General features: G+C 52.9%; 101 protein-coding genes, 4 tRNA genes and 1 pseudogene. 62 read left to right on the top strand and 44 right to left on the bottom strand.

The window, feature by feature from the left end:
• Positions 1-943 precede the first annotated feature (943 nt).
• Entirely contained in the window at positions 944-4,708 is a 3,765-nt protein-coding gene (locus QNN86_RS22280; protein ID WP_414212343.1) for a peroxidase family protein, read from the top strand.
• A 430-nt stretch (positions 4,709-5,138) separates the two neighbouring features.
• On the opposite strand, the gene QNN86_RS22275 is transcribed toward QNN86_RS22280, so the two are convergent.
• Positions 5,139-5,214 (bottom strand) — tRNA-Phe (locus QNN86_RS22275).
• Positions 5,215-5,383: 169 nt separating this feature from the next.
• Between QNN86_RS22275 and QNN86_RS22270 the strand changes: the two genes are divergently transcribed.
• Together QNN86_RS22270 and QNN86_RS22265 are read left to right on the top strand one after the other, a co-directional pair.
• The gene (locus QNN86_RS22270) at positions 5,384-6,229 is read left to right on the top strand and encodes an AraC family transcriptional regulator (protein WP_182270566.1); all 846 of its coding nucleotides are present in this window, start codon (positions 5,384-5,386) and stop codon (positions 6,227-6,229) included.
• Between the two features lie 36 nt (positions 6,230-6,265).
• Positions 6,266-6,856 (top strand): LysE family translocator, encoded by a 591-nt coding sequence (locus QNN86_RS22265; RefSeq protein WP_115259639.1) that lies wholly within the window; start codon positions 6,266-6,268, stop codon positions 6,854-6,856.
• On the opposite strand, the gene QNN86_RS22260 is transcribed toward QNN86_RS22265, so the two are convergent.
• From QNN86_RS22260 to aspA, 5 genes are all read right to left on the bottom strand, one after another.
• Entirely contained in the window at positions 6,853-7,428 is a 576-nt protein-coding gene (locus QNN86_RS22260; protein ID WP_096758615.1) for a transcriptional regulator, read from the bottom strand. The two genes, QNN86_RS22265 and QNN86_RS22260, sit on opposite strands and share 4 nt — an antisense overlap.
• Before the next feature lie 35 nt (positions 7,429-7,463).
• The gene (locus QNN86_RS22255) at positions 7,464-9,173 is read right to left on the bottom strand and encodes a protein-disulfide reductase DsbD (protein WP_414212342.1); all 1,710 of its coding nucleotides are present in this window, start codon (positions 9,171-9,173) and stop codon (positions 7,464-7,466) included.
• Entirely contained in the window at positions 9,149-9,496 is a 348-nt protein-coding gene (gene cutA, locus QNN86_RS22250) for a divalent cation tolerance protein CutA (protein ID WP_096758613.1), read from the bottom strand. The genes QNN86_RS22255 and cutA overlap by 25 nt, the downstream gene beginning before the upstream one ends.
• A 128-nt stretch (positions 9,497-9,624) precedes the next feature.
• A complete protein-coding gene (gene dcuA / locus QNN86_RS22245) occupies positions 9,625-10,926 on the bottom strand; it encodes an anaerobic C4-dicarboxylate transporter DcuA (protein WP_135323446.1) in 1,302 nt (433 codons plus the stop codon).
• A gap of 114 nt (positions 10,927-11,040) precedes the next feature.
• Complete coding sequence (aspA, locus tag QNN86_RS22240) at positions 11,041-12,477, bottom strand: aspartate ammonia-lyase (protein WP_096758611.1); 1,437 nt, start codon at positions 12,475-12,477, stop codon at positions 11,041-11,043.
• Between the two features lie 339 nt (positions 12,478-12,816).
• Here aspA and QNN86_RS22235 point away from each other — a divergent pair, with 339 nt between their 5' ends.
• Complete coding sequence (locus QNN86_RS22235) at positions 12,817-13,296, top strand: FxsA family protein (protein WP_115259635.1); 480 nt, start codon at positions 12,817-12,819, stop codon at positions 13,294-13,296.
• Between the two features lie 75 nt (positions 13,297-13,371).
• On the opposite strand, the gene yjeH is transcribed toward QNN86_RS22235, so the two are convergent.
• Entirely contained in the window at positions 13,372-14,622 is a 1,251-nt protein-coding gene (gene yjeH / locus QNN86_RS22230) for an L-methionine/branched-chain amino acid transporter (RefSeq protein ID WP_181618461.1), read from the bottom strand.
• Between the two features lie 275 nt (positions 14,623-14,897).
• On the opposite strand from yjeH, the gene QNN86_RS22225 reads away from it, so the two are divergent.
• The 3 genes from QNN86_RS22225 to QNN86_RS22215 all read left to right on the top strand — a co-directional run bounded on the left by QNN86_RS22225 (position 14,898) and on the right by QNN86_RS22215 (position 17,421).
• Positions 14,898-15,191, top strand: a complete 294-nt coding sequence (locus QNN86_RS22225; protein WP_152401628.1) for a co-chaperone GroES — start codon at positions 14,898-14,900, stop codon at positions 15,189-15,191.
• A gap of 43 nt (positions 15,192-15,234) precedes the next feature.
• A complete protein-coding gene (groL, locus tag QNN86_RS22220) occupies positions 15,235-16,881 on the top strand; it encodes a chaperonin GroEL (protein ID WP_096758608.1) in 1,647 nt (548 codons plus the stop codon).
• Positions 16,882-17,067: 186 nt separating this feature from the next.
• Positions 17,068-17,421 (top strand): DUF4156 domain-containing protein, encoded by a 354-nt coding sequence (locus QNN86_RS22215; protein ID WP_042999161.1) that lies wholly within the window; start codon positions 17,068-17,070, stop codon positions 17,419-17,421.
• A gap of 88 nt (positions 17,422-17,509) precedes the next feature.
• On the opposite strand, the gene yjeJ is transcribed toward QNN86_RS22215, so the two are convergent.
• The gene (gene yjeJ, locus QNN86_RS22210) at positions 17,510-18,373 is read right to left on the bottom strand and encodes a YjeJ family protein (RefSeq protein WP_414212341.1); all 864 of its coding nucleotides are present in this window, start codon (positions 18,371-18,373) and stop codon (positions 17,510-17,512) included.
• Between the two features lie 181 nt (positions 18,374-18,554).
• The gene (epmB, locus tag QNN86_RS22205) at positions 18,555-19,583 is read right to left on the bottom strand and encodes an EF-P beta-lysylation protein EpmB (RefSeq protein ID WP_096758606.1); all 1,029 of its coding nucleotides are present in this window, start codon (positions 19,581-19,583) and stop codon (positions 18,555-18,557) included.
• Positions 19,584-19,623: 40 nt separating this feature from the next.
• On the opposite strand from epmB, the gene efp reads away from it, so the two are divergent.
• From efp to ecnB, 3 genes are all read left to right on the top strand, one after another.
• Positions 19,624-20,190: an elongation factor P gene (efp, locus tag QNN86_RS22200; RefSeq protein WP_096758605.1), complete on the top strand. Its 567-nt coding sequence runs from the start codon at positions 19,624-19,626 to the stop codon at positions 20,188-20,190.
• Positions 20,191-20,246: 56 nt separating this feature from the next.
• Positions 20,247-20,381, top strand: coding sequence for a lipoprotein antitoxin entericidin A (gene ecnA / locus QNN86_RS22195; RefSeq protein ID WP_043018154.1), 135 nt, complete (start codon positions 20,247-20,249; stop codon positions 20,379-20,381).
• 107 nt (positions 20,382-20,488) lie between these two features.
• Positions 20,489-20,635 (top strand): lipoprotein toxin entericidin B, encoded by a 147-nt coding sequence (gene ecnB, locus QNN86_RS22190; RefSeq protein WP_096758604.1) that lies wholly within the window; start codon positions 20,489-20,491, stop codon positions 20,633-20,635.
• A gap of 30 nt (positions 20,636-20,665) precedes the next feature.
• Here the strand turns inward: ecnB and QNN86_RS22185 are convergent, their stop codons facing one another.
• Positions 20,666-21,265, bottom strand: coding sequence for a LuxR C-terminal-related transcriptional regulator (locus QNN86_RS22185; protein ID WP_279277354.1), 600 nt, complete (start codon positions 21,263-21,265; stop codon positions 20,666-20,668).
• Between the two features lie 259 nt (positions 21,266-21,524).
• On the opposite strand from QNN86_RS22185, the gene sugE reads away from it, so the two are divergent.
• The gene (gene sugE / locus QNN86_RS22180; RefSeq protein WP_016151397.1) at positions 21,525-21,842 is read left to right on the top strand and encodes a quaternary ammonium compound efflux SMR transporter SugE; all 318 of its coding nucleotides are present in this window, start codon (positions 21,525-21,527) and stop codon (positions 21,840-21,842) included.
• On the opposite strand, the gene QNN86_RS22175 is transcribed toward sugE, so the two are convergent.
• The 5 genes from QNN86_RS22175 to frdA form a co-directional block, all read right to left on the bottom strand.
• Positions 21,839-22,372 (bottom strand): lipocalin family protein, encoded by a 534-nt coding sequence (locus QNN86_RS22175; protein ID WP_181618465.1) that lies wholly within the window; start codon positions 22,370-22,372, stop codon positions 21,839-21,841. The two genes, sugE and QNN86_RS22175, sit on opposite strands and share 4 nt — an antisense overlap.
• Before the next feature lie 106 nt (positions 22,373-22,478).
• Positions 22,479-22,835 carry a fumarate reductase subunit FrdD gene (gene frdD / locus QNN86_RS22170; protein ID WP_003025535.1) on the bottom strand — a complete coding sequence of 119 codons (357 nt, stop codon included), beginning with the start codon at positions 22,833-22,835 and terminating at the stop codon, positions 22,479-22,481.
• 10 nt (positions 22,836-22,845) lie between these two features.
• A complete protein-coding gene (gene frdC / locus QNN86_RS22165) occupies positions 22,846-23,241 on the bottom strand; it encodes a fumarate reductase subunit FrdC (RefSeq protein ID WP_181618466.1) in 396 nt (131 codons plus the stop codon).
• Positions 23,242-23,251: 10 nt separating this feature from the next.
• A complete protein-coding gene (gene frdB / locus QNN86_RS22160) occupies positions 23,252-23,986 on the bottom strand; it encodes a fumarate reductase iron-sulfur protein (RefSeq protein ID WP_096758601.1) in 735 nt (244 codons plus the stop codon).
• Positions 23,979-25,769, bottom strand: a complete 1,791-nt coding sequence (frdA, locus tag QNN86_RS22155; protein WP_135323431.1) for a fumarate reductase (quinol) flavoprotein subunit — start codon at positions 25,767-25,769, stop codon at positions 23,979-23,981. Before frdA ends, frdB begins: the two co-directional genes overlap by 8 nt.
• A gap of 324 nt (positions 25,770-26,093) precedes the next feature.
• On the opposite strand from frdA, the gene epmA reads away from it, so the two are divergent.
• Entirely contained in the window at positions 26,094-27,071 is a 978-nt protein-coding gene (gene epmA, locus QNN86_RS22150; RefSeq protein ID WP_096758600.1) for an elongation factor P--(R)-beta-lysine ligase, read from the top strand.
• 212 nt (positions 27,072-27,283) lie between these two features.
• Entirely contained in the window at positions 27,284-28,786 is a 1,503-nt protein-coding gene (gene yjeM / locus QNN86_RS22145) for a glutamate/gamma-aminobutyrate family transporter YjeM (RefSeq protein ID WP_279277353.1), read from the top strand.
• An 81-nt stretch (positions 28,787-28,867) separates the two neighbouring features.
• Here the strand turns inward: yjeM and mscM are convergent, their stop codons facing one another.
• From mscM to rsgA, 3 genes are all read right to left on the bottom strand, one after another.
• On the bottom strand, positions 28,868-32,182 hold the full coding sequence (mscM, locus tag QNN86_RS22140; protein WP_414212340.1) for a miniconductance mechanosensitive channel MscM: 3,315 nt from the start codon (positions 32,180-32,182) through the stop codon (positions 28,868-28,870).
• A 17-nt stretch (positions 32,183-32,199) separates the two neighbouring features.
• A complete protein-coding gene (gene asd / locus QNN86_RS22135; RefSeq protein ID WP_096758597.1) occupies positions 32,200-33,168 on the bottom strand; it encodes an archaetidylserine decarboxylase in 969 nt (322 codons plus the stop codon).
• A gap of 92 nt (positions 33,169-33,260) precedes the next feature.
• A complete protein-coding gene (gene rsgA, locus QNN86_RS22130; RefSeq protein ID WP_170972982.1) occupies positions 33,261-34,313 on the bottom strand; it encodes a small ribosomal subunit biogenesis GTPase RsgA in 1,053 nt (350 codons plus the stop codon).
• A gap of 106 nt (positions 34,314-34,419) precedes the next feature.
• Between rsgA and orn the strand changes: the two genes are divergently transcribed.
• The 4 genes from orn (at position 34,420) to QNN86_RS22110 (ending at position 35,582) form a co-directional block, all read left to right on the top strand.
• Positions 34,420-34,965, top strand: a complete 546-nt coding sequence (gene orn / locus QNN86_RS22125) for an oligoribonuclease (protein WP_096758595.1) — start codon at positions 34,420-34,422, stop codon at positions 34,963-34,965.
• Positions 34,966-35,161: 196 nt separating this feature from the next.
• A tRNA-Gly gene (locus QNN86_RS22120) sits at positions 35,162-35,237 on the top strand.
• Positions 35,238-35,394: 157 nt separating this feature from the next.
• Positions 35,395-35,470 (top strand) — tRNA-Gly (locus tag QNN86_RS22115).
• Between the two features lie 36 nt (positions 35,471-35,506).
• Positions 35,507-35,582 (top strand) — tRNA-Gly (locus QNN86_RS22110).
• 269 nt (positions 35,583-35,851) lie between these two features.
• Here QNN86_RS22110 and queG read toward each other — a convergent pair.
• Entirely contained in the window at positions 35,852-36,991 is a 1,140-nt protein-coding gene (gene queG / locus QNN86_RS22105) for a tRNA epoxyqueuosine(34) reductase QueG (protein ID WP_115259624.1), read from the bottom strand.
• Between queG and nnr the strand changes: the two genes are divergently transcribed.
• The 15 genes from nnr (at position 36,990) to QNN86_RS22030 (ending at position 54,827) form a co-directional block, all read left to right on the top strand.
• Positions 36,990-38,519: a bifunctional ADP-dependent NAD(P)H-hydrate dehydratase/NAD(P)H-hydrate epimerase gene (gene nnr, locus QNN86_RS22100; protein WP_414212339.1), complete on the top strand. Its 1,530-nt coding sequence runs from the start codon at positions 36,990-36,992 to the stop codon at positions 38,517-38,519. The genes queG and nnr overlap by 2 nt on opposite strands.
• On the top strand, positions 38,509-38,970 hold the full coding sequence (gene tsaE / locus QNN86_RS22095) for a tRNA (adenosine(37)-N6)-threonylcarbamoyltransferase complex ATPase subunit type 1 TsaE (protein ID WP_096758592.1): 462 nt from the start codon (positions 38,509-38,511) through the stop codon (positions 38,968-38,970). Before nnr ends, tsaE begins: the two co-directional genes overlap by 11 nt.
• Positions 38,971-38,987: 17 nt before the next feature.
• Positions 38,988-40,322 carry an N-acetylmuramoyl-L-alanine amidase AmiB gene (amiB, locus tag QNN86_RS22090; protein ID WP_182270558.1) on the top strand — a complete coding sequence of 445 codons (1,335 nt, stop codon included), beginning with the start codon at positions 38,988-38,990 and terminating at the stop codon, positions 40,320-40,322.
• A 9-nt stretch (positions 40,323-40,331) separates the two neighbouring features.
• Entirely contained in the window at positions 40,332-42,188 is a 1,857-nt protein-coding gene (gene mutL / locus QNN86_RS22085) for a DNA mismatch repair endonuclease MutL (protein ID WP_181618471.1), read from the top strand.
• A complete protein-coding gene (miaA, locus tag QNN86_RS22080; protein WP_181618472.1) occupies positions 42,181-43,131 on the top strand; it encodes a tRNA (adenosine(37)-N6)-dimethylallyltransferase MiaA in 951 nt (316 codons plus the stop codon). Before mutL ends, miaA begins: the two co-directional genes overlap by 8 nt.
• 209 nt (positions 43,132-43,340) lie before the next feature.
• Complete coding sequence (gene hfq / locus QNN86_RS22075; RefSeq protein ID WP_181618473.1) at positions 43,341-43,649, top strand: RNA chaperone Hfq; 309 nt, start codon at positions 43,341-43,343, stop codon at positions 43,647-43,649.
• A gap of 74 nt (positions 43,650-43,723) precedes the next feature.
• A complete protein-coding gene (hflX, locus tag QNN86_RS22070) occupies positions 43,724-45,004 on the top strand; it encodes a ribosome rescue GTPase HflX (RefSeq protein ID WP_096758587.1) in 1,281 nt (426 codons plus the stop codon).
• Positions 45,005-45,193: 189 nt separating this feature from the next.
• Positions 45,194-46,447 carry an FtsH protease activity modulator HflK gene (hflK, locus tag QNN86_RS22065; RefSeq protein ID WP_181618474.1) on the top strand — a complete coding sequence of 418 codons (1,254 nt, stop codon included), beginning with the start codon at positions 45,194-45,196 and terminating at the stop codon, positions 46,445-46,447.
• 2 nt (positions 46,448-46,449) lie between these two features.
• Complete coding sequence (gene hflC, locus QNN86_RS22060; RefSeq protein WP_115259618.1) at positions 46,450-47,454, top strand: protease modulator HflC; 1,005 nt, start codon at positions 46,450-46,452, stop codon at positions 47,452-47,454.
• Positions 47,455-47,536: 82 nt separating this feature from the next.
• On the top strand, positions 47,537-47,734 hold the full coding sequence (locus QNN86_RS22055; protein WP_414212338.1) for a DUF2065 domain-containing protein: 198 nt from the start codon (positions 47,537-47,539) through the stop codon (positions 47,732-47,734).
• A 102-nt stretch (positions 47,735-47,836) separates the two neighbouring features.
• The gene (gene purA, locus QNN86_RS22050) at positions 47,837-49,135 is read left to right on the top strand and encodes an adenylosuccinate synthase (RefSeq protein ID WP_096758583.1); all 1,299 of its coding nucleotides are present in this window, start codon (positions 47,837-47,839) and stop codon (positions 49,133-49,135) included.
• 215 nt (positions 49,136-49,350) lie between these two features.
• Positions 49,351-49,776, top strand: coding sequence for a nitric oxide-sensing transcriptional repressor NsrR (nsrR, locus tag QNN86_RS22045; protein ID WP_096758582.1), 426 nt, complete (start codon positions 49,351-49,353; stop codon positions 49,774-49,776).
• Between the two features lie 38 nt (positions 49,777-49,814).
• Positions 49,815-52,277 (top strand): ribonuclease R, encoded by a 2,463-nt coding sequence (gene rnr, locus QNN86_RS22040; protein ID WP_181618475.1) that lies wholly within the window; start codon positions 49,815-49,817, stop codon positions 52,275-52,277.
• 74 nt (positions 52,278-52,351) lie between these two features.
• Positions 52,352-53,083, top strand: coding sequence for a 23S rRNA (guanosine(2251)-2'-O)-methyltransferase RlmB (gene rlmB, locus QNN86_RS22035; protein ID WP_096758580.1), 732 nt, complete (start codon positions 52,352-52,354; stop codon positions 53,081-53,083).
• 121 nt (positions 53,084-53,204) lie between these two features.
• Positions 53,205-54,827, top strand: a complete 1,623-nt coding sequence (locus QNN86_RS22030) for an isovaleryl-CoA dehydrogenase (protein ID WP_181618476.1) — start codon at positions 53,205-53,207, stop codon at positions 54,825-54,827.
• Positions 54,828-54,912: 85 nt separating this feature from the next.
• Here the strand turns inward: QNN86_RS22030 and yjfN are convergent, their stop codons facing one another.
• The gene (gene yjfN, locus QNN86_RS22025; RefSeq protein WP_135912687.1) at positions 54,913-55,188 is read right to left on the bottom strand and encodes a DUF1471 family protease activator YjfN; all 276 of its coding nucleotides are present in this window, start codon (positions 55,186-55,188) and stop codon (positions 54,913-54,915) included.
• A 147-nt stretch (positions 55,189-55,335) separates the two neighbouring features.
• Complete coding sequence (bsmA, locus tag QNN86_RS22020; RefSeq protein ID WP_096758571.1) at positions 55,336-55,665, bottom strand: biofilm peroxide resistance protein BsmA; 330 nt, start codon at positions 55,663-55,665, stop codon at positions 55,336-55,338.
• Positions 55,666-55,847: 182 nt separating this feature from the next.
• Here bsmA and yjfP point away from each other — a divergent pair, with 182 nt between their 5' ends.
• Positions 55,848-56,597, top strand: coding sequence for an esterase (gene yjfP, locus QNN86_RS22015; RefSeq protein ID WP_414212337.1), 750 nt, complete (start codon positions 55,848-55,850; stop codon positions 56,595-56,597).
• Here the strand turns inward: yjfP and ulaR are convergent.
• Both ulaR and ulaG read right to left on the bottom strand, forming a co-directional pair.
• Positions 56,594-57,349 carry an HTH-type transcriptional regulator UlaR gene (gene ulaR / locus QNN86_RS22010; protein WP_096758569.1) on the bottom strand — a complete coding sequence of 252 codons (756 nt, stop codon included), beginning with the start codon at positions 57,347-57,349 and terminating at the stop codon, positions 56,594-56,596. The two genes, yjfP and ulaR, sit on opposite strands and share 4 nt — an antisense overlap.
• Before the next feature lie 107 nt (positions 57,350-57,456).
• Entirely contained in the window at positions 57,457-58,521 is a 1,065-nt protein-coding gene (gene ulaG / locus QNN86_RS22005) for an L-ascorbate 6-phosphate lactonase (protein WP_181618479.1), read from the bottom strand.
• 366 nt (positions 58,522-58,887) lie between these two features.
• Between ulaG and ulaA the strand changes: the two genes are divergently transcribed.
• Genes ulaA through QNN86_RS21975 form a run of 6 tightly spaced genes read left to right on the top strand, consistent with a single transcriptional unit; the run spans position 58,888 to position 63,297 of the window.
• The gene (gene ulaA / locus QNN86_RS22000; protein WP_181619443.1) at positions 58,888-60,285 is read left to right on the top strand and encodes a PTS ascorbate transporter subunit IIC; all 1,398 of its coding nucleotides are present in this window, start codon (positions 58,888-58,890) and stop codon (positions 60,283-60,285) included.
• Positions 60,286-60,300: 15 nt separating this feature from the next.
• Positions 60,301-60,606, top strand: a complete 306-nt coding sequence (gene ulaB, locus QNN86_RS21995) for a PTS ascorbate transporter subunit IIB (protein ID WP_135323398.1) — start codon at positions 60,301-60,303, stop codon at positions 60,604-60,606.
• A 9-nt stretch (positions 60,607-60,615) separates the two neighbouring features.
• Positions 60,616-61,083: a PTS ascorbate transporter subunit IIA gene (gene ulaC / locus QNN86_RS21990; protein WP_181618480.1), complete on the top strand. Its 468-nt coding sequence runs from the start codon at positions 60,616-60,618 to the stop codon at positions 61,081-61,083.
• A 13-nt stretch (positions 61,084-61,096) separates the two neighbouring features.
• The gene (gene ulaD / locus QNN86_RS21985) at positions 61,097-61,747 is read left to right on the top strand and encodes a 3-keto-L-gulonate-6-phosphate decarboxylase UlaD (RefSeq protein ID WP_414212336.1); all 651 of its coding nucleotides are present in this window, start codon (positions 61,097-61,099) and stop codon (positions 61,745-61,747) included.
• Between the two features lie 9 nt (positions 61,748-61,756).
• A complete protein-coding gene (gene ulaE, locus QNN86_RS21980) occupies positions 61,757-62,611 on the top strand; it encodes an L-ribulose-5-phosphate 3-epimerase UlaE (protein WP_414212335.1) in 855 nt (284 codons plus the stop codon).
• Positions 62,611-63,297, top strand: a complete 687-nt coding sequence (locus QNN86_RS21975; protein ID WP_414212334.1) for an L-ribulose-5-phosphate 4-epimerase — start codon at positions 62,611-62,613, stop codon at positions 63,295-63,297. Before ulaE ends, QNN86_RS21975 begins: the two co-directional genes overlap by 1 nt.
• A gap of 134 nt (positions 63,298-63,431) precedes the next feature.
• Here QNN86_RS21975 and yjfY read toward each other — a convergent pair whose 3' ends face one another.
• Positions 63,432-63,707: a DUF1471 family protein YjfY gene (yjfY, locus tag QNN86_RS21970; protein ID WP_181618483.1), complete on the bottom strand. Its 276-nt coding sequence runs from the start codon at positions 63,705-63,707 to the stop codon at positions 63,432-63,434.
• Positions 63,708-64,005: 298 nt separating this feature from the next.
• Here yjfY and QNN86_RS21965 point away from each other — a divergent pair, with 298 nt between their 5' ends.
• From QNN86_RS21965 to QNN86_RS21940, 6 genes are all read left to right on the top strand, one after another.
• Positions 64,006-64,770, top strand: coding sequence for a TSUP family transporter (locus tag QNN86_RS21965; protein WP_153880279.1), 765 nt, complete (start codon positions 64,006-64,008; stop codon positions 64,768-64,770).
• A 158-nt stretch (positions 64,771-64,928) separates the two neighbouring features.
• Entirely contained in the window at positions 64,929-65,324 is a 396-nt protein-coding gene (gene rpsF / locus QNN86_RS21960; RefSeq protein ID WP_096758559.1) for a 30S ribosomal protein S6, read from the top strand.
• 6 nt (positions 65,325-65,330) lie between these two features.
• Positions 65,331-65,645 carry a primosomal replication protein N gene (gene priB, locus QNN86_RS21955; protein WP_096758558.1) on the top strand — a complete coding sequence of 105 codons (315 nt, stop codon included), beginning with the start codon at positions 65,331-65,333 and terminating at the stop codon, positions 65,643-65,645.
• Between the two features lie 4 nt (positions 65,646-65,649).
• Positions 65,650-65,877 carry a 30S ribosomal protein S18 gene (gene rpsR / locus QNN86_RS21950; RefSeq protein WP_002210155.1) on the top strand — a complete coding sequence of 76 codons (228 nt, stop codon included), beginning with the start codon at positions 65,650-65,652 and terminating at the stop codon, positions 65,875-65,877.
• A 39-nt stretch (positions 65,878-65,916) separates the two neighbouring features.
• A complete protein-coding gene (rplI, locus tag QNN86_RS21945) occupies positions 65,917-66,366 on the top strand; it encodes a 50S ribosomal protein L9 (RefSeq protein WP_003025676.1) in 450 nt (149 codons plus the stop codon).
• 142 nt (positions 66,367-66,508) lie between these two features.
• Complete coding sequence (locus QNN86_RS21940; protein WP_096759481.1) at positions 66,509-67,435, top strand: DMT family transporter; 927 nt, start codon at positions 66,509-66,511, stop codon at positions 67,433-67,435.
• 88 nt (positions 67,436-67,523) lie between these two features.
• On the opposite strand, the gene QNN86_RS21935 is transcribed toward QNN86_RS21940, so the two are convergent.
• Positions 67,524-68,165: a LysM-like peptidoglycan-binding domain-containing protein gene (locus QNN86_RS21935; RefSeq protein WP_414212333.1), complete on the bottom strand. Its 642-nt coding sequence runs from the start codon at positions 68,163-68,165 to the stop codon at positions 67,524-67,526.
• Between the two features lie 219 nt (positions 68,166-68,384).
• Here QNN86_RS21935 and fklB point away from each other — a divergent pair, with 219 nt between their 5' ends.
• On the top strand, positions 68,385-69,005 hold the full coding sequence (gene fklB, locus QNN86_RS21930; RefSeq protein WP_168246986.1) for an FKBP-type peptidyl-prolyl cis-trans isomerase: 621 nt from the start codon (positions 68,385-68,387) through the stop codon (positions 69,003-69,005).
• Positions 69,006-69,314: 309 nt separating this feature from the next.
• A complete protein-coding gene (gene cycA, locus QNN86_RS21925) occupies positions 69,315-70,724 on the top strand; it encodes a D-serine/D-alanine/glycine transporter (RefSeq protein ID WP_096758556.1) in 1,410 nt (469 codons plus the stop codon).
• 63 nt (positions 70,725-70,787) lie between these two features.
• Here the strand turns inward: cycA and ytfE are convergent, their stop codons facing one another.
• On the bottom strand, positions 70,788-71,450 hold the full coding sequence (gene ytfE / locus QNN86_RS21920; protein WP_115259604.1) for an iron-sulfur cluster repair protein YtfE: 663 nt from the start codon (positions 71,448-71,450) through the stop codon (positions 70,788-70,790).
• A 245-nt stretch (positions 71,451-71,695) separates the two neighbouring features.
• On the opposite strand from ytfE, the gene QNN86_RS21915 reads away from it, so the two are divergent.
• Positions 71,696-73,249, top strand: coding sequence for a methyl-accepting chemotaxis protein (locus QNN86_RS21915; protein ID WP_279277346.1), 1,554 nt, complete (start codon positions 71,696-71,698; stop codon positions 73,247-73,249).
• A gap of 63 nt (positions 73,250-73,312) precedes the next feature.
• Here QNN86_RS21915 and QNN86_RS21910 read toward each other — a convergent pair whose 3' ends face one another.
• The 3 genes from QNN86_RS21910 to QNN86_RS21900 form a co-directional block, all read right to left on the bottom strand.
• Positions 73,313-74,278, bottom strand: coding sequence for a DMT family transporter (locus tag QNN86_RS21910; protein ID WP_135912681.1), 966 nt, complete (start codon positions 74,276-74,278; stop codon positions 73,313-73,315).
• 75 nt (positions 74,279-74,353) lie between these two features.
• Positions 74,354-75,178: an AraC family ligand binding domain-containing protein gene (locus QNN86_RS21905; RefSeq protein WP_414212332.1), complete on the bottom strand. Its 825-nt coding sequence runs from the start codon at positions 75,176-75,178 to the stop codon at positions 74,354-74,356.
• 81 nt (positions 75,179-75,259) lie between these two features.
• Positions 75,260-76,108, bottom strand: coding sequence for an SDR family oxidoreductase (locus tag QNN86_RS21900; RefSeq protein ID WP_414212331.1), 849 nt, complete (start codon positions 76,106-76,108; stop codon positions 75,260-75,262).
• 88 nt (positions 76,109-76,196) lie between these two features.
• Between QNN86_RS21900 and QNN86_RS21895 the strand changes: the two genes are divergently transcribed.
• Complete coding sequence (locus tag QNN86_RS21895; RefSeq protein ID WP_279278127.1) at positions 76,197-76,571, top strand: winged helix-turn-helix transcriptional regulator; 375 nt, start codon at positions 76,197-76,199, stop codon at positions 76,569-76,571.
• A 95-nt stretch (positions 76,572-76,666) separates the two neighbouring features.
• Here the strand turns inward: QNN86_RS21895 and cpdB are convergent, their stop codons facing one another.
• The gene (gene cpdB, locus QNN86_RS21890; RefSeq protein ID WP_146717619.1) at positions 76,667-78,610 is read right to left on the bottom strand and encodes a 2',3'-cyclic-nucleotide 2'-phosphodiesterase; all 1,944 of its coding nucleotides are present in this window, start codon (positions 78,608-78,610) and stop codon (positions 76,667-76,669) included.
• Between the two features lie 189 nt (positions 78,611-78,799).
• Between cpdB and cysQ the strand changes: the two genes are divergently transcribed.
• Positions 78,800-79,540, top strand: a complete 741-nt coding sequence (cysQ, locus tag QNN86_RS21885) for a 3'(2'),5'-bisphosphate nucleotidase CysQ (protein WP_181618491.1) — start codon at positions 78,800-78,802, stop codon at positions 79,538-79,540.
• Here cysQ and QNN86_RS21880 read toward each other — a convergent pair.
• Positions 79,530-80,087, bottom strand: a complete 558-nt coding sequence (locus tag QNN86_RS21880) for a YtfJ family protein (protein WP_135912677.1) — start codon at positions 80,085-80,087, stop codon at positions 79,530-79,532. The two genes, cysQ and QNN86_RS21880, sit on opposite strands and share 11 nt — an antisense overlap.
• Positions 80,088-80,413: 326 nt before the next feature.
• Here QNN86_RS21880 and QNN86_RS21875 point away from each other — a divergent pair, with 326 nt between their 5' ends.
• Positions 80,414-80,620, top strand: coding sequence for a DUF1107 domain-containing protein (locus QNN86_RS21875; RefSeq protein ID WP_003025710.1), 207 nt, complete (start codon positions 80,414-80,416; stop codon positions 80,618-80,620).
• 84 nt (positions 80,621-80,704) lie between these two features.
• Here the strand turns inward: QNN86_RS21875 and QNN86_RS21870 are convergent, their stop codons facing one another.
• The 7 genes from QNN86_RS21870 to QNN86_RS21840 form a co-directional block, all read right to left on the bottom strand.
• Positions 80,705-82,042 (bottom strand): hemolysin family protein, encoded by a 1,338-nt coding sequence (locus QNN86_RS21870; RefSeq protein ID WP_181618492.1) that lies wholly within the window; start codon positions 82,040-82,042, stop codon positions 80,705-80,707.
• 155 nt (positions 82,043-82,197) lie between these two features.
• Positions 82,198-83,268, bottom strand: a complete 1,071-nt coding sequence (locus tag QNN86_RS21865) for a 1,4-beta-xylanase (RefSeq protein ID WP_414212330.1) — start codon at positions 83,266-83,268, stop codon at positions 82,198-82,200.
• Between the two features lie 11 nt (positions 83,269-83,279).
• Positions 83,280-84,824 carry an MFS transporter gene (locus tag QNN86_RS21860; RefSeq protein ID WP_279277342.1) on the bottom strand — a complete coding sequence of 515 codons (1,545 nt, stop codon included), beginning with the start codon at positions 84,822-84,824 and terminating at the stop codon, positions 83,280-83,282.
• A 206-nt stretch (positions 84,825-85,030) separates the two neighbouring features.
• The gene (locus QNN86_RS21855; protein ID WP_414212329.1) at positions 85,031-86,053 is read right to left on the bottom strand and encodes a Gfo/Idh/MocA family protein; all 1,023 of its coding nucleotides are present in this window, start codon (positions 86,051-86,053) and stop codon (positions 85,031-85,033) included.
• Positions 86,054-86,063: 10 nt separating this feature from the next.
• Positions 86,064-87,131: a Gfo/Idh/MocA family protein gene (locus QNN86_RS21850; RefSeq protein WP_414212328.1), complete on the bottom strand. Its 1,068-nt coding sequence runs from the start codon at positions 87,129-87,131 to the stop codon at positions 86,064-86,066.
• Positions 87,128-88,312 (bottom strand): Gfo/Idh/MocA family protein, encoded by a 1,185-nt coding sequence (locus QNN86_RS21845; RefSeq protein WP_414212327.1) that lies wholly within the window; start codon positions 88,310-88,312, stop codon positions 87,128-87,130. Before QNN86_RS21845 ends, QNN86_RS21850 begins: the two co-directional genes overlap by 4 nt.
• Before the next feature lie 10 nt (positions 88,313-88,322).
• Entirely contained in the window at positions 88,323-89,483 is a 1,161-nt protein-coding gene (locus tag QNN86_RS21840) for a Gfo/Idh/MocA family protein (RefSeq protein ID WP_414212326.1), read from the bottom strand.
• A gap of 189 nt (positions 89,484-89,672) precedes the next feature.
• Here QNN86_RS21840 and QNN86_RS21835 point away from each other — a divergent pair, with 189 nt between their 5' ends.
• On the top strand, positions 89,673-90,737 hold the full coding sequence (locus QNN86_RS21835) for a substrate-binding domain-containing protein (RefSeq protein ID WP_182270546.1): 1,065 nt from the start codon (positions 89,673-89,675) through the stop codon (positions 90,735-90,737).
• Between the two features lie 26 nt (positions 90,738-90,763).
• Here QNN86_RS21835 and msrA read toward each other — a convergent pair whose 3' ends face one another.
• Positions 90,764-91,402, bottom strand: coding sequence for a peptide-methionine (S)-S-oxide reductase MsrA (gene msrA / locus QNN86_RS21830; RefSeq protein ID WP_279277336.1), 639 nt, complete (start codon positions 91,400-91,402; stop codon positions 90,764-90,766).
• A gap of 212 nt (positions 91,403-91,614) precedes the next feature.
• On the opposite strand from msrA, the gene tamA reads away from it, so the two are divergent.
• The 3 genes from tamA to QNN86_RS21815 are packed head-to-tail and all read left to right on the top strand — an operon-like array spanning position 91,615 to position 97,468.
• Positions 91,615-93,348, top strand: coding sequence for an autotransporter assembly complex protein TamA (gene tamA, locus QNN86_RS21825; protein WP_182270544.1), 1,734 nt, complete (start codon positions 91,615-91,617; stop codon positions 93,346-93,348).
• Entirely contained in the window at positions 93,345-97,121 is a 3,777-nt protein-coding gene (gene tamB, locus QNN86_RS21820) for an autotransporter assembly complex protein TamB (protein WP_414212325.1), read from the top strand. The genes tamA and tamB overlap by 4 nt, the downstream gene beginning before the upstream one ends.
• 2 nt (positions 97,122-97,123) lie before the next feature.
• Positions 97,124-97,468: a gamma-glutamylcyclotransferase gene (locus QNN86_RS21815; RefSeq protein WP_414212324.1), complete on the top strand. Its 345-nt coding sequence runs from the start codon at positions 97,124-97,126 to the stop codon at positions 97,466-97,468.
• Between the two features lie 42 nt (positions 97,469-97,510).
• Here QNN86_RS21815 and QNN86_RS21810 read toward each other — a convergent pair whose 3' ends face one another.
• From QNN86_RS21810 to ppa, 3 genes are all read right to left on the bottom strand, one after another.
• Entirely contained in the window at positions 97,511-99,520 is a 2,010-nt protein-coding gene (locus QNN86_RS21810) for a TonB-dependent receptor domain-containing protein (RefSeq protein ID WP_181618502.1), read from the bottom strand.
• Between the two features lie 85 nt (positions 99,521-99,605).
• On the bottom strand, positions 99,606-100,676 hold the full coding sequence (locus QNN86_RS21805; protein ID WP_414212323.1) for a YncE family protein: 1,071 nt from the start codon (positions 100,674-100,676) through the stop codon (positions 99,606-99,608).
• A 206-nt stretch (positions 100,677-100,882) separates the two neighbouring features.
• Positions 100,883-101,410: an inorganic diphosphatase gene (gene ppa, locus QNN86_RS21800; protein WP_005134479.1), complete on the bottom strand. Its 528-nt coding sequence runs from the start codon at positions 101,408-101,410 to the stop codon at positions 100,883-100,885.
• A 309-nt stretch (positions 101,411-101,719) separates the two neighbouring features.
• Between ppa and ytfQ the strand changes: the two genes are divergently transcribed.
• The 5 genes from ytfQ (at position 101,720) to QNN86_RS21775 (ending at position 106,897) form a co-directional block, all read left to right on the top strand.
• A complete protein-coding gene (gene ytfQ / locus QNN86_RS21795) occupies positions 101,720-102,676 on the top strand; it encodes a galactofuranose ABC transporter substrate-binding protein YtfQ (protein ID WP_096758535.1) in 957 nt (318 codons plus the stop codon).
• A 103-nt stretch (positions 102,677-102,779) separates the two neighbouring features.
• Positions 102,780-104,282, top strand: a complete 1,503-nt coding sequence (gene ytfR / locus QNN86_RS21790) for a galactofuranose ABC transporter, ATP-binding protein YtfR (protein ID WP_117342409.1) — start codon at positions 102,780-102,782, stop codon at positions 104,280-104,282.
• A 13-nt stretch (positions 104,283-104,295) separates the two neighbouring features.
• A complete protein-coding gene (gene ytfT / locus QNN86_RS21785; RefSeq protein ID WP_414212344.1) occupies positions 104,296-105,318 on the top strand; it encodes a galactofuranose ABC transporter, ATP-binding protein YtfT in 1,023 nt (340 codons plus the stop codon).
• Positions 105,305-106,306, top strand: a complete 1,002-nt coding sequence (yjfF, locus tag QNN86_RS21780) for a galactofuranose ABC transporter, permease protein YjfF (RefSeq protein WP_096758532.1) — start codon at positions 105,305-105,307, stop codon at positions 106,304-106,306. The genes ytfT and yjfF overlap by 14 nt, the downstream gene beginning before the upstream one ends.
• A gap of 78 nt (positions 106,307-106,384) precedes the next feature.
• A complete protein-coding gene (locus QNN86_RS21775) occupies positions 106,385-106,897 on the top strand; it encodes a DUF2569 domain-containing protein (protein ID WP_115259584.1) in 513 nt (170 codons plus the stop codon).
• A gap of 38 nt (positions 106,898-106,935) precedes the next feature.
• On the opposite strand, the gene fbp is transcribed toward QNN86_RS21775, so the two are convergent.
• Positions 106,936-107,934 (bottom strand): class 1 fructose-bisphosphatase, encoded by a 999-nt coding sequence (fbp, locus tag QNN86_RS21770; RefSeq protein ID WP_096758530.1) that lies wholly within the window; start codon positions 107,932-107,934, stop codon positions 106,936-106,938.
• A 175-nt stretch (positions 107,935-108,109) separates the two neighbouring features.
• Between fbp and mpl the strand changes: the two genes are divergently transcribed.
• Both mpl and QNN86_RS21760 read left to right on the top strand, forming a co-directional pair.
• Entirely contained in the window at positions 108,110-109,480 is a 1,371-nt protein-coding gene (gene mpl / locus QNN86_RS21765) for a UDP-N-acetylmuramate:L-alanyl-gamma-D-glutamyl-meso-diaminopimelate ligase (protein ID WP_181618505.1), read from the top strand.
• A 404-nt stretch (positions 109,481-109,884) separates the two neighbouring features.
• A pseudogene (locus tag QNN86_RS21760) lies at positions 109,885-109,989 on the top strand (hypothetical protein); the annotation flags it as partial.
• Positions 109,990-110,194: 205 nt separating this feature from the next.
• On the opposite strand, the gene QNN86_RS21755 reads toward QNN86_RS21760, so the two are convergent.
• A partial coding sequence (locus QNN86_RS21755) for a YadA-like family protein (protein ID WP_414212322.1) occupies positions 110,195-110,624 on the bottom strand: 430 nt, incomplete at its 5' end.

Raw genomic sequence — 110,624 nt, 5'->3', positions numbered from 1 at the left:
AACAAAGCATTCTTCTTTGATTAAAAATCTAACTACCTATTAATTTATGGGGGGTAGCAGCGACGGTTTCGGGTGATTGATAAGGAGATGGATTGGGATTGGCTGAGAAGTCTTGGGAAATAAAATAGCAAAAGACCAGCCCGTCGGTTGGTTTCTTTAGCTTCGATCCTATCGCGAAATAACTTCTTTCAAGGAAGTCATCTGAATTTTCCGCGCGTCCTTACATTCCTATGTTATCCAGTAAAACCTCCAGAAAATCCGAGGCTATTCCGTATATCCAGTCAGGAAAATCATAATTTATACCGCATAAAAAAATTTAACATTACATATAATGACTTCATTTATGTTGGTAATGATATATTAATATAGTTTAGCTCCGGAATTTCAGTGGTGCGGTAATGAGGATGTATTATTTTTATTGTCGCCATTTAAACTTTTATATCATTTTTATTAGTGCGGGTTGATGGGGGTTCAATTTTTTCTTTATGATTTATTCAATACTTGTCTGGATTTGTTTCTGTAGTTTATTGAATTTAAAGTAAATTAAAGTGAGACTGTTAACGCATTGATGATCGATTAAATACTGGGTGATGTATTAGCTGTGCAATATTGATGATTTTTTTGCCATTCGAAATTTAAAAATAGTTGCTACTAATTGACGAATGTTATTTTTTTGGCTTTATTCAATATTAAGGGGTCGCTTGTCTGAAGCCTGCTATCAGTTTGGCAAAGTAAGTCGTCGCGATTTTCCAGTGGGGGCTGAGCATATCTATCATAGGGTCTTTTGTGACGTTAAAGGGTGATATATAGGTTGTGCGTCCACCCGGAGCTCGAAGTCGCTCTACCTATTCGCTCAGTTAGCAATTCCAGGCGCGTAATTCGAGTGCCGCTTACCGGCTTCGCCTTTTCGTGCCTTTCATAATCATTACTGAGAGAAATGAAAATGAAGAATGTCATAAAACCTGACCTGAAATATACCCTCAAACAAATATCTATAGCACAAATGGATGTCGACGATCTCAACTTCAATATATTATCTAACCATCTTGTGCCATTCAGTATGCGAACCTTCGATGCTAGCTTTAACAACCTGGTTACAGGGCAAGGCAAGTTTGGTGCCACAGACTTTTCCTTCCTGCGCTTTTTTGATTCCTCATTTCAGGCGGGATACGCTGGGATATGGTCGGTTATAGATCCGCCGTCATGGATTATCAGCAACCGGACCGCCAATTTCTTATCCGCAGTTGAAGTGAACAAAGAGACCGATCCGGTGCTCAGCATAGGCCTAGATGATGTGTTTGGCTCGCCGACGCCGCAGGAGGTTATTGAGCTGGCACCGAGAACCAAGGCTTCTACGCTAACTCAGGACAAGATCACGGTGCATGATGGCATAAACACTAAGTTGAAACCTACCGATCCCATTCTCTTAGCGCGCAAGGAAACGTCGACGGAAGCCGATGACGATGACGATGACGATGACAATGACGATGTCGGCGGCGACGGTGCTTTCCCTCTCACCGCCAGTGATGTCGCCAACCTGAAGAATCTCGTCAACGGGCTTGAAGGAGGGGAAGACAACGATGCGCTCGGTATCCGAGATCTCGAAGGTACCGGTAATAACCGGGTTCACCTTGACTATGGTTCAGCCGATCAGCCGTTCATACGGCTCACCGACGCGCACTATGGCGCCTGGAATGAGACGACCCAAAACCGCGACATTAACCCCCTGTTCTCCGGGCTGGATCCGCGAGCCATCAGCGATGCCCTTGGTGCACAGGAAGCAAACCTGTCCGGCAATGCCGCTGGCGTGAACAGCTTATTCACGGCCTTCGGTCAGTACTTCGATCACGGTCTCGATTTCCTCGGTAAGGGAGGTAACGGAACGATCCAGATTGGCGCTCCGGGCTCGGTTCCAAACCCCGCGGACCTGACTCGCGGCACCGTTGACAGTATTGATGCCAATGGAATCCCGCAGCATCTCAATAAGACATCGCCATTCGCTGACCAGAACCAAACTTATGGCTCTAACGAACTCGTCGGCCAGTTCCTGCGAGAAGGTGATGGACTGGGCGGGTTTACGGGCAAGCTGTTAGAGGGCGGAGTGGATCCATCAAATCCAAATTTCAAGCTACTGCCCACGTTGAGTGAACTGATCCTGCATCACTGGAACAACAACACGCTGTTCACCGACAGCTCGCTGCCGGGCGACCACCGCGTATCCTTCCGGGAGTACTTCGCCGGACTGGTCGACAGCAATGGCGTTATCAACCAAGCGATGCTTCCTGCCATGACCTCTAATTTCATGGGAAGTGGCTTTGCGCTGCTGCTCGACACCAACCCCTTTATCAACCTGCTCGACCACTACGTGGCGGGTGATGGACGTGCGAACGAGAATATCGCACTAACCGCGATCCACAACATCTGGGAGCGGAATCACAACTTCCATGTTAACGCATTGCTCGAAGCCGGATTTGATGGAACAGCTGAAGAGCTGTTCCAGGCTGCCAAGATCATTAACGAAGCTGAATATCAGCGCGTTATTTACACCGACTTTGCCGACAAGTTGCTTGGTGGCATGAGAGGTGAGGGCGATCACGGCTTCGCCGAGTACAACCCGGAAGTGGATGCACGAGTCTCGCACGAGTTCGCGGTTGCCGCTTACCGGTTCGGACATTCGCTGATAGGGCAGACGCTGACGGTGCTCGACGCTGAGGGCAATGCAACGCAGGTGCCGCTGTTCGACGCGTTCCTCAACCCGACCAACGATACGAGTGCGTTCAACTTCCCCAAATCGCAATTGCCTTACTCTCCACAGCCGGGCTATGAGCAACTGGGTGCCGCCGGGATCATTGCCGGGGGGGTTGTCCAGCCTGCGGAAGAAGTCGACGTCAATATCGTCGATGCTGTGCGCAACGACCTCGTTCGTATGAGTGCTGACGTGTTCGCCTTCGACGTCGCCCGTGAGTGGGACGTCGGTCTGGGTTCGATGAACCAGATCCGGGCCGACCTGATGGCCTCTCTCGATCCGTACGTCAAAGAGGCGGTGAGTTTTGCGGGCGATCTCACACCCTACAGTTCATGGGAAGACTTCCAGGCACGGAACAATCTCAGCGACACCGTCATTGCGCAATTCAAGAAGGCCTATCCCGACCTCGTACTAGAGGATACTCAAATTGCAGACTTCCTGGCGGCGAATCCTGGCTATAAATTGGTCAACGGAAACACCGTCAAAGGCATCGACAGAGTGGATCTGTTCGTTGGCGGACTCGCCGAGAAGCACATCAATGGTGGTGTGGTTGGCCAGACCTTCTGGGTCATCATCCATGAACAACTTGACCGCATCCAGGAAGGTGACCGGCTGTATTATCTCGACCGCGTGGAGCATCTGGACCTCTACGAGGTTATCGAGGAACAGGGCTTTGCCGGGATCGTGGCACGCAACACGGGCCTGACCAATCTTCCCGAGAACATCTTCGGGACGAGTCAGCTCGATAAACCGCCGGTCATTGCCCACAATAACGTCGTCCTGAATGGTGGGAACGACATTGACATCCTGAATGGTGGGCTCGGCAACGACGTCCTGAATGGCGGGGGCGGCAACGACACGCTCAACGGTGGGGCTGGCAACGATATCCTCAACGGCGGCCTCGGGGCCGATGTGATGGTGGGTGGTCTCGGCAATGACACCTATATTGTTGATAATAATGGCGACGTCGTTACAGAAGGTCTTAATGGCGGGACAGATGCTGTCCAGACCACCCTCCACAATTACACGTTGACCAATAACGTTGAAAGCCTGGTGTTCACCGGGACAGGCGCGTTTACCGGCAGAGGGAATGCCATTGCCAACACCATCACCGGTGGCAGTGGTAATGACTTTTTATATGGGATGGGAGGAAGCGACACGCTCAACGGAGGGGCAGGAAATGACGTACTCGACGGGGGGGAGGGTGCTGATAACCTTCAGGGCGGGACCGGTAATGATAAAATGACAGGCGGAGCGGGTAACGACAGACTTGAGGGCGGCGAGGGGGCTGATGTGATGGTGGGCGGCCTCGGCAATGACACCTATATTGTTGATAATAATGGCGACGTCGTTACAGAAGGTCTTAATGACGGGACAGATGCTGTCCAGACCACCCTCCATAATTACACTCTGACCAATAACGTTGAAACTCTGGTATTTACCGGGACTGGCGCGTTCACCGGCAAAGGGAATGCCATTGCCAACACCATCACCGGTGGCAGTGGTAATGACTTTTTGTATGGGATGGGAGGAAACGACACGCTCAACGGTGGGGCAGGAAATGACGTCCTTGATGGGGGGGACGGTGCCGATATCCTTCAGGGCGGGGCTGGTAACGATAAACTGACAGGCGGAGCGGGTAACGACAGACTCGAGGGTGGCCAGGGTGACGATATCATGACCGGTGGTGCCGGAAATGACACCTTCGTCTTTAGCACAGGCTTTGGGCGAGACCGTATTACCAGCGGCTTCGACAGTAATCCCAGCGGGGGACAGGATTACCTCGATGTGAGTTTATTCGGCATTGATGTGACGAATTTTGCCAGCAGCGTCAAGATTGCCGGGGGAACCGGTAACAGTACCGTAATTACCATCGGCGATCCTGCTAATGCCAATGTCATTACTTTAGAAAACGTAAACTCTAAAAGCGTCAATATTGATGATTTTATTCTAATCGGATAAGGAGACGATGATGTCGCGCCAGCATACGCCAACAACACTAAATAAGTTATTAAGGGGAACGAAAACTACCTTTATAACGCTGTTTTTTAGTCGCGTTATCCATTTGCTTATGCTGGCGCCTCTACCGATGTGAATAGATTTAATGCCCAAAACCGAGGCTATCAAGATAAGGCGTTCAGGATTATTTTATTCCGAAAGCAATATAGTTTAATGCTCTCCATTAAATCTGAACGAGTCACAAGGAAGCGCAAAGAATTTACAGAAATCCTGAGTGGACAACTTAAAAAAGGTCACAAATTTTTCAGTGCCATCAACATCCTCAGACTGGATGGCGGAAGCTCGGTAATGACATCCGCGGTTAAAGTGACCAGAAATCTACCGTAACCCCAGAAAGCAAAAAACCAGCCCGTAGGCTGGTTTTTCTAAATAGTGGTGCCCGGACTCGGAATCGAACCAAGGACACGGGGATTTTCAATCCCCTGCTCTACCGACTGAGCTATCCGGGCAACGGGGCGCATTAAACCGCATTCACGCCTGGCAGTCAATCAAATATCGTGAAAAGCTGTTCAACCGCTTAATATTACGGCAGTCTGTACGTTTATGCCTGAAGTTTGCACAAATCTTCCAGACAGGTGTGATTTAACCAGGCAATGCTGGCAGTGAGAGGAGGGCAGTATGGAAAACGACTGGCTTGAACTACGACAGCATGCCGATACCGGTATTGAGACTATTAAGGCGCACTTTGAAGGCCATGCCTTTGACCCGCACTGGCATGACAGCTATCTGGTGGGGATCACCCTTTCCGGTACCCAGCAGTTTCACTGTCGCCGGGAACGTCATCACAGCCAGCCGGGTGATGCGTTTCTGCTAGAACCGGGTGAAATCCATGATGGTGATGCCCCGGTTGCAGGCGGTTTTACCTATCTGACCTTTTACCTTGATGAACAGTGGCTGACCCACACGTTACATGGGCTGTACGAGGCTACTCCGGGTAGCTATTCACTGCACTTTAACCAAACGCTGACCCGTGAGCCGCATCTGGTTCGGGCGATTGGTGAGACATTTGGTTCACTGCATACCGATGAAATGCGTATCGTGCAGCAAAGCAATATGGATAATTTGCTGACTCAGCTCACGGCACATTGTCGGTGGCGTAAGCGTCTGCCATCACAAATACAGGGTTGTGCAATGGCGCATCGAGCGCGGGACTATATGTATGCGCATATGGGCGACAATATCGGCCTTTCCGATCTGGCACGGGAGACAGGAACAGACCGCTTTACCCTGACCCGCAGTTTCAAGCGAGAATTCCATATGGCACCGCATGCCTGGCTTATCCAGTTGCGGCTGGCAAAAGCACGTCAGCTACTGGCGCGAGGGGAACGGCCCGTCGCTGTGGCGACAACGCTGGGCTTTGCCGATCAAAGTCATCTTGGACGCTGGTTCCAGCGGGCGTACAGGATTACGCCTGCACATTACCGTAAGTTGTGCACAAACCTTCCAGACGTTTCCAATAAATAACGTCACAGTCAGGACTCCAATAATAAGGAGTCACCTGTGAATATTATGCCGTACTTGTTGTTTGCTTTTGTTGCTTCGATAACGCCAGGCCCCACCAATATTCTTGTGCTGACCAGCAGTCAGCATTATGGCGTGAGAGCCACACTGCCTGCGCTTGTCAGCGGCTGTGTGGCCGCCAGCGCCATTGTGCTGATATCTGGAGCCGGTGCAGGTGAACTGCTGCGCCAGTATCCGCTGGTACGCCAGGTGATGAGCTGGGCGGGTGTACTGTGGCTGACATGGATGAGCTGGCAGCTGTTTTGTGCTCCGGCAACGAATATTGCTGGGCAAACGCGCCATCGCTTTACTGCCAAAGCAGCGGCACTGTTGCAGATTATCAATCCCAAAACGTGGATGATGGCGCTGGCGGTGGTGAGTCTGTTTGCCCCGACGGGTGAGCATATGCTGCGGGATGTTGCGCTAATGGCGCTGTGGTTCTTACTGATATCTGTGGCGTGCTTGTTGTGCTGGGCGTGGCTGGGTAAGGCGGTAAACAGAGTGTTTCGCACCACCACGGCGATGGTGCGTTTTCAACGGGTGATGGCGCTGTGTCTGCTTATCTCAGCATGGGCGGGTATGTTTGCTTAGGTCAGCGCACCACCCTGTCGGCATTGGGCGAAGCGCAGGATGTCTTCCGCCAGCCGGTGTGCCGTTTCCACGTCAGCCTGGCTACGATTGACCAGCATGCGGCTCAGGCAACCTTCAAGCACCAGTTCCATCTGTTTGGCGACCATCGCCGGGTCGTCAACTTCCAGCGTCGTCAGCAGTTCATGGGTAAAATCATGGGCTGCCTTTTTTTGTTGATCCGCAAGTTGATGGATAGGGTGGCCGGGGTCAGGGTAGAAGGTACAGGCGGCGATGAACAGGCAGCCGGGGTAACGATTGTTGCTCACACATTCGGCCAGGGCGTTATAGCGAGCCAGTAACTTTTGCTCAGCGCTCAGGGTGTCATCAAGCAGAAGCTGACGCCGCCAGATATCTACCCGCTGGCTAAGGTACCGCAGGGCATCGTACAGGATGGCCTCTTTATCGGGCCAGAAGCGCTGCAGCTCATCAAGCGGATAATCAATATGGTCGGCCACCATTTCCAGCGTGGTATTGGCTATCCCTTGCACCTCAAGTAATTTCAGGGCTTCTCCCAGGACATCTTCACGTTGCACGGTATTCTCCTCCGTTTTCCTTTTGCAAGTGTCGCTCACGGTTGGCGATCGTGCAAATGTGCGTTAAATGTTGCGGCATCCATAAAACCCGTTACCCGCGCGTTTGGCTGCTCTTTACCCTGGGCATCAAAGAACAAAATGGTGGGCAGCCCTAAGACCTGTAGGTGCTTCAGCAGTGCGACATCCTGGGCATTATTTGCCGTGACGTCCGCCTGCAGTAATACCGTGTTGCCTAATGCCTGTTGAACCAGCGGATCGCTGAAGGTGTATTTCTCAAATTCTTTGCAGGCTACGCACCAGTCGGCGTACAGATCCAGCATCACCGGCTTACCTTTTGCCTCTGCCAGCGCCTGACTTAACGCATCGACCGTCGCGATGGGTTTGAAGTTCAGATGTGCCTGCGTTTGTGCATGCGGTGTACCATATGCCCAGTCCTGCAAGGGACGTACGCTCACCAGAGCGGCGGCGAGCAGGGCTATTTGCACAAGGCGCATCCATGGGCGCTTGGCTTGCAGACTGGTAATGAAGGCCCAGCTAAAGAACGCGACGCCGAGTAACGACCACAAGCGGATCCCCCACTCGTCACCGATAATACGTTCCAGTAAAAATACGGGAAGCGCCAGGATGACAAAACCAAAGGCGGTTTTGACATGCTCCATCCACGGGCCGCTTTTCGGCAGTAGACGGTTACCAAAGACGGTAATGAGCATCAGGGGCAGTCCCATTCCCAGCGCGTACAGATACAGCGTGCCGCCGCCTAGCCACATGTTTCCGCTCTGAGCGATATACAGCAGAATTGCGCTCAGTGGGGCGGTGGTGCAAGGCGAACAGATCAGACCGGCAATTGCCCCCATTACAAACACGCTGCCGGGAGAGCCGCCTTGCTGACGATTACTCATTAACGTGAGACGTGTCTGTAGTGAAGAGGGTAACTGTAGCGTGAACAGGCCAAACATCGACAGCGCCAGCAGCGTAAAGACGATGGCAAGGCCAACCAGTACATAAGGATGCTGTAGCGCCGCCTGGAATTGTAATCCTGCAGCGGCAACCACCAGACCCAGTGCGGTGTAGGTAAGCGCCATCCCCTGGACGTAGATAAAGGTCAGCAGCAGTGCGCGTCCGGTTGATAAGCGTTGTTTGCCACCCAGTACGATACCGGAAATCAGCGGATACATCGGCAGTACACAAGGCGTAAAGGCGATGCCAATCCCGATCAACAAGGCCCACAGTGCGGAAAAGGGAAGTTGGGCTGTGGGCTGCGGTTTCTCTTCCTGCGCGACAGGCGCCGGAGCTGGCGCTGGTGTTGTCCTGGTATCAGCAGAAATCTCACTTAACGGTACGGTTTTGGTTTCTGGTGGATAGCAGAACCCGGCGTCGGCGCAGCCCTGGTAAGTGACCGTTAGCGTCGCACCCGCGGCAGCCTGCTTGACGGTGACCGGAACGTTCAGCTGTTTACGATAGATTTCACTCTTGCCGTAAAACTCATCTTCATGCCAGACCCCTGGCGGCAATTTTACCTCGGTAGTATCGGCCTGAGACGGGATTATGCTTATCTGTTTACGATACAGGTAATAGCCATCTTTGACCTGCCAGGAGAGGTTCAGATCGTGTTGGTTTTGCTGAAAATCAAACACAAATGCTTGGTCGGCAGGGACAAACTGCGAGCGGCCAGGCGCGTCAAATAAGCCAGCAAAAGTCGATGTGCTGCAGAGCAGCAGGATCAGCGTAAGGATGCGTTGAGCCATGAGCGGTAATCAAAATCTCCGTGAGTGACGGGTAAAACCAGAAGTTCAGGTGTTTGATACGGGTGGTGTGACTTCAGGCAATCGAGAAGTGCTTGCTGGTGTGAAACTGCGGTTTTTAAGATCATCTGGACTTCATATTCCTGCTCCAGCTTGCCTTCCCAATAATAGAGGGAGGTAGCCCCAGGTAGCAGTGTGACGCAGGCGGCCAGTTTTTCCGCCAGCACTTTAGCGGCCAGATCCTGAGCGGTTGCTTCATCCGGGGCGGTACAGAGCACGACAACGGTATCGGGGATGGAGATATCCTGATTCTTTACATCAAGCATAAACACCTCGAAAGCACAGAGTAACCAGCAAGAGAGGAGTCACTATACAACGGACGCAAGAAGGATGTTAGTCAAAGCGAGACGGGAGAGAGGAACTGCAGGGCGCACAGGCGCCCTGCAGGTAGAACTTACAGCATAAAGCTGCCCAGCAGGAAGCCGAAGCAGACAGCCAGTACCACACCCAGCGTACCCGGGATGAAGAACGGATGGTTAAAGACGAATTTACCGATGCGGGTTGTCCCGGTGTCATCCATCTGAACCGCCGCAACCAGCGTTGGGTAAGTTGGCAGAATGAACAGGCCAGAAACGGCCGCGAAAGACGCGACAGCGGTCAGCGGAGAAACGTTCAGCGCCAGAGCCATCGGCATCAGAGCTTTTGCGGTTGCTGCCTGAGAGTACAGCAGCGCAGAAGCAAAGAAGAAGATGACAGCCAGCAGCCACGGATGGCCCTGAATAACGCTACCTGCAGTGTCTTTGATCCAGTCAATGTTGTGAGAAACGAAAGTATCACCCAGCCATGCAACGCCCAGGATACAAATACAGGCGCTCATACCGGCTTTGAAGGTGCTGGAGTTCAGGATAGAGTCCGTTTCAACGCGGCAGATGATCGTGGTCAGCGTCGCGATGCTCAGCATGATGATCAGGATGGCGTTGGTGGTGTTCATCAGCGGTTTAGCGACCAGGCCGAGGCTTGGGCTGTTGATAATGGCGTAAGCCACCACGCAAACCACGCCCAGCAGGAATAACCATACGGAGGTTTTTGCGCCCGCTTTGATTTCAACTTGTCTTTCACCACGCAGTTCGACCAGGCCTTCTTCCAGACGTTTACGGTAAACCGGATCGTCAGACAGCTTGGAGTTGAACAGCATAGTGACCAGGAAGGACATCACCAGTACCGCCAGCAGCGTGGACGGAATGACCACGGACAGCAGATGGATGTAGCTGATGCCATGACCTTCCATGACGGAAGACATGTACACCACGGCTGCGGAGATTGGCGATGCAGTAATCGCAATCTGTGCAGAAACCACCGCAGTAGACAGCGGACGGCAAGGTTTGATGCCTTGTTCCTTCGCCACTTCAGCGATAACCGGCAGCGTTGCCAGAGAGATGTTGCCTGTACCTGCAAAGATAGTCAGGAAATAGGTCACGATCGGTGCAAGGATCGTGATGTATTTTGGGTTCTTACGCAGCAGTTTTTCAGTTTGGTGAACCAAATAGTCCAGACCACCTGCAATCTGCATAGCAGAAATGGCAGCGATAACCGCCATGATAATGGAAATAACATCGAACGGAATATTACCCGGTTTTACGCCAATAGCGGCGAGAACCAGAACACCCAGCCCACCTGCAAATCCAATACCGATACCCCCAAGTCTGGCACCTAAAAAGATTGCCAGCAAAACGATGATAAGTTCTAAAACTATCATATTAGCCTTCCTTGTTGTTTAACAAGTTGATATTAAATTGTTGTTTTTAAGTAACTTCGTGCAAGAAAAAAGGCACGTCATCTGACGTGCCTTCTCTGGTACTACCCTACACGATTACTGCTCGCTTTCATCAGTATAACGTTTTGCTTTATAAGCAGGGTGCATCAGGTTCTGAGCAGAGAAAATATCGTCCAGCTCAGCTTCGGTCAACAGGCCGCGTTCAAGGACAACTTCGCGCACGCTCTTACCGGTTTCGGCACAGATTTTACCGACGATATCGCCGTTGTGGTGACCGATGAACGGGTTCAGATAGGTCACGATACCGATGGAGTTATACACGAATGCTTCACACACTTCTTTGTTAGCCGTAATGCCGCTAACGCATTTTTCCAGCAGGTTGTAGCAAGCATTGCTCAGGATGTGGATAGATTCAAACATTGCCTGGCCAATAACCGGTTCCATAACGTTCAACTGCAACTGACCAGCTTCAGACGCCATGGTAACGGTGATGTCGTTACCGATGACTTTAAAGCACACCTGGTTGACGACTTCCGGGATAACCGGGTTTACTTTTGCAGGCATGATGGAAGAACCCGCCTGCAGTTCCGGCAGGTTGATCTCGTTCAGGCCAGCACGTGGGCCAGAGGAGAGCAAACGCAGGTCGTTACAGATTTTGGACATCTTAACAGCCAGACGTTTCAGTGCGCTATGCACCATAACATATGCGCCACAGTCGGACGTTGCTTCAATCAGGTCTTCAGCCGGAACACAGGCAAAGCCAGTGACTTCAGCCAGTTTCTGTACAGCCAGCGGAGAGTACTCTTTCGGGGTGTTCAGACCTGTACCGATTGCGGTTGCGCCGAGGTTAACTTCCAGCAGCAGCTCAGCAGTACGGCCAATGTTCTTCACTTCTTCTTTCAGCAGAACGCTGAAAGCACGGAATTCCTGACCGAGAGTCATCGGTACAGCATCCTGCAGCTGGGTACGACCCATTTTCAGGATGTCCTGGAATTCAACGGCTTTTTGTTCGAAGCCTTCACGCAGCTGGTTCAGGGCATCAATCAGTTTGATGATGGATGCGTAAACAGCGATACGGAAGCCGGTCGGGTAAGCGTCGTTGGTGGACTGACATTTGTTCACGTGGTCGTTCGGATTCAGGTACTGATATTCACCTTTCTGGTGACCCATCAGTTCCAGACCGATATTGGCCAGCACTTCGTTGGTGTTCATGTTGACGGAGGTACCCGCACCACCCTGGTAAACATCTACCGGGAACTGATCCATGCATTTTCCGTTATTCAGAACTTCATCACATGCTGCGATGATGGCATTTGCCACACTCTTAGGAATGGTTTGCAGCTCTTTGTTGGCCAGGGCCGCTGCCTTTTTCACCATTACCATACCGCGAACAAACTCAGGGATATCGCTGATTTTGTTGTTGCTAATGTAGAAGTTTTCAATCGCTCTCAGAGTATGAACACCGTAGTAGGCGTCCGCTGGAACTTCCCTGGTACCCAACAAGTCTTCTTCGATACGAATGTTGTTTAACATGTGAACCTTCTTTTTCAAGCTGCCAATGATTTTTTACTAAACACACAGGATATATGTGATTTCGATTGTTTCTCGACCGACGATTATCCCCTGCATCGGTCTGATACCCGAGATCATATGCTGGTTCAGGATTTCTACCGTAATCTGGATCACTTAAAACGCGGAAATTACCCCTTAATTATTATTCTGTGAAATAGATCACCCCTTTAGGATTAATACCAAAAATAAGTGTAGAACCCGCTTGAAATTTTGCTAATTCCCCCCACATCTTTCCGATGCGAGTCACATAACCATTTGGACAGACGTGGCGAAAACGGCTGTTATTTACAGGAGAGTCCTTTGCGCTGGATACCATTACTTGCCATTTTTCTCTATGTTTACATAGAGATATCTATTTTCATTCAGGTTGCCCATGTTATGGGTGTTCTGATGACGCTGATTTTGGTCATTTTTACCTCGGTTATCGGTATGTCTCTGGTTCGTAACCAAGGATTTAAGAACTTTTTGTTGATGCAACAAAAAATGGCGGCGGGTGAAAGTCCTGCTGAAGAAATGATCAAGAGCGTGTCGCTGATTATTGCTGGTTTGCTGCTGGTGCTGCCGGGCTTCTTCACCGATTTCCTCGGTCTTCTTCTTTTGTTACCTCCGGTGCAGAAGCATCTGACCATGAAGCTGCTGCCGCACCTGCGCTTTTCTCGTATGCCGGGGGGCGGCTTTAGTGCAGGAACTGGTGGGGGCGAGACCTTTGACGGTGAGTTCCAGCGTAAAGATGATGAGCGCAACCGCCTTGATCACAAAGACGACGACCGTCGGGATTGATTCCGTAGGCCCGGTAAGCATAGCGCCACCGGGCATTTTTGCCGGATGGCGCTAATGCTTATTCGACCTATCGGCCTACAGTCTATTTTCTGCCATTTTCCTTTTTGGCAGTAACAACCACAGTCCTGCCAGCATAATCAGTGCATACAGACTCTTCCAGCCAACCATTGCCAGCAGCAACAGGCACAGCAGGCAGCCAATCACCGCCAGCACCCGATAATGCCCTTTCAGAAGTCGGCACCCTGCTAACATGCACAGCAGATAAATCATAATAAAGATGCCGTTGGCATAGATGATTAATGCATCGAGGTTGATTTGCAGTATATAGATGCACAATGTGCTGACCACGCAGCAAGCTAACACCGCGTTCAAAGCATTGCGCGGAAGATGGCGAGGGGACAAGCGAGCCAGGTAACTCTCCGGCTTATATTGCGCTTGCGACCACACCAGGCGGGAGAAACTCTGAATATAAATGTTCAGGCTGGCAAAGCAGGCCAGATAACCAATGATGCAGGCGACCCACAGAGCTTGTACGCCAAACAGTTGCACGACAATATTAGGTAGCGATGCCGCCGCAGCCATTTGCTCACCATAGGCGCCAAAATGTAGTACCACGACCGTACATGCCCAGTAGACTGAACCGGCCAGTAGCAGGCCGATCATCAGTGCACGGGGAAAGTCTCGCTCCGGTTTTTTGAACTCCGAGGCCAGGTGTGCGAATGCTTCAAGACCGACAAAACACCAGAACATCACCGACAGCGCCGCGAATAACCCAGGCAGTTCAATATCGGTAATGGCAGGAAAGGGGATTTCGCCGGGTTTAAGTTCACCCGCCCACCAGATGGCAGCGATAAGGGCAACAATCAGCCCGGCGATGACCGTTTGCAGGTTTGCACTGGAGCTGGCGCCGCGGGAACCCACATACCAAACCAACGCCAGCGTACCGAGCTCTGCCAACAAAAGCTGCCAGCCATGCCAGCCAAACATGGCCTGACCGAATCCGGCGGCAATGTGCAATGCCGCTGGCAGCCCGACCGGAATCACCGATAAAAACAGCCAGCCGGTAACGCGCTCCAGGCGAGGGCCAAAGGCCATGCCGACAAAATGTGCCACACCGCCGGCGCTGGGGTAATGGCGACCGAGCACGGCAAAGACAATCGCTACGGGGAAGACTAGAAGAATGAGGACCGGCCAGGCCCACAGGCTATTGCTACCCGCCACCAGGGCAGCCAGTGCGGGAACAGCAAAAACGCCTGTCCCTAACAATGATGTCGACAACAGGCCAATGCCCTGAGCCAGCCCCAGCTCTTGCTTCAGTCCACTCATAAATTGTTATCCGATTATGCCCGTTAAATAGGCTACAACGCAGATTTTCGATGGTATCACAATCGGATTTGCTTATGACGACGCGACTGAAATCGGTATTAAATGTGAGGTGTGTCGGTGTTTTGGCGGGATTTTCTCCTGATAAAAAAAATTTTTCGCTTGCCCCCTTGAAGGGAGAAAACCCCATCCCCATCTCTCTGGTCACTAGCCGGTAAACCGTTCACGGGCCGGCGCCACCCATAACTGATAAAGACTTTCTCAAAGGAGAGCTATCAATGAGTATTCGTCCGTTACATGATCGTGTGATCGTCAAACGTAAAGAAGTTGAATCCAAATCTGCTGGCGGCATCGTACTGACCGGTTCCGCAGCGGGTAAATCAACTCGTGGCGAAATCATCGCTGTCGGTAAGGGTCGCATCCTGGACAACGGTACCGTACAGCCGCTGGACGTGAAAATCGGCGATATCGTCATTTTCAACGATGGCTACGGTGTTAAATCTGAGAAGATCGACAATGAAGAAGTGTTGATCATGTCTGAAAGTGACATCCTGGCGATTGTTGAAGCTTAATCCGCGAACGACACTGAACATACGAATTTAAGGGAAAGAGAAAATGGCAGCTAAAGACGTAAAATTCGGTAACGACGCTCGTGTGAAAATGCTGCGCGGCGTGAACGTACTGGCAGACGCAGTAAAAGTTACCCTCGGTCCGAAAGGCCGTAACGTGGTTCTGGATAAATCTTTCGGTGCCCCAGCTATCACTAAAGATGGTGTTTCCGTAGCACGTGAAATCGAGCTGGAAGACAAGTTCGAAAACATGGGCGCGCAGATGGTGAAAGAAGTTGCCTCTAAAGCGAACGACGCTGCAGGTGACGGCACGACTACTGCGACCGTACTGGCTCAGTCCATCATCACTGAAGGCCTGAAGGCTGTTGCTGCGGGTATGAACCCGATGGATCTGAAACGTGGTATCGACAAAGCTGTCGCTGCTGCGGTTGAAGAACTGAAAGCCCTGTCCGTACCGTGCTCCGACTCTAAAGCGATTGCTCAGGTTGGTACCATCTCCGCTAACTCCGACGAAACCGTAGGTAAACTGATCGCTGAAGCGATGGACAAAGTCGGTAAAGAAGGCGTGATCACCGTTGAAGACGGTACCGGTCTGCAGGACGAACTGGACGTAGTTGAAGGTATGCAGTTCGACCGTGGCTACCTGTCTCCTTACTTCATCAACAAGCCGGAAACGGGCGCAGTAGAGCTGGAAACGCCGTTCATCCTGCTGGCTGATAAGAAAATCTCCAACATCCGCGAAATGCTGCCGGTTCTGGAAGCCGTTGCGAAAGCAGGCAAACCGCTGCTGATCATTGCTGAGGATGTTGAAGGCGAAGCGCTGGCTACCCTGGTCGTTAACACCATGCGTGGCATCGTGAAAGTGGCTGCGGTTAAAGCACCTGGCTTCGGCGACCGCCGTAAAGCTATGCTGCAGGATATCGCGACTCTGACCGGCGGTACCGTTATCTCTGAAGAGATCGGTATGGAGCTGGAAAAAGCGACCCTGGAAGATCTGGGCCAGGCAAAACGCGTTGTGATCAACAAAGACACCACCACCATCATCGATGGTGTGGGTGAAGAAGCGGCAATCCAGGGTCGTGTAACCCAGATTCGCCAGCAGATCGAAGAAGCAACTTCTGACTACGACCGTGAAAAACTGCAGGAGCGCGTAGCGAAACTGGCAGGCGGCGTTGCAGTCATCAAAGTGGGTGCTGCTACCGAAGTTGAAATGAAAGAGAAGAAAGCACGCGTTGAAGATGCCCTGCACGCGACCCGTGCTGCGGTAGAAGAAGGCGTGGTTGCTGGTGGTGGTGTTGCGCTGATCCGCGTAGCATCCAAACTGAGCGAACTGCGTGGTCAGAACGAAGACCAGAACGTGGGTATCAAAGTTGCGCTGCGCGCAATGGAATCCCCGCTGCGTCAGATCGTTCTGAACTGCGGCGAAGAACCGTCTGTTGTCGCTAACACCGTGAAAGCGGGTGACGGTAACTACGGTTACAACGCTGCAACTGAAGAATACGGTAACATGATCGACATGGGTATCCTGGATCCGACTAAAGTAACCCGTTCTGCTCTGCAGTACGCGGCTTCTGTTGCGGGTCTGATGATCACCACCGAGTGCATGGTAACCGACCTGCCGAAAGGCGATTCCGCTGACTTAGGTGCTGCTGGTGGTATGGGCGGCATGGGCGGAATGGGCGGCATGATGTAATTTAATCTTCATACTTCAAGCCGCAGGTTCGTTGGCTGCAACTTGAATTATTTGATTAAATACGCATCTCGCGAAAAATGAGAAACCCCCGGGCAGAAATGTCCGGGGGTTTTTCTTTTGGTCATCTTTTTAGTATATGATTCATCTACGGACAAAACGTCCAGCGCATTGATTATGGGGAATAACATGCACGTGAAATATTTAGCAGGGATCGTTGGTGCCGCGCTACTGATGGCGGGTTGTAGCTCCAGCAACGAACTGAGTTCAGCCGGACAAAGCGTACGCTTCGTTGAAGAGAAGCCAGGTGCCGAGTGCCAGCTGATTGGTACCGCAACCGGTAAGCAGAGCAACTGGCTTTCTGGTCAGCACGGCGAAGAGGGCGGCTCTATGCGCGGCGCGGCGAACGATCTGCGTAACCAGGCTGCGGCAATGGGCGGTAATGTGATTTATGGTGTAAGCAGCCCATCACAAGGTATGTTGTCGAGTTTTGTCCCAACCGCCAGCGAGATGATTGGTCAGGTTTATAAGTGCCCTAATTGATAAACGCTGTTGATGCCGGATGGCGACGCTGAAGCGTCTTATCCGGCCTACGGTACACATGAGCGTAGGCCTGATAAGCGCAGCGCCATCAGGCGTTCTGAGCTTTATGCGCAGACTGAACGCGTAAATGATGTAGCGCGCGCAAACACTGATCCTGATTGAGCTTTTGGGTGTTATCACCCGTCAATGTTCTGACAAACACCTGGCACGGTACACCGGAAAGTTTTTTCAGTCGTGGGCTGAAGTCCAGAAGGCGTCGAGTAATGGCCTCAGCTTCTTTGCTGCCGGAAAGGGCGCGAGTTTTCACTATTGCGCCACAGTATTGAGCTTTACCCTTTTCATCCTTATAGCGGTAGATAATCGCCAGGTAATGGTTAAACAGGTTATGTTTCCATTCTGGTTGTGTATATGAATCATATTCAAGATTGTCGTTTTGCTGGCAATCAACATCGTACAGCGGTAAGAAATCCAGCAGCGATGTAATTCTTAGCGCTAATTCGCGCATCCCTGCATTATTTATTGCGTGAATAATTGCATGTGCCAGTACCGTAATTTGTAGTTCATTAATTAACAACTCGCAGATTTGGCTATCATGCAGCGTAAGAGATAACGTTAAGTTCTCGCCTTCGTCGTTTACTAATGCCAGTGAATTTACCCGACGATTAATATCCGCATTTTTAAGCTCATCTTCCAGGATTAATGGCATGTTTTCATGCATTTTATGACTGGCTTTGTCACGTGCTTTTTCATACTGCAGACGCGCATCCTCGCCCAACAGGTGCTTGGTATGCAATCTGCTCTCCAGCGCGATAAGCAGGTCTCGTAGCCCGAATGGTGACAGAAAAAACAGCGAATCTTTATTTCTGGGTTCCTTTATCTTTAATGCCAGCGCAATGAACTCATTTTTTTGACGAATAATGCCCGTATTAATACCTTTAATCGTTATAGCCACGGCGGTTCTCTCTCACCTAATATTCAACGGAAAACTAAATATTGATTTATTTATATGATTTATAAATACATTAAAAGATAGCTATCGCTAAAATAACATAAATTAAAAGCCAGAGAAGGACTGAATAAATTGAAATTATATTATTCGGCAGTGAGTGTCCGAAAGCGGACACTCATTTGGATTATTGTTGACGTAATTGCAGATCCAGCGGCGTTTTACTGGGCTCTCCGCCAATTTCACGCGCCAGTTTGGGGACCATATAGCCTGATACCAGCGTCAACAGTTCTCGCATGATTTGACGCGCTTCATCGTCGCTGACCATAAAGTGCGCAGCCCCTTGCACCTTATCCAGCACGTGCAGGTAATAGGGCATCACGCCGGCATCAAATAGCGCGTTGCTAAGATTCGCCAGCGTCTGGGCGTTATCGTTCACGCCGCGCAATAACACGCTTTGGTTGAGCAGTGTGACGCCAATCCGACGCAGTTTTGCCATCGCCTGACGAAATGTCTCATCAATTTCGTTGGCGTGGTTAATGTGATTCACCAGCAGAACTTGCAGAGAAGAGTGAGCAAAACGCTCGACCAATCCGTCGGTAATTCGCGCCGGAATGACAATCGGCAAACGGCTGTGAATGCGCAGGCGCTTAATATGTGGGATGGCTTCCAGTTGCGTGAGCAACCAGTCCAGTTCGTGGTCTTTGGCCATTAACGGATCGCCGCCGGAGAAGATAATCTCATCCAGCTCCGGGTGCGCCGCGATGTAATCTAACGCAATCTGCCAGTTACGCTTATTCCCCTGATTATCGGCATAAGGGAAATGGCGACGGAAGCAGTAGCGACAGTTGACCGCGCATCCGCCTTTTACCAGCAGCAACGCCCGATTGCGATACTTATGTAGTAATCCCGGCACGACGCTGTGCTGTTCTTCCAGCGGGTCGGTTGAGAATCCTGGCGCGGCGACAAATTCATCTTGGGAGGTGAGTACCTGGCGCAGCAGCGGATCGTTGGGGTTGCCTTTTTCCATCCGCGCGATAAACGATCGCGGGACGCGCAGGGCAAAAAGACGTTTTGCCTCACGACCTGCGAGCATATTTTCATCAGCGTCTATATTCAAAAGACGTAATAGTTCATCCGGATCGGTGAGAACATCGGCAAGTTGTACTAACCAATCTTCTCTGGATGGGGTGTTTAGGGTTACAATATGCGCCATTTTGTGGCTAAGCTACCAGTTAACAATTTCAGAGGGCCTTATGGCGACTTACTATAGCAACGATTTTCGTGCCGGTCTTAAAATCATGATGGACGGCGAACCTTATGCGGTTGAAGCCAGTGAATTCGTTAAACCGGGTAAAGGCCAGGCTTTCGCGCGCGTTAAGCTGCGCCGCCTGCTGACCGGTACTCGTGTAGAGAAAACCTTCAAATCCACCGACTCCGCTGAAGGCGCAGACGTTGTAGATATGAACCTGACTTACCTGTACAACGACGGTGAGTTCTATCATTTCATGAACAACTCCACTTTCGAACAGCTGGCTGCTGACGCGAAAGCGGTAGGCGATAGCGCTAAATGGCTGTTGGATCAGGCTGAGTGCATCGTGACCCTGTGGAATGGTCAGCCTATCTCCGTGACCCCACCGAACTTTGTTGAGCTGGAAATCGTTGAAACTGACCCGGGTCTGAAAGGTGACACCGCGGGTACGGGTGGCAAACCAGCGACGCTGTCCACCGGCGCAGTTGTTAAAGTTCCGCTGTTCGTACAGATCGGCGAAGTGATCAAAGTGGATACGCGTTCAGGCGAATACGTTTCCCGCGTTAAGTAATACATCCTATTTGATCGATGGCGCAGGCTGCTGCGCCATACTTTTCCAGGGCAGGAATGATGAAACGTCTTCTCGGTCTTGTAATGCTTATCCTGTTCACCAGCACACTCCTGACGGGCTGTAATACCGCACGTGGCTTCGGTGAAGACATCAAACATCTTGGTAATTCCATCTCTCACGCGGCCAGTTGAGCCTGTCATATTGTCTTAAAAATATGCGTTTTTCCGTCATCCTTCCGGATCTTGTCTATCATTAAGTAGCTATACACAAACAATATTGGCTAGAAAAGGAAGACGTTATGGTTAAAAAGACAATTGCAGCGCTCTTTTCTGTGTTGGTTCTTTCTTCAGTGTTGACTGCGTGTAATACAACAAAAGGTGTTGGGCAGGATATTTCTGAAGGCGGTAGCGCAATCTCTGGTGCAGCGACAAAAGCTCAGCAATAATCATGAACGGTACGACGCTCTGTCGTACCGTTAATTCATTTTCTCGGGTAGCGACAGAAACGGTGAAAAGCGGTTTCCTAAATGCAGCTTGATACGAATGTTGCGTTTATAGGTGTAAACCGTCTTGCTATGAATGCCGAGGGCCGAGGCTATCGCAGTGTTACTCACGCCATCCATCCACATCGACAGTACTTTCTCTTCCTGCGGCGTAAGCAGCGGTGTCGCGTTTTTAGTGGCCTTTAGCGCAGGACGAACGCAGAGAGCATCCTGAATACTGTCTGACAACTCAGAGAGCGTAGTGCGTTTGGATAATACCGAATGGACGGCGTATTGCGGGTTGTGAGCGGGTACAGCCTTTCTGTCCCCTGATTGCAGTAAAATCAGGGGGATCAGACCACAGCTCATAAAAAAAGGCGCAATCGGCGGACTGGCATGTACATCGCTGAGAAAACCATATAAATCCGCGATCACCAGATGCGGTTTCCACTGCGAAATATGTTCTTTTGCCAGTAAGAGGTTATTGATTCCTGACACCAGAAACGAAGAATTAAACCTGCCAGAATGATTAAGCAGGGCCTCGATCCCCGTGCGGGTAAAGTGGCACCGGTCAATCACTAAAATTTTATGCATAAACTTTTCGCATTCAGAAGTGGGGCAAACGGCTTCCTGACTTCAGAAAGCTATTTATCATAGAGAAGTCCAACGGCAGCCAAATGCGGGAACTACGCTGCTATTTGTGCTCAATTCTTGCTTTAAGCAGGCAATGGATAAAAAGGTTGAAATTCATTTTCTGTCAGGCAAAAATACCTTTTCATACTTCAGCGTTGTAGGACGACCTGCAAACGCTTCTCTCACCGGGGACGGCCCCATTGCTATTCTGGAGCCTGATATGTCCTGGATCGTTTTATTGATTGCTGGCCTGCTCGAAGTCGTATGGGCAATTGGTCTGAAATATACCCACGGTTTTACCCGCCTGACGCCGAGTATTATTACCATTGTGGCGATGATCGTCAGTATCGCTATGCTGTCCTGGGCGATGCGAACACTACCTGTTGGAACGGCTTATGCGGTCTGGACCGGTATTGGTGCGGTAGGGGCGGCCATTACCGGTATCCTGCTGCTGGGGGAATCCGCCAGTCCGGCACGTTTGCTGAGTCTGGGTCTGATTGTCGCCGGAATTATTGGTCTGAAGCTCAGTACCCACTAAGCGCCAGGCTGTTTTACCCAAATTAGCTTGTTCACTTCAAACCCTTCCCGGGTCGCGACTGCCAGCATCTGCTGTTTCATCTCGTCTGAAATAGTCGGGGTACGTGAGAGGATCCACAGGTAGTCGCGATCCGGGCCGCAGACCAGCGCGTGGCGATACTCCCGATCGAGAGCAATCACGTTATACCCACCGTAGAACGGGCCGAAGAACGACACCTTCAGCGCCGCTCGCGTAGGATCGCCGGTGAAATAAGCCTTACCCTCCGTTTTTTGCCACATGCTTCTGTCAGGGTTGTAGCCCTTGTTGATCACGTTGATACCGCCGTCATCACGTAGGCTGTAGGTTGCAGTGACTTTTTCCAGCCCGCGCTCGAAGCGATGGTCGAAACGCGCGATTTCGTACCAGGTCCCGAGATAGCGTTTAGCGTCAAAATTATTGACAACGGTCACGCCTGCAGGCGGCGTAGGAGAGCTGCAAGCGACAACCAGAAATGCAGCGGTAACGGCAGCAACTACAGGCAGCAAGCGCATAGGATTTTCCTTTTAAGGTTTTTCCTAAGTGTAGAACCTGGCGGGGAATTAAGGGAAGAGAGAGCGAAAAAACGCCCTCTTACCGGATGATAAGAGGGCGGAGCGATTAGATGGTCAGAATACCAATCGCCGTTACAACGGTCAGGATCGCAGCCAGACCGTAGAATACCCACTTGCCAGCCGGCACGTGAATTTTCAGGTCATGCATCGCGTGGTGCATACGGTGTAAACCACACCACAGCGGCAGAACGATCATCAGGAACAGGAACGCACGTCCGATGAAGCTCTGAGCAAATGCCAGTACGCGTTCATAGCTGAACGCATCAGGAACAAAGCCCAGCGGCAGCATAATGCCTACCAACAGGATCATCACCGGCGCAATGATAGCGCTCCACATACCGCCTGCACCAAACAGGCCCCAGAATACGGGTTCGTCAGAGCGTTTTGGATTTGGATTAATCATTCCGGACTCCTTACCAGAACAGGGCAACAAACAGTATTACTACTGTCGCAACCACAGTAACTGCCCAGAGACCTTTGATTACCGGCTCTGGCCCCATTTTTTCGTCTTTTACGATGATGTTGGCAGCTTTTGGCGCCAGCTCAAACCAGGTTTTGGTATGCAGCAGCGCTGCAGCCAGGGCGATAATATTAAGAATTACCACCACCGGGTTTTGTAAAAAGGCGACAAAACCCATCCAGGACTCTGCACCATGCTTGAGTGCAAACAGGCCGATAATCAGTTCAATGCTGAACCAGACTGCCGGAACTGCCGTGCCTTCACGCAGCATGTAAAAACGATAAAATGGCAGTTTTTTCCACCAAGTGGACGTCATTGGCCGCACATAGGCTTTGCGTTTAGTCGTCATCGTGCACTCCTTAGCGTGGTTTCAGGGTAGCGATAAGAAAGTCTTTTGAACTTTCAACTTTACCCTGCTGAATGGCCGCAGCCGGATCGACGTGTTTCGGGCAGACTTCGGAGCAGTAGCCCACGAAAGTACAGGACCAGACGCCGTTCGGGCTGTTCAACTGAGCCATACGCTCCTTCTTACCGTGGTCGCGGCTATCTTCGTTATAACGATGCGCCAGGGTGATTGCAGCCGGTCCAATGAACTCTGGGTTCAGGCCGAACTGCGGGCACGCGGCATAGCACAGACCACAGTTGATGCAACCGGAGAACTGATGATACTTCGCCATCTGCGCCGGAGTCTGGGTGTTTGGACCCTGATCCGGAGTACGCGGGTTACCAATGATGTATGGCTTGATCGCTTCCAGGCTTTCGATAAAGTGCGTCATATCGACGACCAGATCGCGTTCGATCGGGAAGTTGCCCAGCGCTTCAACCTTCATACCGTTGGTGTATTCACGCAGGAAGGTTTTGCACGCCAGTTTAGGCACGTTGTTGACCATCATGCCGCAGGAGCCGCAGATTGCCATACGGCAGGACCAGCGGTAGCTCAGGTCCGGCGCCAGGTTATCTTTGATGTAACCCAACGCATCCAGTAGAGATGTGGTTTCATCATAAGGAACTTCATAGAAAGCACTGTGCGGCGCGGTATCGGTTTCCGGGTTATAGCGCACCACCTCAACTTTCAGATTTTTCATCTCAGCCATTCGCCTTCTCCTTCTTATCGGCTGCTTCCGCTTCGCCACCGTACATACGTTTAGCTGGCGGCAGAGTGGTGATTTTCACGTCGCTGTATTCCAGGCGAGTTGTGCCGTCAGCATCGCGGAAGGCGAGAGTGTGTTTGAGGAAGTTAACGTCATCACGCTCGGTGCAGCCTTCATCCAGACGCTGGTGCGCGCCGCGGGATTCTTTACGTGCCAGCGCAGAGTGCGCCATACATTCAGCAACGTTCAGACCATGACCCAGTTCGATGGTGTACAGCAAGTCGGTGTTGAAGACGCTGGAGGTATCGGTGATACGTACGCGCTTGAAACGTTCCTGCAGTTCGGCGAGTTTATCAACGGTTTTCTGCATGAGTTCCGGCGTACGGTAGATACCGCAACCTTCTTCCATGGACAGACCCATTTCGTCGCGGATTTTAGACCAGTTTTCGTTACCTTCCTGGTTCACCAGATCTTTCAGACGTTTTTCAACGCCAGCAACCTGTGCGTCGAGTGCGGCACCGTTTGCAGCGCCAGCAGTAGAAGCGCGTTCCATTGCTTTCTCACCGGCCATGCGGCCGAAGACCACCAGTTCTGCCAGAGAGTTAGAACCCAGACGGTTAGCGCCATGCAGACCAACAGAGGAACATTCACCAACGGCGAACAGACCTTTAATGCGAGTTTCACAGTGCTGATCGGTTTCGATACCGCCCATGGTGTAGTGTGCGGTCGGACGTACCGGGATCGGTTCTTTAACCGGATCGACACCCACGTAGGCTTTCGCCAGTTCGCAGATGAACGGTAAGCGCTCGAGCAGTTTTTTCTCGCCGAGATGACGCAGGTCGAGGTAAACCACATCGCCACGCGGGGTGGAAATGGTGTTGCCTTTACGCCATTCGTGCCAGAACGCCTGAGAAACTTTGTCACGCGGACCCAGTTCCATGTACTTGTTCTTCGGCTCGCCCAGCGGAGTTTCCGGACCCATGCCGTAGTCTTGCAGATAGCGATAGCCATCTTTGTTGACCAGAATACCGCCTTCACCGCGGCAGCCTTCGGTCATCAGGATACCGGAGCCTGGCAGACCAGTCGGGTGATACTGAACGAATTCCATATCACGCAGCGGAACGCCGTGGCTCAGTGCCATGCCCATACCGTCGCCGGTAACAATGCCGCCATTGGTGTTGTAACGGTACACACGGCCTGCGCCGCCTGTTGCCATAACAACCGCGTTAGCACGGATTTGCATCAGCGTGCCTTCCATCATGTTCATCGCAACCAGGCCGCGAGCCTGACCGTCATCAACCAGGATGTCCAGGACGAAGTGTTCGTCGAAACGCTGAATTTGCGGGAACTGCAAAGATGTTTGGAACAGCGTATGCAGCATGTGGAAGCCGGTCTTATCCGCGGCAAACCAGGTACGCTCGATTTTCATACCGCCGAAGCGACGTACGTTGACGCTACCGTCTTCACGACGGCTCCATGGGCAACCCCATTGTTCCAGTTGCGTCATTTCAGTTGGGCAGTGGTGGACAAAGTAATCCACGACATCCTGCTCACACAGCCAGTCTCCGCCAGCTACCGTATCGTGAAAATGGTAGTCAAAGCTGTCATGATCCTGCGCGACAGCAGCAGAGCCGCCTTCGGCAGCAACGGTATGGCTGCGCATTGGGTACACTTTTGAGATCAGTGCGATTTTAGCGTTGGGATTTGCTTGTGCGGCAGCAATTGCAGCACGTAATCCCGCGCCACCGGCGCCTATAATGGCAAGATCGGCTTGAAAGGTTTGCACGACATTCCTCCAGATTGTTGTTATTTCATCCCCGCCCGTAATCAGATGCTTCATCTGAGTCAAACGGGTTATGAACGCGTTTCCACTGCTCCTTTATAGGTACAATAGTATAGTCTCAGGGAGGAGCGGGAAATTTGACGTGTTCGATTTTTTTAGCGTATCACAGGGGGGAATTATCATTGATTTTGATTAATTTAATTACTAAACCACCCAATGTTGCTTTTTTTATCAACTTGTCCGTGTTTGTTATTCCCTCCCGAAATTTGTCTCGCTAACGCGTTACGAGTAGACTTCGTGCCCTTGTCTTAAATCGGAGAAACAACCATGAGCGAAACGGCAACCTGGCAGCCGAGCGCGTCCATCCCCAATCTGTTAAAACGTGCAGCAATTATAGCGGAAATCCGCCGCTTTTTTGCTGACCGTGGCGTGCTTGAGGTTGAGACACCTTGTATGAGTCAGGCGACGGTTACGGATATTCATCTGTTCCCGTTCGAAACGCGTTTCGTTGGCCCAGGTCATTCTCAGGGCATGAACCTCTATTTGATGACCAGCCCGGAATACCATATGAAGCGCCTGCTGGTGGCAGGGTGTGGTCCGGTCTACCAACTGTGTCGCAGTTTCCGTAACGAAGAGATGGGGCGTCACCATAACCCCGAGTTCACCATGCTCGAGTGGTACCGTCCTCATTACGACATGTACCGTCTGATGAATGAAGTGGACGATTTGCTCCAGCAAGTGCTGGACTGCTCTCCGGCGGAAAGCCTCTCTTATCAGCAAGCCTTCCAGCGTCATCTGGAAATCGATCCGCTGTCAGCGGATAAAACACAGTTGCGCGAAGCGGCGGCTAAGCTGGATCTCAGCAATATCGCGGACACCGAAGAAGACCGGGATACCTTGCTGCAACTGCTGTTTGCGATGGGCGTCGAACCGCACATTGGCAAAGATAAACCGACGTTTGTATATCATTTCCCGGCCAGCCAGGCGTCGTTGGCGCAAATCAGTACTGAAGACCACCGCGTGGCCGAACGTTTTGAGGTGTACTACAAAGGTATTGAGCTGGCGAATGGTTTCCATGAGTTGACCGATGCACGCGAGCAGCAGCAACGCTTCGAACAGGATAACCGCAAACGAGCCGCCCGTGGCTTACCGCAACAGCCTATCGATAACAATCTGCTTGAAGCGCTAAAAGTTGGGATGCCGGATTGCTCAGGCGTGGCGCTGGGCGTCGACCGTCTGGTTATGCTGGCTCTGGGTGCTGATAGCCTGGCCGATGTTATCGCCTTTACCGTCGATCGTGCGTAATTCACGTCTCCGCATTGCAAAGTGGCGCATAGTCGCCACTTTGTAGCATCTTTTTTCATTTCCCCTCTAATAGCCACAATTTAACTCTGGAATTTTGTTAGCATTCAGGTATCAATCCTGTGTTGATTTTCTTATTGCTGATCTCTGCAAGGGGGCAGTATTCACCGGTGAGTGGTGTTTGATAAACACTCTCCAGAGTAAGGGATAGTTTAATGACCCAAACAATAAAAAAGATGAGCCTGACTGGTCTCATCCTGATGATATTTACGTCTGTTTTTGGATTTGCTAATAGCCCCTCGGCTTTCTATTTAATGGGATACAGTGCCATTCCATGGTATGTATTTTCTGCATTATTATTCTTTATCCCATTTGCCTTAATGATGGCTGAAATGGGGTCTGCCTATCGGAAAGAAGAGGGTGGGATCTATTCGTGGATGAATAATAGCGTCGGACCTCGTTATGCGTTTATCGGCACCTTTATGTGGTTCTCTTCCTACGTTATCTGGATGGTGAGCACCGCGGCGAAAGTCTGGGTGCCTTTTTCCACCTTTATATTCGGCGCGGATATGACGCAGACCTGGCGTATCGCCGGGTTTGAGCCCACGCAGGTCGTCGGACTGCTTGCTGTTGGCTGGATGGTGTTGGTGACTGGCGTAGCGTCACGGGGTATTAATAAGATTGCTCGCATTACGGCGGTTGGCGGAATTGCCGTCATGTGTCTTAATTTAGTTCTGTTGTTAGTGAGTATCGCTATTTTGTTATTAACCGGTGGCCACTTTGCACAGGATATTAATTTTGTCTCTTCACCGAATCCGGGATATCAGTCCGGTCTGGCCATGCTGTCATTTGTGGTGTTTGCTATTTTTGCCTATGGCGGAATAGAGGCCGTGGGTGGACTGGTTGATAAAACAGAGAAACCTGAAAAGAACTTCGCGAAAGGCATTGTCTTCGCGGCGATTGTCATTTCAGTGGGTTATTCGCTGGCCATCTTTTTATGGGGCGTGAGTACCAACTGGCAGGATGTATTAAGTAATAGTTCAGTGAACTTGGGTAATATTACTTATATCCTGATGAAAAGTTTGGGGATGACTCTGGGCCATGCGCTGCATCTTTCACCTGAGGCGGCTATCACTACAGGCGTCTGGTTTGCGCGTATTACCGGCCTGTCTATGTTCCTTGCTTATACCGGGGCATTCTTCACGCTCAGCTACTCGCCGCTGAAAGCGATTATTCAGGGGACGCCAAAAGCACTGTGGCCTGCACCGATGACCAGACTGAACGCTATGGGGATGCCGACGACGGCGATGTGGATGCAGTGTGGGCTTGTGAGCCTGTTTATTCTTCTGGTGTCGTTTGGCGGCGATACGGCCTCAGCGTTCTATAACAAGCTGACGCTGATGGCGAACGTCTCGATGACGCTGCCGTATCTGTTCCTCGCACTGGCGTTCCCTTTCTTTAAATCTCGCGTCGGTCTGGAAAGACCGTTTGTGATATTTAAAACCCGAGCCGCAACGCTACTGGCAACGAGTGTCGTGGTGCTGGTGGTGACGTTCGCCAACGTGTTCACCATTATCCAGCCGGTGATTGAAGCTGGCGACTGGAACAGTGCACTGTGGATGACCGGCGGGCCGATTTTCTTCTCGTTGTTAGCCATGGCGATTTACCAGAACTACAGCCGTCGTATGGCCAATGAGCCTGAATGGGCGGTTGAATAAACGACCTGCCTAATCCGGCCTACTAAAGAAGCATCTTCGTAGGCCGGATTAGGCGAAGCCGCCATCCGGGACCACTCACGTTTACAAGCTTCCCGCCGGGCGCTTACCTCTGCCCGCAGAACTTAACGTTCTCCCCGTTTGCTTTCCGCTGAGGCTCTCCAGACGCATCTGGAACGGTGGGAATGGCATATCAATACCGTGCTCACGGAAGCCCGCCAGAATCAGCTGGTGGATCTCGTGGCGCAATGGCATACGGTGTCCCATCTCTGCGGCATAGATACGCAGCTCAAAGATCTGAATCCCCTGCTGAAGGTCAACCAGGAAGACTTCCGGCGCCGGTGTGTCGATAACCAGTGAGCAGCGCTGGGCGGCAGTGAGCAGGATTTGCGTGACCTCTTCGCTGTTGGCTTCTGACGGTGCAGGAATGGTCAATACCACACGAGTCACTGAGTCGGATAACGACCAGTTGATAAACTGCTCGGTGATAAACGCCTTGTTGGGCACGATGATCTCTTTACGATCCCAGTCGCTGATGGTGGTCGCGCGGGTGTTAATCTTGGTCACGCTGCCGGTGAGGTCGCGAATGGTCACCGTGTCGCCAATACGAATTGGTTTTTCAAACAGGATGATCAGGCCGGATATAAAGTTGGCGAAGATCTCTTGCAAACCAAAGCCCAAACCAACACCGAGAGCAGCAACCAGCCACTGCAGTTTCGACCACTCAATACCAATCATTGAGAAGCCCACCAGGCCACCAATTAGCATCAGTAGATACTTGGTTATAGTGGTGATGGCGTAACCGGTACCTGGTGTTAAATCCAGGTGCTGCAACAGCGCCAGTTCCAGCAGTGCAGGCAGGTTACGCACCAGCTGGGTGGTGATGATAAACACCAGAATGGCAATAAGCACTGCGCCCAGCGTAATCGGCTCTAAGCTTTCTACGCCCTGCACCGTGGACGTCACATCCCATAGTGAGATATTTTCCAGGAAGCCGAACGCGGAATGAATTTCTGACCACAGCACGATGACTGAAAGCAGGGCGATGAGCATCAGGATAGACCGCACCAGGCGCAGCGACTGTGCGCTTATCGCGTCCAGATCGACTTCGCTTTCATCGATATCTATCGCTCCTTCCAGGCTGGTTGAGTGCGCGGGTTCTTCTTCACCACGTGCACGCTGCGCCAGCATTTCTGCGCGTCGGTGTTTGGCGCGGTCAAAAGCCAGACGACGGCGCTGGATAAGCATCCAGCGGCGGATGACGTGATAAACCACCAGCAACAAGAACCATATAGCAACAGACGTCTCCAGGCGGGCCAGCAGCGCCTGTGCTGTGGCCAGGTAACCTACCGCGGCCGCAAGAATGGCAACTAACGGGGCACCCATTAGCATATTCCACAGCATGCTGTTGACCATGTTGTCGCCGTTACCCTCTTTGTCGAGGTACAGCGGAATACCGGCGCGCTTCAGGCTCAGGGTGACGATGGCCAGTGCGCCACAGATCAGCATAAAGCACAGGCGACCCAATGAGGCGGAGAACTCCCGGTCATTGAGATTATCAAACATGATCACCGCCATGATCAGCGGAACAATCAGCCCGATGCTCATCAGGTAATAGTGCATAGCTTTAGCGACGCGGTTGCGCGGCCAGCCAAAGTGCGCGATGAACAGACCATTCGGCCGCGCAAAGGTGGCGCAAATCATCACCGCCCACAGCATAGGCACCGTGGCGGTCACACCATCGCCGATGGCGACGGCCAGCGGATAGGGCCAGGCTTCCTGCAGGCCGTAACCCAGTGTCGCCCACAGCACCGGCAGCGGCGAGGCAACGAGAATTGACCAGAATACCGTTCGTATCGTCAGCCAGAAGTGATCCTGGGTGACTTTGCCGACCCGCGCAGACGATCGCTCAAGAAAGCGGGTGAAGTGCTTACGCGAATAGAGGCTAAACCCCACCAGCACCAGCGCGGCGAACAGCGGCAGCAGCGTGGCCTTACTGGTGAGCATCATGACGCTGGCTTTACCAAGCTGATTAAACGTATCTAATGAGATTAGACGACGCAGATCCTGAACCAAATCGACCGGCCAGGAGAGTGAAATCGGACTGACGTCAGAGGTCCAGAACAGATAGCGGTGCGTGGCTTCGTTAACCTCTTTCAGCGCATCTTCCAACTGACTATTGGAGACTTTCAGCTTGGTTAACTCGAGTATCAGCGTATCGCCGCCCTGTAGCAGGGAATTCAACAGCTCACGCTGGGTACGCAGTTGGGCATTGAGAATACGGGTCTGCTCTGCGGTAAGCGGCTGTCCATCCGCTTGATGGATCTGGCGTAGCTGCGGCTGTTTGTTGAGGAGGTCTTCATAGCGCATGCGATGTACGCGAAGCTGCGCCATTTCGGTATCGAGCTGTTGCGGCTTAGGCATTTCAGGTAGACGGGAAACCTGCGCGCGAAGAGCTTCGCCCAGCATATTCGACGCTCCCAGCCACTGTGACTGCTCGCGCAGCGTGTTCAGCGCCTGACGTACCTGCAACGTTTGACCGGTGGCCTGGCGCTGTTGAGACGCCACCAGGTCCATGCGTTGTGCCTGCTGGTTTAACGCCTGTGACAGTTCGCGGTTGACCTTGAACTGATCGACAATGCCTTCCGGCAGTCCCGCACTGTTTTCTGCCAGCAGCTCGGTGCTTTCCAGCGCCCGCTCCGCTTCACGCTGCCGCTGGCTATTGAGCTGATTTCGTAATGCCTGCAGGTAAGCGTCGAGCTGCTGGCTCTGTTTTTCGGCCAGTTCGGAGCGCATACGCGCCAGTTCCTGACGATTGTTGGCGGAAAGTTGAGCCAGCTCCAGCTCATCGACCAGCGCTTTGAGTCTGGCGGATTCAGCCTGCAACGACTGATTGAGCGGCGTATTGCTGCTGGCTGCGCCAAGGCGTCGCTCAATCTCATTTAACTGACGGCGGGCATCGGTTTGCTGTTGGGGAAGCTGGTTTAATGAATCGGCGATTTCCCGGGCGCGATCTTGCTCCTGCTGGGCCTGACGGCTTTTTTCCAGCAACTGGCTGCTGACCTGCAGGATCTCCTGGTTTAAGGCATCAGTCGAAAGGTCTGTAGGAATGCTGCGCGGTTCATCACGCAGGTTGCTAAGCTGCGCGCGAAGCGTCGCGGACAGCTTGGGGAAGTTATCAATAACCTGCTGATACTGTTCGGCGCGCTCGAGAGAGCCTTTACGCTCTTCAAGGGCATTCAGCGCGGACTGGAGCGCCTCGACGGCTTCCGGCTGAGCGGGTTTTGCCGCTTTGGCCTGCTCCAGTTCCTGGGTAATTTGTTTGGTATCGGGGGCCGTCGCAGCGTACGCCCCCTGGCTGAGGCACCAGGCCATCAGAAAAGTGATAATCAGGCGCACAGCAGCGATTCCTATGTTTAACTTTCGTCTTTTTTGTCGTCAACCAGCGGGCTGGCAGCGTGTTCTGCTTCGATCTCGTCTTGCGCAAGCGGGGCGGGTTCGGCCTCTGGCGTCACGAACGTTTCGGTAGAGATTGCCATCGGTTGACCGATTTTGGTGACCGAAAGATCCTGCAACTGCTCGACCAGATTAACTTTGCCTGGCGCAAACAGGTTGATGACGGTTGAACCAAGCTTAAAGCGGCCCATTTCCTGGCCTTTCAGCAGCGCCACTGAACCTTCACTTTCACCTTCAGGCCATGTCCAACGCTTAATTACGCCTTCACGCGGTGGCGTGATGGTGCCAGCCCAGACAGTTTCGATGCTACCGACGATGGTTGCACCGACCAGAATTTGCACCATCGGGCCAAATTCAGTGTCAAACAGGCAAATAACACGTTCGTTACGGGCAAAAAGGTTGGGCACGTTTTGCGCGGTCAGAATGTTGACCGAGAAAAGATCGCCGGGCACGTACAGCATTTCCCGCAGGATACCGTTACACGGCATATGTACGCGGTGGTAATCACGCGGTGAGAGGTACGTCGTGACAAACGTTCCGTTACGGAACTTGTCCGCCATCTGGTAGTTACCTGCCAGCAGTGCTTCAAGGCTGTAGCTGTGCCCTTTGGCCTGCAACAGTTTGTCTTCTTCGATGTTCCCCAACTGGTTAATCACGCCGTCAGCTGGCATAACCAGAACATTCGGGTCGGTATTAATTGGGCGGGCATCGTCACGCAGTGGGCGCACGAAGAAGTCGTTAAAGGTGCGATAGCTGGCGGTATCCGGCTTCTGCGCCTCTGTCATATCGACCTTGTAATATTTCACGAACAGATCGATAACCAGTTTAGTTAGCCATCCAGCTCGTTTGCTTGCACCCCAACCCGCCAGGCGAGTGAGCCATAGTTTCGGCAGAATGTATTGTAGCGAAAGCTTAAATGAGTTTAACAAGGTAGCCTCCAGGCCATAATTTGTTCCCGATCCGGCATGCGGGCCGGATCCTGAAAAAAGGGGGACGATTCTAGCGATGCTTAGCTTAGTTGTCAGTTGTCCGTATCAGAAAAGTTTTTACGCGTTTTTACCTGCGCCATGCTTTCGAGGATACGGTGATAATTTTCAAACCGAGTTTCGGCGATAGCCCCTTTCTCTACTGCTTCGCGGATAGCGCAGCCTGGATCCGTATCATGTTTACAGTCGCGGTATTTGCAATGACCTAAGAAGTCATGGAATTCGACAAACCCGTGGGTGATTTGTTCCGGCTCAAGATGCCACAACCCAAACTCACGTACGCCGGGGGAGTCGATGACGTCACCGCCGTGCGGGAAGTGGTACAAGCGAGAGGCCGTGGTGGTGTGTTGCCCAAGACCGGAGTTATCGGAGACATCGTTGGTCAGGATCTCTTTCTGCAGGCCGAGCAGGTTATTGAGCAGGCTGGATTTGCCCACGCCTGATTGACCAGCAAAAATGCTGATGCGATCGGTCAACGCTTCCTCAAGCGGCTGCAGGCCGTCTTTTTTATGGCTGGAGACCATCAACACGCGATAGCCAATATTGCGATAGATATCCATCTGCTCATTCACGAAGACCATGCCTTCATCGTCGAGCAGATCGATTTTGTTGAGTACGATAATGGGCTCAACCTGCAACGTTTCGCAGGCAACCAGATATCGGTCGATAATATTGAGTGACAGCTCGGGTAAGATGGCTGAGACAATGACGATTTGGTCGATGTTGGCCGCAATGGGTTTTACACCGTCATAAAAGTCCGGACGCGTTAGCACCGAGGTACGTTCATGTACCGCTTCAACGATCCCTTTAACGTTCACGCCTTCGGCTGCGGCCTTACCTGGACGCCAGACTACACGATCGCCGGTTACCAGCGAACGAATTGTGCGACGGATGTTGCAACGGTGGACATCGCCGTCGGCAGACTCCACGTCGGCATGCATGCCAAAGCGGCTGATAACAATACCTTCAGCGGTCTCGCCAAACAGGTTGTCGTCGTAGTCGGGCTTCTCCGTGGACGTTTTAAGACGACGCTGGTGATTGGCGTTCACGCGGCGCTGTTGGCCTTTGGAGAGTTTATTTTTACTCAATCGTACTGACTCCTGGTCGCCCATGATGGGCAAAACATTTATGATACACGCAATTTTAGATGAATATAGTCACACTGAATGTGACGTCTGAAGGGTGGAAAATAGCATGAGTGGCAATGAAAACAACCTGATTTGGATCGATCTGGAGATGACAGGTCTGGATCCCGAGCGCGATCGCATTATTGAGATCGCGACGCTGGTGACTGACGCCAATCTGAATATTCTGGCTGAAGGACCGACGATTGCCGTCCACCAGTCCGACGCGCAGCTGGCGCTAATGGATGACTGGAACGTGCGTACGCATACCGGAAGTGGTCTGGTGGAGCGCGTGAAGGCGAGCACCATGGGCGATCGTGAAGCGGAGCTGGCGACGCTGGCATTTTTAAAAGAGTGGGTTCCGGCGGGGAAATCCCCGATTTGTGGCAACAGCATCGGCCAGGATCGTCGTTTCCTGTTTAAATACATGCCGGAACTGGAAGCGTATTTCCATTATCGCTATCTGGACGTTAGCACGTTGAAAGAGCTGGCCCGTCGCTGGAAGCCGGAGATCCTCGATGGCTTCACGAAGCAGGGGACACACCAGGCGATGGACGACATTCGTGAGTCCGTCGCTGAGCTGGCTTACTACCGTGAGCATTTTATTAAGCTTTGATTTTGTTCTCCGGTGGCTTGCGTCACCGGCTTTTTGACGCTAAATTGTCCAGCTTGATTGTAAAGTAATCACTTGAACGAGTTTTCAAAAAAATCGTATTCAAGGGGGTTGCAGCTAAACGAATTTCTCGTATAATGCGCCTCCCGTAACGACAGAGATTTACGCGTTACGACAGCAACAAAAGCAGTACAGATTTGCGGGAATAGCTCAGTTGGTAGAGCACGACCTTGCCAAGGTCGGGGTCGCGAGTTCGAGTCTCGTTTCCCGCTCCAAAATTTGAAAAGTGCTTTCTAAGCACAGACCACCAATCGCAGGATTTCGAATTGCGACAAGGCGGCAACTGAATGAATCCTTGGGAACTTACTTGAGTAAGTGACTAAGGTGAATGAAGGCAGCCAACGCAGTAGCGTTTCGAAAGACGAAGATTAAGCGGGAATAGCTCAGTTGGTAGAGCACGACCTTGCCAAGGTCGGGGTCGCGAGTTCGAGTCTCGTTTCCCGCTCCAAAATTTGAAAAGTATCGCAAGATACGCACCACCCAAGCGGGAATAGCTCAGTTGGTAGAGCACGACCTTGCCAAGGTCGGGGTCGCGAGTTCGAGTCTCGTTTCCCGCTCCAAATTCTTATCTCAATAAACATATCCACAACGAATAATCGCGTTGGGGCTGTTTTCTTTTGTCTTTGACATACTCTTGTAAACAGACTTATCCACAGGTCAGAGTAATATTCCTGGAATGCAAAAAACTTCGCCTGGTGAATAGTATCTTTATAACTATTTGAGTTTAATGAATTAATTATCATTTCAAATTGTTAATGTGATCACTTGACGATTTTTTCCTTCTTGAATATCAATGTGTTTTTATTTTTATACACAAGCTGTGGATGACTTAAGCATCACGCGGCAGACCTTTTTCAATCACCCTGACCAGTCGCTGTTTCTTTGGTAACTGGACTTCAACCACGCAGGCATTTCTTTTCTCAATCTGCTGCGCAATCGCCCATTCTATGTGCTCGTCGAGAAGTGGGTGCTCACCTCTGCGATTTTCCAGCGCATTTATTACGGTTTCATCCCACGGGGCATTTCCCAGCGCGACGGCGATATTTCGCAACCAACGCAGGTGTCCGATGCGACGAATAGCCGAACCTTCCGTCACTTTTAAAAACCACGCTTCGCTCCAGCCAAACAGCTCAATCAGTTCCGGGGCATGCAGTTGTTTACGTGGGCTAAAGTCATCTTCTACAGTGAGCTGCGAATAGCGATTCCAGGGGCAAATGAGCTGGCAGTCATCGCAGCCATAGATTCGGTTGCCCAACAGTGGGCGAAACTCTTCCGGGATAGCACCTTCCAGTTCGATCGTGAGATAGGAAATACAGCGGCGGGCATCAACGGTGTAGGGTTCAACGATGGCGCCCGTGGGGCAAATGGTCATACAGGCCACGCATTTACCGCAGGCTTCTTCTACAGGCTGATCCACAGGAAGCGGTAAATCGATCAGCAGTTCACCAAGGAAGAAAAATGACCCGGCTTCACGGCTAAGAATTAGTGAGTGCTTACCAACCCAGCCAAGCCCGGCTTTTTCCGCCAGCGGACGCTCCAGAATGGGCGCAGAATCGACAAAAGGTCTAAAATTCAGCGAAACGCAATGCTGCTGGATCAACTCTCCCAGCTTTTTTAAACGGTTACGCAGCAGCTTATGGTAGTCACGGCCCAGTGCATAACGGCTGATGTAGCCCAGCGACGGATTTTTTAGCGTGCTGGCAAACGCGGCGTTGGCGGGGAGATAATTCATCCGTACGCTGATGACGCGTAAAGTTCCGGGTAATAACTCGTGGGGGCGGGCGCGCATCATGCCGTGACGGGCCATCCAGTCCATTTCGCCATGGTATTGTTTATCCAGCCAGGCCTGCAGTTTGGGTTCGGCTTCGCTAAGGTCTGTATCGGCAATACCGACCTGCTGAAAGCCAAGTTCCAGCCCCCACTGCTTAATTTTTTGTGCTAACTGATTGAGATCGAGGGGCTCTGACATGACGGACCATACAATGAAGAAAAACCCCGCAAGTATACCACACTCCATCTGGCACGCCGATGACATCAAACGGATGGAACATGAGGCGGCAGACAGCCTTGGGCTGACGCTGTATGAGCTGATGCAACGTGCGGGAGAGGCGGCGTTCCAGGTTGCTCGCAATGCATATCCTGCCGCTCGGCACTGGCTGGTGCTCTGTGGCCACGGTAATAACGGCGGCGACGGCTATGTCGTGGCGAGACTTGCCAAAGCCGCGGGGATTCACGTCACGCTATTAGCGCAAGAAAGCGACAAACCGCTCCCACAGGAGGCAGAACATGCTCGTCATGCCTGGCTGAACGCAGGTGGCGTTATCCACGCCCCGGATATTATCTGGCCGCAAGAGGTGGATGTGATTATCGATGCGCTGCTCGGCACCGGCTTAAAACATGCACCTCGCGACCCACTGGCGACATTAATCAAACAGGCGAATGCGCATTCTGCTCCCACAGTGGCTATTGATATTCCTTCCGGTCTGCTGGCGCAGACGGGGGGAACGCCCGGAGCGGTGATTCATGCTGCCCATACAGTGACCTTTATTGCATTGAAGCCCGGTCTGATCACGGGCAAAGCGCGTGATGTCACAGGGCGTATCCATTTTAACGCGCTCGGGCTGGATGTCTGGCTGGCGGGGCAGGACGCGCCCATTCAGCGCGTTGATGCCTCACAGCTTAGATGCTGGCTGACACCACGCCGCGCAACATCGCACAAAGGTGACCATGGTCGACTGGCGATCATCGGGGGTGACTATGGCACAGCAGGCGCCATACGCATGGCCGGTGAAGCGGCGCTTCGCGCTGGTGCCGGATTGGTTAAGGTGCTCACGCGCAGTGAAAATATTGCACCGATCCTGACCGCCCGTCCGGAACTGATGGTCGATGAGTTGACGCCTCGCGCGGTGGAGGAAAGTCTGGTGTGGGCGGATGTCGTGGTCATCGGTCCCGGACTTGGGCAGCAAGAGTGGGGAAAAAAAACACTGCAAAAAGTTGAGAATTTTCGCAAACCGATGCTGTGGGATGCCGATGCGCTTAACCTGCTGGCAATCAATCCCGATAAACGTCACAATCGCGTGATCACGCCGCATCCGGGCGAGGCTGCGCGACTGTTGGGCTGCTCCATTACAGAAATTGAAGACGATCGCTTACTTTCTGCACAACGTCTGGTAAAACGGTACGGAGGTGTGGTGGTGCTGAAAGGAGCGGGTACGGTAGTGGCCTCGGAGCACAATGCATTAGCCATTATCGATGCCGGTAACGCAGGAATGGCCAGCGGCGGTATGGGTGATGTCCTTTCCGGAATCATTGGCGCATTGCTCGGACAGAAGCTTACCCCGTATGATGCTGCGTGTGCGGGATGTGTGGCGCACGGCGCGGCAGCGGATGTGCTGGCGGCGCGATTTGGTACGCGCGGCATGCTGGCGACAGATCTCTTTACCACGCTACAGCGTATTGTTAACCCTGATGTGATTGACGTTTATCATGATGAATAGAGTAATTCCGCTACCGGATGAACAGGCGACATTAGACCTGGGACTGCGGGTCGCGAAGGCCTGTGACGGCGCAACGGTTATTTATTTGTACGGCGATTTAGGCGCGGGTAAAACCACCTTCAGCCGGGGATTCCTGCAGGCGCTAGGTCATAAAGGCAATGTAAAAAGCCCCACCTATACGCTGGTCGAACCCTATTCGCTTGAAAATTTAATGGTATATCACTTCGATCTGTACCGACTTGCGGACCCCGAGGAGCTCGAATTTATGGGGATCCGTGATTATTTTGCCAATGATGCAATTTGCCTGGTGGAATGGCCACAACAAGGTAAAGGTGTGCTCCCGGACCCGGACGTCGAAATACACATCGAATACCAGGCGCAAGGTCGAGAGGCGCGCGTAAGTGCCGTCTCCTCATCGGGTAATTTATTGCTGGCGCGTTTAGCCGAATAACCTTAAAGGGTGGCGGGATGATTTATCGCATCAGAAATTGGCTGATGGCAACCCTGGTCCTGCTGTGCGCGCAGGCAGGGGCCGCCAGCCTTTCCGATCTTCAGGTTTCTAACGGCGAACAACAGGCGCGGATTACGCTCAGTTTTATTGGCGAGCCTGAATATGCTGTTTCGCAGGACGGGAAGCGCACCGTTGCGCTGGATATTAAACAAACCGGCGTGATTCAGGGACTGCCGCTGCTGTTTAGCGGTAATAACCTGGTTAAGGCCATCCGTGCGGGTACACCGAACGATCCACAGTCTTTGCGACTGGTTGTCGATTTAACCGAGAACGGAAAAGCCGCCGCTGTAAAACGGCAAAACGGCGGTAACTATACCGTGGTGTTTACCATCAATGCTGATGCACCTCCGCCGCCACCGCCACCTCCTGTGGTGGTGAAGCGCGTTGAAGCACCCGTTGTCGCTCCGCGTCCGTCAGAACCTGCGCGTAACCCGTTTAAAACGGAAAATAATCGCACGACAGCCGTCATCAACAGTAATACGGCCACGCGGCCTGCCGCTCGGGCGGTGAGCAACAATAATGGCGATAAAGTGGTCATTGCGATTGATGCCGGGCACGGTGGACAAGATCCTGGCGCGATTGGTCCTGGCGGCACGCGTGAGAAAAACGTCACCATCGCCGTCGCGCGTAAGCTGCGCAGTCTGCTCAATGACGATCCGATGTTTAAGGGCGTACTCACTCGTGACGGCGATTACTTCATCTCGGTGATGGGCCGTTCTGACGTGGCGCGTAAACAAAATGCCAACTTCCTGGTCTCCATTCATGCTGATGCGGCACCCAACCGGGATGCCACGGGTGCTTCCGTTTGGGTGTTGTCAAACCGTCGAGCCAACACTGAAATGGCTGGCTGGCTGGAACAGCACGAGAAGCAATCGGAGCTGTTGGGTGGTGCGGGTGATGTGCTGGCCAACAGTCAGTCCGACCCGTATTTGAGTCAGGCGGTGCTGGACCTGCAGTTCGGTCATTCACAGCGTGTAGGGTATGATGTGGCAACCAGTATGATCGGCCAGCTGGAGCGCATTGGTTCGATGCATAAGCGCCGCCCGGAGCACGCCAGCCTTGGCGTATTGCGTTCTCCGGATATCCCGTCTGTGCTGGTTGAAACCGGCTTTATCAGTAACAACAGCGAAGAACGTTTGTTGGCGAGCGATGATTATCAGCAGCAACTGGCCGAGGCGATTTACAAAGGATTGCGTCATTACTTCCAGTCGCATCCGATGCAAACCGGGCCACAGGGCGCACCGGCGCAAACTGCCAGCGCCATCTCGCCGGGCGACACGTTAACCAATTAAGGATTAGCCATGCCAATTCAGGTTCTACCGCCACAGCTGGCGAACCAAATTGCCGCAGGTGAAGTGGTAGAACGGCCTGCGTCAGTGGTTAAAGAACTGGTAGAAAACAGTATCGATGCGGGTGCAACGCGCATTGATATTGATATCGAACGTGGTGGCGCCAAGCTGATCCGTATTCGTGACAACGGCTGCGGCATTAAAAAAGACGAGCTCGCGCTGGCGCTGGCGCGTCATGCGACCAGTAAAATTGCCTCCCTTGACGATCTCGAAGCTATTGTTAGCCTCGGATTTCGCGGGGAAGCGCTGGCCAGCATCAGCTCGGTCTCTCGTTTAACCCTGACGTCACGTACGCAAGAACAATCCGAAGCCTGGCAGGCCTATGCCGAAGGGCGCGATATGGATGTGACGATTAAACCTGCCGCACATCCGGTGGGCACCACGCTGGAAGTGTTGGATCTGTTCTACAACACGCCAGCACGGCGTAAGTTCATGCGCACCGAGAAAACCGAATTTAACCATATCGACGAGATTATCCGCCGCATTGCGCTGGCGCGTTTTGATGTGACCATAAATTTATCGCACAACGGTAAAATGGTGCGTCAGTACCGCGCAGTCGCCGCCGATGGGCAGAAAGAGCGTCGTCTGGGCGCGATTTGCGGCACGCCGTTTCTGGAGCATGCGCTGGCGATTGAGTGGCAGCATGGCGATTTAACGCTGCGTGGCTGGGTCGCTGACCCGAATCACACCACGGCGGCGCTGGCCGAAATACAGTACTGCTATGTGAATGGCCGTATGATGCGCGATCGACTGATCAACCATGCTATCCGTCAGGCCTGTGAAGACAAACTTGGGGCCGATCAACAGCCAGCGTTTGTCCTGTACCTGGAAATCGACCCGCATCAGGTGGACGTTAACGTGCATCCTGCCAAGCATGAAGTCCGTTTCCATCAGTCCCGACTGGTGCATGACTTTATCTATCAGGGGGTGCTGAGCGTATTGCAACAGCAGCTTGAAACGTCGCTGCCGTTGGCCGATGACGACACGCCTGCGCCAAGGCATATCCCGGAGAACCGGGTTGCGGCTGGACGAAACCACTTTGCCGAACCCGCCCCCGCGCGTGAACCGGCTACACCGCGTTATTCCGTATCGGCAGGCGGTGGTGGTGGCCGTCAGGCGAGTGCCAGTTGGCCTCATGCTCAGCCTGGGTATCAAAAGCAGCAGGGGGAAGTTTATCAGCAACTGCTGCAGACACCTGCGCCAACGCATAAAACCACGATGCCTGAAACACCCGCGGCACCGCTTACCGGAAATAGCCAAAGTTTTGGTCGTGTATTGACGATCGTGGGGGCTGACTGTGCATTACTGGAATGTGACGGTCATATTCGCCTGCTGGCGTTGCCGGTGGCCGAGCGCTGGCTGCGTCAGGCGCAGTTAACGCCAGCGCAAGGACCCGTCTGCGCCCAGCCGTTACTGATCCCCTTGCGTTTGAAAGTGACCGATGATGAGAAGAAGGCACTGGAAAATGCACAGAGTCAGTTGGCTGAGTTGGGCATTGAATTTCAACTGGATGCGCAGCATGTGACCATCCGAGCGGTGCCTTTACCCTTACGCCAACAAAATTTACAAATCTTGATTCCTGAACTGATAGGCTACCTGGCGCTGCAGTCCGTATCCGAATCTGGCGATATTGCACAGTGGATTGCGCGCAACGTCATGAGTGAACATCCGCAGTGGAGTATGGCTCAGGCCATTACGCTGTTAACGGATGTTGAGCGGCTATGCCCACAATTAGTGAAGGCGCCGCCGGGTGGTCTGTTACAACCTGTTGATTTACATTCGGTAATGAACGCCCTGAAACATGAGTGATACCAGTAAGGCGAGCCTGCCAAAGGCACTGTTTTTGATGGGGCCAACGGCCTCCGGTAAAACGGCATTAGCAATTGAATTGCGTAAAGTTTTGCCAGTAGAGTTGATAAGCGTTGATTCCGCCCTTATTTACAAGGGGATGGATATCGGTACAGCTAAGCCGGATGCTGAAGAGTTAAAGGCTGCGCCGCATCGACTGCTGGATATTCGCGATCCAGCGCAGGCGTATTCCGCGGCGGATTTTCGTCGTGATGCGCTAGCCGAGATGGCCGATATCACCGCAGCGGGACGAATTCCGCTGTTAGTGGGCGGCACAATGTTATATTTCAAAGCCTTGCTGGAAGGGTTGTCGCCGTTACCGTCGGCGGATCCGGAGGTCAGGGCCAACATTGAGCAGCAGGCGGCAGAGCGTGGATGGGATGCGTTACACCGACAGCTTCAGGAGATCGATCCAGTTGCTGCGGCGCGGATTCATCCAAATGATCCGCAAAGACTTTCCCGGGCACTGGAAGTTTTTTTCATTTCGGGTAAAACTTTAACGGAGCTGACGCAAACGTCAGGAGATGCTTTGCCGTATCAGGTGCATCAGTTTGCAATCGCCCCGGCGAGCCGTGAACTGCTCCATCAGCGAATTGAGCAGCGTTTTCATCAGATGTTAGCTTCAGGTTTTGAAGCAGAAGTCCGGGCGCTTTTTGCCCGAGGAGATTTGCATACGGATTTGCCTTCCATTCGTTGTGTTGGGTATCGCCAGATGTGGTCGTACATTGAAGGCGAAATTTCATACGATGAAATGGTTTATAGAGGTGTTTGCGCCACGAGGCAGTTGGCGAAGCGGCAGGTAACCTGGTTGCGTGGTTGGGAAGGGGTGCACTGGCTTGACAGTGAAAAGCCTGACCAGGCGCGAAACGAAGTATTACAGGTTGTTGGTGCTATCGCGAATTGAATGTGTACAATTGAAACGTATCGTGCGCAATTTTTCAGAACCATAAGGTTCAATACGCAAAATCATTCTAGTTGCATCAAGGCAGCGAGAGAGTGAACCCCAGGAGCTTACTCAAGTAAGTGACCGGGGTGAACAAACGGAGCTAACGCAGAGGCAACCTGAAGGATGAAGCGTATTAAGTACAAATAAGCATATAAGGAAAAGAGAGAATGGCTAAGGGGCAATCTTTACAAGATCCGTTCCTGAACGCATTGCGTCGGGAACGTGTTCCAGTTTCTATTTATTTGGTGAATGGTATTAAGCTGCAAGGTCAAATCGAGTCTTTTGATCAGTTCGTGATCCTGTTGAAAAACACGGTCAGCCAGATGGTTTATAAGCACGCGATTTCTACTGTTGTCCCGTCTCGCCCGGTTTCTCATCACAGCAATAATGCCGCCGGCGGCACTGGCAGCAACTACCATCACGGTAGCAACGCGCAGGGTTCTTCTGCGCAACAGGACAGCGAAGAAACCGAGTAAGGTTTTGGGCTGTTTTACACACGGGGAGCCAGAGATCCTGCGTTCCCCGTTGATATATATTAAGGGGTTGACGCTTGTTTGACCGTTATGATGCCGGTGAGCAGGCGGTACTGGTACACATCTATTTTTCGCAAGACAAAGATATGGAAGACCTCCAGGAGTTTGAATCTCTGGTTTCTTCCGCCGGTGTCGAAGCAATGCAGGTGATTACCGGGAGCCGTAAAGCACCGCACCCGAAGTTTTTTGTTGGTGAAGGTAAGGCAATCGAAATTGCGGAAGCCGTAAAAGCGACTGGCGCTGCGGTGGTGATTTTTGATCATGCTTTGAGCCCTGCCCAGGAACGTAACCTGGAACAGTTATGCCAGTGTCTTGTTATCGACAGGACCGGTCTCATTTTAGATATTTTTGCCCAGCGTGCGCGTACCCATGAAGGTAAGTTGCAGGTTGAGCTGGCGCAGTTGCGCCATATGGCTACGCGTCTGGTCCGTGGCTGGACCCACCTTGAAAGGCAAAAGGGCGGGATTGGTTTGCGCGGTCCGGGTGAAACCCAGCTCGAAACCGACCGTCGTTTGCTGCGTAATCGTATTTTGCAGATCCAGTCGCGCCTGCAAAAAGTTGAAAAGCAACGTGAGCAGGGGCGGCAGTCGCGCAAGAAAGCGGATGTCCCAACCGTATCACTGGTGGGATATACCAACGCCGGAAAATCCACCCTGTTCAACCAGATAACCGAAGCCCGGGTTTATGCAGCAGATCAACTGTTTGCGACCCTGGATCCGACGCTACGTCGTATCGATGTGGCGGACGTCGGCGAAACCGTGCTGGCGGATACCGTAGGGTTTATCCGTCATTTACCGCATGACCTGGTAGCGGCATTTAAAGCCACTTTACAGGAAACTCGTCAGGCGACATTGCTGCTGCACGTGATTGATGCGGCAGATTTTCGTGTGCAGGAAAACATTGAGGCCGTCGATACGGTACTCGAAGAGATCGATGCGCATGAGATCCCGACTCTGCTGGTGATGAATAAAATCGATATGCTGGACGATTTTGAACCGCGTATCGACAGAGATGAAGAAAATAAACCAATCCGCGTTTGGGTTTCAGCGCAAACCGGTATTGGCATACCACAGCTTTTTCAGGCTTTAACAGAGCGTCTTTCTGGTGAGGTTGCGCAGCATACGCTGCGTTTGCCGCCGCAGGAAGGGCGTCTGAGAAGCCGGTTTTACCAACTTCAGGCAATAGAAAGAGAGTGGATGGAGGAGGACGGCAGCGTAGGTCTGCAAGTACGTATGCCAATCGTTGACTGGCGTCGCCTCTGTAAACAAGAACCGGCACTGGAAGACTATGTTGTCTGACCTGTCGGATATGGCCTGAAGATTTTTTCGCCTCTATACCTCGTGGATTTTGTACGGTAGGAAGGCGGCAAGTCCCGACATCCCCAAACGCATAGTCAACTATGTGACTGGGGTTGAAGGGCGTAGCCAACGCATCTGCAACGCAAAAGACGCAGGTATAGCATCGCATAACAAATATGGAGCACAAACATGGCGTGGAATCAGCCCGGTAATAACGGACAAGACCGCGACCCCTGGGGAAGCAGCAAACCTGGCGGCAACCCTGAGGGAAATGGAAACAAAGGTGGTCGCGAGCAGGGGCCTCCCGATCTCGATGATATCTTCCGCAAGCTGAGTAAAAAACTCGGTGGTCTGGGTGGCGGTAAAGGTACAGGCTCTGGTGGCGGTAGTTCATCGCAAGGTCCGCGTCCGCAACTGGGCGGTCGAGTCTTTACTATTGCTGCAGCCGCTATTGTCATTATCTGGGCAGCCAGCGGTTTCTACACCATTAAAGAAGCGGAACGCGGCGTAGTAACACGCTTCGGTAAATTCAGCCATTTGGTTGAGCCGGGTCTGAACTGGAAACCGACATTTGTGGATACCGTTACGCCGGTAAACGTTGAAGCCGTGCGTGAACTGGCAGCCTCCGGTGTGATGCTGACTTCTGACGAAAACGTCGTGCGCGTTGAGATGAACGTGCAGTACCGCGTGACCGACCCGCAGAAATATCTGTTTAGCGTGACCAGTGCTGATGACAGCCTGCGTCAGGCAACCGACAGTGCACTGCGTGGGGTTATCGGTAAATACACCATGGACCGTATCCTGACCGAAGGGCGTACCGTTATTCGTAGCGATACCCAGCGTGAACTGGAAGAAACCATTCGTCCATACAACATGGGTATTACCCTGCTGGACGTCAACTTCCAGGCTGCTCGTCCGCCGGAAGAAGTGAAAGCGGCATTTGACGATGCCATTGCGGCGCGTGAAAACGAGCAGCAGTACATTCGTGAAGCAGAAGCGTACACCAACGAAGTACAGCCGCGTGCTAATGGTCAGGCGCAGCGTATTCTTGAAGAAGCGCGTGCATACAAAACACGAACCATCCTGGAAGCTCAGGGTGAGGTGGCGCGTTTTGCCAAAATCCTGCCGGAATATAAAGCCGCACCGCAAATTACTCGCGAGCGTCTGTATATCGAGACCATGGAAAAAGTGCTGAGCCATACCCGTAAGGTGTTGGTTAACGACAAGGGTGGCAATCTGATGGTTCTGCCGTTGGATCAAATGCTAAAAGGCGGCAACGCTCCGGCAGCCAAGAGTCAGAGCAGCTCAAACCTGCTGACTCTGCCGCCAGCATCCTCTTCCAGCACGGGAGCAAGCAACACTTCGTCCACCAGTCAGGGCGATATTATGGACCAACGCCGCGTTAACGCGCAGCGTAACGACTACCAGCGTCAGGGGGAATAACGATGCGTAAGTCAGTTATTGCGATTATCATCATCGTTCTGGTAGTGCTGTTCATGTCTCTCTTTGTGGTCAAAGAAGGCGAGCGTGGTATTACTCTGCGCTTTGGCAAAGTTTTACGTGACGATGACAACAAACCATTGGTTGTTGCACCGGGTCTGCACTTCAAGATTCCATTTATTGAATCCGTGAAGATGCTTGATGCGCGTATTCAGACCATGGACAACCAGGCCGATCGCTTTGTCACCAAAGAGAAGAAAGACCTGATCGTTGATTCCTACATCAAGTGGCGTATCAGTGACTTCAGCCGTTACTACCTGGCAACGGGCGGTGGCGATGTTTCTCAGGCAGAAGTTCTGCTGAAACGTAAGTTCTCTGACCGTCTGCGTTCTGAAATTGGTCGTCTGGACGTAAAAGACATCGTTACCGACTCTCGTGGTCGCTTAACGCTGGAAGTCCGTGACGCGCTGAACTCGGGTTCTGCAGGTACGGAAGACGAAGTCGCAACGCCGGCAGCGGATAGCGCGATTGCCGAAGCGGCTGAGCGCGTTCAGGCTGAAACCAACGGTAAAGTACCGGTCATCAACCCGAACAGTATGGCGGCGTTGGGGATCGAAGTGGTTGACGTGCGTATTAAGCAAATCAACCTGCCTGCTGAAGTGTCTGAGGCGATCTACAACCGTATGCGTGCTGAGCGTGAAGCCGTAGCACGTCGCCATCGTTCACAGGGTCAGGAAGAAGCGGAAAAACTGCGTGCAACAGCGGACTATGAAGTCACCAAAACGTTGGCAGAATCTGAGCGTCAGGGCCGTATTATGCGCGGTGAAGGCGATGCAGAAGCCGCTAAACTGTTTGCTGATGCATTCAGTCAGGATCCTGACTTCTACGCCTTCATCCGTAGCCTGCGTGCTTATGAGAAGAGCTTCGAAGGCAATCAGGACGTGATGATCATGAGCCCGGACAGCGATTTCTTCCGCTACATGAAGACGCCGAGCAACGCAACACGCTAAACTCGCACCCGCGGTTTTAAACCAGCAAAACCACCAGCATCCCCAAGGATGCGGTGGTTTTCTTTTTAGATAAGGACAACGGATGAACTCAATAATTTTGTTGGCACTCGCGCTGGTTTTGGTGCTGGAAGGACTGGGTCCGATGCTATATCCCAGTGCCTGGAAGAAAATGATCGGGGCAATGGCGCAACTTCCTGAAAATATTTTGCGGCGTTTTGGTGGAGGTCTTGTGGTTGCAGGCGTGGTGGTCTACTACATGTTGAAGAAAACGATTGGCTGACCAATAAGTAGACTAATTTACGGATTTCCGCATGCAAAAAGTGCTGTATATCTGAAAAAGCGGTGGTAGAATCCATTTTTAAGCAAACGGTGATTTTGAAAAATGGGTAACAACGTCGTCGTACTGGGCACCCAATGGGGTGACGAAGGTAAAGGGAAGATCGTCGATCTCCTGACTGAACGGGCTAAATATGTTGTGCGCTACCAGGGTGGTCACAACGCAGGCCATACTCTCGTAATCAACGGTGAAAAAACCGTCCTCCATCTTATTCCATCAGGTATTCTTCGCGAAAACGTCATCAGCATCATCGGTAACGGTGTTGTGCTGTCTCCGTCCGCGCTGATGAAAGAGATGAAAGGACTGGAAGACCGCGGGATTCCTGTCCGTGAGCGCCTGCTGCTGTCTGAAGCGTGTCCGCTGATCCTTGATTATCATGTTGCGTTAGATAATGCGCGTGAGAAAGCACGTGGCGCGAAAGCGATCGGCACCACCGGTCGTGGCATCGGGCCAGCTTATGAAGACAAGGTAGCACGTCGCGGTCTGCGCGTTGGCGATCTGTTTGATAAAGCAACCTTCGCTGAAAAACTGAAAGAAGTGATGGAATATCACAACTTCCAGCTGGTGAATTTCTATAAAGTTGAAGCCGTTGACTACCAGAAAGTGCTGGATGATGTGATGGCGATTGCCGACATCCTGACCTCTATGGTTGTTGATGTTTCCGATTTGCTGGACCAGGCGCGTAAGCGTGGCGATTTCGTCATGTTTGAAGGTGCGCAGGGTACGCTGCTGGATATCGACCACGGTACCTATCCGTACGTAACGTCCTCCAACACCACCGCAGGTGGCGTGGCGACCGGCTCCGGCCTGGGTCCGCGTTATGTGGACTACGTTCTGGGTATCATCAAAGCCTACTCTACTCGTGTAGGTGCGGGTCCGTTCCCGACTGAACTGTTTGATGATGTCGGCGAGTTCCTGTGCAAGCAGGGTAACGAATATGGCGCAACCACCGGTCGTCGTCGTCGTACCGGCTGGCTGGACTCCGTTGCTGTGCGTCGTGCTGTACAGATTAACTCCCTGTCTGGCTTCTGCCTGACCAAACTGGACGTCCTGGACGGTTTGAAAGAAGTGAAAATCTGTGTCGCTTACCGTATGCCGGATGGCCGTGAAGTCACGACTACCCCGCTGGCAGCTGACGACTGGAAAGGCATCGAGCCGATCTACGAAACCATGCCTGGCTGGTCTGAGTCCACCTTCGGTGTGAAAGAGCGTAGCGGTCTGCCGCAGGCAGCGCTGAACTACGTCAAGCGTATTGAAGAGCTGACCGGTGTGCCGATTGATATCATTTCAACTGGCCCAGACCGTACTGAAACCATGATCCTGCGCGACCCGTTCGACGCATAATCATGTGTAGCGCAGTGCCTGATGGCGCTGCGCTTGCTTTATCATAGGCCGGATAAGATGTATTGCATCGGTATCTGGCTTAAAATCACGTAAGTTCCTCGCTTTTTTCCTTCCCGAACTGAAATAAATTAGCGACCTGGCTGGTGGCTGGTTTATCATCAATATAATTAATACTACCAGGCTTATCCGTTTTATCCTTTTTTCCTGAGGTTGATGTGCAGTTAACAAGTTTCACCGATTACGGATTACGTGCGCTAATCTACATGGCGTCGCTACCCGAAGGACGTATGACCAGTATTTCTGAGGTGACAGAAGTCTACGGCGTGTCCCGTAATCATATGGTCAAAATAATTAATCAACTTAGCCGGGCTGGCTTCGTTACTGCTATCCGTGGAAAAAATGGCGGTATCCGCCTGGGCAAAGCGGCAAAAGATATTGGTATTGGTGATGTGGTCCGCGAGCTGGAGCCGTTGACGCTGGTCAACTGTAGCAGCGAGTTTTGCCACATTACCCCTGCCTGTCGACTCAAACAGGCGCTTTCTAAGGCAGTGCAAAGTTTTCTCACGGAACTGGACAACTACACACTTGCCGATTTGGTTGAAAAGAATCAACCGCTATATAAATTATTGCTGGTGGAGTGACGAAAATCTTCATCAGAGCTGACAATGGAGGAACCTCGATGTCACATGATCCTTTCCAGGAACGCGAAGCAGAAAAATACGCGAATCCCATCCCGAGCCGGGAATTTATCCTCGAACATTTAACTAAACGTGAAAAACCGGCCAACCGCGATGAGCTGGCCGTTGAACTCAACATTGAAGGCGAAGAGCAGCTCGAAGCGCTTCGTCGCCGCCTGCGCGCGATGGAGCGTGATGGGCAACTGGTCTTCACCCGTCGGCAGTGTTACGCACTGCCGGAGCGTCTTGACCTGCTGAAAGGTACCGTTATTGGCCACCGTGATGGCTACGGCTTTCTGCGCGTCGAAGGACGTAAAGACGATCTGTATCTCTCCAGTGAGCAGATGAAAACCTGCATCCATGGCGATCAGGTACTGGCGCAACCGCTGGGCGCGGATCGTAAAGGCCGCCGCGAAGCGCGTATTGTGCGTGTACTGGTGCCGAAAACCAGTCAGATTGTCGGTCGCTACTTTACCGATGCGGGCGTAGGTTTTGTCGTCCCGGACGACAGCCGTCTCAGCTTTGATATCCTGATCCCACCAGAAGAGGTGATGGGCGCCCGCATGGGCTTTGTGGTGGTGGTTGAACTGACCCAGCGCCCAACTCGTCGCACTAAAGCGGTGGGTAAAATTGTTGAAGTGCTGGGTGACAACATGGGTACCAGCATGGCCGTTGATATGGCCCTGCGTACGCACGAAATCCCTTATATCTGGCCTGATGCGGTTGTTAAACAGGTCGCCGGGCTGAAAGAAGAAGTACCGGAAGAGGCTAAAATCGGTCGTGTTGACCTGCGTGATTTGCCGTTGGTGACAATTGATGGTGAAGATGCGCGTGACTTTGATGACGCAGTCTACTGTGAGAAGAAACGCGGCGGTGGCTGGCGTTTGTGGGTTGCTATCGCTGACGTCAGTTATTACGTGCGTCCGCCTACCCCGCTGGACCAGGAAGCGCGCAGTCGCGGGACTTCCGTCTACTTCCCGTCGCAGGTTGTACCGATGCTACCGGAAGTCCTTTCCAACGGGTTATGCTCGCTGAACCCACAGGTAGACAGGCTGTGCATGGTTTGTGAGATGACCATCTCCACGAAAGGGCGTCTGACGGGCTACAAATTCTATGAAGCGGTGATGAGCTCCCACGCGCGTTTGACCTACACCAAGGTCTGGCACATGCTGCAGGGTGATGAGGAGCTGCGTGAGCAATACGCACCGTTGGTGAAACACATTGAAGAGCTGCACAATCTCTACAAAGTGTTGGATAAGGCCCGTGAAGAGCGCGGCGGTATCTCGTTTGAGAGCGAAGAAGCGAAGTTTATCTTCAATGCCGAACGCCGTATTGAACGCATTGAGCAGACTCAGCGTAACGACGCACACAAGCTGATCGAAGAGTGCATGATCCTGGCGAACATCTCAGCGGCACGTTTTGTTGAGAAAGCCAAAGAGCCGGCACTGTTCCGTATCCACGACAAGCCGACGACTGAAGCGATTACCTCCTTCCGTTCCGTGCTGGCGGAGTTGGGACTGGAATTGCCGGGCGGTAACAAACCCGAGCCGCGCGATTACGCCGAGTTGTTGGAGTCGATTGCCGATCGACCTGACGCAGAAATGCTGCAAACAATGCTGCTGCGCTCGATGAAGCAGGCGATTTACGATCCCGAAAACCGCGGTCACTTTGGTCTGGCGCTGCAGTCTTATGCCCACTTTACCTCGCCGATCCGTCGTTACCCGGACCTCTCTTTGCACCGTGCGATCAAGTATCTGCTGGCGCAGGAGCAGGGCCACAAAGGCAATACCACGGAAACCGGTGGCTACCACTATTCGATGGAAGAGATGCTGCAACTGGGTCAGCACTGTTCTATGGCAGAACGTCGTGCTGATGAAGCTACGCGTGATGTTTCTGACTGGCTGAAGTGTGACTTCATGCTGGATCAGGTCGGTAATGTCTTTAAAGGCGTCATTGCCAGTGTGACCGGTTTTGGCTTCTTTGTCCGCCTGGATGAACTGTTTATTGACGGCCTGGTGCATGTCTCCTCGCTGGATAACGACTACTATCGCTTCGATCAGGTTGGGCAACGCCTGACCGGTGAATCAAGCGGTCAGATGTATCGCCTGGGCGATCGCGTCGAAGTGCGTGTGGAAGCCGTCAACATGGACGAGCGTAAAATCGACTTTAGCCTGATCTCCAGCGAACGTGCCCCGCGCAACGAGGGTAAAACTGCGCGTGACAAGGCGAAGAAAGGCGATACGGGTAAAAGCACCGGCCGACGTCGTCAGGCGGGAAAAAAGGTGAATTTCGAGCCGGATAGCGCATTCCGCGGCGAGAAAAAAGGCAAAGCCAAACCTCAGGCGGATAAAAAAACGGCTGAGAAAAAAGGCGATAAAAAAGCGAAAAAACCCTCGACAAAAACGCTTAAAATCGCGGCCGCCACCAAAGCCAAACGCGCGGCGAAAAAGAACGTCGCGCAATAACAGCCATAAACCGTAAGCCGGGCGGCCACCGCGTTGCCCGGCGTTACACTTAAACTATCTTAACGAGTACATTCATGAGTGAAATGATTTACGGCATCCATGCGGTGCAGGCCCTGCTTGAGCGTGCGCCTGAGCGCTTTCAGGAGGTCTTTATTCTCAAAGGGCGTGAAGACAAACGCCTGCTGCCGCTGATCCATGCCCTGGAAGCCCAGGGTGTTGTCATCCAGTTGGCGAATCGCCAGTTCCTGGATGAGAAAAGTGAGGGTGCAGTTCATCAGGGAATCATTGCCCGCGTGAAACCGGGTCGTCAGTATCAGGAGAACGATCTGCCGGATCTGATTGCCTCACTTGATCAACCGTTCTTTTTGATCCTCGATGGTGTCACCGATCCGCACAACCTTGGTGCTTGCTTGCGTAGCGCAGACGCTGCCGGTGTGCACGCGGTTATCGTACCGAAAGATCGTTCTGCGCTGCTGAATGCCACGGCGAAAAAAGTAGCCTGCGGTGCTGCTGAAAACGTACCGCTGATCCGCGTGACCAATCTGGCGCGTACCATGCGTATGCTGCAGGAAGAGAATATCTGGATCGTCGGAACCGCCGGTGAAGCGGACCATACTCTGTTCCAGAGCAAAATGACCGGTCGTCTGGCATTGGTGATGGGCGCAGAAGGCGAAGGTATGCGTCGTCTGACCCGCGAACATTGTGATGAGCTGATCAGTATTCCGATGGCGGGGAGCGTTTCATCACTTAACGTTTCTGTTGCGACGGGGATTTGCCTGTTTGAGGCTGTGCGTCAGCGCGGGTAATTGATTCCTCCATTTTCTCAAGCCATCCATCCGGGATGGCTTTTTTGTGACCGCTATCCCAGGCACTCTCTTTGCTGAATGACCATACTTATGGTTACAGCCATTGATGGAGGGAGACGCAATGCACTGGCAAACGCATACCGTTTTTAACCAACCTGTACCACTCAATAACAGCAACTTATACCTGTCGGATGGAGCACTGTGTGAAGCAGTCAACCGCGAGGGCGCGGCCTGGGACAGCGATCTCCTCGCCAGTATTGGTCAGCAATTAGGCACCGCAGAATCGCTTGAACTGGGCAGGTTGGCTAATGCGTATCCGCCTGAATTGCTGCGATACGATCCGCAGGGGCAGCGGTTGGATGATGTGCGCTTTCATCCCGCCTGGCATTTACTGATGCAGGGATTATGCGCCAACCGCGTGCATAATCTTGCCTGGGAAGAGGATGCGCGGCAGGGAACGTTTGTTGCCCGAGCTGCACGTTTTATGCTGCATGCACAGGTGGAAGCGGGAACCTTATGCCCGGTGACCATGACCTTTGCCGCTACGCCGCTGTTACTCCAGATGTTACCTTCGCAATTTCATGACTGGCTGACGCCGCTGCGTAGCGATCGCTACGATTCTCATCTTCTGCCCGGTGGGCAAAAACGCGGCCTGCTGATTGGTATGGGGATGACGGAAAAGCAGGGTGGCTCGGATGTGCTGAGCAATACCACTCAGGCAGAACGGCTGGCGGATGGTGCGTATCGGCTGGTGGGGCATAAATGGTTCTTCTCGGTACCGCAAAGTGACGCCCATCTGGTGCTGGCGCAGGCCAGGGGCGGCTTATCCTGCTTTTTTGTGCCGCGGTTTTTACCTGATGGTCAGCGTAATGCCATTCGCCTTGAGCGGCTGAAGGATAAGTTAGGCAATCGCTCTAATGCCAGCTGTGAGGTTGAATTTCAGGACGCGATGGGCTGGCTGCTGGGAGAAGAAGGTGAAGGTATTCGCCATATTCTGAAAATGGGCGGCATGACGCGTTTTGACTGTGCGCTGGGGAGCCACAGTATGATGCGACGCGCTTTTTCTGTCGCCATTTATCATGCGCATCAACGCCAGGTATTTAGCAAGCCGCTGATTGAGCAACCGATGATGCGACAGGTATTAAGCCGCATGGCGCTTCAACTGGAAGGTCAAACCGCGCTACTGTTTCGCCTGGCGCGGGCCTGGGATCGTCGAACTGATGCGAAAGAAGCGTTGTGGGCCCGGTTGTTCACCCCGGCAGCCAAGTTTTCCATCTGCAAAAGCGGTATGCCGTTTGTTGCAGAGGCCATGGAGGTGCTCGGTGGTGCAGGCTATTGCGAAGAGAGCGAGTTGCCGCGCTTATACCGTGAAATGCCGGTCAACAGCATCTGGGAAGGGTCTGGCAACATCATGTGCCTTGATGTGCTGCGGGTGTTGGCGAAGCAACCTGGTATGGTCGACATGCTCAGCGAGGCCTTTGCCGAGGTCAAAGGGCAAGACAGGCATTACGATCGAATGGTGCGTAAGCTACAGCCGCATTTACACAAACCCAGTGAAGCGCTGGGACGGGAAATTACCCAGCAGCTGTTCCTGCTCGGCTGCGGGACGCAGATGTTGCGTTATGCGTCTCCGCCCGTGGCGCAGGCCTGGTGTCAGATGATGCTGGATACGCGCGGCGGGATGAAGTTGTCTGAACAGGTACAGAATGATTTGCTACTGCGGGCAACGGGGGGATTACGGTAATAATATGCCTGATGGCGACGCTGGCGCGTCTTATCCTGCCTACGTTTAATGTAGCCAGGATAAGTTTACGTCATCCGGCAATCTGTTATGCATAAAGTATGGCCTGTACGCGCCAGTTATCGGGCTGCTGTTCTTCGTACATCTGAATAATCCGGTACCATGAGGCACCTTGCTCATCCGCTTTTAACGCCACAACACGCTCCACATCCTGCGGATTTCCCGCAATGTTACTGACAGATATCTGGCCAATTTCGTTGAGACCCGTTACGCAGTCAGCGCTGGCGAACTCGGCAGACTGTGCCGTGGTATCCACCATTCCAGCAGAAAGCAGCAGTGAGGATAAGGCTAGTGATTGTTTCATCGTCAGCTCCATTATTCGTACCCCTACACGTGGCAGGGCATTCCATCGCGAGAATAAACCTCCAGCTCCCTGCTGTTGGTTTATTGTGCACAGGAAAACGCATAGGGGCGCAAAGCAATGTAAAACTGACTAAATTTCAACCCAATGTTATTTACGATACAAAATGGCTTGTGAATACCATTGGCCTGTTACGATGGTCTCATCGACTAATAAGACAACGTAATAATCAGCTTTAGCCGCAGCGGCTTTGGCGCGGATCTCTGCCAGCGCATCATCTGGAGAACCTCTTACCAACGCGCTCACAACCCCCAATCGCTGTAACCCATTACTCTGGTCACGGCGGATTTCTTGTGGGTGATCGGCGACGGGCGGTGCCGGTTGTGGCGTGCCCTGCAGCACGCTACAGGCGCTTAACAACATCACCAGCATCAAAGAGGCAAACCGACGCATAACTCTATCTCGTTTCCTGATAGCCATAGTGTAGTGCCTTATTAATTTCCCTTTAGGGGGAATGTTCCCGAATTGTTATCTCTCACGCGATTTTCGAATGAAAATGTTGCGAAAGCGTAACCCAGTTCTCAACATTATGAATCATTGCCGCACACATTCACTTGCGTTAAGTATTTCGCCATGGCATACCAGAAAAAAAGAGGCGACAAATGATAGAAATTGAAACACGACAGTTAGCGGGGATCCCCGTCCTGCACGCATTTCCTGCGGATAAACGCAACCTTTCACTCCCCTGCATTATCGTCTACCACGGGTTTACCTCTTCCAGTCTGGTCTACAGCTATTTTGCCGTTGCACTGGCACAGGCCGGGTTTCGGGTCATCATGCCCGATGCGCCCGAGCATGGCACGCGCTTCCACGGAGATGCGCAGGAAAGAATGCACCGCTTCTGGCAGATATTGCAGCAAAACATGCAGGAATTTACGGCGTTACGTGCGGCGTTGGTGGCAGAAAATTGGCTGTTGGATGAACGTCTTGCCGTGGCAGGGGCATCTATGGGGGGCATGACAACGCTGGGCATTATGGCGCGCCATGCCGAGGTGAAATGTGCAGCCTGCCTGATGGGATCGGGCTATTTTACCCGACTTGCCCATACGCTTTTTCCGCCAGTATTGGTACAGACGACGGAGCAGCAGGCGGAATTTGATGCGATTGTCGCGCCACTGGCTGACTGGGAGGTAACGCATCAACTGGAGCGCCTTGCCGACAGACCGCTGCTGTTGTGGCATGGCCAGGATGACGACGTGGTGCCGGCAGTGGAAACCTTCCGCTTACAACAGGCGCTAATCCAGGCAGGTCTGGACAACTCGCTGACCTGCCTGTGGGAAGCAGGCGTACGGCATCGCATCACGCCAGAAGCGCTGGCGGCGACAGTCGCGTTTTTCCGCCAACACCTCTAAACGCGCAGAATAGTCACGCCCTGTGCTTCCAGCTGTTGCAGGATCTCAGGGTTCGCATTTTTGCCGGTAATCAGCATGTCGATTTGATCGGCACGGCTGAACAGCATGCCCGCGCGCTCACCGACCTTGCTGCTATCAACCAGCACCACCAGTTTGCCGACCACGTTAAGCATCTTTTGTTCAGCCATCGCGGTGAGCATATCGGTTTTATACAGTCCGTCAGCGGTCAGTCCTTTACCGCTGGTAAACATCCAGTGTCCGGCATACAGGCTATTCTCGCTGCCTTGTGGGCTCAGCGTGATGGACTGACTTTTGTTGTACTGCCCCCCCATGATGATCACGCTTTCATGCTCCTGGTCGATCAGAAAATTCGCCAGCGGCAGGTAGTTGGTGATGATTTGCACCGGTTTGCCACACATTTCGCGGCCAAGCAGGAACGCCGTTGATCCACAGTTGATCACGACACTTTCACCCGCGTTCACTAACTGGGAAGCGGCTTTGGCAATCCGCACTTTTTCGTCGTGGTTTTGCGCCTGATGCAGATTCATTGGGGTCCAGCGCGGGCGCTGCTGGGTAATGGCTTCTGCACCGTTACGGACTTTCTTGAGCTTGCCGCTTTCGTCGAGTTTATTGATGTCCCGGCGTGCTGTGGCAGGTGAAATGCCCAGACGCTCGATCACATTCTCAACGGTAACAAAGCCCAATTGCGCCAGCATATCCAGCAATATTTGATGTCTTTGTGCTTCAGTCATGAGCTATTCCGATACAAATTGATTTGAAAAGATGATATTTGAAATAGCCTGAAAATACTAAGATAAATGGGTAAAAATGCCGGGAAAACCCGGCATTTTAAGTGCAATCACAGGAAGGATTTAAACGGTAAGTCCGGTTCAATCGTAAAGCAGTCTTCAAAGCCGCGCGGGTAGTGATACTCAAAATTATCTTTGTCCAGCGGCCAGGTGAACTTGCCGCCAACCTGCCAGATAAACGGTTTGAAGCCATACTTCAGCCGGTCTTTTTTCATCTCCCACAGCACGCGGATCTCCTGCGGATCGGCCTGGAAGTTTGACCAGATGTCATGATGGAAGGGGATGACTACTTTTGTATTCAACGCTTCCGCCATACGCAGCATGTCGGAGCTGGTCATTTTGTCGGTGATACCGCGCGGGTTCTCACCGTAGGAGCCCAGTGCGACGTCGATGTGATGCTCGTTGCCGTGCTTTGCATAATAGTTGGAGTAGTGCGAGTCACCGCTGTGATATAGCGTACCGCCCGGCGTTTTGAACAGGTAGTTAACCGCACGTGCATCCATTCCGTCAGGCAGGACGCCTGCCGCTTTTTGATCCGCAGGTAAGGTGATCAATGCCGTACGATCAAACGCGTCGAGCGCATGAATTTCAATATCTTTTACTTTAACGACGTCGCCTGGCTTCACCACGATGCAGCGTTCTTTTGGCACGCCCCAACCCACCCACAGATCCACACAGGTTTGTGGTCCGATAAACGGCACATCGTCGGCACAGTTCTGCATGACGGCGGCAGCAACGTTCACGTCGATATGATCGTTATGATCGTGTGTGGCTAGAACGGCATCGATCTGACGAATGGCGAAAGGATCGAGTACAAACGGCGTGGTGCGCAGGTTTGGCTGGAGTTTCTTCACGCCTGCCATACGCTGCATCTGATGGCCCGTTTTCATCAGTGGATTACCGTGGCTCTGCTTGCCTGTTCCGCACCAAAAATCAACGCAGACGTTAGTCCCGCCTTCCGATTTCAGCCAAATTCCGGTGCAGCCCAGCCACCACATCGCAAAGGTGCCAGGTGCGACCTGTTCCTGTTCGATCTCTTCGTTTAGCCAGCTACCCCACTCCGGGAATGTGCTCAGGATCCATGATTCACGCGTGATACTTTTTACTTTACTCATCGCATTTACCTTCATGTTTGTTCAATTTTAATCAAAATGTGAGTTATTTTGATTAATTCTGACACCATTTTATCAAAATGGCAATGCGTGATTTTTCAACAAAAAGAGAAGGTGTCGATAAGCGTTACAGTGAGATGACGTGATTTATCATCAGTTATAAATTATATTTGATTGTTTTTATTGGATTTATTTTTAACTGATTGGATGTGGATAAAACCATTGCATTCGTAAGTGAATAATTTGCGTACTGCATCACATTTAATCAAATTCAATCTTGATGTGATTACTTTTGAAAATTAGAGTGAGGGCACAACATCCTGGGCATCTGTAATGAATGTTCAGCAACTTCGTCTACTGGAGATCGTTATGGAGATCCTCTACAACATCTTTACCGTCTTTTTTAACCAGGTGATGACCAACGCCCCGCTGCTGTTGGGTATTGTGACCTGCCTCGGTTACATCCTGCTGCGTAAAAGTGTCAGCGTTATCATCAAGGGCACTATCAAAACGATCATCGGCTTTATGCTGCTGCAGGCCGGGTCCGGCATTCTCACCAGCACGTTCAAACCGGTAGTGGCGAAGATGTCTGAGGTTTATGGCATCAACGGGGCGATTTCCGATACCTACGCCTCAATGATGGCAACCATTGAACGCATGGGCGACGCTTATAGCTGGGTGGGCTATGCGGTGCTGTTAGCGCTGGCGCTGAACATCTGTTACGTGTTGCTACGACGGATTACCGGTATTCGCACCATCATGCTGACCGGGCACATCATGTTCCAGCAGGCGGGACTGATTGCGGTCTCTTTCTATATCTTCGGCTATTCCATGTGGACCACTATTATCTGCACGGCGGTGCTGGTGTCGCTCTACTGGGGTATCACCTCCAATATGATGTACAAGCCGACGCAGGAAGTGACCGATGGCTGCGGCTTTTCTATCGGGCACCAGCAGCAGTTTGCGTCGTGGATTGCTTATAAAATCGCACCGTATCTGGGCAAAAAAGAGGAGAGCGTTGAAGACCTTAAGTTGCCAGGCTGGCTGAATATCTTCCACGACAATATCGTCTCGACAGCGATTGTGATGACCATTTTCTTCGGCGCGATCCTGCTCTCTTTCGGTATCGATGTGGTGCAGGCGATGGCGGGGAAAACCCACTGGACGGTCTATATCCTGCAAACCGGCTTCTCGTTTGCGGTGGCCATTTTCATTATTACTCAGGGCGTGCGCATGTTTGTCGCCGAACTCTCTGAAGCCTTTAACGGTATCTCCCAGCGTCTAATCCCAGGGGCGGTACTGGCCATCGACTGTGCGGCCATTTATAGCTTCGCGCCAAACGCTGTGGTTTGGGGCTTTATGTGGGGCACCATTGGCCAACTGATTGCTGTCGGGATTCTGGTTGGTGTCGGCTCTTCCATTCTGATCATTCCAGGCTTTATCCCGATGTTCTTCTCTAACGCCACTATTGGCGTGTTTGCTAACCACTTTGGCGGCTGGCGTGCGGCGCTCAAGATTTGCCTGGTGATGGGGATGATTGAAATCTTCGGCTGCGTCTGGGCGGTAAAACTTACCGGTATGAGCGCCTGGATGGGCATGGCGGACTGGTCAATTCTGGCACCGCCGATGATGCAGGGCTTCGCCTCCATTGGGCTGATTTTTATGGCCGTCATTATTGTGATTGCACTGGCTTATATGTTCTTCGCTGGACGCGCGTTGCGCGCTGAAGAAGACGCAGAAAAACAACTGGCAGAACAGTCTGCTTAATAAGGAGTTCCGATTATGACCGTACGTATTCTGGCTGTATGTGGCAATGGGCAAGGCAGCTCCATGATCATGAAAATGAAAGTGGACCAGTTTTTAACCCAGTCAAATATCGACCACACGGTGAACAGCTGCGCGGTGGGGGAATACAAAAGTGAACTGAGCGGCGCAGATATCATCATCGCCTCCACCCATATCGCCGGTGAGATCACCGTTACCGGCAATAAATACGTGGTGGGCGTACGCAATATGCTGTCGCCTGCTGACTTTGGTCCGAAGCTGCTGGAAGTGATCAAAGAACATTTCCCGAAGGATGTGAAGTAAGGACGCGCCATGAAATTACGTGATTCGCTGGCGGAAAATAACGCCATCCTTTTACAGGCCGACGCCAGTACCTGGCAGGAAGCGGTCAAGCTGAGCGTTGATCTGCTGGTTAAGGCTGATGTGGTTGAGCCGCGCTACTACCAGGCCATTCTTGATGGTGTTGAGCAGTTTGGCCCGTATTTTGTTATTGCGCCGGGTCTGGCGATGCCGCACGGGCGCCCGGAAGAGGGCGTCAAGAAAACCGGTTTTGCGCTGGTGACCCTGAAAACGCCGCTGGTCTTTAACCACGAAGATAACGACCCGGTCGATATTCTGATAACGATGGCGGCGGTTGACGCTAACACCCATCAGGAAGTGGGCATCATGCAGATCGTCAACCTGTTTGACGATGAAGCTAACTTCGACCGTTTACGCGCCTGTCGCACCGCGCAGGAAGTACTGGATTTAATTGATAACGCCACCGCGGCGGCTGTTTAAAAGGAACACCAAAATGTCATTACCTATGTTGCAGGTTGCGCTGGATAACCAATCCATGTCTTCCGCGTATGAAACGACACGCCTGATTGCCGATGAAGTAGACATTATTGAAGTGGGTACCATTCTTTGCGTTGCCGAAGGCGTGCGTGCGGTTCGCGATCTGAAAGCGCTGTATCCGCATAAAATCGTGCTGGCAGACGCCAAAATCGCCGACGCGGGAAAAATTCTCTCCCGCATGTGTTTTGAAGCCAACGCGGATTGGGTGACAGTTATCTGCTGTGCAGATATCAATACCACCAAAGGTGCGCTGGACGTGGCGAAAGAGTTCAATGGCGACGTGCAGATTGAACTGACCGGCTACTGGACCTGGGAGCAAGCGCAGGAGTGGCGTGAAGCGGGCATTCAACAGGTGGTGTATCACCGCAGTCGCGATGCGCAGGCCGCAGGTGTGGCGTGGGGTGACGCGGATATCAGCGCCATCAAACGTTTGTCTGATATGGGCTTTAAGGTCACGGTAACCGGTGGTCTGGCGCTGGAAGATCTGCCGCTGTTCAAAGGCATTCCGATTCACGTCTTTATCGCGGGTCGCAGCATTCGCGATGCCGCTTCCCCGGTTGAAGCCGCGCGTCAGTTTAAACACTCTATTGCCCAGCTTTGGGGCTAAGGAGCAATTATGCTGTCGAAACAAATTCCGCTCGGCATCTACGAAAAAGCACTCCCCGCCGGAGAGTGCTGGATGGAGCGGCTACAGCTTGCGAAAACGCTGGGTTTTGACTTCGTTGAGATGTCAGTAGATGAAACCGACGCTCGCCTGGCGCGTCTCGACTGGAGCCGTGAGCAGCGTCTGACGTTGGTTAACGCCGTTGCCGAAACCGGCGTGCGGGTACCGTCGATGTGCCTGAGCGCCCATCGTCGCTTCCCGCTCGGCAGTGAAGATGACGTGGTACGTGCGCAGGGGCTGGAGATCATGCGTAAAGCGATCCAGTTCGCCCAGGACGTCGGCATTCGAGTCATCCAACTGGCGGGCTATGACGTTTACTATCAAGAAGCCAACAACGAGACGCGTCGGCGTTTTCGTGACGGGCTGAAAGAGAGCGTCGAGATGGCGAGCCGCGCACAGGTGACGCTGGCGATGGAGATCATGGATTACCCGCTGATGAACTCGATCAGCAAGGCGCTAGGCTACGCGCACTACCTGAATAACCCGTGGTTCCAGCTTTACCCGGATATCGGCAATCTGTCGGCGTGGGATAACGACGTGCAGATGGAGCTACAGGCCGGAATCGGACACATCGTCGCCGTACACGTGAAAGACACTAAACCCGGCGTATTCAAGAACGTACCGTTTGGCGAGGGCGTTGTCGATTTCGAGCGTTGTTTTGAGACGCTCAAGCAGAGTGGCTATTGCGGACCCTATCTGATTGAGATGTGGAGTGAAACCACTGACGACCCTGCGCTCGAAGTGGCGAAAGCGCGTGACTGGGTGAAGGCCCGAATGGCAAGCGCAGGTCTGGTGGAGGCGGCGTAATGCAAAAGCTTAAACAGCAGGTGTTCGAAGCCAATATGGATCTGCCGCGCTATGGCCTCGTGACTTTTACCTGGGGTAACGTCAGCGCTATCGACCGCGAACGCGGGCGGGTGGTAATCAAGCCCAGCGGTGTCGCCTATACGCATATGACAGTAGACGATATGGTGGTGGTGGATATGTCAGGGAAAGTGGTGGAGGGTGGCTATCGCCCTTCCTCTGATACCGCGACTCATCTGGCGCTGTATCAGCGTTATCCATCGCTTGGCGGCGTAGTGCATACCCACTCTACTCACGCCACAGCATGGGCGCAGGCGGGGCAGGCGATCCCGGCGCTGGGAACCACCCATGCGGATTACTTCTTTGGCGACATTCCCTGCACCAGGGCGTTAACGGCAGACGAAGTACAGGGCGAATATGAGCTGAACACCGGTAAGGTGATCGTCGAGACGCTGGGCGATGTTGAGCCATTGCATACGCCGGGCATCGTGGTTTATCAACACGGCCCGTTTGCCTGGGGAAAAGATGCCCAGGACGCGGTGCATAACGCGGTGGTGATGGAAGAGGTGGCGAAGATGGCGTGGATTGCGCGCGGCATTAACCCAGCGCTTAACGCCATCGACGATTATCTGATGAATAAACACTTCATGCGTAAGCACGGCCCGAACGCCTATTACGGACAGAAGTAACAAAACGCCCCGGAGCTAAATCTTTAAGGGGATGTTATCGGTCTGGCTTCGGCGGCGTTTTACTGCAAAAAAAGCCCCCAATCAAGGGGGCAAGTCAAACTGTGGCAATGTTCTCGTTGGTTATTTCTGGGTAGCTAGCGATAAATATCCGCGCTGGCGTGCATATTTCCGTTACTTCCGGGTTCCCTGGTGAGGATCACGTGGTAGTAGGTTGCGCCTTGCGCATCTGTTTCTTCATTCAGGGCCTGATTTGCTTCACTTTCAGTGGCGAAGTTATGGTTTATGTAAATCACGCCTAAGCTCTGCACATCATCCATATTCCTGGCCTGACGATGGGTAATTTCAATGGCTGCCATTGCATTTGCACTGAGCAATAGCACCGCCAAAAGGGTCAACACACGGACTCGCATAGATACCTCCTCGACCGCGGTCTCTGGTTAGTGCTCTCCTGTGAGTGGATAACTTCTGATTTAATTTTAACCACAACCGACAGAGTCGATAGCGACCATTTCTGATGCAGTTGTTCAAAAAATTACCGCATTGCCGTCTTTCCTTTAATTAACAATCAACTGATGCCTTCCGCTACGGTAAAAAAATTCCTGTTTCCCTGGCATAAGCTCTTACCAAATGGTCAATTTAACTGGGAGAGTACGCCGTTTATAGTTAGCTGAAAAATAATGTAACTTCATGATTATAAGGCAAAAACTTATGGATACTTCATTCATGGATTTCAGCTACTTCGTGATTATGTTTATGGTTGCGCTGGTGGCGGGTTTTATTAATGTGGTTTCAGGGGGCGGTGGATTTCTTTCAATTGGTGCATTACTGATCTCCGGTTTACCGCCGGCCAATGCGCTGGCGACCAATAAAATCCAGGCTCTGGGTAGTTCACTCACCTCCGGGATTTACTTTTTGCGCCGGGGGCATATCAACGTGCAGGAACACAAGTATGTGTTCTTATCTGCCTTTATCGGTTCCGCGCTGGGTACCACACTGATTCAGTTCATTGAGCCGGACCTGCTAAAAAAGCTGCTGCCGGTGCTGATAATTACCGTCGCCATCTACTTTATTTTTGCCCCTAACCTGAGCGAACCAAAAAGAAAGCAGCAGGTATCGCTGTTTCTCTTTTCACTTATCGGCGGTGGGTGCGTAGGTTTTTATGACGGTTTTCTCGGCGCAGGGGCCGGTTCCTTGTATACGCTCTGCTATATCACGTTATGGGGATACAGCATCGATAAGGCGCAAATTCACTCCAATTTTATTAATCTGGCGTCGAACATCGCCTCTATTCTGTTCTTCATTTTCGGCGGTAAAATGATCTGGTCGCTGGGACTGGTGATGTTCGTTGGGCAATCTCTCGGTGCGCGTCTTGGAGCCTCGGTGGTACTAACGCGTGGGAAGAAAGTCATCCGGCCGATGATAGTGATTGTCTCGATTTGCATCAGTGTCAAAATGCTGGTGGATATGTATTAATGACGGTTTGATAAATATTCATACAATCACCTTGAGTTTACCTGCTACCGCCAGTATTATGACGCGTCATTTTTCAGCCGACCTTTAACACGTTCCTTGCCTCCATGGGCCTCGGCTGACCCAGACAGGAGGCTGAATAATCCGTAAGGAGCAATTCGATGCGTCATTACGAAATCGTTTTTATGGTCCATCCTGACCAGAGCGAACAGGTTCCGGGTATGATCGAACGCTACACTGGTGCAATCACTGCAGCAGAAGGCACGATCCACCGTCTGGAAGACTGGGGCCGCCGTCAGCTGGCTTACCCGATCAACAAACTGCACAAAGCTCACTACGTTCTGCTGAACGTTGAAGCGCCGCAGGAAGTTATCGATGAGCTGGAAACAAACTTCCGCTTCAACGATGCCGTTATCCGTAGCATGGTAATGCGTACTAAGCACGCTGTTACCGAAGCATCTCCGATGGTTAAAGCGAAAGACGAGCGTCGTGAACGTCGCGATGATTTCGCTAACGAAACCGCAGATGATGCTGAAGCTGGGGATTCTGAAGAGTAATTTCTGATGACCAACCGTCTGGTGTTATCTGGCACAGTGTGCAGGACGCCGCTTCGCAAGGTCAGCCCATCAGGAATTCCTCATTGCCAGTTCGTGCTTGAGCATCGTTCTGTGCAGGAGGAAGCCGGTTTCCACCGGCAGGCGTGGTGCCAAATGCCCGTTATTATTAGCGGACACGAAAACCAGGCCATTACTCACAGTATAACGGTCGGTAGCGCAGTAACTGTTCAGGGGTTCATTTCTTGCCACAAGGCAAAGAACGGCCTGAGCAAAATGGTTCTGCATGCCGAGCAGATTGAATTGATAGATTCTGGAGACTAGCCATATGGCACGTTATTTCCGTCGTCGCAAGTTCTGCCGTTTCACCGCGGAAGGCGTTGTTGAGATTGATTACAAAGACATCGCAACGTTGAAAAACTACATTACCGAAAGCGGTAAAATTGTCCCGAGCCGTATCACCGGTACTCGTGCAAAATACCAGCGTCAGCTGGCTCGCTGCATCAAGCGCGCTCGCTACCTGTCCCTGCTGCCGTATACCGATCGTCATCAGTAATCGGCCGCTGTCTATTAACGACTTTAAGAGGATAAGGTAATGCAAGTTATTCTGCTTGATAAAGTAGCAAACCTGGGTAGCCTGGGTGATCAGGTTAACGTTAAAGCGGGCTACGCTCGTAACTTCCTGGTACCACAGGGTAAAGCTGTTCCTGCTACCAAGAAAAACGTTGAATTCTTCGAAGCACGTCGCGCTGAACTGGAAGCCAAACTGGCTGACGTTCTGTCTGCTGCTGAAGCTCGCGCTGAGAAAATCAATGCACTGGAAACCGTAACCATCGCGTCTAAAGCAGGCGACGAAGGTAAACTGTTCGGTTCCATCGGTACTCGCGACATCGCTGACGCTGTAACTGCAGCTGGCGTTGAAGTGGCTAAGAGCGAAGTTCGTCTGCCGAACGGCGTTCTGCGTACCACTGGCGAGCACGAAGTGAGCTTCCAGGTTCACAGCGAAGTGTTTGCTAAGCTGACTGTAAACGTAGTTGCAGAATAAGTTTTTATTCTAAAAACCGCGTAAAAGCGCCGGCCTTGTGCCGGCGTTTTGCTTTTCTGCCCTCCTGTTTTTCGCTCTGGCTATTCTTTATCCTTTTCGCGATAATCATAAAAATAAAACACAATTTCAAAGTGGTGATGGCATGGATACAACGCACCAACCTCTGTTCGCGCGTAAAAACGTGGTCTACCTGAGCGCGGCATTTTGCTGCCTGCTGTGGGGGAGCGCCTATCCGGCGATTAAAAGCGGATATGAGATTTTCCAGATTGCCACCGATGATATTCCGTCAAAGATTGTTTTTGCCGGATACCGCTTCTTATTTGCAGGATTATTACTGTTGCTGCTGGCGATGGCGCAGCGCAAACCCATTGGCAGGTTAAGTCCGCGTCAATTTGGTCAGCTTACGCTGCTGGGGCTGACACAAACCTCGCTGCAGTACATCTTCTTCTATATTGGTCTGGCCTTCACCACAGGTGTGAAAGGCTCAATCATGAACGCCACTGGAACGTTCTTTAGCGTGCTGCTGGCCCACTTTATCTATCAGAACGATAAGCTGAGCTACAACAAAGCATTGGGCTGCATTCTGGGCTTTGCTGGCGTGATGGTGGTGAATTTTAACAGTGGGCTGATGGATTTTAGCTTTACCCTGTTAGGAGACGGTTCAGTGGTATTGGCGGCCTTTATTCTCTCTGCCGCTACGCTGTACGGAAAACGTATTTCGCAGACGGTTGACCCGACGGTAATGACGGGGTATCAGCTGGGGATGGGCGGTCTGGCTCTGGTTATCGGTGGCTACGCTTTTGGCGGAACGCTTACCGTCCACGGCTCTGCATCGGTGGCGATTCTGGGCTACCTGACGCTGCTCTCCTCAGTGGCGTTCGCACTATGGAGTATTCTGCTCAAATACAACCGTGTGGGAATGATCGCGCCGTTTAACTTCCTGATCCCGGTCTCTGGTGCGGTGCTGTCGTCGATTTTTCTTGGTGAGAACATTCTCGAATGGAAATACGCAGTGGCGCTGGTGTTGGTCTGTTCGGGGATTTGGTGGGTGAATAAGGTGAAGCGGTAACGCCTGATGGCACTACCGCTTATCAGGCCTACAATCGCGGGGGCCGTAGGCCGGGTAAGGCGAAGCCGCCGCCCGGCAATCAGTACATTTAACGCGCGCGAATAAAGCTGCCGTTAGGCTGGCGGGTAAACAGCACCTGCTGGCCGTTGCCGGTATCAATGGTTAACCCCGTGACCACGCCATTGGCATTCTGCCTGATTTGTATCATCTGACCGTCTTTCAGGTTGCTCAGCGGTTTTCCGGTACCTTCAACCTGTGCCATGGCATACACATCAGTCGGTGGAAGATTATGGTCACGGAACACCTGGGCTAGCGTTTTTCCGGAGTCTACACGGTAGGTACGCCATTGTTGGTCAATCCCGCTATCAGGCTGAAAAGGCTGCGTCTGAGGCTGGGACTGCGGCTGCGCGTCGGGATCGCCTTCCTGGATGGGTTCCGGTGCGACCGGTGCCATCTGACCCGGATCGTTTTGCGGGGCGACCAGCTGCGCCTGCAGCTGAGCTTCAGTGGGTGGCTGCGATTGCGACTGGAGATCCAACTGGGCATCACGTGTGACCGCAGGAGTATCGCTGGTATCGTTGGAAGGGAGCAGGAAACCTATCACCAGCACGATAGCGGCAGCAATAATGCCGCGGCGATGCATAGGCGGTAGCGGGTCCATAATGCGAAAATTGTCCGGTGCATGCCAGATTTTCGCCAGGGTTGGTTTTAATTCAAAGCGCCCGGGCATGGCTTTCCTCCTGCTCCGCGTCTCGTTCCTGAATCATAGAGTATAGATGCCTGATTCTATGATATTTGCCTTCATGCCCGCTTTCGTGACGTCAACGCGGGATATTCCTATTGTTTATGTTTCCTCGCGATTTGTCATCTGTTCCCGAGACAAAGTTTTACCGGATGCGGCATGGCTGCTATGCTGCCCGCTACTTTACCTCCGATGAAAGGAAATATGATGGCCACCCCGACTTTTGACACTATCGAAGCGCAAGCAAGCTACGGCATTGGTTTGCAGGTAGGACAGCAGCTGAGCGAATCCGGTCTGGAAGGGCTGTTGCCTGAAGCGCTGGTTGCGGGTATTGCTGACGCGCTGGAAGGCAAACATCCAGCTGTGCCGGTTGACGTTGTGCACCGTGCGCTGCGTGAAATCCACGAACGTGCTGATGCGGTCCGTCGTGAGCGTTTCCAGTCTATGGCTGCTGATGGCGTCAAATATCTGGAAGAAAACCGTGAGAAAGACGGTGTAAACAGCACTGAATCCGGTCTGCAGTTCCGCGTTCTGACGCAGGGCGAAGGGGCTATTCCGGCACGTACCGACCGTGTACGCGTGCACTACACCGGTAAGCTGATCGACGGTACCGTGTTCGACAGCTCCGTTGCCCGTGGTGAACCGGCTGAATTCCCGGTTAACGGCGTTATCCCTGGCTGGATTGAAGCGCTGACCCTGATGCCGGTGGGTTCCAAATGGGAGCTGACTATCCCTCAGGAACTGGCCTACGGCGAGCGTGGCGCGGGTGCGTCCATTCCTCCGTTCAGCACGCTGGTCTTCGACGTTGAGCTGCTTGAAATCCTGTAAGCAGTGACTTCTGTTCCCCTCAGCCTTGAGGGGAGCAGAGAAATAGCGTGAAAAGCTATAGTTATACCGATATCGATATTTTATCTTGCAAATAGCGCACTTGCGCGTATTTTTGTGAGCTGATTCGCGCTATCAGAGTGATATGACACTCACTTTAAACATAAAATTAACATTATATCTAAATCTTAGTATTCATCCCGCCAATTCTTACCTAATATCGATGAGTCCTGATAACGGGATCGTCGTATCATAGACACACCAAAGGCCGTAGAGCCTGAACAACACAGACAGGTACAGGAAGAAAAAAACATGGTAGATCAGGTAAAAGTCGTTGCCGACGAAGAGGCTTCGTCTGAACAGTCGCTGCGGCGCAATCTCACAAACCGACATATTCAACTTATTGCCATTGGTGGCGCTATCGGTACCGGCCTGTTTATGGGCTCCGGGAAAACCATCAGCCTCGCCGGGCCGTCGATCATCTTTGTTTATATGATCATCGGTTTTATGCTGTTTTTCGTGATGCGCGCAATGGGAGAATTGCTGCTCTCGAATCTCGAATACAAATCTTTTAGTGATTTCGCCTCTGACCTGCTCGGGCCGTGGGCTGGGTATTTTACCGGCTGGACCTACTGGTTTTGCTGGGTCGTGACCGGGATGGCGGACGTCGTTGCCATTACCGCGTATGCGCAATTCTGGTTCCCTGGGCTATCCGACTGGGTGGCATCGCTGGCGGTAATTATTCTGCTGCTGGTCCTCAACCTCGCCACGGTGAAAATGTTTGGTGAGATGGAATTCTGGTTTGCGATGATTAAAATTGTCGCCATCGTCGGCCTGATCGTGGTTGGTCTGGTGATGGTGCTGACGCACTTCCAGTCACCTACTGGCGTTCAGGCATCGTTCACCCACCTGTGGAATGACGGTGGCTGGTTCCCGAAAGGCCTGAGCGGCTTCTTTGCGGGCTTCCAGATTGCGGTGTTTGCGTTCGTGGGTATTGAATTGGTCGGGACGACAGCGGCGGAAACCAAAGATCCGGAGAAATCCCTGCCGCGTGCGATTAACTCGATTCCAATCCGTATCATCATGTTCTACGTGTTCGCGCTGATTGTGATTATGTCCGTCACCCCGTGGGGCTCGGTGGTTCCAACCAAGAGCCCGTTTGTCGAACTGTTCGTGCTGGTCGGCTTGCCGGCGGCGGCGAGCCTGATTAACTTTGTGGTTCTGACGTCTGCGGCGTCTTCTGCGAACAGCGGTGTGTTCTCGACTAGCCGTATGTTGTTCGGTCTGGCGCAGGAAGGCGTGGCACCGAAAGCGTTCGCCAAGCTGTCCAAACGTGCTGTTCCGGCGAAAGGCTTAACCTTCTCCTGTATCTGCCTGCTGGGCGGTGTGGTGATGCTGTACGTTAATCCGAGCGTGATCGGTGCGTTCACCATGATCACCACCGTATCGGCGATTCTGTTCATGTTTGTCTGGACCATCATTCTTTGCTCGTACCTGGTGTACCGCAAACAGCGTCCGCAGCTGCATGAGAAGTCGATTTACAAAATGCCGTGGGGCAAGGTGATGTGCTGGGTGTGCATGGCGTTCTTCGTGTTCGTGCTGGTACTGCTGACGCTGGAAGAAGATACCCGTCAGGCGCTGATCGTCACGCCGCTGTGGTTCATTGCACTGGGGCTGGGCTGGTTGTTTATCGGTAAGAAACGTATGGCAGGTGTACGTTAATAAAAAAAGAGCCGCGACGCGGCTCTAATGCTTCATCAATCAGGGCGCTCTCAGGCGCCCTTTTTATTCACCAGCGAGGGCACGCGGGAACAACACATTGTTTTCCAGACTGATGTGTTCCATCAGGTCGTCGATCAGTTCGTTAATGCCGTTATACATGGCTTTCCAGGTGGTGCAGGCTTCCGGCGGCGGCGTCACGTTTTGGGTGATGTGCTTGATCACTTCGACCAGCTCACCGGCGTCGTCATGCTCGCTTTCCATCACGCTGATTGGCCCCATCGCCTGGCTACCCATTCCCTGTTTGATCATCGGGAACAGGATCTGCTCTTCTTTCATCATGTGGCTGGACAGCTCGTCATGCAGCATGGTCAGGTTTTTCGCCAGACCGCGTGGTACGTTTGGCTTGTCTGCGTGCACGCGTTCAACTTTGGTGGCCTGCAGGATCAGTTCCGGCAGCTGTTCGCGGTGGCGGTCATGATAACGAACGACGATATGGTCGATAATTTCTGCCAGTGCCACGCTGCGCCAGTCTTTTTCCAACGGTTGCTCAGCCAGTTTTGCCAGTTCGGCTTCGATAGCCTCGACATCCAGCTCTTTACGTGCGGCAGCGCGTGCCAGCGTTTGCTTACCGCCGCAGCAGTAATCCATATCGTACTTACGAAACAGTGCCGAAGCGCGAGGAATAGAGAGCGCCAGTTCACCTAAAGGTTGATCGCGATAAGACATAGCCGTTACCTCATTCTCAATAATATAAGATGTATTTTAAATGCAACTTATAGCGAAGGATATACCCCTTTCGGGGTGGTGGGATTTGTGATGGCTGTCACGAAAATTTCTTATACCGTTAACCTGCTGAATCTTATTGAAAAGGCGCAAAACGGCGAAAAAAGCCGCGTCAGAAGATTAAATAAGCGGGCGCGGCTGCCGATAGTTAGACCTCAGACAATACCTGCATAATAAAAAGGCAACAGATGTTCAAACGAATCAAAGTGATAACCTTACTTATCACCGTGTTACTTTCCCTGGGCGCGATGCAGCTCATCTCCGCAGGCGTCTTTATTGGCGCACTCAACAACGATAAGCAAAATTTTAACGTGTCTCAGCTTTCCAGCCAGAACGTGGCCGAGTTTACCGATGCGTGGATTAGCCTGAACCAGGCGCGCGTCACGCTCAACCGGGGCATGCTGCGTCTGCAGGGCACGATGGCCAGCGAGGTGAACGGCGGGCAGCTAACAGAGCTGGTAAGCACTGCAAATCGCCTGCTGGCAGAAGCGAAAGAGCATTACGATAAATACTATGCGTTGCCGGAAACGCCGGGTCTGGATGAACATCTGGCTGATCGACTGGAAGAGCAGTACGGCATTTATTCGACCACGCTTACCAAAATGAATGCGCTGCTGGCGGAAGGCAAACTGGAAGAGATGTTCAAACAGAATGCTGAACAAAAGCAGACGGCCATGCAGGGCGTTTATCAGGAATGGCGTGCGGCGCAATCCGCGCTGGCAAATGCGGGCGTGCAGGATAACGAGAATGACTACCAGAAAATTATCTGGTTGCTGTCTGCCGTCATGCTGATTGTGGTCACGGTGATTGTCGTTAGCTGGATAGCCATGCAGCGCGTGCTGTTGAAGCCACTGCGCGAGGTGATGGAACATATTCGCCATATCGCCGCAGGTGACCTGACCCACAGCATCAGTGCTGACGGCAGCAATGAAATGGCGCTGCTGGCACGTAACGTCCGCGATATGCAGCAGTCGCTGGCGAACACGGTTAGCGTGGTGCGTGACGGGGCCGATACCATTTACACCGGGGCGGGTGAAATCGCCGCGGGCAGTAACGATCTCTCCTCGCGTACCGAACAGCAGGCCGCATCGCTGGAGGAAACCGCCGCCAGCATGGAACAGCTCACCGCTACCGTGAGACAGAATGCGGATAATGCACGACAGGCGACCAGCCTTGCAAAAAATGCCTCGCAGACGGCGCAAAAAGGTGGCTCGGTGGTTGATGGCGTGGTGCGTACCATGGATGAAATTGCCACCAGTTCCAGCAAAATCGCGCAAATTACCACTGTTATTGACGGTATTGCCTTCCAGACCAATATTCTGGCGCTGAATGCGGCGGTTGAAGCCGCACGGGCCGGTGAACAGGGGCGTGGTTTTGCGGTAGTTGCAGGCGAAGTGCGTACCCTGGCGCAGCGCAGCGCGCAGGCGGCGAAAGAGATTAAGGCCCTGATTGATGATTCTGGTCATCGGGTCAACGCCGGTACTGCACTGGTGCATGAAGCGGGTGAAACAATGGCGGAGATCGTCAGCGCCGTCACCCGCGTGACCGATATCATGGGTGAGATTGCTTCAGCCTCTGATGAGCAGAGTCGGGGAATCGATCAGGTTGGTCAGGCCGTTGCCGAGATGGATCGCGTGACGCAGCAAAACGCCTCGCTGGTGGAAGAATCCGCGTCAGCGGCGGCTGCGCTCGAAGAACAGGCGGCACGCCTGAATCAGACCGTTGCGGTGTTTAAAGTTTAACGTCTGCTCCGGCCTACAAGATATTATCCAGTAGGCCGGATAAGCGCAGCGCCATCCGGCACATTATGGTTGTGGAACCACGACGACGCTCGGTTTCTCCGGCTTGGCTCTGACGGCCACCACCACACCGATAACCAATAACGCGATGCCGCTAATCGTCAGCGCCGACGGCATTTCATGGCGCAAGATAAAGGTATACAGCAGTCCCGCCAGCGTCTCGAAGACAATCAGCGGCCCGAGGATCACCGTCGGCAGCTTTTGGCTGGCGATGTTCCAGCACAATGCCCCCACCCACGAACACAGCACCGCAATGGCGACCATCAGGCCGATAAATACGCCAGGACGCGGGCCGAAGGGCAGGGAGAAGTCCGGCGTTTGCCCGTTCAGCCACAGGCAGGCCGCAATGTAACCGAGCAGAGAAACGGGCAGCGTCACCAGTGCCTGGGCGGTGGCCCACATCATCGGATGCTTATCGGGGTTTTCACGCAGCCAGCGGGCATTACGCAGCGCATACCATGCCCAGCACACCACGGAAACCAGTGCCAGGGCGATACCCGACCCGTAGCGCCAGCCGCTAAAATCAGGTAACCCCTGATTCAACTCAGAAATATTCACGCACAGCAGGCCAATGCCGATCAGCACCAGCGCCGGGGCCAAACGCCACCAGGATAATTTACCGTCACGCTGGCTATAGAGCAGGTTGGCGAAGACCGGGATCACTACCGGTAACGTGCCGATGATCATCGTCGAGACCGGCGCACCGGTGCGCTGAATGGCGCTGGCCAGACAAACATAATAAATCAGGTTGCCCATCATCGTCAGAGCCAGCGCGGTTCTCCAGTCCTTGCGCGATAGCTGACGCAGACGTCTGCGACCCAGCCAGGCCAGCGGCAGGGCAATCAGCCCCAACGCCAGATAACGCCCCATCGACTGTAATACCGCCGGGTATTCCGGCACGATCAACGGCCCGACAAAAATCAGCCCCCACATCAACCCCGCCAGCAGGGCGTACAACACACCGCTAATCATTTTGACATCCACATCATTGAACATTGCGCCGAGTGTAGGCAGGGAAAACGCCGCTGTATTGTATGAGATTGCGCATTAGCGCGAATAAACCTGCTTCTGATAACGCACAGGCGTAATACCGTAGCGATGGGTAAACGCGCGGGTGAGGTGCGACTGGTCGGTCAGGCCGGTTGCCGCAGCAACGTCGGCGGCGGGCATACCGCGCGTGAGAAAATCTTTGGCGCGCCACAGGCGAACAGCCATCAGCATCTGATGCGGGGTGACGTGAAAGTGCAGTTTGAACTGGCGCTGAAAATGCCAGGGGCTGAGCGCAGCCACGCGAGCCAGTTCGTCGAGCGTTACCGGGTGCATATAGTTATCGTGCAGATATTCACGCACGCGTTCGAAACGATGTCCCCCCTCCTGTATTACCGGCGCATGGCGAGCCAGCGGCTGGAAGGTGTCGATCAGATCGAGCAGCAATCCTTTTTGGGCCAGCGGATCTTCGGTGTTCCACAGACCGTGGATCAATGAACAGATCTGACGTGAACGCAGCGGATCGTGACGGGTAACGTCATGGAACCACCAGTGACGAACCCCGGTGACCTCTTCCAGAAGATCGGGCTCAAGGTAGATCATCCGGTAGCGCCAACCGTCGGCGGTTTCAGCCTCGCCGGTGTGCAGCTCATCGGGATTCATGGTGACGACGGAATGAACCGGGGCAACATACTGCGTGCCGCGATAGCGAAAACGCTCGGCACCGGCTTCGATCGCGCCAATGCCAAACGCTTCGTGGGTATGCGGCTCAAACGCGTAACGCGAGATATGCGCATGATACAGCTCAACGCCCGGTATCTGCGCCAGATGGCGAAAACGGGCGCTGTCTTTCTCATCAATAAACTGCTCAGGTACACCCTGCACGTAATCTCTCCACACACATCGTCTTATCATTATCAGAGAGGATGCGCGGGGATGCCACCGTAATTAACCAAATTTTAACAGTTATACGATGCCGCTGATGCTGTCCGCCAACGATGTGGTTGGGCGACCAATCAGTGTGCTCAGCGTATGGCTGTCGTCAAACAGCCCGCCTTTTGAGGCACCGATATCAGAGTCGGCCAACATCTCTGCCAGTCCGGCAGGCAGGCCAAACCCTTTCAGCGCGGCGGCAAAATCGGCTTCGCTCAGGTTCTGATACACCACTTTTTTGCCGCTCTGTTGAGCCAGTTCGGCGGCCAACTGGCTCAGCGTCCAGCCTTCATCTCCCGCCAGCTCGTAGATTTTCCCGGCATGGCCTTCTTCACTGATGACGCGCGCGGCGGCGGCAGCGTAGTCCGCGCGGGTGGCGGCGGCGATTTTGCCGTCTCCGGCGGCACCAATAAACACGCCGTGCTCGAGGGCGGCGGGGGCGCTGGCGAGATAGTTTTCGCAGTACCAGCCGTTACGCAGCAGCGCGAAATCGAGGCCGGATTCTGCCAGCATCCTCTCGGTTGCCACGTGTTCATCTGCCAGCCCCAGCGGGGAGGTGTCGGCATGCAGTAGGCTGGTGTAGGCGATGAATTTCACGTGGGCCGCCTGTGCCGCGTTAATCACGTTGCGGTGTTGTGGGGTACGCTGTCCGACTTCGCTTGAGGAGATCAGCAGCAGTTTGTCGATGCCTTGCAACGCGGTGGTAAAGGCGGCTTCGTCGCTGTAATCCGCCTGGCGGACGGTAATACCCTGCTGGCTGAGGGCGGCGGCTTTCGCTGGGTTACGCACAATCGCCACAATCTGGCTGGCGGGAACGGTTTTCAGCAGGTTTTCAATAACGTGTTGGCCCAGTTGGCCAGTGGCGCCGGTAATCGCAATCATGAGGAACTCCAGGTTTTTGTCTTGTGTTGACTCACGCTAACACCTAAACTTACTTTTAGTAAGTACGCACAAAAAGGTAAGTATGAAAATGACAGATTCGACGCTTTCTCAGCAACTGCGCGACGGCAACTTATTTGCTGAACAGTGTCCTTCCCGCGAGGTGTTAAAACACGTTACCAGCCGTTGGGGAGTATTGATTCTGGTGGCGCTGCGCGACGGCACGCACCGTTTTAGCGATCTGCGCCGTAAGATGGGCGGTGTCAGTGAAAAGATGCTGGCGCAATCCTTACAGGCGCTGGAGCAGGACGGGTTTATCAACCGGGTATCGTATCCGGTGGTACCGCCGCACGTGGAATACAGTCTGACGCCGTTGGGTGAGCAGGTGAGTGATAAAGTCGCCGCACTGGCGGACTGGATTGAACAGAATTTGCCGCAGGTTTTGGCGCAGCGGATCCCGGCGTGAACGATGTGCCGGATGGCGCTGCGCTTATCCGGCCTACAAGTCGGCTTCATGCGTAGGCCGGATAAGACGCTATTGTGTCGCATCCGGCACTAAAATTACTTGCTCAAATCCAGCTGATAAATCGCAAAACCGATATCGTCGGTGGCGACTTTTTGCAGCGGATACTGTCCTTTTTCTTTGATAAACGCGGCGGCTTTATCGGACGGCGAGGTTTCAAAACGAATATCCAGCTTCGTCTCGCTGTGGATCGGCGCCAGACGCCAGTTATTATCCGCCGCCGGGTGAATTTCACCGGCACGCTTCGTCTCGGCCCCTATCCACGCGGCCAGCACCGAGCGGTTTTCATCCGGTGAGGCAAAGGCGATATGGCTGTCGCCGGTACCGGCAAACTTACCGCCGTAGGCGCGATAGTTATTGGTTGCTACCAGGAAGGTAGCGTCCGGGTCGATAGGTTTACCGTTAAAGGTCAGATGCTTAATACGCTCTGCCTGCGGGTTGACCGTCTGGCATTCGCCGTCGTAGCGGGCGGGTTGTGACACATCAATCTGATAGTCTACGCCGTCGATCACGTCGAAGTTATAGGTACGAAAGCCATCCCAGTTGATCAGCGACTGCGGTTTGCTGCTGTGAATATCAATCTGATTAAACTGTCCTGCGGAACATTCCAGCCACTCTTTCACCTCTTTACCGCTGGCTTTTACCACCACCAGCGTGTTGGGATAGAGGTACAGATCGGCGGCGTTGCGGAAGGTGAGCTGGCCTTTTTCCACCTCAACAAAGCTGGCCGGATCGTTCTTACGGCCGCCCACTTTAAACGGTGCGGCGGCGGAAAGTACCGGCAGTTTCGCCAGATCCGGATCGCCCTGAATAAAGCGTTCAACGTAAGCTTTTTGCGCGTTGTTCACCACCTGCACGGTTGGATCGTCCTGCACCAGTGCCAGATAGCTGTACATGTTATCGGCCGATTTACCGATTGGTTTGCTGACGAATTCGCGCGTGGCGTCATGGTCGGCTTTCAGGATCTCAACGATTTTCGTGTCTTCAGCAGCCAGGGATTTTTTTGCCGCCGCATCATAAATCGGGCGGGCTTCAGCTTTCGCCTGGGTGACCTGCCATTTCCCGCTGTCGTTATTCAGCACCAAATCCACCACGCCCAGATGATCGCCCCACATGCCTGGCATTACTGCCGGAACGCCGTTCAGGGTACCTTTAGCGATATCTGCGCCTTTGATGTTAGCAAAGTCTTTCCCCGGGAACACGGCGTGAGCATGACCAAACATGATGGCATCAACACCCGGTACTTCGCTGAGGTAATAAACCGAGTTCTCCGCCATAGCCTGATACGGGTCGGCAGAAAGGCCCGAGTGAGCCACCACGACGACCACATCCGCGCCCTTGGCCCGCATTTCCGGTACGTATTGACGTGCGGTTTCGGTGATGTCATTCACTGTCACTTTGCCGCTGAGATTGGCTTTATCCCAGGTCATGATTTGCGGTGGCACAAAACCGATGTAGCCAATTTTCAGCGTCTGCTTGTGACCCTCTTTGTCGACCACCTCGGTGTCTTTAATCAAATAAGGGGTAAAAAGCGGTTTTTTGGTTTTAACGTCGATGATATTGGCGTTAACGTAAGGGAACTTCGCGCCTGCGAGCGCCTTATGCAGATAGTCCAGACCGTAGTTAAATTCATGGTTGCCGAGGTTGCCGACCGCGTAATCCAGCGTATTCAGCGCCTTATAAACCGGGTGCGTTTCGCCGGCTTTCAGCCCTTTCGCCGCCATGTAATCTCCTAGCGGGCTGCCCTGAATCAGATCGCCGTTATCGACCAGTACGCTGTTTTTGACTTCATTTCTGGCGGCATTGATCAGACTTGCCGTACGTACCAGGCCGAATTTTTCCGTTGGCGTATCTTTGTAATAATCGAAATCCATCATATTGCTATGCAAATCAGTGGTTTCCATTATGCGCAGATCGACGGTTGAGGCATTCACGCTGGCCGCTATCAGCGTGGCCAGAAGCGTTGCACTAAACTTAATCATCAGAGGGCATCCTTTTTAGAACCAGGCCACAAAAGAAAATGTATATACAGCTTATTGCTTACAGAAGTGTGAATCATGCCATGAATAGAGCGTTTAAAACCGCAGGCGCTATCACAGTTGGCGGATCCTCTGACGATCGGGTATAAGTAAAACAACGAGTTAACACCGCTGCTATAAATGAGGTGGAGAATGCTAGAACATGTATGCCAGCTTGCACGGAACGCGGGCGATGCCATTATGCAGGTCTACGATGGAATCAAACCGATAGAAATCACCAGCAAGCAGGATGATTCTCCGGTCACGGCGGCGGATATTGCCGCGCACACGGTGATCCTTGCAGGATTACAGGCGCTGACGCCGGATATTCCGGTGTTGTCAGAAGAGGACCCGCCGGGCTGGGATATCCGCCAGCACTGGCAGCGTTACTGGCTGGTTGATCCGTTGGATGGTACCAAGGAGTTCATCAAACGTAACGGTGAATTTACCGTTAATATCGCGCTGATCGAGAAAGGAAAACCGGTACTGGGCGTGGTATATGCCCCGGTAATGAAGGTGATGTACAGCGCGGCGGAAGGCAAAGCGTGGAAAGAAGAGTGCGGCGTACGCAAACAGATCCAGGTGCGCGACGCACGTCCACCGTTGGTGGTGATCAGCCGTTCACACGCTGACAACGAGCTAAAAGAGTATCTGCAACAGCTTGGTGAACACCAGACCACCTCGATTGGCTCATCACTGAAGTTCTGCCTGGTGGCAGAAGGGCAGGCGCAGCTGTACCCGCGCTTTGGGCCGACCAACGTGTGGGATACTGCAGCAGGCCACGCCGTTGCCGCGGCAGCCGGAGCGCACGTTCACGACTGGCAGGGTAAACCGTTGGATTACACCCCGCGTGAATCGTTCCTTAACCCCGGCTTCCGGGTCTCTATTTACTGAGCAATTTGTGCAGCAGGGCGATGACCTGCTGCACCTCTTCCTGCGTTAACGCCCCGTCTTTCGCCCACTGAACGCGACCGTCTTTGTCGAGGACCGCGATGGCTGAGCTCTCTTCGTCCAGTTGCCAGGTTTTACGTGCTATACCGTTGCTGTCGACAATAAACTGTGACCACGGGTAGAGCTTCTTATTGCTCTCAAGGCTGCTGCGTACAAACATGCCGGAGCCGGGAATGGCATCATCCGTGTTAACGATGGTGGTGGTCTGATAGCGGTCGTGCGGCAAGTTCGCCGCTTTGATGGCCTCAATCAATGTGGCGTTTTTCTCTTTTGCCGAGGTGCGTCCGGCGATGTGTTGCACAATGCGAACTTTCCCCGGCAACTGCGCGCTATTCCAGCTTTTGTAGCTAAACTTATCGTTATCAAGAATCAGTTCGCCGCGATCGGCGATCCCGACCGGCGGCACGCGCTGGTTGGTTTCAAATTTATGGGCAGAGGCCATCATCGGCAGCAACAGGCACGACAGTGCCAGCAGTTTTTGTAAGGTCATGGTGTTTCCTTCTTTCTTATTTTGCAGGTGATCCGACCATTTGGGTGTGGAATTTAATCATATGTGCGAATGATGCTTTTTCCCGCAAGCGCGATGCCAGTTTGCGGACGAGCGCACAAATCCTGTGAAAAATGAAGGCTTATACTGAGGACAGCGAAACGTTGAAAAGATAATTCTGAATAATTGTAACCTGAAGGTAAATAAACTTATACACGCTGGAAACAACGTAGAGATAGTCTATAGTCATATGGCATTAAAATTTGCGCCTGAGGATTGTCGGACCGATTGTGGTACCGCAAAGGCGTAATGCTCAGCAGGAGACAACAATGAAAATTTTCCAACGGTACAACCCGCTGCAGGTGGCGAAGTACGTGAAGATCCTGTTTCGTGGACGGTTATATATCAAGGACGTAGGCGCTTTTGAATTTGATAAGGGTAAGATTCTTATCCCAAAAGTGAAGGACAAACTGCATTTTTCAGTTATGTCCGAAGTTAACCGTCAGGTCTTGCGTCTGCAAACTGAGATGGCTTGATCAAAGTGCTATGCGGTAGTTTATGTAGTCTATAAAAAAACGGCTCCTGTAACAGGAGCCGTTGATGTTTTCAGGTCGGCAAACTTATGCCACGCCGTCTTCTTTCGCATCCGGCAGTTTTGGCGTCAGCACGGTGGGCTTGCTGTCCAGACGTGTCACCAGCAACTGATCGATCTTGTAGTTATCGATGTCCACCACTTCAAATTTATAGCCAGAGTACTTCACCGAGTCGGTACGTTTCGGGATTTTACGCAGCATAAACATCATAAAACCACCGATGGTTTCATAGTTGCCGGACTGCGGAAACTCGTCGATATCCAGTACGCGCATCACGTCATCAATGGGCGTACCGCCGTCGATTAGCCAGGAGTTCTCGTCACGCGCCACAATCTGTTCTTCCAGACCCTGACCGACTAAGTCACCCATCAGCGTGGTCATCACGTCGTTCAGTGTGATAATGCCCACCACCAGCGCGTACTCGTTCATGATAACGGCAAAGTCTTCGCCTGCGGCTTTGAAGCTTTCCAGCGCCTCAGACAGCGTCAGGGTATCCGGGACGATCAGCGTATTGCGGATCTGCACGCCGCTGTTCAGCGCCATGCTTTGGTTGGCCAGCACGCGGTTCAGTAGATCTTTGGAGTCCACGTAGCCGATGATGTGATCGATATCTTCATTACATACCAAAAACTTAGAATGCGGATGCTCCGCTACTTTGTTCTTCAGACTCTGCTCATCTTCGTGCAGATCGAACCAGATGACGTTCTCACGTGATGTCATGGACGACGGCACGGTACGGGATTCCAGTTCGAACACGTTTTCGATCAGCTCATGCTCCTGCTTACGCAACACACCCGCCAGCGCGCCGGCTTCAAATACGGCATAGATATCATCGGAGGTGATGTCATCTTTGCGCACCATCGGGATCTTGAACAGCCGGAAAATACTGTTCGCCAGTCCATTGAAGAACCACACCAGCGGACGGAACACCATTAAACAGAAGCGCATCGGGTTGATGATGCGCAAAGCCACAGTTTCTGGCGCAATCATACCGATGCGTTTCGGGGTTAAATCCGCGAACAGGATAAACAGACCCGTCACCAGCGAGAACGACAGAATAAAGCTCAGTTGTTCGGACAACTCCGGGGCAAAGTACTTCGAGAAAAGGCCGTAAAAGACCGGAGAAAACGCTGCATCACCGACAATACCGCCAAGAATAGCGACGGCGTTAAGGCCAATCTGTACAACGGTGAAGAACATGCCGGGGTTTTCCTGCATCTTCATTACGCGTTGTGCATTAATATTGCCTTCATCGGCAAGCAGCTTAAGTTTGATTTTGCGTGATGCGGCAAGCGAGATCTCGGATATCGAGAAAAACGCACTCACGGCGATCAGGCAGAGAATGACTAAAATACTGTTTAACATATCTTATCCAGCCGTTCAGGCCAGATCCTCGGAAGGGAAATGGATAAATCCGTGTGAAATACACATTGAAAACCGGCTCGTGGAAGTGAGCCGGTAAATTCAGAAGCTAGTATAGCGTAAGGTACTGTAAAGTCGCCAGAGGAGGTTTTTTCGACCTACTTCACCGCGTTAAGCCTGCTTACCATGAGCATTTCTGTTTCACTATAGGGTGAACCGTCTGGCTTCAGGACATCATGAAACCATAGCTGTGCGGTCTTGTCGTTGAGCGCGATATCCGGCCACGGTAGCCAGGTTTGCGTTTTGCCCTGCACCAGCCCCCAGTGATAGCTTGAAACGCGCTGCGCGTTAAACAGCGGCAACTGTTCTTCTATTCGGCTCCCGACGTGACGGGCCAGCCACTCGGTACAGAAAACCGGTCTGCCAAACTCAGCAAGCTGTGACAAAAGAGAGAGCTGGCCTGGGGTATCAACATACGCATGGTAGCTAATCACATCTGAAAGTCGCAGCGCGGCAATATCTATCGGATGGGTAAAGGCGTTCCCGCACGCTGCGCGATCGTCAATATGCCAGGCGGCGACGGTTAATGGCTGAGACGGCGACTCCTGTCGCGCCCAGCTAAACAGGTGGGTTAGCAGGGTCAAGGCGTAAATTTCCAGCCGGTCGTCGTAACGGGCAAATTCACCTGTGCTACAGAAAATCCCGCCATTGCCGGGCTCATTGTAGAGATCCCAGACGCAGATGCGCGAGTCATGACGATAGTATCGAATGATATCGCGAACGTAGGTTTCAATGTGCGGCCAGCAGGTTCTGTCCATTACGCAGGCCCGTCCCGGACTGCCCGCCGCCTGGCTATTATGCACGCCGGGAACCGGGGCTTTTTGCAGGCCGATAAACGGTTCATCGCCGGAAAAGGCGCAGTCGTCGAGCAGCGTCAACATCACCTTGATGCCGTGGGTGTGCGCGATGCTCAGAAATGTGTCGATACGCTCAATCAGGCCATCGCGGTCATGCTGCCAGACGGTAAACGGTAAGTTCGTTCGCAACTGGTTATAGCCGTACTGGCTGGCCCAGCGAAGTTCCTGTTCGATGGTACGGATGTCGAAACTGTCGGCTTGCCACATGTCGAGCCAGTTGACCGCTGTACGTGGTAAATAGTTAAAACCACAGCCCCAGGGTTGCTGCTGATGCCAGCGCTGTGCCTGCGTTTTACTCCAGGGTTTATACATGATGCGCTCCTTTATTCTGCATCTGAGAGGCTGACGCGTCCCGTGGCCCGCTGCGTGGCACGGCCACCCCATACTTCATCGTACTCGTAGCCGGTGAGCTGTTTTATCACCACTCGGGTTTCCTCATCGCAGTCGCGATAGTTGCCTCCCAGCTTGCGACGGGCTATCTCTTTGAGCAGCAATTTATGCGTCTCACGCGTGAGCTTGAACTTGTAGGTGGTGTAGAAACTCACGGCCAGCAGCGCGGCGGTGGCAAAGATCATCAAGCCGATAATGGCGTGCAGCGCCATTGCAGGCTGGGCGCCGCTGCCTTTCACAAAACCCGACTCCTCCAGCACCATGCCGATCAGCAGGATAGCGATAGCCACGGTACTCTTGCGGGTGAGCACCATCACGCCGGCAAAAATGCCTTCGCGCCGCTGTTGGGTCACCATCTCGTCGATATCGGGGATAAAACTGTAAATATTCCACGGAATATAATAGAGCCCCGAGCGCGCCATACCGAGCAGAATAAAGACGGCGGAGAACAACACGTTGGAGACCTGAGTTTGGGTGTAATAGATAATAAATAAAAATGCCAGTACCGCAAATATACAGCTATAAGATAGTCGCAGCGCCGCAGACGGCGTAATATTGAGTTTATTCAGTAACAGCATAAAACCATAGGTGCCAAACACTGACGCAAAGGCGGCAATGCTTAACCAGCCGGAAACCGATGCGGCATCCTGATTCAAACAATAGATAACGTAAAAGGTAAATACTGAGCCGAATACATCCATGGCGGTGAAAGAGAATATATAAATAATAATGTGCAAACGAAATGCGCGAATTTTGAACGAGGAGAAGAGATCGAGTACCAGGTACTTCAGATGATTGAACAATCCGCTACTGCGCTGAAGGTCCGTTTTAAATGTCTCCTCTTGCACATCTTTGGCCTCCCAGGTGCAGCGCCAGGTAATAAATACGGCGATACAGAAAACGACGGAAAAGATAATCCCGGTCAGGGTGTAGGTAAACGGATTATCTTTGCCGGTAAACTGCATCAGAATGCCGGGAACCGAGACGGCCAGAAAACCGCCCAGCTGCGAGCAGATCATGCGCACGCCGGAAAGGCGGCTGCGCTCTTCGTAACGGTTAGTCATCTCTGCTGCCAGCGTTTCCCACGGCACCAGCACCATGGCTGACAGTAATTCAATCGACAAATAGGTTCCCAGGTAATACCAGTAACCCATATCGGTCAGCCACAGCAGCGCATAGAGAAACATTAATGGCGAACTGAGTAATAAAAAGAAGCGGCGACGGCCAAATTTCCGCCCAAGCCAGGTGTTACCAAAATTATCGGTAATATATCCCATAATTGGGCTGAGTAGCGCATCAATCACGCGGGCAATAGCAAAAATAGAACCGGCTTCCAGGACGCTTAAACCGCAATAGGTCGTGTAAAAAAATAACAGCCAGGTGCCGATAATAGCGAAAGCCCCGCCGCCAAATAAATCAGTGATGCCGTAGCCAATTGCCACGCCATAACCGACTCTGCGTTCAGTTGGTTTAACCATAATTATTTTTCCAGTGTATATACACGTCATCCTTAAAGCTGCCTCTTTGTTGGCTACACCTGCTCACCCCAGTCACTTACTTATGTAAGCGCCAGGGCCTTACCAGACTTGCCGCCTTGATGCATCTTGAATAATTTTGTGTATAGGGTATCTGTATGCCGGTATTACCCGGCTGATTTATTTAATTCTGGAATGCTTACTGAATTTTAATTATTAATATTTATCCATTGTCGCGTCAGAGATGAACGATAAATAGCGTCCACCATCAACAGCGATTTTTGGGCTTGATGGATATCGATATATTCTGTCTGACCGCGATGGGTAATAGCATGATAGAACTGGCGAATGGCCAGTTGGTGACCAAGACCCCAGTAGCTTTTGGCGCTGCCGTCTGGTGAACCATCGCTATCCAGCTTCAGGCGCTGGTCCTTTGTGATGCGCCATAGCGCGTTGTCAGTTAGCTGAAGCATGCCGTTTTCACAGTGGATCTCCAGCAGCAGCGGCGAATCGAGCGTATTGCAGTTGCTGGCGTAAAACAGGCCACGGGCGCCGTTGGCAAAATGCAGCGTTGCCATCGCGCTGTCTTCTGCTTCCGTCACCGCTGCCAGTTCGCTGCTATCCACCACGCCTTTTAAGCGGGTGACGCCCCCGGCGAACCACTGCATCAGATCGAGGGTATGAATGGCCTGATTAATCAGCAAACTGCCGCCTTCGCGGGCAAAACACCCGCGCCACGGACTGTCGCTGTAGTACGCCCCGGAGCGTGACCAGGTCAGCACGGCTTTCATGCTGAGCATTTTGCCAAGCGTATTTTTTGCCAGCTCATCGCGGATGCGTAAGCTGGTGGGATTCAGCCGGTTCTGGTAGCACACGCCCAGCAGCCCCGGCGCCGAGACTGCGGCATCCGCGATGTCGGCAACTTCCCCTCCGTTCATGCCTACCGGTTTTTCGCAAAACACATGTTTCCCGGCAGCAAGGGCGGCGAGAATCATATTTTTATGCTCAAAATGCGGCGTACAGATATGCACGACATCAATGTCATTATCCAGCAACATTTCCCGGTAATTGGGGTAAAAGCGGCAGTTGTAGGCCATTGCCTGCTGTAGCCCGTTGACGCTGTCAGTGTCGACCAGCGCGCGTAGCGTCACCCCCGGCAAGAGCCGTAGGGCGTTGACGTGGTTACGGTGGATGGCACCGGCACCAATAATGGCGGCATTTAACGTTTTCATCTTGCCCCCATTATGCATGCGCATTGGCGAGCATTTGCGCCTTCACGCACAGCTCGGCGGCTTTAAAGGCGTGGGCCTGGGTCATGGCGTTTTCGGTGCGGTTCAGGCAGTCGAGAATAAACTCGCCGAAGAACGGGAACCCTACCTTGCCCGCGACCGGATAGCGGAATTCCCCCTCATTATTGACCAGATACACTACGTCCTGTTCACCCTGGGTGATATCCACATACTTACGAATCTCAATGTAACCTTCGGTACCCAGCAGCGTCAGGCGTCCGTCACCCCAGGTGCTGAGGCCGTCCGGCGTGAACCAGTCGCAGCGGAAATAGCCCGTGGCACCGTTATCGCCTGCCAGCATCGCATCGCCAAAATCTTCAAACTGTGGATACTGCGGATGATTGACATTGCGCACCTGGCTTGCGACCACACGCGCCTCGAGGTTGTCGGTGTAAAACAGGAACTGCTCAATCTGATGGCTGCCGATATCACACAGAATGCCGCCGAAATAGCGTCGATCGTAGAACCAGTCCGGACGTCCACTGCCTTCACGATGCGGGCCGGTGCCCAGGGTCTGGATCACCCGGCCAATTGCCCCCCGCTTGACCAGATCGCCCGCAAAAACTGCGCTTTCAACGTGCAGGCGCTCGCTGTAGTAAACCGCGTACTTGCGCCCGGTCCTGGCCACCATGGCTTTGGCGTCTTCCAGCTGTTCGAGAGTAGTCAGCGGTGCTTTGTCGGTGAAATAATCTTTACCCGCCGTCATCACCTTTAGTCCCAGCGGGCAGCGTTCAGAGGGAATTGCCGCCCCGGCGACCAGCCTGACATCGCGGTCGTTGAGAATGGTCTCCAGTGAGTCAGCCACCTGCGCCTGCGGGTACTGTTGCAGGAATTTCTCCACTTTCGCCGGGTCCGGGTCGTACACCCACTTCAGGGTGGCTCCGGCTTCGATCAGCCCGTTGCACATCCCGTAGATATGACCGTGGTCGAGCGTGGCAGCGGCAATCACAAACTCACCAGGTTTTACCACCGGCTGCGGTTTGCCGGTCGGGGCGTAGTTCATTCCATCATTTTTGTTCATGGCTTAACTCCTGAATCTAAATCTTTACCCAGAGGGATGGCACCGACTTCCGTAAAATTGCTCACGGAGGCGGATTTCTCATAAAAATGCGGGGCTTTTGCCATCAGGCCGCCGGTACGATAAAAATCGTCGTGGCTGGGGATGGGCAGCGTTACCACCGTGCGGGTAATGGCGGATTTGTAGATAGCGGTAATCAGTTCCAGCGAACGTTTACCCTGTTCCCCGTCGACCAGTGGGGGCGTCTGTTGTTCGATGGCGCTGAGCAGGTTGTCGATTTGTCCGCTATGCAGCGTCCATTTAAGCGCCGGTGTGGCATGAAACAGCGCGTCCAGTTGCTCTTCCAGCTCGCGATTATTGCCCGCCTGCGGAAAGCCGTTATCCGCCGACTGGCTGGCATACACCTGCCACGGGGCGGAGATCCGCGCCTTTTCGCCCTGAATAACGATCTTCTGATCTTCGCCATGATGTACGACCGAGGCGGTGAGCTGAGTCAGCGCCCCGCTCGGGTATCTGAAAATCGCCGCGCTGAGGTCTTCCACTTCCGCGTTGTCATGGGCGACGTTGCTCATCATCGCCACCACTTCACTCGGGAAGCCGAGCATCCACTGAATTGCATCGATGTGGTGTACCGCATGATTCAGCGTGCAGCCGCCGCCTTCTTTCTGCCAGGTGCCGCGCCACCACAGATCGTAATAGCAATGCCCGCGCCACCAGAACGAGTCCACCTGTGCGTGGCAAATTTTGCCCGCCAGGCCGGAATCAACGGCGGCTTTTAAGCGCCAGAAGGCATCGGTAAAGCGGTTTTGTGCGATGACCGATAACATTTTTCCGCTGGCTTTCTGCGCGGCAATCATCGCATCACACTCTGCGAGCGAGGCGGCCATCGGTTTTTCGCACAGCACGTGTTTGCCCGCGTGCAGGGCATCAATGCTGATGTCGGCGTGGACGTACGGCGGAGTACAGACGTCGACAACGTCCACATGAATACCCGCGTCCAGCATGGCCTGATGGCTGTTGTAGACCCGTGCTTCGCTTAGGCCGTAGCGCGTTTTCTTCTCTTCGGCTTTTTCCGGCCAGATGTCGACCAGCGCGACGATCCGGCAGCGATCCGCAAACTGTAAATAGCTTTGAATGTGGTTATGGGAGATGTTTCCGGTGCCGACAATGGCAATATTCAGCATGGTCATCCCCTTAACGCTGCCAGCTTGCGGAGGCGTCCAGCGTGCGGCTGGCGGTGGTTTTCTCTACCGATGAGTCGATACGTTCCTGCAACAGCCGGGCGTAGCGCTGCTCGTCAATCGGTAACTCAACCCAGTCATCGGTCCAGGTGGAGAGGTGCATGGCGTTGGACAGCGTCAGGCCGCGAATGCCTTCCAGACCCGGGGCGATGAGCGGTTCGCCGTGCAGGACCGCGGCGGTGAAATTGGCGGTGATGACGTGATGCTCACTGCATTCTGGTGCGGTAGGGATAGTCACTTCCCAACACTCCGGCTCGCCAAAGCCGTTTTGCCAGCGGGCGTTGAAGTCGGTTTCGGATTCACGCAGTCGCCAGAAGCGCAGGCGGCCTTCTTCCACCACCACTTTTCCGCGATCGCCGACGATCTCGAGGCGGTTGGTGCCGGGGGTTTCGGCGACGGTGGTGATGAACACGCCGGTTGCACCGTTGGCATATTCCGCGTAGGCGGTGACCTCATCTTCTACTTCAATCTGGCGGTGTTTGCCAAACTGGCAAAACGCGCGCAAGCGTATGGGCATACCGACCAGCCATTGCCATAAATCAAGCTGGTGCGGGTCCTGATTGAGCAGCACGCCGCCGCCTTCGCCTTTCCATGTCGCGCGCCAGCCGCCGGAGTTGTAGTAACTCTGTGAGCGATACCAGTTGGTGATTATCCAGTTGGAGCGGCGCAATTCGCCCAGCTCGCCGCTGTCGATCAGATCTTTCACCTTCTGATACAGCGGGTTCGGGCGCTGGTTGTACATCATGCCGAACACCACATCGCATTCACGGGCGCAGGTGTTCATCTCGTGGACCTGCGCGGTACAAACCCCGGCCGGTTTTTCGCACAACGTATGAATGCCAAGACGCATCGCCATCATCGATAAACCCGGATGCGCATAGTGCGGCGTAGCGACGATAACCGCGTCGACAAGCCCACTGTTCAGCATCTCCTCAGCGCTGATAAACAGTGCAACCGCATCGCCTACTAACTGGCGAATAGCGGCATGCTTGTCGGCGTTATTATCACAGACCGCCGTCAGGCAGGCGTCCTTTACGGTCCCGGCCAGCAGATAGCGGGCGTGGACGGTGCCAATATTTCCCACGCCAATAATGCCAAAGCGTAATTTTTTCATGTCAGGCCTTTTCATCAGAAATAAGGGATAAGCGGACCATAAGAAACGCCTGGAATATCGACAATGTGATTTTGTGAGAGCGGTTGCAGGATGAGGAAGAAATCTGCACAGGCATTGAAAAAGTGTTTTAGAGTCAATGAACTAGGTTTGCAAAAATTTGCAAAGATAGATTGAGAGCGAGGTCACAGAATGTCAGGCAAGCTAAAAATGGACGAAATCGCTGCCTTAACCGGGTTCTCCGTGAGTACCGTGTCGAGGGTGCTGAGCGGGAAGTCCTGTACCAGCGATAAAGCGCGGGAAGCCATCGTGAAATGCGCGCGCCAGCTAGGGGTACTTGACACGCTGGCCAGCGGACGGCTGCTGATCAATGGCATTGCGGTCTTCGCTCCGCAGCGCACCTTTATCGCGCAGGGCGATGCGTTTTACCTCGAAGTGACGCGCGGCATTGCCGAAGCCATCGCACCGCATGATGTCTATCTGAGCTACTGTGGGCTGGACGAGCAGCGAGCCGACCTCAAGCTCTTTCTGGAAAAGGCCAACAACAAGAATATCAACGCCATTATTCTCATCGGTATTGATGACCCCACCGTGCATAAGCTGGCGCAGTCGCTGGGAAAACCCTGCGTGCTGATCAATTCACAGGATAAAGAAGGGTTATTGGATGCAGTCTCGCCCGATCACCGGGCGGTAGGCAATCAGGCGGTGCAGTATCTTTTTGAACAGGGGCATCGGCGCATTCTCCACGTTACCAGCCTGCGACGTGAAACCCTGTACTGGCGGCTGGAAGGCATAAAGGAGATCTATCGGCAGTATCAGGTGCCGTTTGATGCCCGGCGCGATCTGTTGGTGACGGAAGGATTTTCTGAACCAGAGGCGATACAGGCGATTAGCGACCGGCTACGTGAATTGCCACAGAGTGAATGGCCGGAGGTGATTTTTTGTGCCGGGGCGTCAATGTCCAGTGGTGTTCGTCGCGTGCTGGAAGCGCTGGGAGTCAGTATTCCCGATGATATCTCGCTGATGACCACGGACGTCAAAGAACTGGACGGGCATGTGGTTTCTGCGGTCACCAGTATTACTATTCCCTGTCGGGCATTAGGTGTAGAAGCGGTGCATTTGCTGCAAAACCGCCTCAATCGTCCGGCTGCACCGGTGTTTAATCTGCTGCTCAAGGGCAAGGTGACGGAAAGAGGAACCGTCGCCAATGCCACGCGCCATGCCGCACTGGCGCGGGAACAAGAGTTGACCCGATAAGCGTCGCGCCATCGGGCAACAGCAGGTTAGTTCTGCGGCGGCAGACACACGCCAATGCCGCCAATGCCACAATACCCATAGGGATTTTTATGCAGATATTGCTGGTGATCGTCCTCGGCATAGTAGAACGGCGTGGCGGTATTAATCTCTGTCGTGATGTGGCGGTCATCGCCCGCAGCGGTCATTGCCGCCTGAAAACGTTCCAGGCTGGCATGCGCAGCGCTTTGCTGCTCCGGCGTAAGCGGATAAATGGCCGAACGATACTGCGTGCCCTGGTCATTGCCCTGACGCATGCCCTGCGCCGGGTCGTGATTCTCCCAGAACACCTGCAGCAACTGCTCGTAGCTGATAACATGCGGGTCATAAACGATACGCACCGCTTCGGCATGGCCCGTTTCGCCAGAACAGACTTCCCGATAGGTTGGGTTAGGCGTGTAGCCGCCGGTATACCCGGCAGCCGTGCTGTAAACGCCGGGTAAAGACCAGAACAAACGCTCCACGCCCCAGAAACAGCCCATGGCGAAAAGGGCGATTTCCATCCCTTCGGGCACGTTGGTCATCGAATGTTGGTTCACCGCATGCAGCGTTGCCACGGGCATCGGGGTGTTGCGTCCAGGTAGAGCATCTGCTTGAGAAACAAGATGCTTTTTATCAAATAAACTCATGGCCGTTCTCCCGAAATCAGTCATTTGGGTTAAGGTTGTAACAAGACGCGTCTTTGCCCACAATAACTGGCGTGAATACGTCTAGAGTTAAACATAAGAAATATTTGGGTTGCCGTCTGTTTTTCAACTCTTATTGTTGATTTTTTGTTAAGCCGAGGAACGGCAGAGTATTTTTTTCCAGGGGTGGGAAAAAAGGATATTCAGGAGAAAATGTGCCACATATCCGTCAGTTGTGTTGGGTGGGGTTGCTGTGCTTAAGCGGCCCGGCCGTCGCCGCAAATGTTCGCTTACAGGTCGAAGGATTATCGGGACCGCTGGAGAAAAACGTCCGTGCGCAGTTGTCCACGATTCAAAGTGATGAAGTCACACCGGACCGCCGTTTTCGTGCGCGCGTTGATGACGCTATTCGCGAAGGGTTAAAAGCGCTGGGCTATTTTGAGCCGACCATTGATTTTGAACTGCGTCCGCCGCCGGCGAAGGGACGTCAGGTATTAATCGCTAAAGTGACGCCCGGTGAGCCGGTGCTGATTGGTGGAACCGACGTTGTTTTACGCGGCGGGGCGCGCACCGATAGCGATTACCTGGATCTGCTGAAAACGCGTCCGGCAATCGGCACGGTACTCAACCAAGGAGACTATGACAGCTTCAAAAAGTCATTAACCAGCGTAGCGCTGCGCAAAGGCTACTTTGACAGTGAATTTAATAAAAGCCAGTTGGGGATTGCGCTCGATCGTCGCCAGGCGTTCTGGGATATCGATTACAACAGCGGTGAGCGCTATCGCTTTGGCCATGTCACCTTTGAAGGGTCGCAAATCCGCGATGAGTACCTGCAAAACCTGGTGCCGTTCAAAGAGGGCAAAGAGTACGAATCCAAAGACCTGGCGGAGCTGAACCGCCGTCTCTCAGCAACCGGCTGGTTTAATTCTGTCGTTGTGGCGCCAGAGTTCGACAAAGCCCGCGAAACCAAAGTGCTACCGCTGAAAGGCGTGGTCTCACCACGCACGGAAAACACCATTGAAACCGGGGTGGGCTATTCAACCGACGTCGGGCCACGGTTAAAAACCACGTGGAAAAAGCCGTGGATGAACTCCTACGGCCATAGCCTGACCACCAGTGCCAGTCTCTCTGCGCCTGAGCAGGTCCTTGATTTTAGCTATAAAATGCCGCTGTTAAAGAACCCGCTGGAGCAGTATTACCTGGTGCAGGGGGGCTTTAAGCGTACCGATCTGAACGACACCGAGCAGGACTCAACCACGCTTGCCGTCTCCCGCTACTGGGATCTCTCCAGCGGCTGGCAGCGTGCGATCAACCTGCGCTGGAGTCTCGACCACTTTACCCAGGGTAACGTTACCAACACCACGATGCTGCTGTATCCGGGCGTGATGATCAGCCGGACGCGCTCGCGCGGCGGCCTGATGCCCGTCTGGGGCGATTCCCAGCGCTATTCCATTGATTACTCCAATACCGCCTGGGGCTCTGACGTCGATTTCTCCGTCTTCCAGGCGCAAAACGTCTGGATCCGTACGCTGTACGACAGCCATCGCTTTGTGATGCGTGGCAACCTCGGCTGGATTGAAACCGGCGACTTCGACAAAGTCCCGCCGGACCTGCGTTTCTTCGCCGGGGGCGATCGCAGTATTCGCGGCTATAAATACAAATCTATTTCGCCTGAAGGGAGTGACGGCAAGCTGAAAGGGGCCTCCAAGCTGGCGACCGGATCGCTGGAATACCAGTACAACGTAACCGGTAAATGGTGGGGGGCGATGTTTGTGGATAGCGGTGAAGCGGTGAGCGATATCCGCCGAAGCGATTTCAAAACCGGTGCCGGGGTTGGCGTTCGTTGGCAGTCACCGGTCGGGCCCATTAAGCTCGATTTAGCTGCGCCGATCGGCGACAAAGATGAACATGGTTTACAGTTTTACATCGGTCTGGGGCCTGAATTATGAGTTTATGGAAGAAGATAAGCCTCGGCGTATTGATTGTTATCCTGCTGTTGTTGGGCACCGTGGCGTTCCTCGTCGGCACGACCTCGGGTTTGCACCTGGTCTTCAAGGCCGCTAATCGCTGGGTTCCGGGGCTGGAGATTGCTCAGGTCACCGGCGGCTGGCGGGATCTGTCGCTTAAAAATATTCGCTACGACCAGCCTGGCGTGGCGGTAAATGCCGGTGAAGTACATCTGGCCGTTGGTCTTAACTGCCTGTGGGACAGCAGCCTGTGCGTCAACGATCTGTCACTGAAAGACATCAACGTGGCGATCGACAGCAAAAAGATGCCGCCTTCTGCGCCGGTTGAGGAAGAGGACAGCGGCCCGCTAAACTTCTCCACGCCTTATCCGATCACGCTTTCCCGCGTGGCGCTTAACAACGTCAATATCAAAATCGATGACACCACGGTGTCGGTGCTGGATTTTACCTCCGGACTGAACTGGCAGGAAAAAACGCTGACCCTGAAACCTACGTCATTGCAGGGGCTGTTAATCGCCCTGCCAAAAGTGGTGGACGTGGCGCAGGAAGAGGTGGTGGAACCGAAGATCCAAAACCCGCAGCCGGATGAAAAACCGCTGGGCGAAACGCTGAAAGATCTGTTCTCAAAACCTGTTTTGCCGGAAATGACCGACGTTCATCTGCCGCTGAATCTTAATATCGAAGAATTTCGCGGTGAGCAGCTGCGCGTCACCGGTGATACGGATTTAACGGTATATAACATGCTGCTGAAGGTGAGCAGCATTGACGGCAACATGAAGCTCGACGCGCTGGATATCGACTCCAGCCAGGGGGCAGTGAAGGCCAGCGGTACGGCGCAACTGACCGACAAATGGCCGGTTGATATTACCCTCAACAGCACGCTGAACATCGAACCGTTAAAAGGCGAGAAGGTGAAGCTGAAGGTTGGCGGCGCGCTGCGTGACCAGCTGGAAGTGGGTGTCAATCTGTCTGGTCCGGTGGACATGGATCTGCGTGCACAGACACGTCTGGCGGAAGCGGGATTACCGCTCAATCTGGAGGTGGTGAGTAAGCAGGTTTACTGGCCATTTACCGGCGACAAGCAGTTCCAGGCCGATGACATCAAGCTCAAGCTGACCGGCAAGATGACCGACTATACGCTCTCGATGCACGCCGCCGTGAAAGGCCAGGATATTCCTCCGGCGATCATCGCGCTGGATGCCAAAGGCAATGAGCAGCAGATCAATCTCGACAAACTTAGCGTTGCCGCGCTGGAAGGTAAAACCGAGCTGAAAGCGCTGGTGGACTGGCAGCAAGCCATTAGCTGGCGCGGGGAGCTGACGCTGGACGGCATCAATACGGCGAAAGAGGTGCCGGAATGGCCCTCGAAACTCAATGGTGTGATCAAAACCCGCGGTAGCCTGTACGGCGGAAGCTGGCAGATGGAGGTGCCAGAGCTGAAGCTGAGCGGAAACGTCAAGCAGAACAAGGTCAATGTGAACGGATCGCTGAAGGGTAACAGCTACCTGCAGTGGACCATCCCCGGCCTGCATCTGGAACTGGGGCGCAACAGCGCTGAGGTGAAAGGTGAGCTGGGCGTCAAAGATCTCAATCTCGACGCGACGATTGATGCCCCAAGTCTGGATAACGCGCTGCCGGGGCTGGGCGGCACGGCGAAGGGGCAGGTCAAGGTGCGTGGTACGGTAGAGGCGCCGGAACTGCTGGCGGATATCACTGCCCGTGGCCTGCGCTGGCAGGAACTGTCCGTGGCTCAGGTGCGTGTTGAAGGCGATGTGAAATCAGCGGAGCAGATTGCCGGTAACCTCAACGTGCGCGTTGAGCGGATTGTGCAACCTGATGTGAACATCAATCTGGTTACGCTGAACGCCAAAGGAAGCGAAAAGCAGCATGAGCTGCAGCTACGTATTCAGGGCGAGCCGGTCTCGGGACAGCTTGATCTGGCCGGGAGTTTTGATCGCAAAGAGCAGCGCTGGAAAGGGGAATTAAGCAATACCCGCTTCCAGACCCCGGTTGGTCCGTGGTCGCTGAGCCGCACCATTGCGCTGGATTACCGCAATCAGGAACAGAAAATCAGCATCGGGCCGCACTGCTGGAACAACCCGAATGCGGAACTGTGCGTACCGCAGACGATAGATGCCGGTGCAGAAGGTCGCGCAGTGGTGAACCTCAACCGTTTCGACCTGGCGATGTTAAAACCGTTTATGCCGGATACGACTCAGGCCAGCGGTGTGTTCACCGGCAAAGCCGATGTCAGTTGGGACACGACCAAAGAGGGACTGCCGCAGGGGCAGGTCACGCTTTCCGGACGCAACGTGAAGGTCACGCAAAGCGTCAACGATGCGCCGCTGCCGGTGGCGTTTGACACGCTGAATCTCACCGCCGACCTGCACAACAACCGTGCCGAACTGGGCTGGCTGATCCGTCTGACCAATAACGGCCAGTTTGACGGTCAGGTGCAGATAAGTGACCCGCAAGGACGACGTAATCTGGGCGGCAACGTCAATATCCGCAATTTCAATTTGGCGATGGTGAACCCTATCTTCTCGCGCGGCGAAAAAGCCGCTGGGATGCTAAACGCCAACCTGCGTCTTGGCGGCGATCTGCAAAGTCCACAATTGCTCGGCCAGCTGCAGCTTAGCGGCCTGGACGTTGACGGCAACTTTATGCCGTTCGATATGCAACCCAGCCAGTTGGCGATTAACTTCACCGGGACTCGTTCGACAATTGCGGGCGTGGTGCGCACGCAGCAGGGAGAGATTAACCTGAGCGGCGATGCCGACTGGAGTCAGCTAGACAACTGGCGGGCGCGCATTGCGGCCAAAGGCAGCCGGGTGCGTATCACCGTGCCGCCAATGGTGCGCCTGGATGTCTCGCCGGATGTGGAATTTGAAGCCACGCCGAACCTGTTTACTCTGAACGGCAATGTTGATGTGCCGTGGGCGCGTATTGTGGTGCACGACCTGCCGGAAAGCGCAGTCGGTGTTTCCAGTGATATGGTGATGCTCAATGACAATCTACAGCCGGAGAAACCGCAGAGCGCCGGGATCCCGATCAACAGCAACCTGAACATCCACGTCGGCAACAACGTGCGCATCGATGCCTTTGGTCTGAAAGCACGTTTGACGGGCGATCTCAAAGTGGCACAGGATAAGCAGGGGCTGGGCCTCAATGGGCAGATTAATATCCCAAGCGGCCGCTTCCATGCGTATGGTCAGGATTTGATTGTACGTAAAGGTGAGCTGTTGTTCTCCGGTCCACCGGATCAGCCGTTGCTCAATATCGAGGCTATTCGTAACCCGGATGCCACCGAAGACGACGTGATCGCCGGTGTTCGCGTAACGGGTACGGCAGATGAACCGAAAGCGGAAATCTTCTCCGACCCGGCGATGTCGCAGCAAATGGCGCTCTCTTACCTGCTGCGCGGGCAAGGATTGGACAGCGAACAGAGCGATAGTGCGGCAATGACGTCTATGCTTATTGGCTTAGGGGTTGCACAAAGTGGTCAGATTGTGGGTAAAATCGGGGAGACGTTTGGCGTAAGCAATCTGGCGCTGGACACGCAAGGGGTGGGCGATTCATCTCAGGTGGTTGTCAGCGGATATGTACTGCCAGGTCTGCAGGTGAAATATGGTGTGGGTATATTTGACTCTTTAGCGACACTCACGCTACGTTATCGTCTGATGCCTAAGCTATATCTGGAAGCTGTGTCTGGCGTTGATCAGGCACTTGATTTGCTCTATCAGTTCGAGTTTTAGCAATGCGAATATTTGTTTATGGTAGTTTACGTACCAAGCAAGGTAACAGCCACTGGATGACCAACGCCCAGTTGCTGGGTAATTTCAGCATCGATAACTACCAGTTGTACAGTCTGGGCCACTATCCAGGCGCGGTTCCGGGAAACGGAACGGTACACGGGGAAGTTTATCGTATTGATAACGCCACGCTGGCAGAGCTTGATGCGCTGCGCTCGCGTGGCGGAGAGTACGCACGCCAGTTAATTCAGACGCCTTACGGAAGTGCATGGATGTATGTATATCAACGTCCGATAGATGGGTTAACGCTGATAGAAAGCGGTAACTGGTTAGATCGAGATAAGTACTGATGTGAACACGCCACCCTTGGGTGGCGTTGTTTTATCTGGGGTTTAAAACTCCACGCGCGCGCCGAGGTTATAGCGGCGTCCTTCCACCTGAGCGGACTCACTCCATGCGGTCGTGAGTTTCGGATCCTCATCCAGCACGTTGTAGACCCCCGCCATCAGCTGTGTGTGCTTATTCAACTGGTAGCGTACGCCCACATCCACCATCGTGTAATCATCGTACTTGTTGTTATTACCGCTGTTGCGGTTGCTGCTGCGGTAGTTCACCGTACTCCACACGTCGAGGCTTTGCGTCGCCGCCCAGTTCAGCGACAAGTTCGCCATATGGCGTGGGTAATCGTTCAGCGCGTAGCCTTTGTTGACGCCGCTTTTCTGCTCGCTGTGGTTGTAGGTGTAGTTGGCATTGGCTTTGACGTCGGTGCTAATTTGCCAGTCGGCGTTGAGCTCGACGCCGTAGACATCGGCTTCGCTAACGTTAAAGTATTTACTCACCGAGTCGGCGTTGTAGCCATTGACCGAGCACTGGTTGGTCGCCGTGGTTTCACAAATGGTTTGTTCCGCAATCTTGTCTTTGAATTGCGTATAGAACACGGTGCCATCGAGCGACAGCACATCGCCCGTCCAGTACAGACCCAGCTCGGAGTTAACGCTTTTCTCCGGTTTTAAGTCGTCATTGCCGACCGTCAGGAAGGGATAGGGCACAGTTGAACCGTAAGGGGTGACGAAGTTACTGGAGGTGGCTCGCAGTTCCGGCTTTTTATACCCGGCGGAGACGCCGCCTTTCAGCGCCCAGGCATCGTTGAATGCCCAGTTGCCGTACATTTTCGGCGTAATGTGCGTACCAAAGTTATCGTCCTGATCCATACGTGCGGAGGTCGTCAGGATGAAATCGTTGATGCTCCAGCCGTCTTCCACGAACAACGCCCAACCGTTGCGGCTGATTTTGGTAACAGGCTCCGAGCCTGGCAACGTTTTGTTGGCGACATCAAACCGGTCGTTTAACTCTTCGCGGGTGAAGTTCGCCCCGACGGTCAGCTTATGGGTGTCGAGCGTGAAGGTGGTTTGTGAATTGGCGACGTAGTTTTCCATCTGCACATACTGCGGTGACTGCCCGTCATAAACGTATTTGGAACGGCCTTTTTCGTAGTTAATGTAGTTAGTTGTCGCGATAGTATCGTCGGCATACCAGCCGGTATGGGTCAGGGTGGCGGCGTTACGATCATATAACCATGACCACGGCGCACCGCGTTTCTGGGTGCGGTTTTTTTCCTGCTCGCCGGTGACAACGTTGAGATCGAAGAGGTTATTTTCGCTGGCGGCCAGACCCAGAGTCATATCCACGGATTTGCGGTTATGTTTGCCGAAGTAATTATTCAGATCGTCGTCGCGACGGTCGAGCCAGTCGGCGGCCACGCTTAAGCCGAGAACATCGGGAATAATTGGCCCCATGGTGAACAGATTCATCTGACTGGTATTGCCGAGATACTGGTGTTCCTGAAGCCAGGTATTCGCGGCAATTGCCGTCGTCCAGTCTTTCGCCCCATACGGCTTTTTGGTGATGACGTTAACCACGCCGCCGATGGCATCGGAACCGTACAATGATGACATCGGCCCACGAATAACCTCGATGCGCTCAATGGCTTCCATTGGCGGTAAGAAGTTGGCTTCGGTGCCGATGTCGTGCCCATACGGGCGCGACTGGCCGGTATTTTGTTTGACGCTGTTGACCATAAAAGCGGTATAGGACGGGTCCATGCCGCGGATCATAATACTACCGGCATTCATCCCGCTGCTGTTCGACACCGAGACGCCGGGAATATTTTTAATGGCTTCCCCCACGTTGCGGTCCGGCTGAATATCCAGCGTTTTACGGTCGATAACTGAAATAGTCGCCGGGGCTTCACGCTTTTGCTGCGAGAAACCGGACGCCGTAATCACCATTTCATCTTCGCTATTGCGTGAAGTTTCCGTTAATTCTTCGGCCTGCGCGGGAAAAATAACCCCGCCTGAGAATGCAACGATCCCTGTCAGCGTAATAAGTTGACGCGTTTTCATAATATAAGACACCTGAAAAGTAAAAAAATAAAAGCGCCACCTTGCCGCGCAATATGGCGACAAGGTGCAAAATAGTTTTTGATTATTAGTATTGAGTTAAATCGATTTTCAGCACGTAGTCGGGCTTGACGCCAATCATTTTTTCCGGCTGTTTTACGCTGACATACAAGGTGTTAGCATCCGGTGAAAGCGCCAGACTGTTAGGTAACGCATTGGTTTCAATGCTGTGTTTTACCTGATAGGTGTTGCTGTCGACAATGCTGACCTGCTTGGCATTGCGGTGTGTAATATAAACTTCCTGACGCGTCTCGTTATAGAGAACGGCCAGTGAATTAATGACTTTGATTGGGGCAATGACTTTTCCGGTATGAATATCGACAACCAGAACATCGGCTAAATCAGGATCGGTCAGGAATGCGCGATTATTTTTGCTATCAAGGGCGATATTCAGAAAGAAATGTTTTTTGGCAGGCTCAACGGCAAAACGGTTAATTATTTTATGGCTGGTAGTGTCCAGTACAATCAGCTCGTTTCTGCCATTTACCACGTACAGACGATCGTTTTTGGCATCAATCGCCATGCCGGTCGGGTATTCGCCCATATTTTCAAGGGTGGCGATTTTCTCACGCTTTAGCGTATCTACCACCCAGACAATGCCTTTTTCAGCCACGCCAGAAACATACAGACGGTGGTGTTGCTTATCGAGCACCATTTCACGCGTATGGATGATTTCCTTTGGGTTGCTGGTATCGCTCAGTTGCAGTATTGCCCGTTCTTTACCGCTGCGGGTATCGATAATCGTCACCGAACCTTCCAGCGTATTACCGACATACAGCACCTGATTTTCTTCATCCAGCGCGGTAGCAAACGCCCGGCGGCTGGTTTCGATAACTTCGGTGGTGGTGAGTTTCTCCAGATCGAGCTTGTAGATAATCCCGCGGGTTTTGTCTTTATCAAACGACGGAGAAGAGGCGGCAAAAAGCGCCTTTTGCTGACCATCAACCGCCAGCTCATACACCCCGTTACCGACGTCGCGGGTCAGGAAATCTTTCTCAGACAGCGTCTCTGCCACGCTGGGCAGGCTGGTAAATAACAATGTTGTGGCGAGGGCCACGGCGGAATAGTGTTTCAGGGACTTCACAGTGTGGAGGTTCATTGACGTTTATTCACATTTATTTACGTGTTGCGAATGATAATGAGATCCAGTCTCATTCGCAAATAAGATGAGCAAAATGTGACTACCCGATCTGGTAGGTCAAAAAGAAAACAGCGGAGAAAGGAAAAACGAAGAGAGGGAAAATGAGAAGTAAAAAACCCTTACTAACCAGACGCTGGCGTTCAGGGTTTTGAGCTCAGGCGAACTTATTTCTTCGCACGCTCGAAGGATGCAACGATTTCAGCTTTAGCGGCTTCAGCGTTGTCCCAACCGTCAACTTTCACCCATTTGCCTGCTTCGAGATCTTTGTAATGCTCGAAGAAGTGAGTGATCTGCGCTTTCAGCAGGTCCGGCAGGTCGTTCACATCTTTGATGTGATCGTATTCTTTGCTCAGCTTGGTGTGCGGTACCGCAACCAGTTTCGCATCTTCACCGGATTCGTCGGTCATTTTCAGTACGCCAACCGGACGGCAGCGGATCACTGAACCTGGCTCCAGCGGGTACGGTGTCGGGACCAGAACGTCGACCGGGTCGCCATCCAGAGACAGGGTGTGGTTGATGTAACCGTAGTTGCACGGATAGAACATCGCAGTGGACATGAAGCGGTCAACGAACAGGGCGCCGCTCTCTTTGTCAACTTCGTATTTGATCGGATCTGCGTTCGCAGGGATCTCGATAACAACGTAGATATCTTCCGGCAGATCTTTACCGGCAGGGACGTTGAGTAAGCTCATGTCTGTTTCCTTTAAATATGCTATGGCAAACAAGTGGCGGGTATTATAGCCAACTCGCGCTGAATGTCTCCGCTTGTTTTCGATTTGCCACCTCGGATTTTCGCTTTTTCCCCCTGTCTTGATGACAGAAAAATCCATAACTTCAGCTGCATTTTTCATAGGGTAATGAAAGCGATTACAAACTTGTGATTAACGTTTTATTTACTTTTTTGAAGTGTGATGTAACGCAATCCGTTACATGCTGGATTGTCTATAGTTTTTTCGCGACGGTTTATTAATCAACAATAATCACCCTACGAGGACGCACTTATGTGGAAGCGCTTACTTTTAGTCACAGCAGTTTCGGCAGCCATGTCATCTATGGCGATGGCCGCCCCTTTAACCGTAGGATTTTCGCAGGTCGGGTCTGAATCCGGCTGGCGTGCAGCAGAAACCAACGTAGCGAAAAGCGAGGCCGAGAAGCGCGGCATTACGCTGAAAATTGCCGACGGCCAGCAAAAACAGGAAAACCAGATTAAAGCGGTACGTTCATTCGTGGCGCAGGGCGTGGATGCTATATTCATTGCGCCAGTGGTAGCAACGGGTTGGGAGCCGGTATTAAAAGAAGCGAAAGATGCCGAGATCCCGGTCTTTTTGCTCGATCGTTCCATCGATGTCAAAGACAAATCTCTCTATATGACCACCGTGACGGCCGACAACGTGCTGGAAGGCAAATTGATTGGCGACTGGCTGATTAAAGAAGTGAACGGCAAGCCGTGTAACGTTGTGGAGCTACAAGGAACCGTCGGTGCCAGCGTGGCGATTGACCGTAAAAAAGGCTTTGCTGAAGCCATTGCCAAGGCACCAAACATCAAAATTATCCGCTCTCAGTCCGGCGACTTTACCCGCAGTAAAGGCAAAGAAGTCATGGAGAGCTTTATCAAAGCGGAAAACAACGGCAAGAACATCTGTATGGTTTACGCCCACAACGATGACATGGTGATCGGGGCGATTCAGGCAATCAAAGAAGCGGGTCTGAAACCGGGCAAAGACATTCTGACCGGCTCTATCGACGGCGTGCCGGATATCTATAAAGCGATGATTGACGGGGAAGCCAACGCCAGCGTCGAGTTGACGCCAAACATGGCCGGTCCAGCCTTTGACGCGCTGGAGAAATTCAAAAAAGACGGCACCATGCCTGAGAAGCTGACCATTACCAAATCTATCCTCTATCTGCCGGATACCGCGAAAGAAGAGCTAGAGAAGAAGAAAAACATGGGCTACTAAGCCTTCATGAAAATGCCGGGGGCGCTGCGCTTGCCTGGCCTACATTACGCGCTTTTGTAGGCCGGATAAGCGTAGCGCCATCCGGCGTAATGCAGGGGGAACCATGACCACCGACCAACATCAGGAAATCCTTCGTACCGAAGGGTTAAGCAAATTTTTTCCTGGCGTCAAAGCGCTGGATAACGTGGATTTCAGCCTGCGGCGTGGCGAGATTATGGCGTTGCTCGGTGAAAATGGGGCCGGTAAATCGACGCTGATTAAAGCGCTGACCGGCGTTTACCACGCCGATCGCGGCACCATCTGGCTTGAAGGCCAGGCTATCTCACCCAAGAATACCGCCCATGCCCAGCAACTGGGGATTGGCACCGTGTATCAGGAAGTGAACCTGCTGCCCAATATGTCAGTGGCAGATAACCTGTTTATTGGCCGCGAGCCGCGACGCTTTGGTCTGCTGCAGCGCAAGCAAATGGAAAAGCGTGCCACGGAGCTGATGGCCTCCTACGGTTTTTCCCTTGATGTGCGCGAGCCGTTAAACCGTTTTTCGGTGGCGATGCAGCAGATTGTCGCCATTTGCCGGGCTATCGATCTGTCGGCGAAAGTATTGATCCTCGACGAACCCACCGCTAGCCTGGATACCCAGGAAGTCGAGATGCTGTTCGGTCTGATGCGGCATCTGCGCGATCGCGGCGTCAGCCTGATCTTCGTTACCCATTTTCTCGATCAGGTCTATCAAGTCAGCGATCGGATCACCGTTCTGCGTAACGGCGGCTTTGTCGGCTGTCGCGAAACCCGCGAACTGCCGCAGATCGAACTGGTGAAGATGATGCTCGGCCGGGAACTGGATACCCACGCGTTGCAGCGTGCGGGCCGCACGTTGCTGAGTGACAAACCGGTGGCGGCCTTCAGTGGTTTTGGCAAAAAAGGCACGATTGCACCGTTCGATCTGCAGGTCCGTCCCGGCGAGATCGTCGGCCTGGCGGGGTTGCTGGGATCGGGACGTACAGAAACCGCAGAAGTGATCTTTGGCATTAAACCTGCCGACAGCGGCAGTGCGCTGATCAAAGGCAAACCGCAGACCCTGCGATCGCCGCATCAGGCCTCGTGTCTGGGGATCGGCTTCTGCCCGGAAGACAGGAAAACGGACGGCATTATTGCTGCCGCCTCGGTGCGAGAAAATATCATCCTGGCCTTGCAGGCACAGCGCGGCTGGCTGCGGCCTATTCCGCGCAAAGAGCAAAATGACATTGCCGAGCGTTTTATCCGCCAGTTGGGTATCCGTACCCCCAACGCTGAACAGCCGATCGAGTTTCTCTCCGGCGGTAATCAGCAAAAAGTTCTGCTGTCGCGCTGGCTGCTGACCAAACCGCAGTTTTTGATCCTTGATGAACCCACGCGGGGGATCGACGTTGGGGCGCACGCCGAGATCATTCGCCTGATCGAAACTCTGTGCGCCGACGGTCTGGCGCTGCTGGTGATCTCCTCTGAACTGGAAGAGCTGGTGGGTTACGCCGATCGGGTCATTATCATGCGCGATCGCAAACAGGTGGCCGAGATCCCGCTGGCTGAACTGTCCGTACCGGCCATCATGAACGCCATTGCGGCCTAAGGAGACTGTTGTGATGCCTCAATCTCTCCCTCAATCCAACATCACGAAACGACGATTTCGCTGGCCGAAGGGCATGCCGCAACTGGTGGCGCTGCTGCTGGTGCTGCTGGTTGACAGCCTGGTCGCCCCGCACTTTTATCAGGTGATTTTGCAGGATGGCCGTCTGTTCGGCAGCCCGATTGATATTCTCAACCGCGCCGCGCCCGTGGCGCTGCTGGCGATTGGCATGACGCTGGTGATTGCCACCGGCGGTATCGATCTTTCCGTTGGCGCGGTGATGGCCATTGCGGGGGCAACCACCGCCGCGATGACGGTTGCCGGGCACAGCCTGCCGGTGGTCCTGCTTGCGGCGTTAGGCTCCGGTATCCTGGCGGGATTGTGGAACGGGATTCTGGTGGCCATCCTTAAGATCCAACCGTTTGTTGCCACGCTGATTCTGATGGTGGCCGGACGCGGGGTAGCGCAGTTGATCACCTCCGGGCAGATCGTCACGTTTAACTCGCCCGATCTGTCATGGTTCGGTAGCGGATCGCTGTTGCTGTTCCCGACGCCGGTGATCATCGCGCTGCTAACGCTGGTCGCTTTTTGGCTGCTGACGCGTAAAACGGCGCTGGGTATGTTTATTGAGGCGGTCGGCATCAACATTCGGGCGGCGAAAAATGCCGGTGTGAATACCCGCGTTATCGTGATGCTCACCTATGTGCTGAGCGGTCTGTGCGCGGCCATTGCCGGGATTATCGTCACGGCGGATATTCGCGGAGCCGATGCCAACAACGCCGGGTTATGGCTGGAATTAGATGCCATTCTGGCGGTAGTGATCGGCGGCGGTTCGCTGATGGGCGGGCGATTTAACCTGCTGCTGTCGGTGGTGGGGGCGTTGATTATTCAGGGCATGAACACCGGGATTTTACTGTCCGGCTTCCAACCGGAGCTCAACCAGGTGGTTAAAGCCATCGTGGTGCTGTGCGTGCTGGTCGTCCAGTCGCAACGCTTTATCAGCCTGATAAAAGGAGTGCGTGGTCATGATAAAACGTAACTTACCGCTGATGATCACCCTTGGCGTCTTTGTGCTGGGCTACCTCTACTGCCTGACGCAGTTCCCGGCCTTTGCCTCAACGCGCGTGATCTGCAATATCCTGACCGACAACGCCTTTTTAGGCATTATCGCCGTGGGTATGACCTTCGTGATCCTCTCCGGCGGCATCGATCTTTCCGTCGGTTCGGTGATTGCTTTTACCGGCGTATTTCTGGCCAAAGCCATTGGTTACTGGGGGATTTCTCCGCTGCTGGCGTTCCCGTTGGTTCTGGCGATGGGCTGCGCATTTGGCGCCTTTATGGGGTTACTGATTGATGCCCTGAAGATACCGGCGTTTATTATTACGCTGGCGGGAATGTTCTTTCTGCGTGGCGTCAGCTATCTGGTCTCCGAAGAGTCTATCCCCATTAACCACCCGATTTATGACACGCTCTCCAGCCTTGCCTGGAAGATCCCCGGCGGTGGTCGTCTGAGCGCCATGGGACTGTTGATGCTGGGCGTCGTGGTGATCGGTATCTTCCTTGCGCACCGTACACGCTTTGGCAATCAGGTGTACGCCATTGGCGGTAGCGCGACGTCAGCTAACCTGATGGGGATCTCGACCCGCAGCACGACAATCCGCATCTATATGCTTTCTACTGGGCTGGCGACGCTGGCCGGGATTGTCTTCTCCATTTATACCCAAGCCGGTTATGCGCTGGCAGGCGTCGGCGTTGAACTGGATGCCATTGCCTCGGTGGTGATCGGCGGTACGTTGCTGAGCGGTGGCGTGGGCACGGTGCTGGGCACCCTGTTTGGCGTGGCAATCCAGGGATTGATTCAGACCTACATTAACTTTGACGGCACATTAAGCTCATGGTGGACGAAGATCGCCATCGGTATTCTGCTGTTTGTTTTTATCGCCTTACAGCGCGGTCTGACGGTGCTATGGGAAAACCGCCAAAGTTCACCGGTCACACGGGTGAATACCACGAGCGCGTCAAAATGATGTCGTGGGCTGTTTTTCGCGTATAGCGGGTAATGCGTATACACTAGGAGGCTACACTTACTTAATGGAATCAAAAGCATGAAAGGAATCGAAGGCGAAGGGCTACCGACAGCATGCGCCAGCTGTGGGGAGAACGTACTGCCTCCGGATACCCACTGCACGCGTTGTGAGAATAAAAAATATACGGGAATTGGCGGCTGGCTTTATTTACCGGCGGTGACGCTGGTGATGTCCGTCATTTCTGGGGTCATTGGCTTTTTCGGTGTGGCGATGTTTGTTTTGCACACTGAAACGGACGTGAGTGCGCTGGTTATTTTTGAACTCGTCTGTATGGCCGTTCTCTTAATGCTGCTGGTTTACACGACGTTTTTGTTTTTCAAAAAGAAACGTCAGCTACCCAAGTTTTATACTGCCTTCATTTTAGGCACCACGCTTTACTACGCGATGGACAGCTGGTTGGGTGCCATGTTCTATGGCGTGGGGCTGAGCACTGACGATATAAAAGCGTTTGTCTCCTGCGCGGCCCAGATCCTTATCTGGATACCGTATTTCCGCGTATCAAAACGGGTCAAACTGACCTTCGTCAACTAAGCACGTAAAGGACGCCGGATTGCTCCGGCGTCTGAGTCTTACGCGTCCGGGAACTCACGGATTAAACGTTCAACGTCTTCAACCATATGGTCGTTACCGACGAAGAATGAACGACGCTGGTGCAGGCTCTCCGGGATAATATCCAGAATACGGTTTTTACCGTCACTTGCTTTGCCGCCCGCTTGCTCGGCCAGCAGGGCCATTGGGTTGCATTCGTACAGCAGGCGCAGTTTTCCATCCGGATGGCTGGCCGTGCTCGGGTACAGATAGATCCCGCCTTTCAGCAGATTGCGGTGGAAATCCGCCACCAAAGAGCCAATGTAGCGCGAGGTATACGGGCGCTGGGTGGCTTTATCTTCTTCCTGGCAGAACTTAATGTACTTCTTCACGCCATTCGGGAATTTGATGTAGTTGCCTTCGTTAATGGAGTAGGTGCTGCCTTTGGCCGGGAAACGCATGCGCTCCTGGCTGAGGCAAAATACGCCCAGAGAAGGATCGTAGGTGAACGCATGTACGCCACAACCGGTGGTATACACCAGCATGGTGGATGAACCGTAAACGACGTAGCCCGCCGCCACCTGCTTGTTGCCTGGTTGCAGGAAATCCTCTTCCGTTACCGGCGTACCGACAGGGGTGACACGACGATAAATCGAGAAGATCGTGCCGACAGAGACGTTAACATCGATGTTCGATGAACCATCTAGTGGATCCATGAGTACAACGTATTTTGCGTGTTCACAGCCTTCGAAGACGACGATTTCATCTTCTTCTTCAGAGGCGATGCCCGCCACAATATCGCGTGCCTTCAGTGCAGCTTTCAGTTTTTCGTTCGCGAACAGATCGAGCTTCTGCTGAACCTCTCCCTGCACGTTCTCAGCACCGCTGGCACCCAGGATATCGACCAGACCGGCCTTGTTGATATCGCGGTGGATGATCTTGGCGCCCAGCTTTATTGCCGATAACAAAGCAGTCAGCTCACCGGTAGCATGAGAGAACTCGTGCTGCTTTTCGACAATAAATTCACCTAACGTTTTCATAACACTTTCCCTGCAAATTGTATGGAGTAAAGCGACCGCCATAATCTTAACAAATATTTCAGCCCTCGCGCTTAGGTGAATCGCGCCAGCAAACTGCGGATTATCCTGAAATGCGTTTCTCAGTTGCCTGACATGTGCGTAAAATGGCCCCCAGATTAAAAAAGGATAGTGACGTATGCGCATTCATATTTTGGGAATTTGTGGCACCTTCATGGGCGGTCTGGCGATGCTGGCGCGCTCGCTCGGTCATGAAGTAACGGGTTCGGACGCCAATGTGTATCCGCCGATGAGCACCTTACTTGAGAAGCAGGGCATCTCACTGATTCAGGGTTACGATGCCAGCCAGGTCGACCCGCAACCGGACCTGGTGATCATCGGCAATGCCATGACACGCGGTAATCCGTGCGTGGAAGCGGTGCTGGAGAAGAACATTCCGTTCATGTCTGGCCCACAGTGGCTGCATGACTTCGTCCTGCGCGATCGCTGGGTGCTGGCGGTAGCGGGAACCCACGGTAAAACCACCACCGCTGGAATGGCGACCTGGATCCTCGAAGCCTGCGGCTATAAGCCGGGCTTTGTTATCGGCGGTGTGCCGGGTAACTTCGAGGTTTCTGCGCGTCTGGGCGAAAGTGACTTTTTCGTTATTGAAGCGGACGAGTACGACTGCGCGTTCTTCGATAAGCGTTCCAAATTCGTGCATTACTGCCCGCGTACGCTGATCCTCAACAACCTTGAGTTTGATCACGCAGATATCTTTGACGATCTGAAAGCTATTCAGAAACAGTTCCACCATCTGGTGCGTATCGTGCCGGGTCAGGGACGTATCATCTACCCGGAAAACGACATCAATCTGAAACAGACGATGGCGATGGGCTGCTGGAGCGAACAGGAACTGGTTGGCGAGCAAGGTCACTGGCAGGCGAAGAAACTGACCACCGATGCATCCGTTTGGGAAGTGTTGTTAGACGGTGAAAAAGTGGGCGAAGTGAAGTGGGGCCTGGTCGGCGAACACAACATGCACAATGGCCTGATGGCCATTGCTGCAGCCCGCCACGTTGGCGTTCAGCCTGCAGACGCCGCCAATGCGCTGGGTTCGTTTATCAATGCGCGTCGACGTCTTGAGCTGCGCGGCGAAGCCCATGGCGTGACGGTGTATGACGATTTCGCCCATCACCCGACGGCGATTCTGGCAACGCTCGCCGCGCTGCGCGGAAAAGTCGGCGGCACGGCGCGCATTATTGCCGTGCTGGAACCACGCTCTAACACCATGAAAATGGGATTGTGCAAAGACGATCTGGCACCGTCGTTAGGCCGTGCGGATGAAGTGTTCCTGCTGCAACCGCCGCACATTCCGTGGCAGGTCGCGGAAGTCGCGGAAGCTTGCGTTCAGCCTGCTCACTGGAGCGGTGATGTTGACGCGCTGGCGGACATGGTGGTGAAAACCGCGCAGCCTGGCGATCATATCCTGGTGATGAGCAACGGCGGGTTTGGCGGTATTCATCAAAAACTGCTGGACGGCCTGGAGAAGAAAGCTCAGCAGGAGTAATTCGCCTGGTTTTGCGCTGAGCAGGTTGCCCCTAGCCCTGTGGGGATAGGGGACTTGTTTGAAGTGGTCTACTTAATTTAGATACAGTCAGAGGTTTTTGTTTTTCCATTTCGGTGGTGTTAGCCCTCCGTTGTTTTTATGTGGCCTAAGACGGTTGTAATATCCGCTCAGATACAGCATCACATCTTTCTCTGCTCCACTTCTGTTTCAGTAGCCTTCGCGCGGTAACCATTCTGTTTTCAGACCATGGAATAGCCTTTTCGCAACAGTGGGATCCCAACAATTTCCTTTGCGTCTCATACTGATCTTGATTCCATATCATTCAGCCAACTCTTGGTATGGCATGCTAATGTACTGGCATCCCTGATCCGAATGGAACATTAATCCCTCGGGGAGCCCTAGCTCATCATCAGTGCCGTTCAATATGGCAACTGTTGAAAAAGGTTCGCCATTTTATGGAAACCGTCAGCTTAATCCCCGGAGGTAAACATTGGCTGGCAAAAGTGTAGAGGTATTCGACGTAGCTATTTAGCCGAAGATACAGGGTTGTAGTAGTCGAGTAATATTGACCACAGGTTAGAGTCTTGGTGGAAAATCTACAACCCATAGCGATTTTTGAATACAAAATGCCCGATGAATTTCATCGGGCATTATCAGGCTGGAAAGTGTCAATTTCTACCAGGATTAGTAACCTAAATAGTTAAACACGATTGATTAGAAACCAAAACTCAAACCAACCGCAACACCAGTATTGTGTTGGGTATCAAGAGAGGCCTTCGCGGAAAGAGTGGCATTCTTACCAACATTATAATATGCACCGGCAGCCATGGATTGTTCACCACCAAATGTAGCTGCGCCCATACCGAAGTTGAAATCATAGCCAAATTTTTGCGGAATTGCAGTCATCGCCATTGCGCCAGCAATACCTGCTTTTGCTTGTTTATCGTTATCATCAATTTTGTTATCCAGGCTATTTACTCGACCATCAAGTTGGGAGAACTTGTTATCGGTATAATTGTTTGCTTGGGTGAGCGAATTATCGACATACGCTTTACCATCTGCGCGATTTTTGGCCGAAGTTGTATCGGTGTAAGCATAAGAAGTGCTGATTGCATCTGCTTTTGCGACATCAGTATAACTATTT

The organism is Citrobacter sp. C348 (assembly GCF_047467975.1).
Classification (GTDB): Bacteria; Pseudomonadota; Gammaproteobacteria; order Enterobacterales; family Enterobacteriaceae; genus Citrobacter; species Citrobacter gillenii.
Note: the sequence above shows the minus strand (reverse complement) of the source record. Positions and strands in the feature narration are given on the sequence as shown.

Coding starts and splice junctions, on each gene's coding strand:
- QNN86_RS22280 (WP_414212343.1), top strand. CDS start 944: ATGAAGAATGTCATAAAACCTGACCTGAAATATACCCTCAAACAAATA.
- QNN86_RS22270 (WP_182270566.1), top strand. CDS start 5,384: ATGGAAAACGACTGGCTTGAACTACGACAGCATGCCGATACCGGTATT.
- QNN86_RS22255 (WP_414212342.1), bottom strand. CDS start 9,173: ATGGCTCAACGCATCCTTACGCTGATCCTGCTGCTCTGCAGCACATCG.
- cutA (WP_096758613.1), bottom strand. CDS start 9,496: ATGCTTGATGTAAAGAATCAGGATATCTCCATCCCCGATACCGTTGTC.
- dcuA (WP_135323446.1), bottom strand. CDS start 10,926: ATGATAGTTTTAGAACTTATCATCGTTTTGCTGGCAATCTTTTTAGGT.
- aspA (WP_096758611.1), bottom strand. CDS start 12,477: ATGTTAAACAACATTCGTATCGAAGAAGACTTGTTGGGTACCAGGGAA.
- yjeH (WP_181618461.1), bottom strand. CDS start 14,622: ATGAGTGGACTGAAGCAAGAGCTGGGGCTGGCTCAGGGCATTGGCCTG.
- QNN86_RS22225 (WP_152401628.1), top strand. CDS start 14,898: ATGAGTATTCGTCCGTTACATGATCGTGTGATCGTCAAACGTAAAGAA.
- groL (WP_096758608.1), top strand. CDS start 15,235: ATGGCAGCTAAAGACGTAAAATTCGGTAACGACGCTCGTGTGAAAATG.
- QNN86_RS22215 (WP_042999161.1), top strand. CDS start 17,068: ATGCACGTGAAATATTTAGCAGGGATCGTTGGTGCCGCGCTACTGATG.
- epmB (WP_096758606.1), bottom strand. CDS start 19,583: ATGGCGCATATTGTAACCCTAAACACCCCATCCAGAGAAGATTGGTTA.
- efp (WP_096758605.1), top strand. CDS start 19,624: ATGGCGACTTACTATAGCAACGATTTTCGTGCCGGTCTTAAAATCATG.
- ecnA (WP_043018154.1), top strand. CDS start 20,247: ATGATGAAACGTCTTCTCGGTCTTGTAATGCTTATCCTGTTCACCAGC.
- ecnB (WP_096758604.1), top strand. CDS start 20,489: ATGGTTAAAAAGACAATTGCAGCGCTCTTTTCTGTGTTGGTTCTTTCT.
- QNN86_RS22185 (WP_279277354.1), bottom strand. CDS start 21,265: ATGCATAAAATTTTAGTGATTGACCGGTGCCACTTTACCCGCACGGGG.
- sugE (WP_016151397.1), top strand. CDS start 21,525: ATGTCCTGGATCGTTTTATTGATTGCTGGCCTGCTCGAAGTCGTATGG.
- QNN86_RS22175 (WP_181618465.1), bottom strand. CDS start 22,372: ATGCGCTTGCTGCCTGTAGTTGCTGCCGTTACCGCTGCATTTCTGGTT.
- frdD (WP_003025535.1), bottom strand. CDS start 22,835: ATGATTAATCCAAATCCAAAACGCTCTGACGAACCCGTATTCTGGGGC.
- frdC (WP_181618466.1), bottom strand. CDS start 23,241: ATGACGACTAAACGCAAAGCCTATGTGCGGCCAATGACGTCCACTTGG.
- frdB (WP_096758601.1), bottom strand. CDS start 23,986: ATGGCTGAGATGAAAAATCTGAAAGTTGAGGTGGTGCGCTATAACCCG.
- epmA (WP_096758600.1), top strand. CDS start 26,094: ATGAGCGAAACGGCAACCTGGCAGCCGAGCGCGTCCATCCCCAATCTG.
- yjeM (WP_279277353.1), top strand. CDS start 27,284: ATGACCCAAACAATAAAAAAGATGAGCCTGACTGGTCTCATCCTGATG.
- orn (WP_096758595.1), top strand. CDS start 34,420: ATGAGTGGCAATGAAAACAACCTGATTTGGATCGATCTGGAGATGACA.
- nnr (WP_414212339.1), top strand. CDS start 36,990: ATGACGGACCATACAATGAAGAAAAACCCCGCAAGTATACCACACTCC.
- queG (WP_115259624.1), bottom strand. CDS start 36,991: ATGTCAGAGCCCCTCGATCTCAATCAGTTAGCACAAAAAATTAAGCAG.
- tsaE (WP_096758592.1), top strand. CDS start 38,509: ATGATGAATAGAGTAATTCCGCTACCGGATGAACAGGCGACATTAGAC.
- amiB (WP_182270558.1), top strand. CDS start 38,988: ATGATTTATCGCATCAGAAATTGGCTGATGGCAACCCTGGTCCTGCTG.
- mutL (WP_181618471.1), top strand. CDS start 40,332: ATGCCAATTCAGGTTCTACCGCCACAGCTGGCGAACCAAATTGCCGCA.
- miaA (WP_181618472.1), top strand. CDS start 42,181: ATGAGTGATACCAGTAAGGCGAGCCTGCCAAAGGCACTGTTTTTGATG.
- hfq (WP_181618473.1), top strand. CDS start 43,341: ATGGCTAAGGGGCAATCTTTACAAGATCCGTTCCTGAACGCATTGCGT.
- hflK (WP_181618474.1), top strand. CDS start 45,194: ATGGCGTGGAATCAGCCCGGTAATAACGGACAAGACCGCGACCCCTGG.
- hflC (WP_115259618.1), top strand. CDS start 46,450: ATGCGTAAGTCAGTTATTGCGATTATCATCATCGTTCTGGTAGTGCTG.
- QNN86_RS22055 (WP_414212338.1), top strand. CDS start 47,537: ATGAACTCAATAATTTTGTTGGCACTCGCGCTGGTTTTGGTGCTGGAA.
- purA (WP_096758583.1), top strand. CDS start 47,837: ATGGGTAACAACGTCGTCGTACTGGGCACCCAATGGGGTGACGAAGGT.
- rnr (WP_181618475.1), top strand. CDS start 49,815: ATGTCACATGATCCTTTCCAGGAACGCGAAGCAGAAAAATACGCGAAT.
- rlmB (WP_096758580.1), top strand. CDS start 52,352: ATGAGTGAAATGATTTACGGCATCCATGCGGTGCAGGCCCTGCTTGAG.
- QNN86_RS22030 (WP_181618476.1), top strand. CDS start 53,205: ATGCACTGGCAAACGCATACCGTTTTTAACCAACCTGTACCACTCAAT.
- yjfN (WP_135912687.1), bottom strand. CDS start 55,188: ATGAAACAATCACTAGCCTTATCCTCACTGCTGCTTTCTGCTGGAATG.
- bsmA (WP_096758571.1), bottom strand. CDS start 55,665: ATGGCTATCAGGAAACGAGATAGAGTTATGCGTCGGTTTGCCTCTTTG.
- yjfP (WP_414212337.1), top strand. CDS start 55,848: ATGATAGAAATTGAAACACGACAGTTAGCGGGGATCCCCGTCCTGCAC.
- ulaR (WP_096758569.1), bottom strand. CDS start 57,349: ATGACTGAAGCACAAAGACATCAAATATTGCTGGATATGCTGGCGCAA.
- ulaG (WP_181618479.1), bottom strand. CDS start 58,521: ATGAGTAAAGTAAAAAGTATCACGCGTGAATCATGGATCCTGAGCACA.
- ulaA (WP_181619443.1), top strand. CDS start 58,888: ATGGAGATCCTCTACAACATCTTTACCGTCTTTTTTAACCAGGTGATG.
- ulaB (WP_135323398.1), top strand. CDS start 60,301: ATGACCGTACGTATTCTGGCTGTATGTGGCAATGGGCAAGGCAGCTCC.
- ulaC (WP_181618480.1), top strand. CDS start 60,616: ATGAAATTACGTGATTCGCTGGCGGAAAATAACGCCATCCTTTTACAG.
- ulaD (WP_414212336.1), top strand. CDS start 61,097: ATGTCATTACCTATGTTGCAGGTTGCGCTGGATAACCAATCCATGTCT.
- ulaE (WP_414212335.1), top strand. CDS start 61,757: ATGCTGTCGAAACAAATTCCGCTCGGCATCTACGAAAAAGCACTCCCC.
- QNN86_RS21975 (WP_414212334.1), top strand. CDS start 62,611: ATGCAAAAGCTTAAACAGCAGGTGTTCGAAGCCAATATGGATCTGCCG.
- yjfY (WP_181618483.1), bottom strand. CDS start 63,707: ATGCGAGTCCGTGTGTTGACCCTTTTGGCGGTGCTATTGCTCAGTGCA.
- QNN86_RS21965 (WP_153880279.1), top strand. CDS start 64,006: ATGGATACTTCATTCATGGATTTCAGCTACTTCGTGATTATGTTTATG.
- rpsF (WP_096758559.1), top strand. CDS start 64,929: ATGCGTCATTACGAAATCGTTTTTATGGTCCATCCTGACCAGAGCGAA.
- priB (WP_096758558.1), top strand. CDS start 65,331: ATGACCAACCGTCTGGTGTTATCTGGCACAGTGTGCAGGACGCCGCTT.
- rpsR (WP_002210155.1), top strand. CDS start 65,650: ATGGCACGTTATTTCCGTCGTCGCAAGTTCTGCCGTTTCACCGCGGAA.
- rplI (WP_003025676.1), top strand. CDS start 65,917: ATGCAAGTTATTCTGCTTGATAAAGTAGCAAACCTGGGTAGCCTGGGT.
- QNN86_RS21940 (WP_096759481.1), top strand. CDS start 66,509: ATGGATACAACGCACCAACCTCTGTTCGCGCGTAAAAACGTGGTCTAC.
- QNN86_RS21935 (WP_414212333.1), bottom strand. CDS start 68,165: ATGCCCGGGCGCTTTGAATTAAAACCAACCCTGGCGAAAATCTGGCAT.
- fklB (WP_168246986.1), top strand. CDS start 68,385: ATGGCCACCCCGACTTTTGACACTATCGAAGCGCAAGCAAGCTACGGC.
- cycA (WP_096758556.1), top strand. CDS start 69,315: ATGGTAGATCAGGTAAAAGTCGTTGCCGACGAAGAGGCTTCGTCTGAA.
- ytfE (WP_115259604.1), bottom strand. CDS start 71,450: ATGTCTTATCGCGATCAACCTTTAGGTGAACTGGCGCTCTCTATTCCT.
- QNN86_RS21915 (WP_279277346.1), top strand. CDS start 71,696: ATGTTCAAACGAATCAAAGTGATAACCTTACTTATCACCGTGTTACTT.
- QNN86_RS21910 (WP_135912681.1), bottom strand. CDS start 74,278: ATGATTAGCGGTGTGTTGTACGCCCTGCTGGCGGGGTTGATGTGGGGG.
- QNN86_RS21900 (WP_414212331.1), bottom strand. CDS start 76,108: ATGATTGCGATTACCGGCGCCACTGGCCAACTGGGCCAACACGTTATT.
- QNN86_RS21895 (WP_279278127.1), top strand. CDS start 76,197: ATGACAGATTCGACGCTTTCTCAGCAACTGCGCGACGGCAACTTATTT.
- cpdB (WP_146717619.1), bottom strand. CDS start 78,610: ATGATTAAGTTTAGTGCAACGCTTCTGGCCACGCTGATAGCGGCCAGC.
- cysQ (WP_181618491.1), top strand. CDS start 78,800: ATGCTAGAACATGTATGCCAGCTTGCACGGAACGCGGGCGATGCCATT.
- QNN86_RS21880 (WP_135912677.1), bottom strand. CDS start 80,087: ATGACCTTACAAAAACTGCTGGCACTGTCGTGCCTGTTGCTGCCGATG.
- QNN86_RS21875 (WP_003025710.1), top strand. CDS start 80,414: ATGAAAATTTTCCAACGGTACAACCCGCTGCAGGTGGCGAAGTACGTG.
- QNN86_RS21870 (WP_181618492.1), bottom strand. CDS start 82,042: ATGTTAAACAGTATTTTAGTCATTCTCTGCCTGATCGCCGTGAGTGCG.
- QNN86_RS21865 (WP_414212330.1), bottom strand. CDS start 83,268: ATGTATAAACCCTGGAGTAAAACGCAGGCACAGCGCTGGCATCAGCAG.
- QNN86_RS21860 (WP_279277342.1), bottom strand. CDS start 84,824: ATGGTTAAACCAACTGAACGCAGAGTCGGTTATGGCGTGGCAATTGGC.
- QNN86_RS21855 (WP_414212329.1), bottom strand. CDS start 86,053: ATGAAAACGTTAAATGCCGCCATTATTGGTGCCGGTGCCATCCACCGT.
- QNN86_RS21850 (WP_414212328.1), bottom strand. CDS start 87,131: ATGAACAAAAATGATGGAATGAACTACGCCCCGACCGGCAAACCGCAG.
- QNN86_RS21845 (WP_414212327.1), bottom strand. CDS start 88,312: ATGCTGAATATTGCCATTGTCGGCACCGGAAACATCTCCCATAACCAC.
- QNN86_RS21840 (WP_414212326.1), bottom strand. CDS start 89,483: ATGAAAAAATTACGCTTTGGCATTATTGGCGTGGGAAATATTGGCACC.
- QNN86_RS21835 (WP_182270546.1), top strand. CDS start 89,673: ATGTCAGGCAAGCTAAAAATGGACGAAATCGCTGCCTTAACCGGGTTC.
- msrA (WP_279277336.1), bottom strand. CDS start 91,402: ATGAGTTTATTTGATAAAAAGCATCTTGTTTCTCAAGCAGATGCTCTA.
- tamB (WP_414212325.1), top strand. CDS start 93,345: ATGAGTTTATGGAAGAAGATAAGCCTCGGCGTATTGATTGTTATCCTG.
- QNN86_RS21815 (WP_414212324.1), top strand. CDS start 97,124: ATGCGAATATTTGTTTATGGTAGTTTACGTACCAAGCAAGGTAACAGC.
- QNN86_RS21810 (WP_181618502.1), bottom strand. CDS start 99,520: ATGAAAACGCGTCAACTTATTACGCTGACAGGGATCGTTGCATTCTCA.
- QNN86_RS21805 (WP_414212323.1), bottom strand. CDS start 100,676: ATGAACCTCCACACTGTGAAGTCCCTGAAACACTATTCCGCCGTGGCC.
- ppa (WP_005134479.1), bottom strand. CDS start 101,410: ATGAGCTTACTCAACGTCCCTGCCGGTAAAGATCTGCCGGAAGATATC.
- ytfQ (WP_096758535.1), top strand. CDS start 101,720: ATGTGGAAGCGCTTACTTTTAGTCACAGCAGTTTCGGCAGCCATGTCA.
- ytfR (WP_117342409.1), top strand. CDS start 102,780: ATGACCACCGACCAACATCAGGAAATCCTTCGTACCGAAGGGTTAAGC.
- ytfT (WP_414212344.1), top strand. CDS start 104,296: ATGCCTCAATCTCTCCCTCAATCCAACATCACGAAACGACGATTTCGC.
- yjfF (WP_096758532.1), top strand. CDS start 105,305: ATGATAAAACGTAACTTACCGCTGATGATCACCCTTGGCGTCTTTGTG.
- QNN86_RS21775 (WP_115259584.1), top strand. CDS start 106,385: ATGAAAGGAATCGAAGGCGAAGGGCTACCGACAGCATGCGCCAGCTGT.
- fbp (WP_096758530.1), bottom strand. CDS start 107,934: ATGAAAACGTTAGGTGAATTTATTGTCGAAAAGCAGCACGAGTTCTCT.
- mpl (WP_181618505.1), top strand. CDS start 108,110: ATGCGCATTCATATTTTGGGAATTTGTGGCACCTTCATGGGCGGTCTG.